The organism is Mycobacterium sp. NGS34, assembly GCF_059812845.1.
The window spans coordinates 446525-560088 of sequence record NZ_JCALDM010000002.1; the positions used below are offsets into that span (position 1 = coordinate 446525).

The following is a 113564-nucleotide window of genomic DNA, read 5'->3' on the forward strand; positions in this document are numbered from 1 at the left end:
TGGGCGCCGATTGCCGTCATGCGGGCCTGACGTGTGATGCCCTGCAGTCGGCCACCGTGGTGTTGCCCAGCGGCGAGGTCGTCACCGCGTCGGCCAACGATCACCCGGATCTGTTCTGGGCGTTGCGCGGTGGCGGCGGCGGCAACTTCGGGGTCACGACGTCAATGACGTTCGGGACCTTCGCGACCGCCGACAGCGACGTGGTCCGGCTAGACTTCCCCCCGGCGTCCGCCGTGCAGGTGCTGTCCGGCTGGCAGTCGTGGCTGAGCGCCGCGGACCGAAACACATGGGGGATAGTCGATCTCTCGGTCGGAAGCCAGCCGAACTGCCACGTGCTGGCGACCTGCCCCGCGGGCGCCGGTTCCGGTGTGGTGGACGCCATCAAGTCCGCGGTCGGGGTGGCGCCGAGCGCCGTCGTGAACAAGACGCTCGGCCACGTGGACCTGGTGACGTACCTCGCCGGGGGCAGCTCGACGGCCTCGCCCGTCGGTTTCGTGGCCGGATCCGACGTGCTCTCGACGATGAATTCCGCTGCGGCGCATGCCATCGCGACCGCCATCGGGCAGTGGCCCGCGTCGGCCGGTAAGGCGTCGGTGCTCATCGACCCGCTGGACGGCGCCGCCGGCGACGTGGGGTCGGGGGACACCGCGTTTCCGTGGCGCAAGCAGTCCGCGCTGTTGCAGTGGTACGTCGAGCCGGCCGCCAACCAGGTGGCCGCCGCGCAGCAGTGGCTCAGTTCCGCACATCAAGCGGTGCAACCGTTTTCGGTCGGCGGCTACGTCAACTACCTGGAGGCCAACAGCTCGCCGTCGCGCTACTTCGGCTCGAACCTGTCGCAGCTGGCGACGGTTCGGCAGAAGTACGACCCGAATCGGGTGATGTACTCGGGGCTGAACATCTGACGTGCGAGCTCGCGCGCGTGCGCTACCTCGCCGACGACGTCCGGGCGGCCGTCGACTTCTACACGACCCAGACCTCACCTTCGCCTGCGGCTGCCAACACCGCATGCTCAGCCCCGACGGTTGGACCACCCGCAAAAATGCCAAAGGCGAGACCGAATGGATACCGCCGCCGCACCTCGAACGCGGCCAAGCCAGAACCAACACCTACTGGCACCCCGAAAAACTCCTCCGCACCGACGACGGTGACGCCGACGACGACGACGAAGACGAAAGCCACGCCTAACGCCCCGGCCGCGAGTAGCCTCACAGCCACTGATCGCGTCCGGGGGCAAGGAGGCACCGGGTGTCGTATGTCCTGGCCACGCCGGAATTGTTGTCGGCCGCTGCCGAGGATCTGGCCGGGATAGGCTCCGCGGTCGACGCCGCCAACGCGGCGGCCGCGAACTCCACGACGTCGCTGTTGGCCGCGGGCGCCGACGAGGTCTCGACGTGCATCGCCGGGTTGTTCGGCGCGCACGGCCTGCAATTCCAGGCGCTCACCGCGCAAGCCGTGCAGCTGCACCAGAGGTTCGTGAACACCTTGGCGGGGAGCGCCAGCACGTATCTGGCCGCCGAGATCGCAACGGCCGAAACGCTGTTGGGGAGCCCGGCGATCCCTGCCGCGGCGGCGGGCACGCGGATCACGGTCCCCGGCGCGGGGCCGCTGTACTACCCGAACTTCATCACCAATCTGCCCTATCTGGGGCAGCTGCTGTATGCGGGCAGCATCCCGGGGCCACCCTCCGTGTCGATCCTGCAGGGATATGACCTGCTGAACCACGCCATCGGGCAGAGCTGGTTCCCCGGCACCACCCCCCAGGTGGTCAACTACCCGGCCAGCATCGGCTTCATCAGCGGTAGCCTGGCCGCCCCCGGTGTCAACCAGGCCCTCGCCATGGGGCAGCAGGCGCTCAACGACCAGATCTTCAACGCCTTCGCCAACGGCAGCGGTGCACCGGTGCGCATCGCCGCGCTGTCGGAGGGAACTCTCGTCGTCAACCGCGAATTGGCCGCCCTGGCCGCGGACCCGACGGCGCCACCGCACGGTGCCCTGCAGTTCGCGATGTTCAACGGCCCCGAGTCCGGCCTGTTCCACGCCTACCTGCCGGACGGCGTGACCGTGCCTTTCGTCGACTACACCGCGCACGGCGTGCCGAACACCCAGTACGACGTCAGCGTGGTGTTCGGGCAGTACGATTTCTTCGGCAATCCGCCCGACCGCCCGTGGAACATTCCGGCCTGGGTGAACTCGCTGGCCGCCGGCATCTACAACCACAACACCACGTCGCTGGCGTCGATGTCGGACGCCGTGCAGGTCTCCAGTGTGACCACCTCGCTGGGCGGCACGATCACCACCGACATGGTCCCGTCGCCCACGCTGCCGATGCTGTACCCGCTTCAGCAGCTCGGCGTCCCGCAACCGATCGTCAACGACCTCAACGCTTTTCTGCATCCGATCGTCGACGACGGCTACTCGTCCCTGACGCCGAACGCCGGGCCGTACTTCCTGCAGGGCACCCTGCAAGGCCTGCCCCCGTTGCCGAACCTCTTCTGGTGACGATGGAACTTTCCGGCGCGGTCGCGGTCATCACCGGTGGTGCCTCCGGCATCGGGCGGGCCACGGCGCTCGCCCTGGCGCGGGCCGGGGCCGACGTCGTGGTCGGCGACATTCACCAGGAGCGGATGGACGAGACCGTGGCGGCGATCGCCGAGATCGGACAACGGGCGCTGGCCGTTCGGTGCGACGTCACCTCCGACGCCGACGTCGACGCCTTGGCCCGCGCGGCGCTCGCCGAATTCGGCAGGGTCGACGTCGTGATGAACAACGCCGGTGTGGCGCTGCTGGGTCCGCCGGAACGGGTTCCGATGCAGGACTGGCAGCGGCTGTTCGACATCAACGTGTTCGGCGTCGTGCGGGGCATCCGCGCGTTCGTGCCCATCCTGCTCGAGCAGGGCCGCGGCTGGATCGTCAACACGGCGTCCATCGCCGGCCTGTATGCCCACGGCTACGACAACATCCCGTACATCGGCGCCAAACACGCCGTGGTGGGGATCACCGAGGGCCTGTACCTATACCTTCGGCCCAAAGGCATTGGGGTTTCGGTCGTTTGCCCGGAGCTGGTGACCACCAACATCGGCGAGAGCGCGCGCATGATCGGCATCGACGACCCACGCTGGATCAACTTCCCGCCCCACTTGTTGCGCCCGATTTCGCCCGAAGACGCCGCCGAGCGCGTCGTTGCCGGCATCCAACAGGAGCGCTATCTCATCCTGACCCATCCGGAAAACCGGGAGTGGGTGTCCAACCACGGCCGCGACGTCGAGGGCTTCCTCGCCGCCTACCTGCCGATGCTCTACGACGGCCGCGACCCGTCGGGCCTGCCCGCGACCCCGTCCTAACCGGCCAGCGCCGCCCGGATGCACACGGTGACGTACGGCAGCGCCAGGCCGTTCGAATTGGCAAGCGCCGGATGGGTGGCCAGCAACTCGCGCACCTGGTCGAGCGTGCGGGTGCGGACCTCGGTCGGCGAGGTGATGCAGTAACTGCGCGACGCCACCAAATCGATCAGGGCTTGCGGCGTAAGGTAATTCGTCCACTCGACCTGATGGCGCTCGGGCTCGGAGAACGACGTCGACAGCGAGACGTCGAAGCGGCCCCGGTCGCCATCGGAGCCGATGATCTCGCCCAGCTCGCGCACCCAGCCCAGCCGTTCGTCGCGGGTGTTCCACACCAGGCCGAGCCGCCCGCCCGGCCGCAGCACGCGGGCCACCTCGGGGATCGCCCGCTCGGGATCCACCCAGTGCCAGGCCTGGGCGACGACCACGGCGTCAACGCTGTTGTCCTCCAACGGAATCTCTTCCGCGGTGCCCAGCAGGGCCCGGGTCTCCGGCAGCGAGGAGCGCAGCACCTCCAGCATGTCGGGGATGGGGTCGACGGCCACCACGTCGAAACCGCGTTCCACCAGCCGGGTGGTCAGCTTGCCGGTGCCCGCGCCCAGATCCAGCACCTGGCGCGCGCCGCGCGGTAGCAGCCAGTCGATCGCCTCCGGTGGATAGGAGGGCCGGCCTCGCTCATAGGCGGCGGCCGCCGAGCCGAACGACAGGGAGCGTTCCTGGCTGGAGCGGATCACCGCCGACCCCCATCAGCCGAGTCCGCCAAATCCAGCGTCTCGCGGATCAACTCGCCGACGGCCTCGGATTCCACCAGGAACCCGTCGTGCCCACAGATGGAGTCGACGATGTGCAGCTCGGAGCAGCCCGGCAGCAGCTCGGCCAGTTCCTGCTGCAGGCGCAGCGGGTAGAGCCGGTCGGAGGTGATGCCGCCAACCACCACCGGCACCGGGCAGCCGCGCAGCGCGCGCTCGACGCCGCCGCGCCCGCGGCCGACGTCGTGACTGCTCAGCGCCTCGGTGAGGATGACATAGCTGCCGGCGTCGAAGCGGGCCAGCAGCTTGTCGCCCTGGTGCTCCAGGTAGCTCTGCACGGCGTAGCGGCCGCCGCCAAATGGGGCCGGATCCTCGTCGCCCTGGGCGTCGTTGGCGAAGCGCGTGTCGAGCTCGACCTCGCCGCGGTAGGTCAGGTGCGCGAAGCGGCGGGCGATCGTCAGCCCGGCGTCCGGCGACGCCCCGGTCTCGTAGTAGTCGCCGCCGTGCCAGTTCGGGTCGGCCTTGATGGCCGCCACCTGCGTGGCCTGCGTGCCGATCTGGTCGGCGGTGGCGCGCGCGCCGACGGCCAGCAGCAGCCCGGACCGCACCCGGTCGGGATGGCCGACGATCCACTCCAAAGCCCTTGCGCCGCCCATGGATCCGCCGACCACGGCGGCCACCCGGTCGATGCCCAGGGCGGCCAGCGCGGCGAGGTCGGCCTCCACCTGGTCGCGCACCGAGATCAGCGGAAACCGTGAGCCCCAGGGCTTTCCGTCCCGGGCCAGCGAGCTGGGGCCGGTGGAGCCGCGGCAGCCGCCGAGCACGTTGGTGGCCACCGCGCACCAGCGGTCGGTGTCGATCGGCGCTCCCGGCCCGGCCACGCCGTCCCACCAGCCGGGCGTGGGATGCCCGGGCCCGGCCGGCCCGGTGATGTGCGAATCGCCGGTGAGCGCGTGCAGGACCACCACCACGTTGTCGCGCGTCGGCGACAGCTCGCCCCAGCGCTGGACCGCGATGCACACGTCGTCGATCACCGCACCGCTCTCGGTGGTCAGCGAGCCGATGTGGACGAGGCCAACCTCGCCTTCGGCGGGCAGCGTCTGCGTCGGGACGTCGGAGATCGTCATGTCAGAACCCCTCAGAACGCCGCCACGGCTTGCGGGTCGGCCGCCCCCGCCCCGATCTTGCGGGCCGCGGCGAAGCCGAGCTCCAGGTCGGCCAGGATGTCGTCGATGCCCTCGATGCCGACCGCCAGCCGCACCAGCCCGGGGGTGACACCGGTGGCCAGCTGCTCGTCGGCCGAAAGCTGGGCGTGCGTGGTCGACGCCGGGTGAATCACCAGCGACCGCACGTCACCGATGTTGGCGACGTGGCTGTGCAGCTGCAGCGCGTTCACGAACGCCTTGCCGGCCTCGATACCGCCGGCCAGCTCGAACGCCAGCACGGCCCCGGTTCCCTTGGGCGCCAGCTTCTTTCCCCGCTCGTACCACGGCGAGCTGGGCAGCCCCGCGTAGTTGACGGACACGACGCCGTCATGGCCCTCCAAGAACTCGGCGACCCGCTGCGCGTTGGCGACGTGCCGCTCGACGCGCAGGCTCAGCGTCTCGAGGCCCTGGGCCACCAGGAACGCGTTGAACGGCGCGGCGGCCGACCCGAGGTCGCGCAGCAGTTGCACGCGGGCCTTGAGCGCGTACGCCGGCGGCCCCAGCTCGGCGAACACCACGCCGTGATAGCTCGGGTCGGGCGTGGTGAATCCGGGGAAGCGGCCCTGCGTCCAGTCGAAGGTGCCGCCGTCGACGATCACGCCGGCGATCGCGGAGCCGTGCCCGCCCAGGTACTTGGTGGCCGAGTGCACCACGATGTCGGCCCCGTGCGCGAACGGCTGGATCAGGTAGGGCGTCGCGATGGTGTTGTCGACGATCAGCGGCACACCGTTGGCGTGGGCGACCCCGGAAACCCCCGGGATGTTCAGGATGTCGATCTGCGGGTTGGAGATGGTCTCGCCGAAGAACGCCTTGGTGTTCGGCCGCACCGCCGCCTGCCACGAATCGAGGTCGTCGGGGTCGTCGACGAAGCTGACCTCGATGCCGAGCTTGGGCAGCGAATAGTGGAACAGGTTGTACGTGCCGCCGTAGAGCCGCGGGCTGGAGACGATGTGATCTCCGGCACTCGCGAGGTTCAATATGGCGAATGTCTCAGCCGCCTGCCCGGAGGACAGGAACAGCGCGGCCACCCCGCCCTCGAGCGCGGCGATGCGCTGCTCGACGACGTCGGTGGTCGGGTTGCCGATCCGGGTGTAGATGTTGCCCGGGACCTCGAGCCCGAACAGCGCGGCGGCGTGCGCGGTGTCGTCGAAGACGTAGGACGTGGTCTGGTAGATCGGCAGGGCCCGGGCGTGGGTCGCGGGGTCGGGACTCTGGCCTGCGTGGACCTGCTTGGTCTCGAACGACCAGTGCGCTTTCGGGTCGGCGGGGTCCGTTTCGGGGCTGGTTTCGTTGTTTTGGGAGCTCACGTGCGGTGCTTTCTTCTCAGCAGGGCATGAATTGGGGTGTCGGGGGAGTGCGCGGTCGGATTACCGACGGCAGACAAAGCCGCAGACAAAGCCACGCCAATGAGCTTGATGAATGCGCATCACGTTTCCCCTCTAGTCAGGGGTCCGGTATGGCGGACCCGCGCTTGCCGCGCAGCCTGTGGCTACTAGACCTGGTCTTTCACCCGGGGCACCCCACCGCGGTTGGAGGGTTGCCGGCCAGCAAGCCGGGGCTTAGCGCTGGCACTCATGACCGATGTGAAGCCTATCTCATTACGGCGAGTCCATGCCAACGGAGATGCCACTGCACGGTCGACACCTGTCCAAACGCCCTTGATAACGTGGCAACCAGAACGCTGAGAACCATCATTCACTGATCAATGACGCCGGGAGATGGACCGTGTGCGCCGAACAGCCGACCGTCATCTACACGCTGACCGACGAGGCGCCGCTGCTGGCGACCTACGCGTTCCTGCCGATCGTGCGAGCCTTCGCCGAACCGGCGGGCATCAAGATCGAAACCCGTGACATCTCCGTGGCCGCCCGGATCCTGGCCGAGTTCTCCGATCACCTGACCGAAGAGCAGCGGGTGCGCGACGACCTGGCGGAACTGGGCGAGCTGACCAAGCGGCCCGACACCAACATCATCAAGCTGCCGAACATCAGCGCCTCGGTGCCCCAGCTGATCACCGCCATCAAGGAGCTGCAGTCCAAGGGCTACCAGATCCCGGACTTCCCGCAGAGCCCGAAGACCGACGAGGACAAGGAAATTCGCGCCCGCTATGGGAAATGCCTTGGCAGCGCGGTCAACCCGGTACTACGAGAAGGCAATTCGGACCGGCGCGCGCCCAAGGCCGTCAAGGAGTACGCGCGCAGGCACCCGCACAGCATGGGGGAGTTCTCGCCGGCGGCTCGCACCCACGTCGCGACCATGCGGCACGGCGACTTCTACCACGGCGAGAAGTCGATGACGCTGGACCATGCCCGCAACGTGAAGATGGTGCTGGAGACCAAGGGTGGGCAAACGCTCGAGCTGAAGCCCAAGGTCGAACTGCGCGAGGGCGACGTCATCGATTCCATGTTCATGAGCAAGAAGGCCCTCATCGAGTTCTACGAGGAACAGATGCAGGACGCCTACGAGACCGGCGTCATGTTCTCGCTGCACGTCAAGGCCACGATGATGAAGGTCTCCCACCCAATCGTCTTCGGCCACGCGGTGAAGGTCTATTACAAGGACGCGTTCGCCAAGCATCAGGAGCTGTTCGACGAACTCGGCGTCAACGTCAACAACGGATTGGTCGACCTCTACGACAAGATCGAGTCGCTGCCCGCGTCGCTGCACGAGGAGATCATCCGCGACCTGCACGCCTGCCACGAACACCGCCCGGAGCTGGCGATGGTCGATTCGGCCAAGGGCATCACCAACTTTCATTCGCCCAGCGACGTGATCGTGGATGCGTCGATGCCGGCGATGATCCGCGCCGGCGGCAAGATGTGGGGCGCCGACGGGCGGCAGAAGGACACCAAGGCCGTCAACCCGGAGTCGACGTTCTCCCGCATCTACCAGGAGATCATCAACTTCTGCAAGACCCACGGCCAGTTCGACCCGACGACCATGGGCACCGTGCCCAACGTCGGCCTGATGGCGCAGCAGGCCGAGGAATACGGCTCGCACGACAAGACTTTCGAGATCCCCGAGGACGGCGTCGCCAACATCGTCGACCTCGACACCGGGGAGGTGCTGCTCACCCAGAACGTCGAGGAGGGCGACATCTGGCGGATGCCGATCGTCACCGATGAGGCGATCCGCGACTGGGTCAAGCTGGCCGTCACCCGGGCGCGCAACTCCGGCATGACGGTGGTGTTCTGGCTGGACACCGAACGGCCCCACGAGGTCGAGCTGCGCAAGAAGGTCAAGGCGTACCTCAAGGAGCACGACACCGAGGGCCTGGACATCAACATCATGCCGCAGGTGTGGGCCATGAGGTACACGCTGGAGCGCGCGATGCGCGGGCAGGACACCATCGCCGCGACCGGAAACATCCTGCGCGACTACCTCACCGACCTGTTCCCCATCCTGGAACTCGGCACCAGCGCCAAGATGCTGTCCATCGTGCCGCTGATGTCCGGCGGCGGAATGTACGAAACCGGGGCGGGCGGCTCGGCACCGAAGCACGTCCACCAGCTCGTCGAGGAAAACCATCTGCGCTGGGACTCGCTCGGTGAGTTCCTCGCTCTGGGAGCGTGTTTCGAGGACATCGGCATCAAGACCGGCAACGAGCGCGCCAAGATTCTGGCCAAGACGCTGGATGCGGCGATCGGAAAGCTGTTGGAGAACAACAAGAGCCCGTCGCGCAAGACCGGCGAGCTCGACAACCGCGGCAGCCAGTTCTACCTGGCGCTGTACTGGGCCGAGCAACTCGCCGCGCAATCCGAAGACGAAGAGCTGCGTGAGCACTTCGCCGCGTTGGCCGAAGAGTTGGGCCGCAACGAAGATGCGATCGTCGCCGAACTCGCGGAGGCGCAGGGCGAGGCAGTCGACATCGGCGGCTACTATCGCCCGGACACGGAGAAGACGACTGCAGTAATGCGGCCGAGCAAAACGTTCAACGAAGCGCTAGCAGCTTCGCAAGCCTCCCAAGGCTAGAGCCGCGAGAAGAAAGTCGAACTCGAATGTCCAACGAATCCAAGATCAAGGTCAAGGGCCCGGTAGTCGAGCTCGACGGCGACGAGATGACCCGCGTCATCTGGAAGCTCATCAAGGACATGCTGATCCTGCCGCATCTCGACATCAACCTGGACTACTACGACCTGGGCATCGAGCACCGCGACCGCACCGACGACCAGGTCACCATCGACGCGGCCTATGCGATCAAGAAGCACGGCGTGGGCGTCAAGTGCGCGACCATCACCCCGGACGAGGCCCGGGTCCACGAATTCAACCTGAAGAAGATGTGGCTGTCGCCCAACGGGACCATCCGGAACATCCTGGGCGGCACCATCTTCCGCGAACCGATCGTGATCTCCAATGTGCCGCGGCTGGTTCCGGGCTGGACCAAGCCGATCGTCATCGGCCGTCACGCATTCGGTGACCAGTACCGTGCGACGAACTTCAAGGTCGACAAGCCCGGCACCGTCACGCTGACGTTCACGCCGGCCGACGGCAGCGAGCCGATGGTGCACGAGGTGGTGTCCATCCCCGAGGACGGCGGCGTCGTGATGGGGATGTACAACTTCAAGGATTCCATCCGCGATTTCGCGCGCGCCTCGTTCGCCTACGGCCTCAACGCCAAATGGCCGGTGTACCTGTCCACCAAGAACACCATCCTCAAGGCCTACGACGGCATGTTCAAAGACGAGTTCCAGCGCATCTACGACGAGGAATTCAAGGAGCAGTTCGAAGCCGAGGGCCTGACCTACGAGCACCGGCTCATCGACGACATGGTGGCGGCCTGCCTCAAGTGGGAGGGCGGCTACGTCTGGGCCTGCAAGAACTACGACGGCGACGTGCAGTCCGACACCGTCGCGCAGGGCTACGGCTCGCTGGGGCTGATGACGTCCGTGCTGATGACCGCCGACGGCAAGACCGTCGAGGCCGAGGCCGCGCACGGCACCGTCACCCGCCACTTCCGGCAGTACCAGGCCGGCAAGCCGACCTCGACGAACCCGATCGCGTCGATCTTCGCCTGGACCCGGGGGCTGCAGCACCGCGGCAAGCTGGACGACACCCCCGAGGTGATCGAGTTCGCCAAGAAGCTCGAAGAGGTCGTCATCGCCACCGTCGAGGACGGCAAGATGACCAAGGACCTGGCCATCCTCATCGGCCCCGACCAGGAGTGGCAGCAAAGCGAGGAATTCCTCAATTCCATCGCCGAAAACCTGGAGAAGGCTTTAGCCGGCTAGCCAGCGGGCTGTTCGCGGCCCGATTCCGACGCGATGCACTGGTCGAGGAAGCCGGTGATCTCCGCGGTGATCCGCTCCGGCGCCTCGAACATCGGGATGTGCCCCACGCCGTCGAGCTTGGTGACCTGGTGACTGTCCTTGGGCAGCTGGTTGGTGAAATGCCGGCTGAACCTGGGGGCGGGCAGGACCCGATCCTTCTCGCAGATGACCAGGTGGGCCGGGACGGCGTTCTCGGCGACCTCCCGCAGGCCGGGCAGCAACAGCGACTTGACCAGCAGCTGGAAGTAGGCGGGGCAGTGCGCGACGTCGTCGAGGATGCCGGACAGCTGGCGCTCGCTGACGCCCTCCGGTGACGCGCTGATCGCGTAGGTGGCCAGCTGGCGGCTGAACGGCAGGCGCATTACCCGCGGCCCGAAGGCCCAGACGAGCAGCAGCAGCGGGATGCCCAGCATGAACTTGGCGATCACCTCGAACTTGGCCGGGGTCCAGCGCGTCCACCCGCCGGCCGGGGCGATGCCCGTGACGCTACGCGCGCGCCCCCGCCGCTCCAGCTCGAAGGCGACCCAGCCGCCCAGCGAATTGCCGACGATGTGCGCGGTTTTCCAGCCCAGTTCGTCCATCTGGCGCTCGACGTGATCGGCGAGCACCTCGGACGAAAGGAACCAGGTGCCCGCCTTCGGCCCGCCGTTGTGGCCGGCCATCGTCGGGGCGAAGACCTCGTAGCGGCCGGTGTCGGCCAGCTGCCGGGCCACGTCCTCCCACACCGCCTGCGACATCAGGAAAGGATGCAGCAGCACAACCGGCTCGCCGGAGCCGGTGTGTATCGGCGGACGGGTCCCGTCGTTGCTCCCCATACCGTCCGACAGTAATGGCGGTACCGCCGGTACTGCAAACAATGGCCGGTCCGCCCATGAAAAGATCGGGGAATCATGAGCACCGCTACCGGATCCAGCCGGATTTTCTCCGGCGTGCAGCCGACATCCGACTCGCTTCACCTGGGTAACGCGCTGGGCGCCGTTACCCAGTGGGTCGCGCTGCAGGACGACCACGACCCGTTCTTCTGCGTCGTGGACCTGCACGCCATCACCGTCGCGCAGGATCCCGAGGCGCTGCGACGCCGCACCCTGGTCACCGCCGCGCAATACCTGGCGCTGGGCATCGACCCCAACCGCAGCACGGTCTTCGTGCAGAGCCACGTGCCCGCCCACACCCAGCTTGCGTGGGTGCTGGGGTGCTTCACCGGCTTCGGGCAGGCGTCGCGGATGACGCAGTTCAAGGACAAGTCCACGCGCCAGGGCAGCGACTCGACCACGGTCGGCCTGTTCACCTATCCGGTGTTGCAGGCGGCCGACGTGCTGGCCTATGACAGCGATCTGGTGCCGGTGGGCGAGGACCAGCGCCAGCACCTCGAGCTGGCGCGCGACGTCGCGCAGCGGTTCAACAGCCGCTTCACCGACACCTTCGTGGTGCCCGACGTGCTCATCCCCAAGGCCACCGCCAAGATCTACGACCTGGCCGACCCGACGTCGAAGATGAGCAAATCGGCCGCCACCGACGCCGGGCTGATCAACCTGCTCGACGATCCGGCCTTGTCCGCCAAGAAGATTCGCTCGGCGGTGACCGACAGCGAGCGCGAAATCCGTTACGACACCGAGGCCAAGGCCGGCGTGTCGAACCTGCTGACGATCCAGTCCGCGGTCACCGGGGTCGGCATCGACAAGCTCGTCGAGGGCTACGCCGGGCGCGGCTACGGCGACCTCAAGAAGGACACCGCCGAGGCCGTGGTCGAATTCGTGAGCCCGATCAAGGCGCGCGTCGACGAATTGATGGCCGACCGTGCGGAATTGGAGTCGGTGCTGGCGGCCGGGGCGCAGCGCGCCGAGGAGGTCGCGGGCAAAACCGTTCGGCGGGTCTACGATCGGTTGGGGTTCCTTCCCGTACCGGAATAGGGTTGCGCATGAGCGAGCCGGCCAAGCCAGGCATCCTGGATCGGCTGCGGGCCCGGTTTCGCATGTTCGACCACGTCCTGCGCGCCTATCAGCGTTTCGACGAGCGCAACGGCGGCTTCTACGCCGCCGGCCTCACCTACTACACGATCTTCGCGTTATTCCCCTTGCTGATGGTCGGTTTCGCGGCGTTCGGGTTCCTGCTGTCGCGCCGGCCCCAGCTGCTGAACACGATCGACGACCACATCCGGTCCTCGGTGACCGGCGCCCTTTCGCAACAGCTGGTCGACCTGATGAATTCGGCGATCGACGCGCGCACCTCCGTCGGCGTCATCGGGCTGGTCACCGCCGCCTGGGCGGGGGTGGGCTGGATATCGCACCTGCGCGGCGCGGTGACCGAGATGTGGTGGGACAAGCGCATCGAGTCGCCGGGGTTCCTGCGCAACAAGCTGTCCGACCTGGTCGCGATGCTCGGAACGTTCACGGTCATGGTGGCCACCGTGGCGCTGAGCACGCTGGGCCACGAGGCGCCGATGGGTGCGGTCCTGAGATGGCTTGGCATACCGCAATTTTCGGTGTTCGACTGGCTGTTCCGGCTTTTCTCGATATTGATCTCGTTGTTCGTGTCGTGGCTGCTGTTCGCTTGGATGATCGCCCGGCTGCCGCGCGAGAAGGTGGACCCGGTCGCGTCGATGCGCGCCGGTCTGCTGGCGGCGACGGGCTTCGAGCTGTTCAAGCAGGTGGCGTCGCTGTATCTGAAGGCGGTGCTGCGCAGCCCCGCCGGGGTCGCCTTCGGGCCGGTGCTGGGCCTCATGGTGTTCTCCTACGTCACCGCATATTTGGTGCTGTTCGCCGCCGCCTGGGCCGCCACCGCGTCGCGCGATCCGCGCGCCACGCATGTGGAGCCCCCGCCGCCGGCGATCATCGCGCCGCGGGTGCAGGTGGACGAGGGGCTTTCCACGCGCCAGACGGTGACCGCGATGGGCGTGGGTGCGTTAGGGGCGATCGCCTTGTCCCGGCTGGCCCGCCGGCTGCTCACGCAGGGGAAATGACTTCTGCCTTACACTCGGTACGCGAGCGGCTGCGCAGCGCGCGGTGACCTGCGTCACACGAGGAGCTACCTGGTCACATGAACACGGGGGATTTCGACTTCGTCATCGTCGGTGCCGGCTTCAGCGGCATCGGCGCGGCGATCCAACTCAACCGGCTCGGATACGACAACATCGTCATTTTGGACCGCGAGGACGATCTCGGTGGGACCTGGCACGTCAACCGGTACCCCGGCCTGGCCGTCGACATTGCGTCCACCACCTATTCGTACTGGTTCGAGCCCAACCCGTACTGGTCGCGGCTGTTCGCGCCCGGCCCCGAATTGAAGCGGTACGCCGAACACGTCGCCGACAAGTACGACGTGCGCCGTTACATGCGGTTCAACACCGTGGTCGAGGGCGCGCGCTGGGACGAGGACGCGCGCCGGTGGCGAGTGGAACTTGCCGGTGGCGAAACGCTGACGGCGCGTTTTCTGATCACCGCGACCGGGTTCCTGTCCCAGCCGCACAACCCCGACATTCCCGGCATCGAGACGTTCGCCGGCAAGGTCGTGCACACCACGGCCTGGGACGACGACTACGACTTCGCCGGGCGCCGCGCGGCGATCATCGGAACCGGTGCGACCGCGGTGCAGTTGATCCCCGTGCTGGCCGACAAAGTCGCCGACCTGACCGTGTATCAGCGCACGGCGATCCACGTGGTACCCAAGATCGACTTCGCGATTCCGGCCTGGGTGCAGCGCGTGTTCGCCCGGGTTCCCCAGGTGCAGCGGCTCGTTCGGCATCTGACCGATTTTTTCTTCGAAGTGCTGATCGTGACGGGTGTGCTGCATTTCCGCACGTTCCGGCGGGGGAACATCGCCGCGGCGGACCTGGCCAAGATCAGCCGCTTCGTCTCGATCCGGGACAAGGAGCTGCGGCGCAAGCTGACGCCCGACTACGACTTCGGCTGCAAACGGCCCACGTGGTCCAACAGTTACTACCGCACCTTCACCAGACCGAACGTGCATCTGGAGACCAACAGCATCGAGCGGATAGAACCCGACGGCATCGTCACCGCGGACGGGCGCAAGACCGTCATCGACACGCTGGTGCTCGCCACCGGTTTCGATCTGTGGGATGCCAATTTCCCGGCGATCGAGGTGATCGGCAGGGAGGGCCGAAACCTCGGAAAGTGGTGGCGCGAGAACAGGTTCCAGGCATACCAGGGGATGACCGTCCCGTACTTCCCGAACTACCTGAGCCTGGCCAGCCCGTACGGGTTCTGCGGCCTCTCGATCTTCAACAACGTCGAGTACCAGATGCGACACATGGACCGGCTGCTCGGTGAGCTGCAGCGCACGGGCGCAACCGAGTTCGAGGTCACCGAGGAAGCGAACGCGCGATTCCTGGATCGGATGACCGGGCTGCTCGACGGCACGGTGTTCTACGCCGGCAACTGCGCCACCTCGCGGTCGTACTACTTCAACTCCAGCGGCGAAGCGAGTCTGTTGCGGCCCACGCCGACGGACAAGGCCGTGGAGGAGGCGTCCAGCTTCCCGCTGAGCGACTACGCGTTGCGCTGACGGGATCGGATCCAGTCGCCGCGGGCCATGACGGCCGCGACGCGCAAATCGCGGTCGAGCACAACAAGATTCGCGTCATAGCCCGCCCGCAGGATGCCCACCCGCTCGAGTCCCAGCGCCCGCGCCGGCGTCGCCGACGTCATCCGCGATGTGGCGGCCAGCCCCGCGTCTGAGGCGACATCCCGAAAGAGCCGGTCCATGGTGGCGGTGCTGCCGGCGATCGTGGACGTTCCGTGCACCCGCGCCGCCCCGGACGCGACGTCGACCGATACGGTGCCGAGCCGGAACGTCCCGTCGGCGCAGCCGGCCGCGGCCAGCGCGTCGGTGACCAGGGCGACCCGGTCGGGCCCCGCGGCCGCGATGACCGCGCGCACCGCCTCCGGGTGCACGTGCACACCGTCGGCGATCAGCTCGACCGTCACGCCGGGGTCCCGCAGCAACGCGAGCGCGGGCCCCGGTTCGCGGTGGTGCAGCGGCGGCATCGCGTTAAACAGGTGGGTGCCCACCGTGGCGCCCGCGGCGATGGCCCGTTGCGTCTGTTCGTAGGTCGCGTCGGTATGGCCCACGGCCACAACGACATCCGCGTCCAGGAAGCGCCGGATCGCGTCGTCGGCGCCCGGCAGTTCGGGCGCCAGCGTGACCATCCGGACGGCGCCGTCGCCGGCGGTCAGCACGGCGTCGATCTCTCTCGCGTCCGGGTGGCGCATCAGGGTGGCGTCGTGCGCCCCGCAGCGGGCCCGGCTCAGCCACGGCCCCTCCAGATGGATGCCCGCGACGGTGCCCCGCCGGGTGGCCGCGGCGAGCGCGCGGACGCCGGCGATCAGCTCCGCCGGCGTGGCGGTGACCAGGCTGGCCAGCGTGGTGGTGGTGCCGTGCCGCCGGTGGAAGTCGGCGGCCGCGTCGATGGCGTCGGGGTCGGTGTAGGCGTCGGTGTAGGAGGCGCCGCCGCCGCCGTGCACGTGCATGTCGACAAAGCCCGGCACTACAACGCAATCCGGGAAGTCCCGGTCGACGGGCCCGGGCGGGGGTCCGGCGCCGCACGCCCGGATCTGCCCGCCGGCCGCCTCCAGCCATCCCGGCCGGCAGACCTGCCCGTCGAGAACCATGGTCCCCGAACGGATCAGTCCCATCGACCGCCGTTCTCCCAGAAGTGCCTGATGTCCTCGAGTTGGCGGCCTTTGGTTTCCGGGGCGTACCGGTAGACGAACACAAAGGCGACCAGCGTGAGCGCGACGAACACCGCGAAAGTGCCTGCGCCGCCGAGTGAATGCAACATCGTCAGGAACACGGCGGCGATGATCGCGTTGCCCACCAGGTTGGAGGTGAGCATCGTGCTGGAGCCGAAAGACCGCAGCCGCGACGGGAAGCTCTCGCTCGCGTACACCCACCCCAGGGAGCCGAAACCCGCGGTGTAGCCGAAGATGAACAGCACGACGCCGGCGAACCCGAACACCAGTCCGGCGCCGCCGAGACGGCCCTGGGCGAACACGGCCATCAGGACGACGTCGGCGGCGATCATCATGGCGATGCCGCACAACAGGATTGGGCGCCGGCCCAGCCGGTCGACCAGCAGCAGCGACGTGCCCACGGCCGCCAGCCCGGCGACCTGAACCAGCGCCGGCAGGGCCAGCAGGGCGAAATTGCCGGTGAAGCCCATCGCTTCGAATATCCGGGGGCTGTAGTAGATGATCGCGTTGATGCCGGTGATCTGGATCAGGAAGCCCAGCGTGATCACGAAGACGGTGGCCCGTGAGTAAGGTCGCCGCAGCATCTCGGAGAAGCCGCCGCTCCCTTCGCTCAAGGCGCTCGCGATCTCGGCCAGCTCGTCGTCGGCGTTCGCGGTGGGGTCCGCGCGCAGCAGCGCGGCGCGCGCCTCGTCGTACCTGCCCTTGAGCACGTACCACCGGGCCGTGTCGGGCATCCGAATCAGCAAGGGCAGCAGCAGCATTGCGGGCAGGGCGGCCAGCCCGAGCATCCAGCGCCAGGCGTGCGCGCCGGCCAGCGCGTAGCCGGTCAGGTAGCCGACGACGAGTCCGCTGACGATCGCCAGTTGGTAGGCCGTCAACAGCGAGCCCCGCACCGCCGCGGGGGCCGACTCCGCCACGTACACCGGCACCACCACCACGGTCACGCCGATCGTCAGGCCCAGCAGGAAGCGCGCCGCCAACAGCATCGGCAGCGATACGGAGAAGGCGCCGAGAAGCGCGAAAGCCGCGTAGGCGACCAGGATCAGCGCCACCGACTTCTTCCGGCCGATCGCGTTGGCGAGCACGCCGGCGCCGAGCGCCCCGAAGATCTGACCGATCACCACCATCGTCGTCAGCAGCTCTTGTTGCCGAGTCGTGAGCCCGAAGTCCTCGGTGACGAACAGCTGCGCGCCGGCGATGATGGACAGGTCGTAGCCGTAGATGACGCCGACGCTGGCGGCGGTGAGCCCGAGCAGCAGGCCCCGCCGCGACGGGGCGCGCCCGGCCGTCACCGGTGTTGCGGTCGGCGGTTCATCGAGCGTGCGACCATGATCAAACTAAACACGATGATCGTTCCGATCACCGCGACGCCCACCCGCACCGGCAGCGCGTCCGCCGACGGCATCAGCCCGGCGGCCTGCGGGCCGGCGCCCTGCCGGTCGGCGGCGCCGTCGTGCTTGGTGGGCAGCAGCGACGGATCGGGCTCGATCAGCGTGCCGACCTGGGTGCCCTGCGGCGTGGAGAACCCGTAGTCCAGCAGGTGCGCCGCCTGTTCCCACGGCGCGATCGGCTGCCGCGTCCCGTGCAGCAGCACCGCCACCAGCCGCCGCCCGTCGTGGTTGGCCGCGCCCACGAAGGTCTGCCCGGCGTCGTCGGTGTAGCCGGTCTTGCCGCCCAGCGCGCCGGGGTACTTGTAGAGCAGCTGGTTGTCGTTTTCCAGCTCGTAGCCGGGATGGTCGCCGTGGCCGGGGAAGTCGAAGGTCCGCGTCGCGACGATGCCGGCGAAGGTGGGGTTCTGCCAGGCATAGCGGTAGAACAGGCCGATGTCGTAGGCCGACGTGCTCATGCCGGGGCCGTCCAGCCCCGACGGGGTCGCCACCCGGGTGTCGCGCCCGCCGAGCTTGGCGGCCAGCACGTTGATCTTCTCCAGCGCCTGCTGCATCCCGCCGAGCTGCATGGCCAGCGCGTGCGCGGCGTCGTTGCCGGAGTGCATCAGGAGGCCGTGCAGCAACTGGTTGACGGTGAAAACGCCGCCCTCCTGCACGCCGACCTTGGTGCCCTCGGCGGCCGCGTCTTCGGCGGTTCCCTCGACGGACTTGTTCAGCGGCAGCGCGTTGAGGGAGGCCATGGCGACCAGCACTTTGATGATGCTGGCGGGGCGGTGGCGGCCGTGCGGGTCCTTGGCGGCGATGACGGCGCCGCTGTCCAAGTCCGCCACCAGCCAGGCGTCGGCCGACACGTCGCCCGGCAGGGGCGGCGTCCCGGGCGCCGCGACGACGCCGCAGCCGCCCAGCGCCTCGCCGCCGACCGGCTTGGGGGGCACCGCCAGCGGGATCGGCGGGTCGCCGGCGGCGGGCACCTCCGAGGAGTCCACCGCGGGCGGGGTGTTCACCTGGAACGGGCAGCTCGGCGGTCCGGCGTTGGGGCCCTGGGCCGGCTCGGCGGAAGCGAGGGGCGCAGCCATCGGGGCGGCGGCCAGGCCGCCGACCAGGAAAAGCGTCGCTGCCAGGCATGACGCGGAACGTAACAGGGTCATTGTGTCAGCAGACTAGGCGATCGGCGGCCCAATTCCCGGGAGCCGCGCTGTGACTGATGGGGCGGATGTTACAAAGCTGCCCGGGTGCGAGGGGGCGCAGGCGAACCACTACGCTGACACCATTCAAAACAACGGCTTTTGGTCTCGATGGCGACGCGACGGCGACGGTCCGCGGTCGCTCGAGCAACTGCTCAAGCAGGTCGAGAAGGGCACCCAGGTCCGCAGTTCCGGGCATGAGCGAATCCTGGAAGAGCTGAAGTCGCATCGCGACAGCGCAGAGGGCGCCGACCTGAAGTCCGCGCTGACCTGGCTGTGCAACGCGCAGACCCGGCTGGGCAGCGACCCGAGCACGGCGCATTCCCGTGAGGTGCTGCTGGCCGCCTACGAGGTCAAGCGGGTCCTGGCTACAGCCGGCCCGACTCCTCGCTGAGCACGCCGCGCAGGGTGGCCTCGATGGTGTCGAACTCGGGTTGGCCGCTGATCAGCGGCGGCGCCAGCAAAATGACCGAATCGCCGCGGTCGTCGGTGCGGCAGTACATCCCGGCGTCGAACAGCGCCGCGGCCACCCGGGGCAGCAGCGCCCCGCGTTCGTCGTCGGTGAAGGTCTGCCGGGTCGCCTTGTCCTTGACCAGTTCGACGCTGTAGAAGTACCCCTCGCCGCGCACGTCGCCGACGATGGGCAGGTCGTAGAGCCTCTCCAGGGTGGCGCGGAAAGCCGGCGCGTCGCGTTTGACGCGCTCATTGAGGCCCTCGCGCTCGAAGATGTCGAGGTTGGCCAGCGCCACCGCGGCCGACACCGGGTGGCCGCCGAACGTATAGCCGTGCGGGAACATGGTTTTGGCGTCGTTGAACGGCTCGAACAACCGCTCGCTGGCGATCATCGCGCCCAGCGGTGAGTAGCCCGACGTCAGCCCCTTGGCGCAGGTGATCATGTCGGGCACGTAGCCGAAGTCGTCACAGGCGAACATCGACCCGATCCGCCCGAACGCGCAGATCACCTCGTCGGACACCAGCAGCACGTCGTATTCGTCGCAGATCTCGCGCACCCGCTCGAAATAGCCTGGGGGAGGCGGGATCGAGCCGCCCGCGTTCTGTACCGGCTCGAGGAACACCGCTGCGACGGTCTGCGGTCCCTCGAACTCGATCGCCTCGGCGATCCGGTCGGCGGCCCAGCGCCCGAACGCCTTGAGGTCGGCTTCCGAACCGGCCCGGAAGTGTTCGGGCGCGCGGTAGAAGTTCGTATTGGGCACCCGGAAGCCGCCCGGGGTCACCGGCTCGAACGGCGCCTTGTACTTCGGCAAGCCGGTGATCGCCAGCGCGCCCTGGGTCGTGCCGTGGTAGGCGACGGCCCGCGAAATCACCTTGTGCTTACCGGGTTTGCCGGTGAGCTTGAAGTACTGCTTGGCCACCTTCCACGCCGTCTCGACGGCCTCGGTGCCGCCGGTGGTGAAGAAGACCCGGTTCAGCTCGCCCGGGGCGTAGCGCGCCAGGCGTTCGGCGAGCTCGATCGCGCTCGGGTGCGCGTAGCCCCACAGCGGGAAGTACGCCAGCGTGCTCGCCTGTCGGGCCGCGACCTCGGCGAGTTCGGTGCGCCCGTGGCCGACCTGGACCGTGAACAGCCCGGACAGCGCGTCGAGGTAGGCCTTGCCGCGGTCGTCGAAGATGGTGACGCCCTCGCCGCAGGTGATGATCGGCGGCGCCATGCCCGGGCCGTGCCGGGCGAAGTGCAGCCACAGGTTGTCAGTCATCTCGTTCGCGAGCGTAGCCTCGCGCTATGACCGCGGCGCAGCAGGTTAGCGAGTTCGAGGCGCTGCGACCGCATCTCATGTCGGTGGCCTACCGGCTGACCGGCACGGTGGCCGACGCGGAGGACATCGTCCAGGAGGCGTGGCTGCGCTGGCACGGGCAGAACCAGGCCATCTCGGACCTGCGGGCGTGGCTCACCACCGTGGTGAGCCGGCTCGGCCTGGACCGGTTGCGGTCGGCCGCGCACCGGCGCGAGACGTACACCGGCAACTGGCTGCCCGAGCCGGTGGTGACCAGATTCGAAGAGGCCGACCCGCTGTCCGCGGTGGTGGCCAGCGAGGACGCCCGCTTCGCGGCGATGGTGGTGCTCGAGCGCCTGTCGCCCGATCAGCGGGTCGCATTCGTGCTGCACGACGGGTTCGCGGTGCCCTTCGCCGACGTGGCCGAGGTGCTGGGCGTCAACGAGGCCGCCGCGCGGCAGCTCGCGTCGCGGGGCCGGAAGGCGGTGGCGGCCGCCCCGCCGCCCAAGCCCGACCCCTTGCACAACGAGGTGGTCGGCCGGCTGATGGCCGCCATGGCCGCCGGCGACCTGGGGGCCGTAGTGGAGCTGCTGCATCCGGACGTGACGTTCAGCGGCGATTCAAACGGCAAGGCGCCCACGGCCGTTCACGTCATCGAGGGAGCGGACAAGGTGGCCCGGTTCATCTTCGGCCTGGCCCGGCGCTACGGCGACGCGTTCTTTACGGCGAATCAGCTTGGGCTCGTCAACGGCGAGCTGGGCGCCTACACCGAGGGCAGCCCCGGCGACGACGGGCACTGGGAGATGCGGCCGCGGATCCTGGCGATCACGGTGCGCGACGGAAAGGTCTGCGCGCTATGGGATATCGCCAACCCGGACAAGTTCACCGGCTCGCCCCTGCGTCCCTGAGAGCGGCTCGATTGAGCTCAATCGATCGCGCTGGAGACCAGCCGTTGTAGCCGCGGTTCGTCGATGTTGAAGAACGCGGCTTCGATCCGTCGCACGACCTCTGGGCGGGTCAGGAAAGCGCCGATGCGGCGGGCCTCTTCTTTGTGGTCCTCCAGGTAGGCCGAGTGGAAGTACTGGACGTCGCCCGAGTGGATGACACCGGACCGCAACGCCGCCATATGGATTGCTGCCGGCGGGTCGTCGGCGGCGTCCCATGCCGCCAGGACACGATCGAGATCACCTCCGGCCGTCACGATCATCGTCAGCACATCCGCCAAGTCGAATTCCAGCCGCCAGCCGGCCGGCCAGTGTGTGAGTTCCAGGCGCTGCAGGCTCGCGACCAGGATCGCGTCGAAGTAGCGCTCGATGACGACTTGCTCCGGTCGCGGCCAAGTCTCGCGCCACGTCGATTCGCCGAGGCGGCGCAGGCAGATATCTATGCCCAGTGGATCCGGCGCTTCGTTCAATGCGATGAGTTCGAGGTAGCGCGGCAGGAAATATCGGAATTCGCGCGCCACCGATCCGTCATCCCAGCTGTGGGCCGACTCGGTGTACTGCGCAAGTAACTCGGCCGGGATTGCGCGCAGCGGCGTCGTGACCAGACGACGCTCATCGTCGAGTGTCATGCAGGAGTTGCAGTGACAGACACACAGCGAACCGTCGAGGCGGTAGCCACCGAAGATGCGATAGGCATCGTCGACCACGGCTTGCAGCTGCGGATTCACGGCCTCGATGGTATTGGCACTCACCTATTCCCGCGCGCGAGCGTGGAATTCGGCGATTCGTCGGGCTCGGTCATCCACGGGATGCGGCAGGCGTCACCGGAATTGAAGCCCTGCTCGGTGATGCCCAGCGCGGAGTTCACCCGCGCCCGCATGTTCTCCAGCCCGATCTGGTAGGTCAGCTCGAACACGCCGGCGTCGCCGAAGCGGGACCTCAGGTCGGCGACCTGCTCGTCGGTCACGGTGTGCGGGTCGGCCGTCATCGCGTCGGCGTAGGCGATGGCCGCGCGCTCGTCGTCGCTGAACGCCGGCGAGGCGGCGTAATTGTCGATCTCCTTCAGGCGCTCCATGTCGAGGCCGTCCAGTCGCTGCAGCATGGAGCCGAAGTCGACGCACCACGAGCAGCCGATCTGGCGCGCGGTCCAGTACACCGCGAGCTCGCGCACGCTGACCGGAAGCGTCTTCGACGCCCGGTCGACCATCGTTTCGTGCACGGCGCCCGCGATCATCAGCTTGCGATGATGCGCGGAAACGGCGAACGGCTCGGGGACCTGTCCGTAGCGCCGCTTGGCCACCCGGTACATGGCACGGGTCAGCAGTCCGGCGCGGTTGGGGGGCAGGGGCTCGATGCGGGTTTTCTGTGTCATACGGGTCAGACGGGATGGCGCGCGAAATCGTGACACATACCTGCGGTATGCCGCTAGTCTCACGACCTGTGGTGGCGATTGGGAGTTGACGATGACCGCGCTTTTTAGCCGGTGGTGGCGGGCCGATCAATATGACTGGCTCTCCGGCTACCTGGCGTCGCGGGGCATCAGCGGTGCCACTCGGGCCGTGTTGGCGGCCATTTCGGCGTCGATGGTGTTGTGCCTCCTCGCGCTGCTGGCGGGCTCGGACGGTCCCCGCGGAGCCGTCCCGGTGGCGATGATGTGGGCTGCGGTCGGCGGCGGGGTGGCGGGGGTGGTGCTGTGGGTCTGCCGCTGGCCGACGCGCACGCAGTCACTCATTTTCGCCGTGACGTGCAACGCCTCCGTCGCCCTGGCGTGCCTGGCGCACCCGAACCCGCTGGCCGCGCTGATCGGCTGCATCGCCTTCGCGACCTTCGGCGCGTACATGGCGTTCTTTCACACGACGGGCTTCGTGCTGTACAACTTCGCGGTGGCCGCCGCCGTCGGCTCCTGGGAGGCGCTGTCGCTGGCCCGGGCCGGACACCCCAGCCTCGCGGGGGTGGACCTGTGGCTGGTGATCGAGGTCAACATCGCCCTGCCGGTGGCCATTCTGATCCTGGTGCGCGCCCTGGCGGGCGACCTGCTGCGCGCCGACCGCGATCCGCTGACGGGCCTGCTCAACAGGCGCGCGTTCGCGCACGAGGCGCTCGGGATGATCCTGGCCCGCCGGGGCATCGACTCCCACCTGGTGGTCATGCTGATCGATCTCGACCATTTCAAGGCCCTCAACGACCGCTGCGGCCACGCCGCGGGGGATCACGCGCTGGTCCAGGTCGCCCAGGCGCTGCTGGCCGCCGCCGACAAGCAGGCGGTGGTGGCGCGCAGCGGCGGCGAGGAGTTCCTGCTGGCCGGCACGTCTTCGGGCTGCAACGCCGAGTCGCTGGCCACGCAGATGTGCCGGGCCATCGCGGCCTCGGCGGCGGGGGTCACCGCCAGCATCGGCACCGCCTGCGCCCTCCTCGACGAGACCGCGGCCGACCCGCAACTGGTGCTGCAGGAGCTGATCAGCGCCTCCGACGCCGCGATGTATCAGGCCAAGCGGTTGGGGGGCAACCGAAGCCACCACCACGAACTCTGCTGAAGTTCCGGCTCAGCGCGAGAACATGGTCGCGCGCTTGACCTCCTGGATCGCCTTGGTGACCTCGATGCCGCGCGGGCAGGATTCGGTGCAGTTGAACGTGGTCCGGCACCGCCAGACGCCGTCGACCTCGTTGAGGATGTCGAGGCGCTCGGCGGCTGCCTCGTCGCGGCTGTCGAAGATGAAGCGGTGCGCGTTGACGATCGCCGCCGGCCCGTAGTAGCTGCCCTCGTGCCAGAACACCGGGCAGCTGGTGGTGCAGCACGCGCACAGGATGCACTTGGTGGTGTCGTCGTAGCGGGCGCGGTCGGTCGGGCTCTGGATGCGTTCCCGGGTCGGGGGGTTGCCGGTGGTGATCAGGTAGGGCTTCACCGCCCGGTAGGCGTCGAAGAACGGCTCCATGTCGACGACCAGGTCCTTCTCCACCGGCAGCCCGCGGATCGGTTCGACCGTGATGGTGAGTTTCTTGTCCGGCTTGTCGGGCAGCAGGTCGCGCATCAGCACCTTGCACGCCAGGCGGTTGACGCCGTTGATGCGCATGGCGTCGGAGCCGCACACGCCGTGCGCGCAGGACCGCCGGAACGTCAGCGTCCCGTCCAGGTAGCTCTTGATGTAGATCAGCAGGTTGAGCATCCGGTCGCTGGGCAGGCAGGGCACCCGAAAGCTTTGCCAGCCACCGGTTTTCGCGAAGGCGTCGGGCTGGTCGGGGTTGAACCGGGCGATCTTCACGGTCACCATCACCGCGCCCTCGGGAACCGGCGGCAACGGGGGCTCCAACCGGGGCTCGACGTCTGGTTCCATTTCGAAGGCCATCAGTACTTCCGTTCCTTGGGTTCGTAGCGGGTCTGCACCACGGGCTTGAAGTCCAGCGCGATATCGCTGAGCAGGTCGGGTCGCTGCTTATCGGCCCCAATTTGCTTATAGGCCATCGTGTGGCGCATGTAGTTGACGTCGTCGCGGTTCGGGTAGTCCTCGCGGGCGTGGCCGCCGCGGGACTCCTTGCGATTCAGGGCGCCCACCACGGTGACCTCGGCCAGCTCCAGTAGGAAGCCGAGCTCGATGGCCTCCAGCAGGTCGCTGTTGTAGCGCTTCCCCTTGTCGTGCACGGTGATTCGCGAGTAGCGCTCCTTGAGCGCGTGGATGTCGGTGAGCGCCTGCTTGAGCGTCTCCTCGGTGCGGAACACCGCGGCATTGTTGTCCATCGACTGCTGCAGGGCGCCACGGATGTCGGCGACGCGCTCGTTGCCGTGCTCGGAGAGGATGTCGCCCACCCACCCGACGACCATCGCCTCCGGCTCCGGCGGCATGTCGACGAAGTCGTGGCCCCGCGCATACGAAGCCGCGGCGATGCCGGCCCGGCGCCCGAAGACGTTGATGTCCAGCAGCGAATTGGTGCCAAGCCGGTTGGCGCCGTGCACCGACACGCACGCGCACTCACCGGCCGCGTATAGGCCCGGGACGGTGGAGGTGTTGTCCCGCAACACCTGTCCGGTGACGGTCGTGGGGATGCCACCCATCACGTAGTGACACGTCGGGTAGACCGGGACGAGTTCGTGCACCGGGTCCACGCCCAGATAGGTCCGCGCGAACTCGGTGATGTCGGGCAGCTTGGCCTCCAGCACGTCCTCGCCGAGGTGGCGGACGTCGATGTACACGTAGTCCTTGTTGGGGCCCGCGCCGCGGCCCCCCAGCACCTCGAGCACCATCGAGCGCGCGACGATGTCGCGCGGCGCCAGGTCGACGATCGTCGGGGCGTAGCGCTCCATGAACCGCTCGCCGTCGGCGTTGAGCAGCCGGCCGCCCTCGCCGCGCACGGCCTCGGAGATCAGGATGCCCAGGCCGGCCAGGCCGGTCGGGTGGAACTGGTGAAACTCCATGTCCTCCAAGGGAAGTCCCTTGCGGAACACGATGCCGATGCCGTCGCCGGTCAGCGTGTGCGCGTTGGAGGTCGTCTTGTACATGCGGCCCGACCCGCCGGTGGCGATGACGACGGCCTTGGCGTGAAAGACGTGGATCTCACCGGTGGCGAGCTCGTATGCGACCACCCCGGTGGCCACCGGCCCGCTCGGGGTCTCGGTGAGCACCAGGTCCAGCGCGTAGAACTCGTTGAAGAACTGCACGTCGTGCTTGACGCAGTTCTGGTACAGCGTCTGCAGGATCATGTGGCCGGTGCGGTCGGCGGCGTAGCAGGCCCGGCGCACCGGCGCCTTGCCGTGGTCGCGGGTGTGCCCGCCGAAGCGGCGCTGGTCGATGCGGCCCTCGAGGGTGCGGTTGAACGGCATCCCCATCTTCTCCAGGTCGAGCACCGCGTCGATGGCTTCCTTGCACATGATCTCGACGGCGTCCTGGTCGGCGAGGTAGTCGCCGCCCTTGACGGTGTCGAACGTGTGCCATTCCCAGTTGTCGTCCTCGACGTTGGCCAGCGCCGCGCACATGCCGCCCTGGGCGGCGCCGGTGTGGCTGCGGGTGGGGTAGAGCTTGGTCAGCACCGCGGTCCGCACCCGCGGCCCCGCCTCGACCGCGGCGCGCATCCCGGCACCGCCCGCGCCGACGATCACCACGTCGTATCGGTGTTGCTGGATCACGGCTCGCCTTCCTCGATCACGAGATGTTCGGGTCGAAGGTCACCAGCACGTAGGTGCCCAGCACCAACGTGAACCCCATCGACAACAGCAGCAGGCTGTTGAGCCAGAACCGGGTGGAGTTCTTGCGGCTGTAGTCGTCGATGATGGTGCGCAGCCCGTTGCCGCCGTGCAGCTGCGCCAGCCACAACAACGCCATGTCCCACATCTGCCAGAACGGCGAGTGCCAGCGCGCCGCCACGTAGTTGAAGTCGATGCGGTACACGCCGTCGTCCCACATCAGCATGATGAACAGGTGCCCGATCGCCAGGAACACCAGCGCGATCCCGGAGAACCGCATGAACAGCCACGCGAACTTCTCGAAGTTCGGGATGCCGGCGCGCCGGCGCGGGGAGCGGGGATTGTCCAGACTGGCGGGGCGGTCGTAGAAGCGCTGCCTGACCGGCGCGGTCTGGCCGCGCCCGAGCTGCAGGTCCGGGCTGCTCATCGCAGATGCTCCAGGACGTGGATGCCGGTCACCACGCCGGCGGGAACCATCAGCAGCAAGAAGACGATGACGACGATCAGGAACATCAGCCGCTGATGGCGCGGGCCCTGCGACCAGAAGTCGATCAGGATGACCCGGATCCCGTTCAGGCCGTGGAACAGCACCGCGGCGATCAGGCCGTATTCCATCAGGCTGACGATGGGGGTCTTGTAGTCGCCCACCACCGCGTTGTAGGTCTGCGGGCTCACCCGCAGCATCGCGGCGTCCAGCACGTGGACGAACAGGAAGAAGAAGATGGTCGCGCCGCTGATGCGGTGCAGCACCCACGCCCACATGCCCGGGTCGCCCCGATACAGGGTCCGGGGTGGTCGCCGCTTGCGCGCGGCGGCAGTGCTCACCATGTCCTCACCCGCCTTCTTGTGAACAGTCAGGGGAGTTCAGCCTAACCCTGCCAGCTGGTGGGTCATGCCGAACAGCCGCCAAGCGAAATGTCGTGTCAGAGTAGGGTGACGCTGGCAAGTCGGCCCTTTGGTGAGCGAGGTGCGTGTGCCCGACGTCGACTGGAATGTGCTGCGCGACAAGGCGATCGGAGCGGCGGCGGGGGCCTATGCGCCCTACTCGCGGTTCGCCGTGGGGGCGGCCGCGCTGGTCGACGACGGCCGCGTCGTCACCGGGTGCAATGTGGAGAACGTCTCATATGGCCTTGGTCTCTGTGCCGAGTGCGGTGTGGTGTGCGCCCTGCATTCCACCGGCGGCGGCCGGCTGGTCGCGCTGGCGTGCGTGGACCCCCGGGGGGCCACCCTGATGCCGTGCGGGCGATGCCGCCAGCTGCTGCTGGAGCACGGCGGCACCGACATGCTGATCGACCATCCGGCCGGGCCGCGCCCCCTCGGCGAGCTGCTGCCCGACGCTTTTCGCGCCGACCTGCCGCGGGAATCGCCTTGAGCGACTGGGACTTCGACGCGGCGTACGACGCGCCGACGGTGATCCGGACCAAGCGCGACGGCGGGCGGCTGTCCGACGCCGCCATCGACTGGGTGATCGACGCCTACACCCATGGCCGCGTCGCCGACGAGCAGATGTCGGCGCTGCTGATGGCGATCGTGTGGCGCGGCATGGACCGCGAGGAGATCGCCCGGTGGACGGCGGCGATGCTGGCCTCCGGCGAGCGGCTGGACTTCGCCGACCTGGGCGTCCCGACCGTCGACAAGCACTCCACCGGCGGCGTCGGGGACAAGATCACCCTGCCGTTGGTGCCCGTCGTTGCCGCCTGCGGGGCGGCCGTGCCCCAGGCGTCGGGCCGCGGGCTGGGGCACACCGGCGGCACCCTGGACAAGCTGGAGTCCATCGCGGGGTTCACCGCGCAACTGTCCGGCGCGCGGATCCGGGAACAGCTCGGCGACGTCGGCGCCGCCATCTTCGCCGCCGGCGAGCTGGCCCCGGCCGACGCCAAGCTCTACGCGCTGCGCGACGTCACCGCCACCGTCGAGTCGCTGCCGCTGATCGCCAGCTCGGTGATGAGCAAGAAGCTGGCCGAGGGCGCGGGCGCGCTGGTGCTCGACGTGAAGGTCGGCTCCGGGGCGCTGATGGCCTCGGAGGCGGCCAGCCGCGAACTCGCGCACACCATGGTCGGGCTGGGCGCGGCGCACGGGGTGCCCACCCGCGCGCTGCTGACCGACATGAACCGCCCGCTGGGATGCACCGTCGGCAACGCGCTCGAGGTCGCCGAGTCGCTGGAGGTCCTGGCCGGCGGCGGGCCGCCCGACGTGGTGGAGCTGACGCTGCGGCTGGCCGCCGAGATGCTCGACCTCGCCGGCGTCGACGACCGCGATCCCGCCCGGGCGCTGCGCGACGGCACCGCGATGGACCGCTTTCGCCGGCTCGTCGCGGCCCAGGACGGCGACTTGTCGGTACCGTTGCCGATCGGTTCGTGTTCCGAGACCGTGACCGCTCACCGGGGCGGCACAATGGGCGATATCGACGCGATGGCGGTGGGGCTGGCGAGTTGGCGGCTCGGCGCGGGCAGGGCCCGTCCGGGCCATCCGGTGCAGCTGGGCGCCGGGATCCGGATCCATCGCCGCCCGCGGGAGCCCGTCGCCGCCGGCGAGCCGCTGTTCACCCTCTACACCGACACCCCCGAACGCTTCGACGCCGCGATGGCCGAGCTGGCCGGCGGCTACAGCGTCGACGACACGCCACCGGCCTCCCGGCCGCTGATCATCGATCGGATCGCGCAGTGATCGACCTCAACCAGATCAGGAAGGCGCCCAAGGCCCTGCTGCACGACCACCTGGACGGCGGGCTGCGGCCGTCGACCGTGATCGACATCGCCGGTGCGACCGGCTACGACGGGCTGCCCGCCACCGACGTCGACGAGCTGGCGACGTGGTTTCGCACCCGGTCGCACAGCGGCTCGCTGGAGCGCTACCTGGAACCGTTCTCGCACACCGTGGCGGTGATGCAGACCCCCGACGCCCTGTACCGCGTCGCCTACGAATGTGTGGAGGACCTGGCCGCGGATTCGGTCGTCTACGCCGAGGTGCGCTTCGCCCCCGAACTGCACATCAACCGCGGGCTGTCCTTCGACGAGATCGTCGATGCCGTGCTGGCGGGCTTCGCCGCCGGCGAGCAGGCCTGCGCGGCGGCGGGGCGCCCCATCAAGGTGCGGTGCTTGGTCACCGCGATGCGCCACGCCGCGGTGTCCCGTGAGATTGCCGAGCTGGCGATCCGGTTCCGGGACAAGGGCGTGGTGGGGTTCGACATCGCCGGCGCCGAGGCCGGCAACCCGCCGACGCGGCACCTGGACGCTTTCGAGTACATGCGAGACCATAACGCGCGCTTCACGATTCACGCCGGCGAGGCGTTCGGCCTGCCCTCCATCCACGAGGCCATCGCGTTCTGCGGCGCCGACCGGCTCGGCCACGGCGTGCGCATCGTCGACGACATCGAGGTCCTCGAGGACGGCCGCGTCCGGCTGGGCCAGCAGGCATCCATCTTGCGGGACAAACGAATTCCGCTGGAGCTGTGCCCCAGCTCGAACGTGCAGACCGGCGCGGTCAAGAGCATCGCCGAGCACCCGTTCGACCTGCTGGCCCGCACCCGCTTCCGCGTGACCGTCAACACCGACAACCGGCTGATGAGCGACACCACGATGAGCCTCGAAATGTCGAGGCTCATCGAGGCTTTCGGTTATGGGTGGAGTGATCTGGAGCGGTTCACGATCAACGCCATGAAGTCGGCCTTCATCCCGTTCGACGAGCGGTTGGCGATCATCGACGAGGTGATCAAGCCGCGCTACGCGGTGTTGATCGGCTAGCCGCGGTCAGCGGGGCAGCCCGGTGTGGCTGCGACGGCCCGTCACGGCCTCCCAGATCGCGATCAGGACGACGGCGGCGCCGACGCCGACGAAGAACGGAATCCACGCGATTCCACCGTTGGCGTTGTGGTATCCGAACTGGGCGGACACCGCTGAGCCGATCAGGCCGCCGACGGCACCGAGGACGACCGTCATGACCATGCCGATGGTCTGCTTGCCCGGCATGACCAGACGCGCCACCACACCGATGACCGCGCCGACGATGATCGCCAGGATGATTGATCCGATCATTTGTAGCTCCCGTTGTCTTCTACGGCGCCCCGTGCGGGCGCCATCTCGGACAAGAGTTCCCCGAACCGCCGGGCTTGTAACACAATTCGATCGGGTCTGCGCTGCCCGCCGACGCTGCGCTGCGAGTTGCCGCCGACACTGATATGAGTTGTCCATGACGTCGTACCGAAAAGGACTGAACATGAAGCCGAAAGCAGTGCGGGCCGCCCTCGGTGCGGCGGCGGCGGCCCTGGCCGCCGGTGTGCTGTGGAGCGCGCCGACGGCCTCGGCGGGCACCCCGTTTTGCGACTCGCTTCCTCCCCGGGACGCCCGCGAGTGCAACTGCGGATTCGACTTCGCCCCGGGCAGCCCGGAACTGCACGATTGCCTGTACGGAAACACGCCCGCGCCCCAGCGGCCCTGACCGGGCGGCCCATGCAGGCTCGTCGTTTGACGAATAGGGTGGCTGGACATGAAGCTGCCGCTGCTGGGACCCGTGTCGCTCACGGGCTTCCAGAACGCCTGGTTCTTCCTGTTCTTGCTGGCCGTGGCGCTGCTGATCGGGATCTACGTGGTGGTGCAGTTCGCCCGGCGCCGCCGGGTGCTGCGGTTCGCCAACATGGAGGTGCTCGAGCGGGTGGCGCCGCTGCGCTCGGGCCGCTGGCGGCACGTGCCGACGATCCTGCTCGCCGTGTCGCTGGTCCTGCTGACCACCGCCATGGCCGGTCCGACATCGGACATCCGGATCCCGCTCAACCGCGCCGTCGTCGTGCTGGTCATCGACGTCTCGGAATCCATGGCGTCCACCGACGTCGCCCCCAACCGGCTGGCCGCCGCGCAGGAGGCCGGCAAGAAGTTCGCCGATGAGCTGACGCCTGCCATCAACCTGGGCCTGGTCGAATTCGCCGCCAACGCCTCGCTGCTGGTCTCCCCGACGACGAACCGCGCCGCGGTGAAGGCGGCGATCGACGGGTTGAAGCCGGCCCCGAAAACCGCGACGGGGGAGGGCATCTTCACGGCGCTGCAGGCGATCGCCACGGTCGGCTCGGTGATGGGCGGCGGCGAAGGCCCGCCCCCCGCGCGCATCGTCCTGGAATCCGACGGCGCCGAAAACGTGCCGCTGGACCCCAACGCCCCGCAGGGTGCGTTCACCGCCGCGCGGGCAGCCAAGGCCGAGGAGGTGCAGATCTCGACGATCTCCTTCGGCACGCCCTACGGCACCGTCGAGTACGAGGGCGCCACCATCCCGGTCCCCGTCGACGACCAGACGCTGCAGGAGATCACCAAGATCACCGACGGCCAGGCGTTCCACGCGGACAGCCTGGAATCGCTCGAGAGCGTCTATTCGACGCTGCAGCGCCAGATCGGCTACCAGACGGTCAAGGGGGACGCCAGCCTCGCCTGGATGCTGCTGGGCGCGGTGCTGCTGGCCGGCGCGGTGCTGGCCGGGGAGTTCCTGAACCGGCGGCTGCCCGCCTGAGCGGTCAGACCGGCAGGCGCCGGTTGATCAGCAGGGCCAGCGCCGCGGCGAGCAGCGCGACGACGACGCCCAGGCGCAGCCAGCCGGCGCTGCCGGGTCCGGGCACCGTGCGGAACCCGATGTCGTTCTCGATGGCGTTGTAGCTCTTGTTCAGCTCGCCGATGTTGGTGGCGGTGTAGGACTGGCCGCCGGAGAGCTGGGCGATCTTGCGCATCTGGTCCGTGGACACGGGGACGGCGACGCGCTGCCCGTCCATCTCTATCTCGCCGCCCTTGGTGCCGAACGAGATGGTCGAGATGGGCACGCCCTGGTCCTTGGCCAGCCGCGCCGCGGTGAAGGCGCCGTCGTGCGGGTCGCTCGGGTCGGTCGGCTTGTTCTCGCCGCCGTCGGACAGCAGCACGATGCGCGCCGGCGGTGGGGTGTCCCCGCCCGTGATGGCCGCGGCGCCGACCGCGTGCAGCGCGGTGAAGATCGCCTCGCCGGTCGCCGTCCCGTCGGCGAACTCGAGCTTCTTCAGCGCCTCGAGCGTCGCCTCGTGCTGCGGGGTCGGGGGCACCAGCAGGTAGGGCGTGCCCGCGAATCCGACCAGCCCGAGGTTGATGCCCGGCGTCAGCTGGCTGGCGAACTGGCTGGCCGCCTGCTCGGCCGCCTTTAGCCGGTTGGGTTCGACGTCGGTGGCGCGCATCGAGTTGGACATGTCGATGATCAGCACGACGCAGGCGCGGTTGCGCGGGATGCGCATGTCGTGCGTGGGCGTGGCCAGGGCGACGGTCAGCAGGAACAGGGACAGCAGCGACCCCGCGATGGGAAGGTGCCGCCACCACGACTGGGGCACGTCGGCCTCGGTGAACCGGCGCAGCCGCTGCCGGCGCCGGGCCTGCACCACGACATAGACGGCGAGCAGCGCCAGCGGGATCAGACCGAACAGCAGCATGCCCGGACGCTGGAAGCCGTACAGGGGCAACGGGCCGACGCCGGGAAGCGACACCTGCGCCAGTAAAGAGCAGTCTGGGTGGCCCGTCAAACGCGGCGGGTCGGCGCCCTACTCCCGCTCTACTCCCGCCTGAGCCGCCCGTCGATGAATTGCTCCAACTTCTCCCACTCGCGCACGGCGGCGGCGTAGGGGGGTGTGGGCTTGGCGACCGACTCCGGCTCCAGCACGTGGCCCACCAGCTTGCCCAGCGGCCGGCCGGGGTCCAGCGCCTTGTCCACCGTGCTCTCCTCGGAGTAGTCGCCGATGTCGCGGAGCAGCTCGACGGCCAGGTCGAGCTGGTCGCGATCCACGGCGTCGGGTCCGTCGGCGAAGTCGTCGGCCAGCCCGCTCAGCACGTAGATGTTCTCGTCGGTGATGTCCACCGCCAGCGAGCCGTCCGTCGCGGCGGTGCGGATGTCGTCGTAGGTGCTCAGGTCGGACAGGTCGTGGTCGTGCTCGTCGGCGAGGTAGCGGGCCAGCGCCCGCTCCGAGCTGAACACGCTGATCCGGCCGTTGCGGCCCAGGAAGATCGGGCGGTCGTCCAGGTAGCAGCGCAGCGTGTAGAACGTGCCGGAGCTGGTGATGATCCGGATCGGGTCGATGCCGACCTGCACCCAGAAGTCCTCGTCGCCGCCCAGCACGACGGTGTCGCCGGCCGCGCGGGCCTCCTCCTCGGCCTCGTCGTCCTCGGTGTCTTCGTCGTCCTCGTCCTCGGTGTCTTCGTCTTCGTCGTCTTCGTCGGCCTCGTCGGTTTCTTCGGCGGCTTCCGCCTCCGCCTCGTCTTCCGCGGGCTCCTCGCGCTCCTCTTCCAGCTCCTCGGCGGCCTTTTCGGACGCGTCCTCGTCGACCTCGGGGGCGCTGATGATCTCCTCGATCGAGCCCAGCACGTCGTCCCAGCTGCGGGCGATGACCTCGGCGATCGCGTTCCAGCGCTTCTGGCCCGCCTTGCCGGTGAAGGTGTCGATGCCGCCGGCCACCGTGCCCAGGTTGGGGTTGCCGTTGAAGAACTTCGACACCGCCGCCAGCTCGCACACCGAGCCGATCGACGACACGATCGCCAGCGCTCCGGCCAGCGCGGTCACCGACTCCTCGGTGGGCTTCTCCGACACCAGCTCCTCGACCACGACCAGGTCGAACTGGCGGTCCTCGCCGGGCTCGAAGTCGTGCGCGTGCGCCGAGGTCAGGTCCTGCCAGCCCGGGTGGTCGGCGAGGTCGTTGTCGGCGCCCGAGCGCACGAACGCGACCAGGTCGGCGACCGAGGAGAACGCGTACAGGTCCTCGTCCTTGCCCAGGAACGCCTCCCACTCGTCGCCGGCGTCGCGCCAGCGCGGCGCCCACACCGTGTAGCGGTCACCGGCGGACAGGCTCAGGCGGATCGGCACGAGGTCAGCAGCCATGCGGCACACAATAGCGACGGGTGGCGCGGTGGCGGCTACGCGGCCCAGATCGTCGCGATCGGCGCGGCACCGGCCGCGTAACCGGTTTTGGGCAGCCCGTACATCTGCTCCAGGGTGGAAAGCACGCTGTAGTGGCTGATCTGCTCGGCGTAGTTGCCGGGCTGCACGTGCCCGCCGTAGATCACCGTCGGGATCTGGTTGCGCGGTCCGCCGTCGTCCTCGTCCCACGTCACGATCAGCAGGCTGTTGTTGGCCACCGCCCAGTTGGCGTAGCCCGACAGCTCGCGGCTCAGCCAGGCGTCGGCCTGCGCGATCGAGCCGTCGTGCATGTTGTCGTCGTTGTTGGGAATGACGAACGAGACGGTCGGCAGGCCGGCGTAGTTGCCCAGCGGGAAGGCCGAGAACGGCAGCGAGTTGGCGGGCGGCACATTGGTGAAGTTGGCCCACGGCACGTGCTTTCGCGCGTACTTGCCGGCGCTGCACACGGTGGAGCCCGGTGCGGGCAGCCCTTCGGCGTAACCGACGAACGTGTAGCCGGCGGCCAGCAATTCGGAGCCCAGGTTGGGGGTGGCACCGCCGTCGACCGGGCACGAGTCCTTGGTCACCCCGAGGGTGCTGCCGGCGAACAGCGCCAGGTAGTTGGGCTCGCTGGGATGCGCCTCGGCGAACGACTGCACCATGTTCGCGCCGCCCGCGGCCAGTGCGTTGATGAACGGCGCCGACTTGTTGCCGATGATGTTGGTCGCGGAGCGGTTCTCCTCCACCACGATCACCACGTGCGCGGGCTGCGGCAGCGCGGCCGCCGCGAGCTCCACCCGGGGCGCCGACGGGACGATCGCCAGTCCCACCAGCGCGGCCGCGCCGGCCAGGCTTTTGATTGTGCTCAGCACGCCGGGAGTATATGGGCGGATTCACCCGCCCGAGGGCGGCCACGCGAGCGTGTCGGCGTTGCTAGTCGCAATCGTTATATAGGGTCAAATGCCGTGGACGTGCGCGTCATTGATCACCCGCTGGCCCTGTCGCGGCTGACGGCGCTGCGCGACGAACGCACCGACAACGCCCACTTCCGGGCCGGCCTGCGCGAGCTGACCGCGATGCTGGTCTACGAGGCCACGCGCGACGCCGCCCGCGAGACCTTTCCGATCCGTACGCCGCTGGCCGAGACGCTCGGGGTGCGCCTGGCCCACCCGCCCCTGCTGGTGCCGGTGCTGCGCGCGGGCCTGGGCATGCTCGAGCGCGCCCTGGAGCTGCTCCCGGAGGCGCGGGTGGGCTTCGTCGGCGTGGCCCGCGACGAGGAAACCCATTGCGCGACGGGATATCTCGAGTCGCTGCCCGACGACTTGTCCGGCGTGCCGGTGATCGTCCTGGACCCGATGCTGGCCACCGGCGGGTCGATGACCCACACGATCGGCCTGCTGCACCGGCGCGGCGCGTCGGATATCACCGTGCTGTGCGCGGTGGCAGCTCCGGAAGGCGTTGCCGCGCTTGAGAAGGCGGCGCCGGACGCGCGGCTGTTCACCGTTGCCGTCGACGACCGCCTCAACGAGATCGCCTACATCGTGCCGGGTCTCGGCGATGCGGGCGACCGCCAATTCGGGCCGCGCTAGCCCCGACGGGGCACGAACAGCCAGACCGCCCCGACCGCGAAAATCGCACCGCAAATGAACAACGCCTTCGGGTTCGGCGTGCCGACGTGATGTCCGTAGACCTGGTAAGCGCCGAAGCCGAAGGACAGCAGCGAAAACACCGCACTCGCGACGCCGGCCATCCGGTATGACTTGGCCTGGTACTGCCGGCGGGCGTCGAGCAGCTGCTCCGCGGCGTCCGCGCTTTGGGTGGCCGAGAACTCCCGCAGCTGCGCGGCCAATTCTTCCGCGATGCCGCGGCCGCTGGACAGTTCCAAGTCCAGTTCCGCCGATTTGGCAAGGGATTTCAGGCGATAGAGCCACAACCCGTCGTCGTCTCTGACGGCGGTGATCTCGGCGTCTTCTCGCGTCAGCGTGAGGATCGGCGAGCCGAGGACGGGCCGATAGCCGGTCCCGCCCCTCTTGGTGTCGGTGATCAGCACGCGCGTCGGTGTCAGGATGAGGAACATCGTTTGCGGCAGTCGGGTCTGCGGCCGCCCGTTGACAGTCAACGACGGCCGCCACATGAGTGAGAAGCTCTCGTTGTCCATCCGGTCGTGCGCTCCGGCGGCATTGAGCGCGATGCAGCGCAGGATCGTTTCGCCGAGCTCCGATGACAGTTGTGGCGCCAACCGTTGCTCATATTTTCGGAGAAACATGATCAAGTTCACCACGCTTGCACGGCCGAGACCAGCTCGTCGCGCAGCGCGCGGGCGCGCCGCCTGGCCGAGGGCAGGTCGTTGGTCGGCGCGCAGCGAATCTCCAAGTAGCACTTCAACTTCGGTTCGGTGCCCGACGGCCGCACCACCACCCGCGCCGACGTTTCGCCGTCGCCGCCGGTGAAGATCAGCGCGTCGGTGATGTCGGTGGTGCTCGCGGGGAAGCCGGCCAGCCGACCCGGCGCGGCCGCCCGCAGCCGCCGCATCAGTTCCGCGGCCTCGTCGGTGTCGGCCACGCGGCGCGACACCGCGGCGACGTCGTGCACGCCGTGGCGGCGGGCGAGGTCGTCGAGCGCGTCGGGCACCGAACGGCCCTGGGCCCGCAGCGCGGCCACCAGGTCGCACACCAGCACCGCGGCGCTGATGCCGTCCTTGTCGCGCACCGCCTCCGGGTCGACGCAGTGGCCGATCGCCTCCTCGTAGGCGTAGACCAGCCTGCCGCCCGGCACGCCGGAATCGGCGCGCGCCAGCCACTTGAAGCCGGTGAGGGTCTCGACGTGGGTGGCGCCGTGTTCGGCGGCGATCGCCGCCAGCATCCGCGACGACACCACGGTGCTGGCCACCACCGCCGTGCCGGATCTGTCGTGGGACAGGATGTAATCGCCCAGCAGCCAACCGGTTTCGTCACCGGACAGCATCCGCCAGCCGGCGGGGGTCGGGATGCCGACGGCGCAGCGGTCGGCGTCGGGATCCAGCGCGATCGCGACGTCGGCGCGGGTCTCCTCGGCCAGCGCGAGCAGCGCGTCGGCGGCCCCGGGTTCCTCCGGGTTGGGGAAGGCGACGGTGGGAAAGTCGGGGTCCGGCGCGAACTGGGCCCCGACGGTGTGGACCTGGTCGAATCCCGCGCGGTGCAGCGCCGCCACGGCCGGCGCGCCGCCCACGCCGTGCAGCGGCGTCAGCGCCACCCGCACCGACCCGGCGCCGCGGCGCACCGCGGCCGCGCGCTCGAGGTAACGCTCGACGAGGTCGGTCTCGGCGGGTGCGACGGGCGCCCTGGCGATCCGGTCGGCCGGGGGAGCGGCGGCCATCGCGGCCTCGATCCGGCGGTCGGTGGGGGAGACGATCTGGATGCCGCCCTGCCAGTACACCTTGTAGCCGTTGTCGGCCGGCGGGTTGTGCGACGCGGTGATCTGCACCCCCGCGGCCGCGCCGGCGTGGCGGACCGCGAACGCGACGACGGGTGTCGGGACCGGTCCCGGGAAGAGCAGAACCGAAAAGCCTTCGGCGGCAAGCACTTCGGCCGTCACGGTGGCGAACGCCGCCGAGCCGTGCCGGGCGTCGCGGCCGACGACCACCAGCCCCGGTTCGCCCAGCACCCGCGCCACCGCCCACGTCGCGCGCGACACCACCGCGACGTTCATCGCGTCGGGCCCGTCTCGCACCGGCCCGCGCAACCCCGCTGTGCCGAACCGCAGCGGGCGGGCCGGCGTCACGTCGTCACAGCCGGGCCACCACCTCGGCCAGCAGCGCGCCCATCCGGCTGGCCGACGCGGTCCCGGCGGCCAGCACCTCGGCGTGGCTCAACGGTTCTCCCGACATCCCGGCGGCCGGGTTGGTGACCAGCGACACCCCCAGCACCTCGGCGCCGGCCGCGCGGGCCGCGATGGTCTCGTGCACCGTCGACATGCCGACCAGGTCGGCGCCCAGCGCCCACAGCGCCCGGATCTCCGCGGGCGTCTCGTAGTTCGGCCCGGGCAGGCCGGCGTAGACGCCCTCGGTCAGCCCCGGGTCGGCAAGGCGGGCGAGCTCGCGCAGCCGCGGCGAGTAGGCGTCGGTCATGTCCACGAACTGAGGGCCGACCAGCGGCGAGCGCGCCGTGAGGTTCAGGTGGTCGCTGATCAGCACCGGCTCGCCGACCGCCAGCTCGGGGCGCAGCGCCCCGGCCGCGTTGGTGAGCACGACGGTGCGCACCCCCGCCGCGCAGGCCGCGCGCACCGCGTGCACGACGTGGCACAGGTCGTGCCCCTCGTAGGCGTGCACGCGACCGACCAGCACCAGCACCCGATGCGCGCCGATGCGCACCGACAACAGCTCACCGGTGTGCCCGACGGCGGTCGGCGGCGCGAACCCGGGCAGGTCGGCCTGCGCCAGCGTGACGGCCGGGGGGCCGAGCGCCGCCACCGCCGGCCGCCATCCCGAGCCGAGGACGATCGCGACGTCGTGCTCGGCGACCCCGGTGCGCTCGGCGATCGCTTGCGCCGCCCGCCGTGCGAGCTCCTCGGGATCGGGCAGGGGTGCGGCCACAGTCGGCGAGCTTAGCCCGGCATGTGTCAGGATCTGCCGTATGCGTCGTCCGGGGTGGTCGAATTTTCCTCTGGTAGTTGCCGTTGCGGTGTCGGTGGTCGCGATCGCGTTCGGCCCGGCGCCGCCGGCGGCGGCCGACCCGTGTCCCGATGTCCAGCTCATCTTCGCCCGGGGCACCGCCGAGCCGCCCGGCCTGGGCGCGGTGGGCGATGCGCTGTTCGCCGCGCTGCGGTCCGCGCTCGGGGCGCGCAACGTCGACGCCTACCCGGTGAACTATCCGGCCAGCTACAACTTCCTGACCACAGCCGACGCGGCCAACGACGCGCGCGAACACATCGCCGCGATGGTCGACCAGTGCCCGGCGACGCGGCTGGTACTCGGTGGCTTCTCGCAGGGCGCCTCGGCGGTGTCGATGCTGGCGGGTGTGCCGCCCATTGGGCAGCGCATCGGCAACTTCGGGTCGGCGCCCGCGCTGGATCCCGCGCTGGCCGACCGGGTGCGGGCGGTCGCGGTGTTCGGCAATCCCGGCAACCGGTTCAACACGCCCCTGTCCTCGACGGGCGCGTGGGCCGGTCGCGCCATCGACCTGTGCAGCGACGGCGATCCGGTCTGCGTCGTCGGGGGCCGCGACCGTGACGCGCACCACGTCTACGAGGTGCCGCCCTACCCCGGTCAGGCGGCGGCGTTCATCGCCGGACTGGTGTAGATCGCCGCTACAGGCCCGCGAGGATGCTGCGCAGGCCGTTGATGCCCGCGGCGAAGGCCGCCCCCGCCCCGTTCACACTGCCGGTGATGGCGCCCGCGTGGAAGAACCCGGAGACGTAGTCGCCGGTGTTGCCGATGCCGGAGGCGAAGTCGCCGGCGTTGTCGAACCCGGAGCTTCCCGTGCCGGAGTTGCCGAAGCCCGAGCTGGCACCGGACCCGGTGAACAGGTTGCCCACGCCGGTGTTCAGGTCGCCGGAGTTGAACAGACCCGTGTTGGTGCTGCCGGAGTTGAAGAAGCCGGTGTTGTAGTTGCCCGCGTTGAAACCGCCGGTGGCGTAGTCACCCGAGTTGAAGAATCCCGTGTCGCTCGATCCCGAGTTGAACAGGCCGGCGCTCAGGGCACCCGAATTGCCCAGGCCCCAGTTGAATTGGCCCGAGTTGCCGATGCCGATGTTGCCGTTGCCCGAGTTTAAGAAGCCGATGTTGTTGGTTCCGGAGTTGCCGAACCCGATGTTGCCGAGGCCGGAATTCAGGCCGCCGAAACCGATCTGGTGGTCGCCGGTGAGCCCGATGCCGATGTTTCCGGTGCCGGTGTTGCCGAAACCGAAGTTCAGCGAGCCCACGTTGCCGAGGCCGAAGTTGTTGCTGCCGTTGTTGCCGAAGCCCAGGTTGTAGCTGCCGAGGTTGCCGAAGCCCGCGTTGAAGCCGCCGGTGTTGCCGCTGCCCAGGTTGAAGCTGCCGAGGTTGCCGCTGCCCAGGTCCCAGTGGCCGAAGTTGCCGCTGCCCAGGTTGACGTTGCCGAGGTTGCCGCTGCCCAGGTTGAGCTCGCCCAGGTTGCCGCTGCCCAGGTTCCACGACTGCCCGTTCCCGATGCCCAGGGTCAGCAGGTGCGCGTTGCCGATGCCGGCGAAGTTGATGCCGGGCAAGGCTTCCAGCGGCGCGAAGATGTTTTGCTCGATGAACTGCAGCGGGCCGGACGTCGCCAGCTGGGTCGCCGCGGCGGACGCGCCGGCGTGATAGTCGACCATCGCGGCCACGTCCTGGGCCCACATCTGCTCGTACTCGGCCTCGGTGGCCGCGATCGCGGGGGCGTTCTGGCCGAACAGGTTCGAGATCACCAGGGACACCAGGTCGGTGCGGTTGGAGGCGACCATCGTGGGGTGCACGGTGGCCGCCAGCGAGGACTCGAACACCGCGGCGACGGCCTGGGCCTGCGCCGACGCGTTTTCGGCGTGGGCGGCGGCCGCGCTGAGGAAGCCGGCGTACGGGGTGGCCGCCGCCATCATCGCCGCCGACGCCGGGCCCTGCCACGCCTGTCCCGTCAGCCCGGAGGTCACGGACGCGAACGACGACGCCGCCGAGGCGAGCTCGGAGGCCAGGCCGTCCCAGGCCGCCGCGGCCTCTAGCATCGGCGCCGACCCCGCGCCGACGAACATTCGCAACGAGTTGATCTCAGGCGGCAAGACTAAAAAACTCATGTCACATAGATAGCAGAATTACATACTTTAAGTCCAGTTGAACGCGTAATCGCTAGTTATACGGTTTGGTAGCGGGGCGCGACCGCGGCGGTGAGATACTGCGAAGGTGCCCGCTCCCTCGTTGGACCACCCGCTAGGTCGCGTCGAGGCTGTCGTGCGGCGACACGGTGCCGACCTCGTCGAGTTGTCCCACGCAATTCATGCCGAGCCGGAGCTCGCGTTCGCCGAGCACCGCAGCTGCGCCAAGGCGCAGGCGCTGGTCGCCGAGCGCGGTTTCGAGATCACCGCGGCCGCGGGCGGCCTGGACACGGCCTTCCGCGCCGACTTCGGCAGCGGACCGCTGACCGTCGGGGTGTGCGCCGAGTACGACGCGCTGCCCGAGATCGGCCACGCGTGCGGGCACAACATCATCGCGGCGTCAGCGGTGGGCACCGCGCTGGCGCTGGCCGAGGTGGCCGACGACCTGGGCCTGCGGGTGGCGCTGATCGGCACGCCCGCCGAGGAGGCCGGCGGCGGCAAGGCGCTGCTGCTGCGGGCCGGGGTGTTCGACGACGTCGCCGCCGCGGTGATGCTGCATCCCGGGCCCGCCGACATCGCCGCGGCCCGCTCGCTGGCGCTGTCGGAAGCGACCGTGCACTACCGTGGCAAGGAATCCCATGCTGCCGTCGCGCCGCATCAGGGGGTCAACGCCGCCGACGCCGTGACCGTCGCGCAGGTGGCCGTCGGGCTGTTGCGTCAGCAACTGGCGCCGGGCCAGCTGGTGCACGGCATCGTCACCGACGGCGGGCAGGCGGTCAACGTCATCCCCGGGCACGCGGCGCTGCAGTATGCGATGCGGGCGGTCGAATCGGAATCGCTGAGGCAGCTGGAGGGCAGGATGTACGCGTGCTTCGCGGCGGGCGCGCTGGCCACCGGCTGCGAATACGAAATAGACAACCCGGCGCCCGCGTACGACGAACTCAAGCCCGACGAGTGGCTGGCCGACGTCTTCCGCGAGGAGATGCGCCGGCTCGGCCGCGAGCCGGTGGCCCGCGAGTTCGAGGCGTCGCTGCCCATGGGCAGCACGGACATGGGCAACGTGACGCAGGTCCTGCCGGGCATCCATCCGATCGTCGGGGTCGACGCGGGCGGCGCCACCGTCCACCAGCGCGCCTTCGCGGCCGCCGCCGCCGGCCCCAGCGCCGACCGCGCGGTCCTCGACGGCGCGATCATGTTGGCGCGCACGGTGGTTCACCTCGCCCAGGCCCCCGAGCAGCGCGACCGGGTGCTGGCCGCGCGGGAGCGCCGAACCGGCGGGGCGCGCGCATGAGCCTCGTCGACACCGCCGAATCGTGGTTGGCCGCCCACCACGACGAGCTGGTGGAGTGGCGCCGGCACATCCATCGCTACCCGGAGCTGGGCCGGCAGGAGTTCGCCACCACCCAGTTCGTCGCCGAGCGGCTGGCCGACGCGGGGCTGAAACCGAAGCTGCTGCCCGGGACCGGGCTGATCTGCGACATGGGTCCCGAGCACGAGCCGAGGATCGCGCTGCGGGCCGACATGGACGCGCTGCCGATGGCCGAGCTCACCGGCGCGCCGTACGCCTCGACGATGCCCAACGTCGCGCACGCCTGCGGACACGACGCGCACACCGCGATCCTGCTGGGCACGGCGCTGGCGCTGGGAACCGTGCCGGAGCTGCCCGTCGGGGTGCGGCTGATCTTTCAGGCCGCCGAGGAGTTGATGCCCGGCGGGGCGATCGACGCCATCGCCGCCGGGGCGCTGGCCGGGGTGTCGCGGATCTTCGCCCTGCACTGCGATCCCCGCCTGGAGGTCGGCAAGATCGCGGTCCGGCAGGGCCCGATCACCTCGGCGGCCGACCAGATGGAGATCACGCTGTATTCGCCCGGCGGGCACACGTCGCGCCCGCACTTGACCGCCGACCTGGTCTACGGGCTGGGCACGCTGATCACCGGGCTGCCGGGGGTGCTGTCGCGCCGCATCGACCCGCGCAACAGCACGGTGCTGGTGTGGGGCGCGGTCAACGCGGGCGTGGCCCCCAACGCGATTCCGCAGACCGGCGTGCTGGCCGGCACAGTGCGCACCGCGAGCCGCCAGACCTGGATCGCGCTCGAGGAGGTCATCCGCGAGACCGTGTCCGCGCTGCTGTCCCCGCTGGCGATCGAGCACACGCTGCAATACCGGCGCGGCGTGCCGCCGGTGGTCAACGAGGACGTCTCGACGCGGATCCTGACCCACGCGATCGAGGCCGTCGGCCCCGACGCGCTGGCCGACACCCGGCAGTCCGGCGGCGGTGAGGATTTCTCCTGGTATCTCGAGGAGATCCCCGGCGCGATGGCGCGATTGGGGGTGTGGTCGGGCCAGGGACTGCAGCTGGACCTGCACCAGCCGACCTTCGACCTCGACGAGCGGGCCCTGGCGATCGGGCTGCGCGTGATGGTCAACATCGTCGAGCAGGCCGCCCTGTTCTAGGTGCGCGAGCGCGCTCATTTGTACGCCGACACGCCGTCCAAGCCGGCATTTTGAGGACGCTCGGCAAGTGACTGGCGTGGTCCGCCTGAGGCGCCGAAGATGGCCGGCATGCATGCTGAGCTCGACCGGTTGCTGGTTGAACAAGGCGGAGTTGTTAGCACGAGCCAGGTGTTAACTTTCGTGACTCGTCGAGGCCTTGAGAGTCAACTGAAAAGCGGTGCATTGCAGAAGGTTTGGCATGGCATATACGGCCGCGGCGAAGTGACCGCTGCGTTGCGATTGCGGGGGCTGGACCTGCTGGCCGGCACGACGGTCGCGGCGTGCATGCACACTGCAGCGGCCGCTTATGGATTCGACACCGAAGACACCTCGAATCTGCATGTGCTTAACCCCGGCGGTCGGCGCTTGCGCTCGGCTCGCGGTCTGGTGGTGCACCGTCGAGAAGGGGCACCGCTGACTGTGATGCGGGGTCGGCCGGCCACGGCACCCTCATGGACGGCGATCGAAGTTGCCCGCAGCCTGCGGCGGCCTCGCGCACTCGCGACCCTCGATGCCGCGCTGCGCAGCAGGACGTGCAGCCGCGGCGAGCTGGCGCGGGCCATCGGGTTGCAGTCCGGTCGTCGGGGCGTCGTCAACGTCCGGGAACTCCTTTCCCTGGCTTCGCCGCTGGCCGAGTCGCCGATGGAGAGCGAGGCTCGACTGGTCATGATCGATGGAGGCCTACCGCGGCCAGTGCTGCAGTACGAGGTCATCGACCTGACCGGCCGCCTCTGGCGGCTCGACTTCGCCTGGCCCGAGTTTCGGGTGGCTGCCGAGTACGACGGAGTCGACTGGCACAGCGGGCGCGACGCATTTCGACGGGACCGCAAAAGGTCCGCGGCCTTGCAGGACCTGAGTTGGGTGGTAGTGCCGATCATCGCCGAGGATGTCAGGTATCAACCCGCACAACTTGTGCGTCGGCTCAACGCTCGATTAAGTCGGGCAGCGTGAGTGGCCCCAAAATGCCGGCCGCGACGGCGTGTCGGCGTGCATATGAGCGCGCTCGGCGGAAGGGGAGTCAGCCGCTGGTTCCCGGGCCGATGTTGTGTGCCGGGCGGGTTCGCAGATCGTGCACGTAATCCTCTGGCGCGCCGGCGATTTCGGCCGCGTCGGCCATCACGCCGAGGTAGCGCGCCGACGGCAGGCCGCCCTCCCAGGCGTCCAGCACGTACAGCCACGCCAGCGCGGGGTCGGTGGTGGTGTCCGACGAGATGCGCTCCACCCGGCAGCGGATCTTCTTGTGGACGCCGAACTCGGAGCCCTCCCACCGGTCGAGGTTGATCTCGTCGGCCGGCGTCATGTCGTAGAGCACGACGAACACCTTCGACTGCGGGTCCTCGACGATCGTCGCCAGGGCCCCTTCCCAGCCGATGTCCTCGCCGCCGAACGTCAGCCGCCACCCGTGTAACCAGCCAGTTCCGGCCATCGGCGAGTGCGGCGCGCGCTTGAGCATCTGCTCGGGATCCATGTTGGACCCGTACGCGGCGTAGATCGGCACGGGGAAAGCTTAGACGTCGCGTGCTCGCGCGGTATTCACCCGAGCGATTCGCGGGGTCCCGGCCGCCCCGGTCCGATGGCCCGGCTCCTCCTCGCGCCGCGCTGCGGCGCGCATCGTCTCCGGGATAGGTTAGGGGCCGTGGTGACCCGCATCGTCATCCTCGGGGGAGGTCCGGCCGGATACGAAGCCGCGCTCGTCGCCGCGACGTCCCATCCCGACACGACGCACGTCACCGTCATCGACTCCGACGGCATCGGCGGGGCGGCCGTGCTGGACGACTGCGTGCCGTCCAAGACGTTCATCGCCTCCACCGGGTTGCGCACCGAGCTGCGCCGGGCGCCGCGGCTGGGCTTCGACATCGACTTCGAGGACGCCAAGATCTCGTTGCCGCAGATCCACGCCCGGGTCAAACGGCTCGCCACCGAGCAGTCGGCGGACATCACCGCGCAGCTGCTGGCCGTGGGCGTCGAGGTGGTCGCGGGCCGCGGCGAGCTCGTCGACCCCACGCCCGGCCTGGCCAAGCACCGCATCAAGGCCACCCATTCCGACGGCACCACCAGCGAGCACGAGGCCGACGTCGTGCTGATCGCCACCGGCGCCAGCCCGCGGATCCTGCCGACCGCCCGGCCCGACGGCGAACGGATCCTGACCTGGCGGCAGCTCTACGACCTGGAGGCGCTGCCCGAGCACCTGGTCGTGGTGGGCTCGGGGGTGACCGGCGCCGAATTCGTGCACGCCTACACCGAGTTGGGCGTGCGCGTGTCGGTGGCGGCCAGCCGGGACCGGGTGCTGCCGTACGAGGACGCCGACGCCGCGTTGGTGCTGGAAGAGTCGTTCGCCGAACGCGGGGTGCAGCTGTTCAAGAACGCGCGCGCCGAGTCGGTCACGCGGACCGACGCCGGGGTGCTGGTCACGATGACGGACGGCCGCACCGTCGAGGGCAGCCACGCCCTGATGACCATCGGATCGGTTCCCAACACGAGCGGCCTGGGCCTGGAGCGGGTCGGCATCGAACTGGGGCGCGGCAATTACCTGACCGTGGACCGGGTTTCGCGCACCTCGGTGCCCGGCATCTATGCCGCCGGCGACTGCACCGGGCTGCTGCTGCTGGCGTCGGTCGCCGCCATGCAGGGCCGGATCGCGATGTATCACGCGCTGGGGGAGGGCGTCAGCCCGATCCGGTTGCGCACGGTCGCCGCGACGGTGTTCACCCGGCCCGAGATCGCCGCGGTCGGGGTGCCGCAATCGATGATCGACGACGGTTCGGTGTCGGCGCGGACCATCATGCTGCCGCTGCGCACCAACGCGCGGGCGAAGATGTCGGGCCTGCGGCAGGGCTTCGTCAAGGTCTTCTGCCGGCGGTCCACCGGCGTGGTGATCGGCGGTGTCGTGGTGGCGCCGATCGCCTCCGAGCTGATCCTGCCGATCGCCGTCGCGGTGCAGAACCGCATCACCGTCAACGAGTTGGCGCAGACACTGGCCGTCTACCCGTCGCTGTCCGGCTCGATCACCGAGGCCGCGCGCCGGCTGATGGCCCACGACGATCTGGACTAACGCAACTCTCGGAGGCCGGACCAACTAGCCTTGGTGGAGCACGGCTACCGACGAGTAACCGGACAGGAGTCCCCGCAGTGAGCAACCCGATTCAGGCACCGGATAGCGCCCAAACCTGGGCGGCTTCCTCGCTGGGGCCTCGGCAACGCGAGTTGGCCTGGGAGCGGCTCGGTGCCGAGCAGTTCGACGTGGTGGTGATCGGCGGCGGCGTGGTGGGCTGCGGCTGTGCGCTCGACGCCGCCACCCGCGGGCTCAAGGTGGCGCTGGTCGAGGCGCGCGATTTCGCCTCGGGCACGTCGAGCCGGTCGTCGAAGATGTTCCACGGCGGGCTGCGTTACCTCGAGCAGCTCGAGTTCGGTCTGGTCCGCGAGGCGCTTCACGAGCGTGAGCTGTCGCTGACCAAGCTGGCGCCGCACCTGGTCAAGCCGATGCCGTTTCTGTTTCCGCTGACCAAACGCGGCTGGGAGCGCCCTTACGTCGCCGCCGGCATTTTCCTTTACGATCGTCTCGGCGGTGCGAAATCGGTTCCGGCACAAAAGCATTTGACCCGCGCCGGTGCTCTGCGATTGAGCCCGGGCCTGAAGCGCACGTCGTTGATTGGTGGGATTCGGTACTACGACACCGTCGTCGACGACGCCCGCCACACCATGACGGTCGCGCGAACCGCCGCCCATTACGGCGCGGTCGTGCGGTCCTCCACCCAGGTGGTCGCGTTGCTGCGCGAGGGCGATCGGGTGACCGGCGTGCGGGTCCGCGACTCCGAGGCCGGCGCGATCACCGAGGTCCGTGGCCACGTCGTGGTCAATGCGACCGGGGTGTGGACCGATGAGATTCAGGCGTTGTCCAAGCAGCGCGGCCGGTTTAAGGTGCGCGCGTCCAAAGGCGTGCACGTGGTGGTGCCGCGGGACCGGATCGTCAGTGACGTCGCGATCATCCTGCGCACCGAGAAGTCGGTGATGTTCGTCATACCGTGGGGTGGCCACTGGATCATTGGAACCACCGACACCGACTGGGACCTCGACCTGGCCCATCCCGCCGCAACCAAGGTCGACATCGACTACATCCTCGGGACGGTCAACACGGTGCTGGCCACCCCGCTGACGCACGCCGACATCGACGGGGTGTACGCCGGGCTGCGGCCGCTGCTGGCCGGGGAGAGCGAGGAGACGTCCAAGCTGTCCCGGGAGCACGCCGTGGCGGTACCCGCGCCGGGGCTGATCGCGATCGCGGGGGGGAAGTACACCACCTACCGGGTGATGGCCGCCGACGCGATCGACGCCGCGGCTCAATTCGTTCCGGCCCGGGTGGCGCCGTCGATCACCGAGAAGGTGAGCCTGCTGGGCGCCGATGGGTACTTCGCGCTGGTCAACCAGGTCGAGCATGTGGCCGCGCTGCAGGGCCTGCACCCGTACCGGGTGCGCCATCTGCTCGACCGCTATGGCTCGCTGATCGGCGAGGTGCTGGGTTTGGCGGCCGAAACTCCCGGGCTGTTCACCCCGATCAAAGAGGCGCCCGGCTATCTAAGGGTTGAAGCCCGCTACGCCGCCACCGCCGAGGGGGCCCTGCACCTGGAGGACATCCTGGCCCGTCGCACGCGCATCTCCATCGAATATCCACACCGCGGCGTCGACTGCGCCCGCGAGGTGGCCGACGTGGTGGCGCCCGTGCTGGGGTGGTCCGCCGCCGACGTCGACCGCGAGGTCGCCAACTACACCGCACGGGTGGAGGCCGAGGTACTTTCGCAGGCCCAGCCCGACGACGTGTCGGCCGACGAGTTGCGGGCCAGCGCGCCCGAGGCGCGCGCCGAACTCCTCGAGCCGGTACCGCTCAGTTGAGGCCCGCGCCGCTTCCCGTGCGCGACGGGCTGGGCCCGGCACGGGTGCGGCTGCGCGGCGGCCCAGTGCTGGCCGAGCTGACGGCCCGGTTCGGGGCGCGGACCCGCGAGGTCGTCGACGCCGACGGCGCCCCGGTCGACGAGACGACGGTGCTGCCGGCGGGTTCGTTCGTCTACCTCTATCGCGAGTTGCGCGACGAGGTGCCGGTGCCCTTCGAGATCCCGGTGCTGCATCAAGACGACGACATCGTCGTCGTCGACAAGCCGCACTTTTTGGCCACCATGCCGCGCGGCCGGCACGTGGCGCAGACGGCGCTGGTGCGGCTGCGCCGCGAACTCGATCTGCCCGAGCTGAGTCCGGCGCATCGGCTCGACCGGCTGACGGCCGGGGTGCTGCTCTTCACCACCCGGCGGGAGGTGCGCGGCGCCTACCAGACGCTGTTCGCCCTGAGTTTGGTCAGCAAGACGTATCTGGCGCGCGCCGCCGTCGACCCCGCTCTGGTTTTTCCGCGGGTGGTGCGGAGCCGGATCATCAAGCGCCGCGGGGTTTTGCAGGCCTTTTGCGAGCCCGGTGTGCCGAACGCCGAGACGTTGGTGGAGCTGTTCGGCGACGGCGTGTACCGGCTGACGCCGCGCACCGGACGCACCCACCAGCTTAGGGTGCACATGGCCTCGCTCGGTTTGCCGATCGAGGGTGATCCCTTGTACCCCAACGTCATTGACGTGGCCCCCGACGACTTCAGCACGCCGCTGCGGTTGCTGGCGCAGCGCATCGCGTTCGACGACCCGCGGTCCGGGGTGCGCCGCGAATTCGTCAGCCGGCGGCCGGGGCCGTAAGCGCCTTAACCGCAAGAATTTCGCATGCGCTCGCCGTTAGCCTGCCGTCATGCATTCACTGAAGAAGGCCGTTGCCGGGACGCTGCTTTCGGGCGGGCTCGCGGTGGCCGGCGCCGGCCTCGCCGCGGGTAGCGCCCATGCCCTGCCCGCCCCGGCGCCGCTCAACCACTTCACCTGGTGCCCGGGCCACCCGGACCCGAACGACCATATGAACCCGGGTGGCCCGATCGCCGCCATGCAGCGGGAGGGGTGGGACCTGAACGTCTGCCACGACTATTGGTATCCCGCGGCCGGATTCCCGGATAGTCCCCAGCACAATGACATCGTCGAGGGTGATCACGTGCCGCGCGGGCCCGCCTGCGCGCCGCTTTGCGCTCCCTGGCCGTAACGGGGCGGGGAAACCACGGGGTTTTTAAGCCGTCGCGGTCGCCTTACACTGGGTGGGAAATGAGCGCCTATCAGACCATCGTGGTCGGCACCGATGGCTCTTACACGTCGATGATTGCGGTGGACCGCGCAGCGGCGATCGCTGCGGATCTCGGTGCGAAATTGGTTGTTGCCACGGCGCATGCCCCCGTCCGCGAGGAAAAAGGTCGCTACGCCATCCCGCCGGGGAGCGACCACGGCGCGGACTACCGGACGCAGCGCGAAACCCCCTTCCGCGAGATCCTGCGGGACGCGAGCGAGCGGGCGTCCAAAGCCGGGGCCGACAACGTAGTGACGGAGGCGATCGTCGGCCCCCCGGTCGACGCGCTGGTGCAGCTGGCCGAGAAGGTCCATGCCGACCTGCTGGTCGTCGGCAACGTCGGGCTCAGCAAGGTCGCCGGGCGGCTGCTGGGAGCAGTCCCATCCGAAGTCTCCCGCCGGGCCCGGACCGACGTGCTGATCGTCCACACCAGCGACTGACGCATCCATTCTGACCCCTGAACTATCGGTCGCAACCGGCGTAAACTTTTACCTCCCTCGATCGTCCGAAATCACCGGTATGTCAACGACGTGGCGGGAGGGTAGCGATGTCGTATGTGGTGGCGGCCCCCGACTTCTTGGCTTGGGCGGCAACGGATCTGGCAAACATCGGCTCGGCGGTGACCGCCGCGAACGTGGCGGCGGTGCCCCCGACCACCGCGCTCCTTGCCGCCGCCGATGACGAGGTGTCGGCGGCGATCGCGTCGCTGTTTTCCGGCCACGCCCGCGCCTATCAGTCCTTGAGCGCGCGGGCGGCGGCGCTTCACGACGAGTTCGTGCGCGCCTTGAGCGGTGCGGGGACCGCGTATTCGCTGACCGAGGCGGCCAACGCCTCGCCGTTGCAAACGATCGAGCAAAACGTGTTGGGCGCGATCAATGCGCCCACCGAGCTGCTGTTGAATCGTCCGCTGATCGGCGACGGCGCCAACGCGACCACGCCCGGGGGCAACGGCGGGGACGGCGGCATCCTGTTCGGCAGCGGCGGCAACGGCGCCAACGGTGCGACGGGGCAACCAGGCGGCAATGGCGGGTCGGCGGGCCTGTGGGGCCACGGCGGCAACGGCGGGGCCGGTGGTAACGCCCTCGCCGGCACCGGCGGGGCCGGCGGCAACGGTGGCAATGGCGGGGCCAACGGGCTGCTCGGCGGCGGTAGCGGCGGCGCCGGCGGCAGAGGCGGCAACGGCGGCTCCGCCGGCTTGGTGGTCGGCCCGACCGGCGCGACCGGCGGGACCGGCGGCAACGGTGGGGCGGGCGGCGCCAACATGCACCTGCTCGGCGGGCAGGCCGGCGCCGGCGGCGCCGGGGGCACGGGCGGCCTCGGCGGGGCCTCATCCGTGAACGGCGGGCACGGCGGGCTCGGCGGCAGCGGTGGGGACGGCGGCGCCAACCACGCGCTGCTGGTCGGCCACGCCGGGGCGGGGGGCACGGGCGGCACCGGCGGCACGGGCGGCGGCGCGGGCGCCTCGAGCGCCACCGGCACTGCCGGCACCGGCGGCAACGGCGGCACCGGCGGCAACAGCCCCGGCGGCATCGGCGGCACCGGCGGCCGGGGCGGCGACGGCGGCTTCAGCAACTTCACCGTCGGCAGCGGCGCCGCCGCGTTCAACGGCGGCGACGGCGGCACCGGCGGCCGTGGGGGCAGCGGGATCATCGGCGGCGACGGCGGCATCGGCGGGGCCGGCGGTGTCGCCATCGTCCACGCCACCGACGCCGGCGCGTCCGGTGGGGCCGGTGGTGGTGGCGGCGCCGGCGGCAACAGCACTGGCGGTGGTCCCGGCGGTACCGGCGGCCGCGGTGGCGCCGGCGGGAACGCCGATGCCGTGGGCGCCACCACCACCGCGTCGGCCGGTGGCGGTGGCGGGGGCGACGGCGGCGGCGCCGCCGGAGCCAGGGGCGGACCCGGTGGTGGCGGAGGAGGCGGCGCCGCCGCCGTCTTCGGCAACGAGGCGGCGGCTGGCGCCCTCGGCCAGACCGGCCAGGGCAACCCCACCGGCGGCGGTGGCGGGGGCGGCGGCGCCACGGTCATCGGCACGGCCGGCACGATCGCGTCCGGCGAGGGCGGCGGCGGCGGTGGCGGCGGCATCACCGGCGGCACCGGCGGTACGGGAGGCACCGGCGGCGGCGACAGCGGAGCCGGTCTCGGTGGCGCTGCAGGCCAGGCCGGCGGCACCGCCCAGCCCTCACCGCCCGGCGGAGTCGGCGGCACCGCCGGCATCGGCGGCGGTGGCGGCGGTGGCCTCGCCAGTACCTTCGGCACCCCCGGCACGGTCGTCGGCGGCCACGGCGGCACCGGCGGCGGCCCCTAGCGCCGGCCGAAACCGGTGGGCGTCGACAAGGCCCGTTAGCTGCCCGAAAAGGCCCACGCCTCGTGCGGCAAATTCTTCGCTGACCAGCGCCAGCGGTATTGTTCGTGTCATGCGGTACGCGAACGGGGCAGCACCCCGGCCGCGCGTTAAACGCGTCGACGTGCAATGTTTCCGCTTTGGTCGCGGCGCAGTCAGCGCAACTTTGCTGGATGGTTTCCCGAATAAGGGATGTGAGATGTCATGGACTTTTTAGCGCTGCCGCCCGAGGTCACCTCGGCGCTCGTGCATTCCGGTCCCGGGGCGGGTTCGCTGATCGAGGCGTCCGCCGCCTGGCAGCGCGTCGGCAACGAGCTGGACAGCTCGGTCAGCACCTATACGTCGGTGTTGTCTTCGCTGGTCGACTCGTGGGACGGCCCGTCGGCCGCGGCGATGGTTCAGGCCGTCCAGCCCTATCTCACCTGGCTGCGGGACACCGCCCAGCAGGCCCAGCAGCTGGCCTCCTCGACGCAGACCGCCGCGACCGCGTTCAGCGCCGCGCAGTCGGCGGTGGTCCCGCTCGCGACGGTGACCGCCAACCGGACGCGGCTGGCACAGCTGATAGCCACCAACGGGTTCGGTCGCAACCTGCCGGCCATCGCCGCGACCGAAGACCAGTACCAGACCATGTGGGCGAACAACTCGGCGGCGTTGACGCGCTACCAGGCGGCCGTGACGCAGGCGCTCGACCTGCAGCAGTTCACGACGCCGCCGGCGATCACCGACCCGGCGGGGACGGCCGCGCAGGCCACCGCCACGTCCGCCGCCGCGGCAACGCCGGCGGCATCGACCCCGATCGGGGACTTCCTGGAGTCGATCGTCGGCACCCCCTTCGGCTTCGACCCCAACGTGGGCTGGTTCGGCCTGGCGAACACCTACGCCAACCAGTTCATCTCGTCCGGGTTCCCCATCAACCTGCTCAGCTACCTCGCGCAGAGCACGTCGGCCCAGGCGCTGCAGAGCGTCGGCGGCGACATCGGCCAGGGCCTCTCCGAGGGCGAGTCGGCGCTGGGCGCGGCGGGGGCCAGCCTGTCCAGCGCGGTCCGGTCGCTCGGATCGGCGCCGACGGGGGCGATGGCGGTCGGCGTGTCGATGGGCAAGCTGACCGCGCCGCCCGCCGTGGTCGGGCTGCTGCCCGCCGCGCAGACGCCGGTCCAGCTCGCGTCGGCGGCATCGCCGCTCGACGGCGCCGACGCCGGGTTCGGCATGCTGCCGCCGCTGATGCCCCCGCCGGTCTCGGCGGGCAGCGGCTGGCGCAAGCGCAAGCAGACGAAGCTCGAAGACCTCCAGGTGGGCGCCGAAGTCAAGGGCAAAGTGATCCGCACACCGCCATCGGCCGGATGAAAGCATGGACTTCGGGACGCTGCCCCCAGAAATTAGCGCGGCGCTGATCCACTCGGGACCCGGTGCGGAGTCACTGATTGAGGCTGCCGCCGCGTGGGAGGCGTTGGGCGTCGAGCTGGAGGACTCCCTGCCGGGCTACGGCTCGGTGCTCTCGACGCTGGGCGAGGCCTGGGGCGGCCCGTCCGAGGCCGCGATGGCCACGGCCGTCGACCCCTTCCTCGCCTGGCTGGCCACCACCGCGCAGCAGTGCGAACGGGTCGGCTCGTCGATGCAGGCCGTGGCGGCGGCATTCGAATTGACCCGCCGCACAGTGGTTTTCCCGGTCCAGGTCGCGGCCAACCGGACCCGGCTGGCGCAGCTGATCGCCACCAACTGGCTCGGCACCAACTTCGCGGCGATCGCCGAGACTGACGCCGAGTACGAGGGCATGTGGGTGAACAACTCGGCGGCGATGTACCGCTACGCGGCGACGTCGGCGCAGGCCACCCGGCTGCCGCAGTTCTCGCCGCCGCCCGCGATCGTCAGCCCGACGGCGGCGGCCGCGCAGGCCACCGCCACGTCCGCCGCGGCCGCCACCCCGGCGGCGTCGACGCCCCTGGGGGACTTCCTGACGAACCTGCTGGGCACCCCCCTCGGCTTCAACCCGCAGACCGGCTGGTTCGGCCTGCTCAACACGTATGCGGACCAGTTCATCGCCGGCGGGATCCCGATCAACCTGCTCAGCTACCTGGCCCAGCTGAATTCCGCTCAGGCGCTGCAGAGCGTCGGCAGCGACGTGGGCCAGGGCCTGGCGGAGGGGGAGTCCGCGCTGGGCGGGGTCGAGGCCGGCCTCGCCGACGCGGTCCGGGCGGCCGGAACGGCGCCGACGGCGGCGGTGGGCGTCGGGGTTTCGCTGGGCAAGCTGAGCGCGCCGCCCGCCATGGTGGGGCTCCTGTCCGCCTCGAAGCCGGCGGTGCAGCTGGCGGCGGCGGTGTCGCCCCTGGCCGCCGACGAATCCGGGTTCCCCTTCATGCCGCCGCCGATGATGCCGCCGGTGGCGCCGCGCGACAAGGGCAAGCGCGGTGGCCGCGACTACGACGACCTCGAAATCGGGTTGGAGATCAAGGGCACCTTCATGACCCGCCCGCCCTCAGCCGGCTGAGGTCTCGTCGGTGGCCAGGGTGAAGTAGTTCTCCTCCTCCTGCACGAAGTGCAGGCGCAGCAGCGCGTACAGGCCGTACAGGCAGGCGAGCAGGTCGTCGACCTGGTCGGGCCCGATGGAGCCGTTGGCCGCGGCCAGCCCCACCTGCGCGCCGATCCGGTCCGACAGCCGTTGTATCTCGGCGTGGGTCCGGCTCATGGTCGCGGTGGCCTCGCCGGTGCCCAGGGGATGGGCCAACGCGGGGTAGAGCTCGGTTTCCTCGGCCCGCTCGTGCGGCAGGACGCGGTCGACCAGCAACCCGTGTGCGCGCGTAATCGCTTGCAGCGCAGCCTGATCGGGCGCTTCTGCCAGCCGGTCCGCCGCTTCGCGCAGTAGCTCGATGGCGTCGCGCAGTTCGTCGTGTTCGGCGTCGAAGCGGCGCAACATCCGTTCGGTGCCCTCGGGCAGGTCGACCTCGACCGCCGGGTTGCCGCGCAGGGCGCGCAGCGCGTTGAGGATGACGGCGACGTCGATGCCCTCCTGCAGCAGCGCACCCGCGGCGGGCGGCAGCCAGCCGACCGCGGCGACGGCCATCGCGACCAGGGACAGGCCCATGCCGACGACGGCGCTCTGCACCGCGATGCGCCGCGACCACCGCGCGATGTCCATCGCGTCGGCGAGCCGGTCCAGCCGGTCGGTGGTCAGCACCACGTCGGCGGCCTCCGAGGAGGCGGTGGCGCCGCGCGCGCCCATCGCGACCCCGACGCCGGCCGCGGCCAGCGCGGGGGCGTCGTTCACCCCGTCGCCGACCATCACGGTGACCGCGCGCTCCTGTTCGGCGCGCACCGCGGCGACCTTGTCCGCCGGGCTCTGTTCGGCGTAGACCTCGTCGAGTCCCAGCACGGCGCCGACCTCGCGGGCGGGCCCGGCGCGGTCCCCGGTGAGCATCACCAGCCGGCGCAGCCCGGCGGCGCGCAGCCGCCGCACGGTGCGCGGGGCGTGGCGGCGCAGCGGGTCGCGCAGCAGCACCGCACCGGCCGGCCGCCCGTCGACGCACACCCACGCGATCGCGGCGGTGTCCAGCAGGGCCCGGTTCGCGGCGGCCCGGGCCCATTCCGTGGAGGTGTCGCCGTCCAGCTTGCCGACCTGGACGCGCCGATCGCCGACGGTGGCGGTGACGCCGCGGCCGGGTTCCTCGACCACGTCGGTCGGCAGCTCGAGAGGCAGGCCGCGGGCCAGCGCCTCGGTGACGATCGCCTCGGCCAGCACGTGCGGGGACAGCTGGTCGACCGAGGCGGCCAACCGCAGGATCTCCATGGCGTCGCGCCCCGGTGCGGCCGCGACGTCGATGACGACCGGGCGCCCCATGGTCAGCGTGCCGGTCTTGTCCATCGCCAAAGTCGTTGCGTGCCCGAGGTTTTCCAAGGCCGCGCCGCTGCGGATCACCACGCCGTGCCGCGAGGCGCGCGACAGCCCGGACACGATCGCCACCGGCGCGGCCAGCAGCAGCGGGCATGGCGTCGCCACCACCAGCACCGCCACGGCCCGCACCGGGGACCCGCTGGCCAGCCATGCCGCGCCGGCCACCGCCAGCGCCACCGGCAGGAACCACGCGGCGTACCGGTCGGCCAGGCGCACCACCGGAGCGCTCTGCGCCCCCGCTTCCGCGGCCAGGCGCACGATCTGCGCGTACGTGCTCTCGTCGGCGGTGGCGGTGGCGCGCATCTCGAACGCGCCGCCCGCGTTCACCACCCCGCTGCGCACCGGTTCGCCGGCGCCGCGCTCCACCTGAAGCGGCTCGCCGGTCAGCACCGACTCGTCGAGCACCGCCGCCGGGCCGACGACGCGCCCGTCCACGGGTACCACCTCGCCGGGGCCGACGACCAGCAGGTCGTCGATCGCCACCTCGTCCAGCCCGATCGTGGCGACCGTGGATCCGGCGCGGCGGCGGGCGAACCGCGGCGCGTGCTCGAGCAGGGCCCGCAGATCGTGGGACGCGCGCCGCTCGGCCGCGGCCTCCAGCGCCCGCCCGCTGGCCAGCATCACCGCGATCAGCGCGCCGGCGAGGTACTCGCCGACCGCCAGCGTGCCGGCCAGGGACAGCACCGCGATCACGTCGACCCCGAACCGGCCGCGGCGCAGCCCGGCCACCACCCAGACCACCGCCGGGACGAGCGCCACCACCGTGCCCGCGATCCAGCAGCCGTCGGAGACGCGCCGCGCGCCGGCCAGCCAGGCGATGCCGCCCGAAGCCAGCGCGCCGACGCTCAGAGCGACCAAAATCGCAGATCCCCTACCGCCCACACCATTCCCTTCGGGAGACGGGTCTGCAGCCAGCCTGAACCGGCCTCGCCTCGTTAAATAGGGCCGGGTGTCCCTGAACTAGGGACTCAGGTCACTAGAAACCTCGGCCAAGTTCCGGTGAACATTGCTGGCGTGACTGGCTTTTCTGCACGGGGCTCGCTCCCGATCTCCACCATCACCGGCGACCCGGTGGCGCGCGTGGCCGCCGACGCCACCGTCGCCGACGTGGCCATGGCCATCGCGGACTGCGACGTCGGCGCCGTCGTGGTGGGCGACGACGATCGGCCCGCGGCGCTGGTGAGCGAGCGCGACGTCGTCCGCGTCGTCGCGGCCGGGAAGGATCCGGCGACCGTCCTCGCCTCCGACATCGCCAGCACCAAGCTGGTGTGGTGTGACGCCGAGGCGACGGTCGACGACGTGGCCGCCCGGATGATGGATCACTACATCCGCCACGTCCTGGTGGAGCGCGACGGCGCGCTGGCCGGGATCGTCTCGGCCCGCGACCTGCTCGGCGTCTACGGCGCCTACGGCGCGTGAAATCCCGGCTGGCCGGCCTCGTCGGCGGGAGCCTGGCCGGCCTGACGGCCTGGGACCTGCTGCAACGCCGCCACACCATCCTGCGCAACTACCCGATTGTCGGTCACCTGCGGTTCCTCCTCGAGGCCGTCGGCCCCGAGCTGCGCCAGTACATCGTCACCGACAACGACGCGGAACGGCCTTTCAGCCGCGACCAGCGGCGCTGGGTGTACACGTCGTCGAAGCTGACCAACCGCTACTTCGGCTTCGGCACCGACAACGACTTGGAACGGGTGCACAACTACCCGGTCATCAAGCACGCGGCCTTCCCGGTGCCCACCCCCGACGGCGAACCCGAGCACCCGGACCCGTCGGTGCCGCTGCCGGCCGGCAAGGTGCTCGGCGGTGCGCGCGGCCGGGCGAAGGCCTTCCGGCCGTCGTCCCTGGTCAACGTCTCGGCGATGAGCTTCGGCTCGCTTTCGGGCGCGGCCGTCACCGCGCTCAACAAGGGCGCGGCCCTGGCCGGCGCCCTGCACACCACCGGCGAGGGTGGGGTGTCGCCGTACCACCTGGGCGGGGGAGACCTGGTCTGGCAGATCGGCACCGGCTACTTCGGCTGCCGCGACGAAGACGGCACGTTCAGCCTGCCCCGCCTGATCGACCGGGTCGCCGCCACGCCGTCGATCCGGGCCATCGAGATCAAGCTGAGCCAGGGGGCCAAGCCCGGCCTCGGCGGCATGCTGCCCGGCGCCAAGGTCACCCCCGAAATCGCCGCCATCCGCGGCATTCCGGTGGGCGTCGACTGCAAGAGCCCCGCCGGCCACTCCGCGTTCCGCGACGTCGACGGGTTGCTCGACCTGGTGGAGACCATCGCCGCCGAGACGGGCCTGCCGGTCGGCATCAAGTCGGCGGTCGGGGAGGACGCGTTCTGGACCCAGCTGGCCGAGCGCATGGCGCGGACCGGCCGGGGCGTCGACTTCGTGACCGTCGACGGCGGCGAGGGCGGCACCGGCGCGGCCCCGCTGGTGTTCAGCGACCACGTCGCCCTGCCCTTCAAGTGGGCGCTGCCCCGCGTCTACCGGGCCTTCGCCGAGGCGGGCCTGCACCACGACGTGGTGTTCATCGGCTCGGGCAAGCTGGGCATCCCGGAGAACGCCCTGCTGGCGCTGGCCGCGGGCTGCGACATGATCAACGTCGCGCGAACCGCCATGTTCTCCATCGGGTGCATCCAGGCCCAGCGCTGCCACACCGGCCGCTGCCCCTCCGGCGTCGCCACCCAGTCCGCGTGGCTGCAACACGGCCTCGACCCGGCGCTGAAATCGGTGCGCTGCGCCAACTATCTGGCCACCCTGCGCTTCGAGCTGCTGTGCCTGGCGCGCGCCTGCGGTCACGTCCACCCGGCCCTGGTGCCGCTGGAGGCGATCGAGCTGCTCGACGTCGACCTCAAGACCGTGCGGGCCGACGAGCTGCTCGACTACCGGCCCGGCTGGGGCGTGCCCGGCTCCGCCGACGTCGCGGCGATCGCGGCCCTGATGGGCTAGCCGGTCGCCGCCGCGGACGCCGCCGCGCGGGACTCGATCATCCGGTTGCGGACGATGTGCTCGACGAGGATCGGGACGAAGGTCTGCACGGGCGCGTCGACGAACTGCTGGGCGGCCTGCTCGCACCAGTCCTTGATCTGCGACGTGCGGTGGCCGTCGCCGAGCCCCTCGTGGCGGGCCAGCTTGTCGGCGACCTCGGCCACCGACCGTGCGACGGCCGAAGCGCTGGCGGGCACGGCGTCGGCCTCGGCGGCCCCGGCCTGCTGCAGCGCCTCACGGGCGGCGTCCTCGCCGGTGTCCGGCCGGATGACGTGCAGCGTGAGGTGATGGCCGTCCTCGCCGAACAGGATGACGCTGGTGGGCTCGTCGCTGGTGAAGCCCAGCAATTCGACCGGCTGACCGGCGATGTCGACCAGTGTCGGCGTCTCGTGCCAGCCGTTGCGGCGGTAGCCCACCATCACGACGCGCCCCAGCCGGTCGGACACCGAGGCCACCAATTCCGGCAGCTCCTCGGCCAATTGAGTCGACCGCGGCCACCAGGCGCCGTCGACATGCTCCGACGCGGACCGATACGGCTTGAGCTGCAAGCGATTCTCGTGCTCCACGCGACCACGGTACGGCCAAAGCGACCCGCCCGCGACTCGAAGCCCGCAGGTAACCGCGGTGTGTACCCGACGTGAACGGCGGGTAGCGCCAACCGGTTTGGGGATCGACAAACTCGGCGAGACGACTTAAGCCCCTGTCGCATCGGCGCCGCCCTGGCGATGATTACCGCATGCGAACCGCCTACCACAAGCAGCTCGACGATTTGGCGACACACCTGGGCGAGATGTGCGGCCTGGCCGGGGTGGCGATGAAAAGCGCGACCCAGGCCCTGCTGGAGGCGGACCTCGACGCCGCCGAGCAGGTGATCCGCGGCCAGGAGCGGATCGTTTCGATGCGGGCGGCGGCCGAAAGGGAGGCGTTCGACCTGCTGGCCTTGCAGCAACCCGTCGCGGGCGAGCTGCGGGCGATCTTCAGCTCGATCCAGATCATCGCCGACACCGAGCGAATGGGTGCGCTGGCCGTGCACGTGGCCGACATCGCCCGGCGCGAGCACCCGCGGCACGTGCTTCCCGAGGAGGTCCGCGTCTGCTTCGCCGAAATGGGAAAGGTGGCAATCGCGTTGGGCGCCAGCGCAAAACAGGTACTCATCTCCCGCGACCCGCAGCGGGCCGCCCGGCTTCGCGAGGAAGACCGGGCGATGGACGACCTGTACAGCCGGCTGTTCTCCGTGCTGATGGATCACGAATGGAGGCACAGCGTCTCCGTCGGCGTGGAGGCGGCCCTGCTGGGCCGCTTCTACGAGCGCTTCGGTGATCATGCCGTGGAAATCGGCCGCCGGGTCATCTTCATGGAGACCGGCGCGCTGCCCGCGGAGGACGGCACCCGATGACCGTCACCGGTGTGCCGGACGCGGCGCCGCTGACCGCCAAACGGGTCGCCGAGGCCCCCGTCGAGGCGGTACTGGAATGGCTGGACAGCTCGGCTGCCGGGCTGTCGAGCACCGAGGCGGCCGCCCGGCTGGAGCGGCACGGCCCCAACGCCGTGCGGACCCATCACGTCAACGCGCTCGCGGTGCTGGGCCGCCAGCTGCGCAGCGCGGTGCTGATCCTGTTGGCCGGCACCGCGATCGTGTCGTACTTCCTGGGCGACAGCATGCAGGCGGTCATCATCGGGATAATCCTGGCGGCCAGTATCGGTTTGGGCTTCGTCAACGAGTATCGCGCCGAGCGAGCGGCCGCCGACTTGCACGGACGGGTGCACCACAACGCCCTGGCGCGTCGCGACTCGAAATTCGTCACGGTCAGCGTCACCGACCTGGTGCCCGGCGACGTGATCCGGCTGTCGCTGGGCGAGGCCGTGCCCGCCGATGTGCGGCTGATCGAGGTCACCGGGCTGGAATGCAACGAAGGCATCCTGACCGGGGAGTCGACGGGCTCGGAGAAGTCACCGCAGCCGGCGCCCCCCGGCGCCGCGCTGGCGGAATCGTCCGACCTGGCCTTCATGGGCACCATCGTCAGCGCCGGAGAGGGCGTCGGCGTGGTGTACGCCACCGGCCGCAATGCCGAATTCGGGCGCATCGCAGCGGGTTTGGACCAGCGCCAGCCCGAAACCGACTTCCAGGTGGGGCTGCGCAAGTTCTCCTACCTGCTGCTGCAGGTCGCGATCGCGCTGATGGTGATCATCCTGGCCAGCAACCTGCTGCTGGAGAAGCCGATCATCGATTCGGTGCTGTTCTCGCTGGCGATCGCGGTCGGCATCACGCCCCAGCTGCTGCCCGCCGTGGTCAGCACCAGCCTCGCGACGGGGTCGCGGCAACTGGCCAAGTCGAAGGTGCTCGTCAAACGGCTGGTGTGCATCGAGGACCTGGGCGACATCGACATCCTGATCACCGACAAGACCGGCACCCTGACGGAGGGCCAACTCCGCCTGGTCGACGCGATCGACCCGGCCGGCGCGCACGCCGAACCGGTGCGCCGGCTCGGGCTGCTGGCCACCGACGTCGACCCGGATTCCGGTGGCGGCAGCGCCAATCCGCTCGACGCCGCGCTGTGGGAGTCCGCGGGGGCGCAGGAGTTGGTCGGCGACGCGGTGCGCCGGGTCGCGATCCTGCCGTTCGACCACGAGCGCCGGGCGACGTCGGTGTTGGTCGACGACGACGGGAAACGCGTCCTGGTGGTCAAGGGCGCGCCCGAACAGGTGCTGGCCCGCTGCCGGGCGACGCCGGCGGCGGCGGAGGAGACCCTGGCGGGCCTGTTCGCCGCCGGTCGCCGGGTGGTGGCCGTGGCCGTCCGGCCCGCGGGCGAGCTGAGTGCCGTCACCGCCGACGACGAACGCGACCTCACCCTGGCGGGCTTCCTGGTCTTCGCCGACGAACCCAAACCCGCTGCGCGCCAATCCCTGTCGCAGCTGCGGGCCCTGGGCATCGAACTCAAGATCGCCACCGGCGACAATCCGCGGGTCGCCGAAAAGGTCTGCGCCGAGCTCGATTTGGCGTCCAAGGGCACGGTCACCGGCGGCGACCTCGAGGGTCTCGACGACGACGCCTTCGTCGAGGCCGCCCGGAACAACACGATCTTCGCGCGCATCTCCCCCGAGCAGAAGGCGCGGCTGATCGTCTCGCTGCGCCGAAACGGGCGATCCGTCGGCTTCCTCGGTGACGGCGTCAACGACGCGCTCGCCCTGCACGCCGCCGACGTCGGGATCTCCGTCGACAGCGCCACCGACGTCGCCAAGGACGCGGCCGACGTGGTGCTGCTGGAAAAGGACCTCGGCGTGCTGGCCACCGGCGTCGCCGAGGGCCGGCGGATCTTCGCCAACACCATCAAGTACGTGCTGATGGGCACCTCGAGCAACTTCGGCAACATGTTCAGCGCGGCCGCCGCGTCGGCGCTGTTGCCGTTCCTGCCGATGCTGCCCAGCCAGATCCTGCTGAACAACCTGCTCTACGACAGCTCCCAGCTCGCGATCCCCACCGACCGGGTCGACGAGGAACAGCTGCACGCGCCGTCGCACTGGAACGTCGCCTTCATCCGCCGGTTCATGCTGATCTTCGGGCCGATCAGCTCCCTGTTCGACTTCCTGACGTTCGGGTTGATGCTGGGCGTGCTGGACGCCGGCCCGGTCGAATTCCGCACCGGCTGGTTCGTGGAATCGCTTGCGACGCAGACGCTGATCATCTTCGCCATCCGCACCCGCAAGGTGCCGTTCTTCCGCAGCCGGGCCAGCGTCCCGCTGACCGTCACCAGCCTCACCGTCGTCGCGATCGGCGTCGCGCTGACCATCTCGCCGCTGGCGCACACCCTGGGATTCACGCCGCTGCCGTGGCAGTTCTTCGCCGTGCTGGGCGGGTTCGTCGGCGTCTACCTCGTCCTGGTCGAGCTCGCCAAGCTGATGTTCTACAGCGAGCCGATGAACCACAACGGGCAACCGCACCGCACCCGCGGGGACGCCCACCGAATCCGCCGCCGCGCCGCGCGCTTCCACTACGCTCCGAGGTCATGAGCGAAGATCAAGCGCTGGTCATTGTCGCCGGTTATCAGGACCTCGACGCGGCTCGCCGCGACTTCGAAACGCTGACCGAGCGAACCAAGGCCAAGGACGTCGCGCTGCGCGGCGCGGTGCTCGTCGGAAAGGACGCCGACGGCAATGCCGTGCTGCTCGACACGGGCAACCGGCTGGGCCGCCGCGGCGCCGCGTGGGGGGCCGGCGCGGGCCTGGCGGTCGGCCTGTTCTCGCCGGCGCTGCTGGCCACCGCGGCCATCGGTGCCGCGGCCGGCGCGCTGGCCGGCACGTTCGCCGACCACCGGATCAAGACGGGGCTGGGCGACAAGATCGGGCAGGCGCTGGCCGCGGGCAGCGGCCTGATAATCGCCGTGACGCCGGCGGAGGGTCGGCTGGGCGTGGAGCAGGCGTGTGCCGGCTCTCCGATGAAATCCGTTGCCGAGCTGAGCCGTTCGACGCTGCGCAGCCTGGGCGCGGCGCTGGATGAGGCGATGGGGAAGTTCAACCCCGACCGCACCCGGCTGCCGCTGCCGCAGCGCACCTTCGGCGGCACCATCGGCCGCACCATGGCGGACTCGGTCGGCGACTGGACGATCGTGCCCGGGGCCAAGGCGCCCGACGGCGCACCGAACGTGTTGATCGTGCTCATCGACGACGCGGGGTTCGGCGGCCCGGACACCTTCGGCGGCGCCATCCGGACCCCCACGCTGACTCGGGTGGCGCAGAATGGGTTGACCTACAACCGCTTTCACGTCACCGCGGTCTGCTCGCCGACCCGCGCGGCGCTGCTCACCGGGCGCAACCACCACCGGGTGGGGTTCGGGTCGGTCACCGAGTTCCCGGGTCCTTTCCCCGGCTATTCCTCGGTCAAGCCGCGCAGTTGCGCCGCGCTGCCGCGCATCCTGCGCGACAACGGTTACGTGACGGGCGGTTTCGGCAAATGGCACCTGACCCCGGACAACGTCCAGGGCGCGGCGGGCCCGTTCGACAACTGGCCGGTGGGCTGGGGCTTCGACCATTTCTGGGGCTTTCTGTCCGGCGCCGCCGGCCAGTACGACCCGATCATCACCCAGGACAACTCCGTCATCGGCGTGCCCGAGGGTAAGGACGGCCGGCCCTACTACTTCCCCGACGACCTCACCGACAAGGCCGTCGAGTGGCTGCACGGCGTGCGGGCGCAGGACGCCGAGAAGCCGTGGCTGATGTACTACTCGACGGGTGCCACCCACGCGCCGCACCACGTGTTCGCCGAATGGGCCGACAAATACCGCGGCCAATTCGACGAGGGCTGGGATGTGTACCGGCGCAAGACATTCGAACGCCAGAAGCAGATCGGCGTCATTCCGCCCGACGCCGAGCTCACCGAGCGGCCCGACCTGTTCCCGGCGTGGGACGGCCTGTCGGACAACCAGAAGAAGCTCTTTGCCCGCCAAATGGAGGTGTTCGCCGGGTTCTCCGAGAACGCCGACTGGAACGTGGGCCGGCTGCTCGACGCGATCGAGGATCTCGGCGAATCCGACAACACGCTGGTCTTCTACATCTGGGGCGACAACGGCGCCAGCATGGAGGGCACCGTCACCGGCTCGTTCAACGAGATGACGTTCCTGAACGGGGTGCTGCTCGACGCCGACCGTCAACTGGAGCTCATCGAGCAGTACGGCGGCATCGAGGCGCTCGGAAACGAGTTCACCGCACCGCATTTCGCGAGCGCCTGGGCGCACGCCAACAACACCCCGTTCCAGTGGGGCAAGCAGATGGCCAGCCACCTGGGCGGCACGCGCGACCCGATGGTGGTCGCCTGGCCGAGCCGGATCAAGCCCGACGCCGCGATTCGCGGCCAGTTCACCCACTGCATCGACATCGCGCCGACGGTCCTGGAGGCCATCGGTTTGCCGCAGCCGGTCAGCGTCGACGGCTTCGACCAGGAAGCCATGGACGGCACCAGCTTCGCGCACACCTTCGACGACGCGGCGGCCGAAGAGCGCCATACGGTGCAGTACTTCGAAATGTTCGGCAGCCGGGCCATTTACCAAGACGGCTGGTGGGCGTGCACCCGGCTGGACAAGGCGCCGTGGGACCTATCCCCGCAGACGCTGGCGCGGTTCGCGCCCGGCGCCTACGACCCGGACGCCGACGTCTGGGAGCTGTACTACCTGCCCGACGACTTCTCCCAGGCGCGCAACGTCGCCGCCGAGCATCCCGACAAGGTCGCCGAGCTCACGCGGCTGTGGTGGCAGGAGGCCGAACGAAACCGGGTGCTGCCCCTGCTCGGTGGGCTCGCGGTGATGTTCGGCAGCCTGCCGCCGCTGCCGACCACCACGCGGTTCACCTTCAAGGGGGACGTGCAGAACATCCAGCGCGGCATGGTGCCCCGGATCTTCGGTCGCTCGTATGCCATCGAGGCGCGGCTGGTCGTTCCCGAGGGCGGCGCGCAGGGCGTGATCGTCGCCGACGCCGACTTCATCGGCGGGTTCGCCCTCTGGGTCGACGAGGGCGGGCGGCTGCGCCACACGTATTCGTTCCTCGGCGTGGACACCTACAAGCAGGTTTCCACCGAGCCGATTCCCACCGGGGACGTGACGGTGCGCATGCTCTTCGAATCCGATCAGCCCGTACCGGGCTCGGGCGGGCGGGTGACGCTGTGGGCCGGCGACCGGCTGATCGGCGAGGGCGCGATGGCCAACACGGTGCCGCTGGCCTTCACGTCGTACGCGGGGATGGACATCGGGCGCGACAACGGCCTGGTCGTGGACCGCGACTACGAGGACCGCGCGCCGTACGCGTTCACCGGCACCGTCAAGGACGTCGTGTTCGACCTCAAACCCGTTCGCCCGGAAGCCGAGAAGGCGCTGCACGAGCACGCGGCGGTGCAGGCCGTCGGGCGCGGCGCCGCGGGCTGAAGGGCGCTACTGCTGGGCGCGCGCGACGTTCCCGCCGGCGAGGCCGGACTGGATGCCGCGGTTGATCTGGTCGGCGACGGAGGATCCGCCGTTGGAGACCGTCTGCGGACAGCTGCAGGACAGATCGTTGAACACGCTGGGGTCAGCGCTCGCCGGTGCCGCGATCGAAATCGCCATCCCGACTGCGAGGGCGGCGCCGGTCAAAATTCTCGATACCACGTAATCAGTTCTCCCGAGCTGGTAGGTGATAGCGGGAGTGTATGACCGGCAGATCTCGTGAGAGCGACCGTGCGCGTTGCCGTCAGGTTAAGAAAAAAGCACGTTCGCCGTGAGGTCAGGACGCGTACTTGGGGCAGTACGCCCGGATGCTCGCCCCGACGAAGTAGCCGGCGTGGTAACCGTCCAGGCTGCTGTTGCTCATGACGGTGGACGCGACCTGGTTCACCGTCCGGCCGGTGTCCAGCTCGTCGCAGACCTCGTGGCCCGCGATCAACGCCTTCTCCGGCGAACCGAAGTGGATGCCCTTCGCGCTCAGCGCCGCGAGGAAGGCGTCGTCGCTGGCGTCGGCGCGGGCGATCGCGGCCGTCGCCGCCACGGGGGCGAGCGCGGCCAGCACGATCAGCTGGGCGATCCGGGTGACCGTCATCTCGCCTCCTCCCTCGTCAGCGCCTTTGCCGGAGCCGGGAATTTCGCACCTTACAGCTTTGCACAATGCGGCGGTCAACCAATTCAAATCAGGGCGACACGAAAGGCATTCGCCCTTCCGGATTCCGCGATTTACCCCGGTGTTCTGCCGTTACGACGGCACGTCCGCATATTGCGGGCAGTACGCGCGTTCGGCCAGGGCGACAAAGTATCCGGCGTCGTCGCCGTCGATGCCGCTGCTGTTCATCACGTCGGTCGCGATCTGCTCCTGCGTCTTGCCCATATCGAGTTGGTGGCACACCAAATGGCCGGCCGCGATGGCGGATTTGGGCGACTCGTGCTCGATGCCGTGGTTGTGCAGCGCGGTGATGAAGGCGTCGTCGGTGCCGTCGGCGTAAGCCCGCGGGGCCGACGTCACCGGGCCGAGCAGCGCGACCGCCGGGATGAAGCCGGCGGCCAACAGCGGGAGCAGCCGACGAGGCTTGCGGGTACCGGTACTCGTCATTTCTAATACCCCCAAGGTTCTGAAGTTCCGTTGTTTGACGACTGAAGGTTCGGCCGCCAACGTTGCAAGCAGGTTACAGCTCGCCGTCATCTAATCATCGCGGATATTGCGAACAACGCAACATTGCATTGTTGTCGCTCGCCCTGCTGGCGGCATGCGCGATCTGCCTGGCGGGCTGTGACGTGCGCCACGTCTCGGCGGCCAGCGCCCGGGATCTGTCCGGCACCTTGCGTTCCGGCGGCATGGACCGCACGTACACGTTGCACGTGCCGCCCCGCGACCCCGTGGCGCTGGTGCTGAGCCTGCACGGCGGCGGCGGCACCGGAACCGGCCAGCAGGGCCTGACCGACTTCGACGCCGTCGCCGACGCCAACAACCTGCTGGTGGCCTATCCCGACGGGTACGACAAAAGCTGGGCCGACGGGCGGGGCGCGTCCCCGGCGGACCGCCACCACGTCGACGACGTCGGCTTTCTGGTCGCGCTGGCGGGCAAGCTGCAAACCGACTACAACATCGCCCCCGGGCGCGTCTTCGCCACCGGCATGTCCAACGGGGGCTTCATGTCCAACCGGCTCGGTTGCGACCGCGCCGACGTCTTCGCCGCGATCGCGCCGGTGGCCGGCACGCTGGGCGCGGGCGTGGCCTGCCACCCGTCGCGGCCGGTGTCCGTGCTGGCGGCCCACGGGACCGCCGACCCGCTGGTGCCGTTCAACGGCGGGGACGTGCGCGGCCGGGGCGGGGTCAGCCATTCCGTCTCGGCGACCAGCATGGTGGACACCTGGCGCTCGGCCGATGGGTGCCAAGGAGATCCGGCGACGCAGGTGCTGCCCGGCGTCGGCGACGGCACCGTGGTGCACCGCTTCGAGTCCGCGGCGTGCGCGGCGTCCACCGAGGTGATCTTCTACCGGATCGATAACGGCGGCCACACCTGGCCCGGGGGCAAGCAATACCTGCCCCAGGCGATCATCGGGCGCACCTCGCGCGCGCTGGACGCCTCGGAGGTCATCGCCCAGTTTTTCCTCGCGCACGGCCGGAACTAGCGGAAACGGTTACTATGCCTCATGGCCTTGACGAGGGCATCCCATTGAAGCTCAATCGATTTGGTGTGACGCTTGCCGTTCTGGCCACGGGCGCGGCGCTGCTGTCGGCGTGCGGCAGTGACAACCGTCCCGGTGGCGCGAGCGGCACGACGGGCCCGTCGCCGGCAAAGGTGGCGTGCGGCGGCACGCCGACGCTGCGGGCCAGCGGCTCCACCGCCCAGGCGAACGCGATGACCCGTTTCGTCAAGGCCTTCGAACAGGCCTGCGGGGGCCAGTCCCTGAATTACACCCCCAACGGCTCCGGCGCCGGGATCGGCGAATTCGTGGGCAATCAAACCGATTTCGCCGGATCGGACTCACCGCTGAGCAAGGACGAGTACGCCAAGGCACAGCAGCGCTGCGGCTCGCCCGCGTGGAACCTGCCGGTGGTGTTCGGCCCGATCGTCATCGGCTACAACGTCAACGGCGTGACCTCGCTGAACCTCGACGGCTCGACCGCGGCCCGGATCTTCAGCGGCGGCATCACCGGCTGGAACGATCCCGCCGTCGCGGCGCTCAACCCCGGCGTCACCCTGCCGGCCGAGCCGATTCACGTCGTGTTCCGCAACGACCAGTCCGGCACCACCGACAACTTCCAGCGGTACCTCGACAGCGCCTCCAACGGTGCGTGGGGCAAGGGCGCCGGCAAGACGTTCAACGGCGGCGTCGGGGAGGGCGCCAAGGGCAACGACGGCGCGGCCGCCGCCGTGAAGAGCACCGAGGGGGCGATCAGCTACGTCGAATGGTCGTTCGCCCAGGCGCAGCAACTGAACACGGCCAAGGTCCTGACGTCGGCCGGCCCGGACCCGGTGACGATCAGCGCGGAGTCCGTGGGCAAGACGATCGCCTCCGCCTGGTTCATCGGCAAGGGCAACGACCTCGCCCTCGACACCATCTCGTTCTACCGGCCCAATCAGCCCGACGCGTACCCGATCGTGCTGGCGACCTACGAGATCGTGTGCTCCAAATACCCCGATCCGCAGGTCGGTACGGCGGTAAAGGCCTTCCTGCGCAGCACCATCGGCGCCGGCCAGGACGGCCTCGCCGACAACGGATACGTCCCCATTCCGCAGGAGTTCAAGACGCGGTTGTCGGCCGCCGTCGACGCCATCTCATGAGCCGCGGTACCTGGGGCAGTACGCGGCGATGCTCGCGCCGATAAAGAACCCGGCGCGATAGCCGTCCAGGTTGCTGTTCGTCATCACCTCGGAGGCGATGTCGGACTTCTGCTTGCCGATGTCGAGTTCGTCGCAGACCTCGTGACCGGCGACGATAGCGGCCTGCGGCGAGGCGAATTCGATGCCCTTGTTCTTCACCGCCGTCACGAACAGGTTGTCGACGGCGTCGGCGTTCGCGGTCGGGGAGGCCGCCACCGCGAGGCTCAACAGGGTCAGGGCGAGACCGGCCGATAGGCGCGTTCGGGTGGTCGTCATCGCTGGGACCTCCCGCCGGGTAGTGATTGAGGGCCATCCGGGCCGCTTTTGCACTGAGATCATTGCATGCCGACCTGGCAGGACGGGCACCAATACCTGACGCGATCGCCGCCATCGTCGTAACGGATGGGGGTGCCGCAGCGACGGCAGGGCTGCCCGGCCCGCCCGTACACCCACAGCTGCCGGCCCGCGCGGGTGTCTCCGGTGGTGCAGCGGTTCCAGCGGAAGCGGTTGGCCCACAGCATGTCCCGGGCGCGGGAGACGAGCCGGCGCGGGTCGGTGATCGTGCGGACCGGCGCGGTCGGCAGGTGGCCGGTGACGAAACACAGCTCGTTGCAATACACGTTGCCGATGCCGGCCAGCACCCGCTGGTCCAGCAGCGCCTCGCCGATCGGCCGGTCCGGGCGCGCCGCCAGGTTGGCGGCGGCGCGGGCGGGGTCCCAGTCCGGGCCCAGCAGGTCGGGCCCCAGGTGCGCGACCACGTCGCCGTCGGCGTCCCGGTCCAGGATCTCCAGCACGCCCAGGTCGATGCCCACCGCGCGAATCTTGTTGGCTTCCAGGATGATCCGGGCGCGGTGATCCACCCGCACCGGCCGGTTGCCGACCCGCCAGCTGCCGTCCATCTTCAAATGCGAGTGAATGCTGGCCCGCCCGATCCGGATGAACAGGTGCTTGCCGCGGCTGAGCACCTCGTCGACGGTTTGCCCGGTCAGGTCGACGGTGGCGTAGCGGGGCACGCGGACGTCGCAGCGCGTCAGCGTCTGCCCGGCCAGGTGCTCGCGCAGCGTGGCCGCGGTGTGCCAGACGGTGTCGCCCTCGGGCATGGGTTATCGCAGCCGCATTCCGCGGGGGGTGCGGGCGAACCCCGCCCCGGCCAGCGCCTCGGAGACGGGGCCCGGTCCCCCGGCGTGGGGGTGCAGCGCCGGCGTGCCGTCGATGCGTTCGACGAGGATCGACGCGACGCGCCGGGCGGCGACCAGCTCGGCCAGCGCCGCGGCCGCGCCATGATGGGCCGCTGGGTCGTCGGTGAACGTCAGCAGCGACCGCCCGCCGCGCTCCAGGAACCAGGCCAGCTCGCCGTCCACCAGCACGACCAGCGCACCGCCCTTGCGGCCCGGCCGGGCCGCCGGGCCGTCGCCGTCCGCGCGGGAGGGGGGCCACGGCAGGGCGGCGCCGTAGGGGTTGGCGGGATCGGCGGCGGCCAGCGCGACCGCCCGGTATTCCGGCCGTTCCCGGTCGACGTCGTCGGAGTAGCTGCGCAGCCGGTCGACGGTGGAGGCCACCGCGAACTGCGCGCCGCCCAGCGACTCGACGAAATAGCCGCGCTGGCACCGGCCGGCCTCCTCGAACGTGCTCAGCACCTTGTAGAGGGTCGCGAACCCGCCCGGCACCGATTCGGCCGCCACCGCGCCCCGGGTCAGCACGCCGTGCCGGTTCAGCAGCAGCTCGGCCTGGTAGTGGGCCCGCAGCGTGGAATCCGGCTCGGGGGCCGGCAGGGCCGACCATCTGCCGGCCACGGCCGGGTCGGCGCTGCGGTGCGCGGCTTGCGCGACGCTGTAGCGGCTCAGCCGCGGCGCGCGCCGGGTGCGGTGCGCGGGAGCAGAGCGCTTGCGGGCTCCGGCGCCGGTCAGCATCGCGCGCACCGGGGCGAACGTGTCGCCGGTGATCCAGCCGGCCCAGATCAGTTCCCACAGAGCGGTTTTCAGCTCCGGCTCGGCGACGGGGCCCTGGGCCAGCTGGCGGAAGAAGTACGCGCCGCCCCCGGCCAGGATGTCCAGGATCGCGCGGTGGGCGTCGGCGAGGTCGAGCGCGGCGGGCCCGGGCAGGGTCAGCGGGGCGGAATCGCTGGCGTGCAGCGCGATCCAGCCGTCGCCGGCCGAGATCGACCCGCCGCCCGACCAGGTGACCTCGCCGGTGGCGAGCAGTTCGTCGAGCATCGCGGGGGAGTAGTCGCGCACCCGCGGGGCCAGGACGAGCGGTTCGAGCGCCGAGGCCGGCAGCCGGACGCCGGCCAGCTGATCGATCACGGAGACCAGGCCGTCGATGCCCGAGTGGGGCGACGACACGTGGTGCCAGGCCGGCAGGAACCGCCCGTAGGCGGCGGTGCTCACCGGCTCGACCTGCGCGCGCAGCGCCGCGAGCGACCGGCGCCGCAGGATGCGCAGCACGTCGGCGTCGCACCACTGCTCGCCGCCGGCGCCGGCGGCCAGGTCGGCGGCGACGAACTCGCCCCGCACCAGCCGCCCGTCGGCGGCCAACCGACCCAGGACGTCGGCCGTGACGCGCAACCCCAGGCCGAACCTGGCGGCGGCCTCGGCCGTGGTGAACGGGGTGTTGGTGCGCGCGTAGCGGCCCAGCAGCTCGCCCAGCGGGTCGGCCACCGCCTCGGTGAACGCGGCCGGGACGCCCAGCGGGACCGCCGCTCCGACCCCGTCACGCAACCGGCCGATGTCCTCGACGGCCACCCACCAGCCGCGGCCGGCGAACGGCACGGTCAGCGCCCGCCGGGCGGCCCGCAGCCCCTCCAGCCACCCCCCGACGTCGGCGCCGCCGGCCCGGGCCGCGACCTCCTCCTCGGTCAGGGGGCCCAGCAGCCGCAACAGGTCCGCGACCCCTTCGGCGTCGCGGGCGGCCCGGTCGGCCGACAGGTGCTGCAGCTGCCGGCCGGTCGCGGCGACGACGTCGGCGTCGAGCAGTTCGCGCAGCTCCACGTGCCCCAGCAGCTCGGCCAGCAGAGTGCTGTCCAGCGACAGCGCCGCGGCGCGGCGCTCGGCCAGCGGGGTGTCGCCCTCGTACATGAACGCGCCGACGTAACCGAACAACAGCGAGGCGGCGAACGGCGACGGCCGCTGCGTCTCCGTCTCGAGCACCCGGACCTTGCGCTGGGCGATGCCCGCCATCAGCGCGGTCAGGGCCGGGACGTCGTAGACGTCCTGCAGGCATTCGCGGATGGCCTCCAGCACCACCGGGAAGTCGGGGTACTTGCGGGCCACGTCCAGCAGCTGGGCGGCGCGCTGGCGCTGGTGCCACAGCGGCGATCGCTTGCCGGGGTGCCGGCGGGGCAGCAGCAGGGCGCGCGCCGCGCACTCCCGGAACCGCGACGCGAACAGCGCCGAGCCGCCCACCTCGGCGGTGACGATCGGGTCGATCTCGTCGGCGTCGAAGACGAACAGTTCCGCCCCGGGCGGGGTACCGTCTTCGGCGGAAAACTCAGTGTCGGGCAGGCGCACCACGATGCCGTCGTCGGAGGCGGTCGGCTTCTCGTCCAGGCCGTAGCGCTCGCGCAGCCGCCGGCCCACGGCCAGCGCGAGCGGCCCGTGCACCCGCAGCCCGTACGGCGAGTGCAGGATCACCCGCCAGTCGCCCAGCTCGTCGCGGAACCGCTCGACCAGCAGCGTGGCGTCGGTGGGCACTACCCCGGCGGTGGTGCGCTGCTCGTCCAGCAGCCCCCACAGGTTGTCGGTCGCGTAGGCGTCGAAACCCAAAGCGGCGCACCGCTTGTCGAATGCGCCGCGGTCGAGGCCGGCCAGCTCCCCGGTGAACGCGCCGAGCGCGGCGCCCAGCTCGGCCGGGCGGCCCACGTCGTCGCCGCGCCAGAACGGCAACCGGGCCGGCTGGCCCGGCGCGGGGATCACCAGCACCCGGTCGTGGGTGATCTCGGTGATCCGCCAGCTGGTCGCCCCCAGCGAGATCACGTCGCCGGGACGCGACTCGTACACCATTTCCTCGTCCAGTTCGCCGACCCGCGACGGCTTTTCGGCCTCGGAGGCCAGGTACACGGTGAACAGCCCGCGGTCGGGGATGGCGCCGCCGGAGGTGACGGCCAGCCGCTGGGCGCCGGGCCGCGCGGTCAGCGTGCCGGTGTCGCGGTCGTAGACCAGGCGCGGGCGCAGCTCGGCGAACTCGGTGGACGGGTACTTGCCGGCCAGCAGGTCCAGGGTGGCCTCGAACACGCTGCGCGGCAGGGTCGCGAACGGGGCGGCCCGCCGCACGGTGTCGAACCACCGGTCGGCGTCCAGCGGCTCCAGCGCGGCGGCCGCCACGGTCTGCTGCGCCAGGATGTCCAGCGGGTTGGCGGGCACCCGCATCGTCTCGATCTGTCCGCCGAGCATGCGCTGCACGGTCACCGCGCACCCGATCAAATCGGTGCGGTGCTTGGGGAACAGCACGCCCCGCGAGACCTCGCCGACCTGGTGACCGGCCCGCCCGATGCGCTGCAGGCCGCTGGCCACCGAGGGCGGCGCCTCCACCTGGATCACCAGGTCGACGGCGCCCATGTCGATGCCCAGCTCCAGGCTGGAGGTTGCCACCACCGCCTTGAGCAGCCCGCGTTTGAGGTCCTCCTCGACCAGGGCGCGCTGCTCCTTCGAGACCGAACCGTGGTGGGCGCGCGCCAGCAGCGGCGGCGCGCCGAAACTCTGGCCGCTTCCCATCAGGTGCGCCGGGGCGCCGCCCGCCACCTTGGGGTTGAGGTCCGCGTCGAGCGAGATGCCGGCGCGTTCGGCGTGGATCTCGTTGAGCCGGGAGGTCAGCCGCTCGGCCAGCCGCCGCGAGTTCGCGAACACGATGGTCGAGCCGTGCGACTCGATCAGGTCCACCAGGCGCGCCTCGACGTCGGGCCAGATCGTGTTGTTGGCCAGGTTGGCCATGTCGGGCACGGGCACCTGCACCGTGAGCTCGATGGTCTTGGCCGACGGCGGCGCCACGATCCTCGTCCGCGCGGCCGGGCCCGCTCCGGACAGGAAGCGCGCCAGCTCCTCGGGCGGGCGCACGGTCGCCGACAGCCCGATGCGCTGGGCGGGCCGCCCCTGGGCAAACGCGTGGCGCAGGTCGTCCAGGCGTTCCAGGGACAGGGCCAGGTGGGCGCCGCGCTTGCCGCCGGCGATGGCGTGGATCTCGTCGACGATCACCGTCTGAACGCCGGCGAGGGTTTCGCGCGCCGCCGAGGTCAGCATCAAGAACAGCGACTCCGGGGTGGTGATCAGCACGTCGGGCGGGTGCGTGATGAGCGCGCGGCGCGTGGCGGGCGGGGTGTCGCCGGAGCGGACCCCGACGCTGATGGCGGGCGGGGGCAGGCCGCGCCGCTCGGCGATGCGGGTGAGCCCCGCCAGCGGGGTGCGCAGGTTGCGTTCGACGTCGACGGCCAGCGCCTTGAGCGGGGACACGTAGAGCACGCGGGTGCCGGCCGGCCGGTCGGCCGACCCGGCGGAGTTGGCCAGGGAATCCAGGGCCCACAGGAACGCCGCGAGCGTCTTACCCGACCCGGTCGGCGCGATGACCAGGGTGTCGTCGCCGTCGGCGATGGCGTCCCAGGCCTGCGCCTGCGCGGTGGTCGGGGCGGCGAAGGTGCCGGCGAACCACTCGCGGGTGACCGCGCTGAACCGGCCCAACGGGTCGGGTGCCCTGGAGTCGGCGCGGGTGCTCACCCAACCATGGTGCCAACCGGCACCGACATCGGCTTGGGTGAGCGGCTTGTCACAGCCTCGCGGTGGCCATGGCGTGTGCCAGCTCGTCCGGGATCTCCGGGACCCGGCCGATGGAGTCGAGCAGGGTGTGCGCGCAGGCGTCGGCGAGCCGGTCGGCGTCGGTTGTGGGGTCCATGATGCGCTGGCGGCAGATCTCGAAGGTGAACGCGAGCCAGCCCTGGATGATCACCCGCAGGTCCCGCTCGACGTCCGCTGCCAGCGCGCTGGTATCCGGCATCCCGCTGACGACCTCGCCGATGCGGGACATGATGTGTTCCATCTGGCGGTTCTTGGCCTCGTCGTCGATGCCGAGCAGGACCGGGTCGGACCGGCCCAGGCCGACGTACGCGGCCCAGGCGGCCTCCGGGTTGGACTGGTGATAGGCCATGTAGGCCAACACACCCATCCGGATCTCCTCGAACATCGTCAGGCCGGGGGGCGGCGGGTTGTTGGTCGCCTCGTAGAGCCGGTCGGCCTCGTCCTTGACGACGGCGGCGAAGAACGCCCGCTTGTCCGGGAAGTAGTGGTACATCAATGCGCGGGACACGCCCGCGCGCTCGGCTATCTCGTCGATGCGGACCTCGTCATAGGGTCGCTTCCCAAAGACTTCTGCCCCCAAAGCGAGCAGCTCGGCGCGTCTATCCTCGGGGGATAACCGCCTTCTGGCTGTCGGCATGTGTCAGATAGTACTCATACGGTATGAGACCCCCGCCACATTGGCTCAACCAACCGCACGCCCCGGGCCAGCGGTAACGCACCGGAACAATTGACGCCATTGGCAGTTCGGCCTCCCACTGTCGGCGTTGGCGATGCCGTGGCAACGCCGGGTGATCGCGCCTCGGCGCGTCGGACACCGGGCGGAAACCGCCACGCCGGTGTGCGACCCGCGCGACGCTTTGACGGCCGTGAGCCGCGCCGACGGCGGTTTACCGGGGTGCCGCACAGGGTATTTGTCGTGACGGGCTCTCATCATCGTCGGCGCGTAACCAATGCGACGCAGCGAACGATGGACTAATAGCGATCAAACTCACGACACGAGGGACAACCATGCATACAGCAGATCAGCGGTCGCCCGGTGACCGCTTGGGGCAGGAGGACCGCGAGGTGCACGCCGCCGTCCGGTTCGCCGCCCTGGCCGCTGCCGCGGGCATCGGCTTCGTGGTCCTCGCCGCGCTGTGGGTCAGCACCTGCCCCGGGACGGGCGTCGACACGGTGGCGTGCGGCACCCCGCAGCGCACCATGCTGGCGCTGGGCGGCCCGCTGATCCTGCTGGCCGGGGGGCTTTGGGCGTTTTTACGCACCTACCGGGTATGGAAGGCCCACGGCACGTGGTGGGGCTGGCACGGCGCGGGCTGGTTCCTGCTCACGCTGATGGTGGTGACGCTGGGCCTGGCCGTCTCGCCGATCGCCGGGCCGGTGCTGGCCCTCTGACCTATCGACTCGACGCGGGAGTCCCGGGTCTCTCGGTGCGTGGGGTGGGGTGCCACTGCTCGTCGATGCGGGTCACGCGGCGATGCTCTATGACGAACCACAGCGCCCCGGCGATCGTCCCGAGCACGGCGACGAGCACCGTCGTGGCGATCCACTCGTAGTGGCCGTAGGCCGCGGCGGCCGTGGTGCTGATCATTCCTCCGATGGCCACGAGGAGCAGGATGAACCCGGGCCAGTAGAGGTTGTCCTTCATCGTGAACCCGGCGTGCGGTTGCGTCGTCCGGAAGTGGTCCGTCGGATCGCGATGCCGGTCGCCCATCACCCCTCCTTCGGTCGCCTTAGGTTGCCGAGCCCGCCGGCTCGCGCACGCGCGCCTCGGGCAGCGAAATCGCCCCGATCGTGGTCACCAGCCATACCACGATCGTGGCGGCGAGCCAGGAGGCGGCGCCGCGAATGATGAGTCCGTGGGTGAACGCTGCGGCGAGGCTCAACGCGACCAGGGTCAGCACCAGTCCGCTGCCCCCGAGGAGCAGCGACGCATAGGCCCGCGGCAACTTCACGATCAGCAATGAGAGGGCCGCCTGCGCCGCGGCGAACAACACCACGGCGACCATGAACCCCGACGCCGATACTGAAACGCCCGGCACGACCCAGGCCGCCGCCAGCAGGCCGACGGCCCACGACGTCAGAAGAACAAACGCCCGAAGCAGAGACTGCTTCATGCCAATAAGTGTAGGTCGCGGGGTAGACGGTGTTAAGGGTCTGCTGACGGGGTTATCCGCCGCCGCAAATGGGTATCAGCTTTAAACCATGATGAGTGCCGGAAGGGTTGCGTCAGCGACACCGACATCGATGCCCACTGCCATAACCATCGACATGACCAGCGGCGGCGATTGTGACTAATCGGTTGGAGCCCACGGTCGACGGCGGGCTGCGCGGCAATAGTAGTGTCAAGCAGACATTGCCGGGAGACCAGATGACCGATGCGGGATTTCGCGCGAACAAGCGTCAACGCGGCCAGCGGGCCGTCGAATTGCACGTTGCGGCACGCCTCGAGAACCTGGCGATGCTGCGCACGCTGGTCGGTGCGATCGGCACCTTCGAGGACTTGGATTTCGATGCGGTCGCCGACCTGCGGCTCGCGGTCGACGAGGTGTGCACCCGCCTGATTCGCTCGGCCACGCCGGACGCGACGCTGGTGGTCGTCGTCGACCCGCACGACGACGAGCTGGTGGTGGAGGCCTCCGCCGCGTGCGACACCCACGACGTGGTGGCGCCCGGCAGCTTCAGCTGGCATGTGCTGACCTCCCTGGCCGACGATGTCCAGACCTTCCACGACGGTCGCGAGCCCGATGAAACCGGCAGTGTCTTCGGGATCACGCTGACCGCGCGACGGGCGGCCTCTAGCAGGTGACAGCGCGAGCTGCCGGCGGTTCGGTTTCGCGACCGAACGAGTATGCGGACGTCCCGGACATGTTCCGGGAGTTGGCCGGCGTTGCCGCCGACTCGATGGAATTCCAGCGCCAGCGGGACAAGATCGTGGAGCGCTGCCTGCCGCTGGCCGACCACATCGCCCGCCGGTTCGAGGGCCGCGGCGAACCGCGCGACGACCTGGTTCAGGTGGCGCGCGTGGGCCTGGTCAACGCGGTCGTCCGCTTCGACGTCGAGACCGGCTCGGACTTCGTCTCTTTCGCGGTGCCCACGATCATGGGCGAGGTCCGCCGGCACTTCCGCGACAACAGCTGGTCGGTCAAGGTTCCGCGGCGCCTGAAGGAACTGCACCTGCGGCTGGGCACCGCCACCGCCGACCTGTCCCAGCGGCTCGGCCGGGCGCCGACCGCCACCGAACTCGCCGCCGAACTCGGCATGGAGCGCGACGAGGTGGTCGAGGGCCTGGTGGCGGGCAGCTCCTACAACACGCTGTCCATCGACACCGGCGGCGGTAGCGACGACGACGACGCCCGCGCCATCGCCGACACCCTGGGCGACGTGGACGCCGGCCTCGACCGCATCGAGGACCGCGAGGCGCTGCGCCCCCTGCTCGAGGCGTTGCCCGAGCGGGAACGAATGGTGTTGGTGCTCAGGTTCTTTGAGTCGATGACGCAGACGCAGATCGCCGAGCGGGTCGGCATCTCACAGATGCACGTGTCGCGGCTGTTGGCCAAGTCGCTAACGCGGCTGCGGGACCAGCTGAAGTAGCGGCCGGGACCCGTCGCGGTCGGCCCGCGCGGACCTCAGCAGCGGCTCGGCCTGCGGCGTCGTCACCGGCAGGGTGCCGTCGGGATCACAGATTCGCAGCAACCGCGAAACGGCCGGGCTCGGCACCATGGCCCAGTGCACCTGGGCGCCCGAGCACGCGACGTTGATTCGGTGTAGCGCCGAAAAGCCCGCGGTGCCAATGAATTCCAGGCCGCGCAGATCGACGATGATCCGGCGGGCGCGCCGGACGCTGCGTTGCGCGTAGACGGCGAGCTGGTCGGCGTTGGCGGCGTCGAGCTCACCGTCGACCGTGAGCAGCGCCCCCAGCGCGCTACAGCGCGAGGTGAATTGAGCGGTGCGGCTTTGTTGCCACGATTGGGCCACAGACATGCTTGTCTCCGTCATTAGGAGGGTCTTGCTGTGGATGACGGCAGGTGGTCGGTGATAGTTCACGACCGGGAGTTCGCACCCCGCGTGCCTGGCGTGATCCGGGTGGCTGTGAACTCAACCTGACCCGACCCTACCCGCGGCGGGCAGGGTCGGACAACATTTAGTTGATCTGGGATTTAATTGATCCCGGATTTATTTGATCTCGGCGAGGACCGTGCCCTGGGTGATGGCCGCGCCGGCCTCGACGGCAAGCCCGGTGATGGTGCCGTCCTTGTGCGCGGTGACCGGGTTTTCCATCTTCATCGCCTCGAGCACCACGACCAGGTCACCGGCGGCGACCTCCTGGCCCTCCTCGACCGCGACCTTGACCACGGTGCCCTGCATGGGCGCCGTCACCGCGTCGCCGGAGGCGGAAACGCCCGCGTGCGATCCGCGCTTGCGCGGCTTGGGCTTCTTGCGGATCACCCCGGCTTGGCCGGCGTAGCCGGCTGAACCATCAGCCAGCGCCAGGTCGCCGGGCAGCGACACCTCGAGACGGCGCCCGCCGACCTCGACGACCACCGTCTGGCGGGGCCGGGCGTCCTCTTCGTCGATCGGTTCGCCACCGGTGAACGGCTCGATGGTGTTGTCCCACTCGGTCTCGATCCAGCGGGTGTGCACCGAGAAGCCCTTGTCGTCGCCGATGAACGCCGGGTCACTCACCACGGCGCGGTGGAACGGGATGACGGTGGCCAGGCCCTCGACCTCGAACTCGGCCAGGGCGCGGCGCGCGCGGGCCAGCGCCTCGTGCCGGTCGGCGCCGTACACGATCAGCTTGGCCAGCATCGAGTCGAACTGGCCGCCGATCACCGAGCCGGTCTCCACGCCCGAGTCCATCCGCACACCGGGGCCGGCGGGCGGGTGGAACTTGGTCACCGGGCCCGGGGCGGGCAGGAAGCCGCGGCCGGCGTCCTCGCCGTTGATCCGGAACTCGATGGCGTGCCCGCGCGGGGTGGGGTCCTCGGTGATGTCCAGCTTCTCGCCGTTGGCGATCTTGAACTGCTGCAACACCAGGTCGATGCCCGCGGTCTCCTCGGTGACCGGGTGCTCGACCTGCAGGCGGGTGTTGACCTCGAGGAAGGAGATCAGGCCGTCCTGGCCGACCAGGTACTCGACGGTTCCGGCGCCGTAGTAGTGCGCCTCCTTGCAGATCCGCTTGGCCGACTCGTGGATCTCCTTGCGCTGCGCGTCGGTCAAAAACGGCGCCGGCGCCTCCTCGACCAGCTTCTGGAAGCGGCGCTGCAGCGAGCAGTCGCGGGTGCCGGCGACGACGACGTTGCCGTGCTGGTCGGCGATCACCTGGGCCTCGACGTGGCGGGGCTTGTCCAGGTAGCGCTCGACGAAGCATTCGCCGCGGCCGAACGCCGCGACGGCCTCGCGGGTGGCCGACTCGAACAGCTCGGGGATCTCCTCGAGGGTGCGGGCGACCTTCATGCCGCGGCCGCCGCCGCCGAAGGCGGCCTTGATCGCGATCGGCACGCCGTACTCCTTGGCGAAGGCCACCACCTCGTCGGCGTCCTTGACCGGGTCGGGGGTGCCGGGCACCAGCGGCGCCTGCGCGCGGGCGGCGATGTGGCGGGCGGTGACCTTGTCGCCGAGGTCGCGGATCGACTGCGGGCTCGGGCCGATCCAGATCAGGCCGGCGTCGATGACCGCCTGCGCGAAGTCGGCGTTCTCGCTCAAGAATCCGTAGCCGGGGTGGACGGCGTTGGCGCCGGACTTCGCCGCCGCGTCGAGGAGCTTGCCGAAGTCGAGGTAGGACTCCGCGGACGTCTGACCGCCGAGCGCGAACGCCTCGTCGGCCAGCCGTACGTGCGGCGCGTCGGCGTCGGGCTCGGCGTACACCGCCACGCTGGGCAGGCCCGCGTCGCGGGCCGCACGGATCACCCGGACGGCGATCTCACCGCGATTGGCGACGAGCACCTTGGCGATCCTCGAGCTGGCGTGACTAGCCACTTCGCCTCCTGTTCGGCTGGACGTCTCTACGTCTCGTGAGTCTCTAAGAGAATTTCTTACAAGTCTTGTCCGGGGAAGTTTATGCGCCGCGCCGCGCGGGCTGATACCCGGTCTCCAAATCCGTTCCTGATCAGGCCGTCTCGCGCAATCGCCGCTTGATGCGGGCCAGCATCGCCGACATGCCGCGCAGCCGCAGCGGGCTGATCAGAGCGGCCAGGCCCAGCTCGGTGTAGAAGTCCTCGGGCACCGCGAGGATGTCGGCGGCGGGTTGCTCGTCGAGCCCGGCGGCCAGGATCGACGCGAACCCCCTGGTGGTGGGCGCCTCGGCGGGGGCACTGAAGTGCAGCCGCACCCGGTTGGGATCGCTGGCGTCGACGTGCAGGAACAGCGGCGACTGGCACTCGGGCACCGGCTCCATCGCCGCCTCTTCGAGGTCGGGCGGCAGCGCGGGCAGGTCGTTGGCGAACTCCAGCAGCAGCGTCAGTTTGTCCTGGCCCTGGACTTCGGCGAAGTCGGACACCACCTCGGCCAGCGGGGCGGGCATGCTCATCAGACCGGAACGGCTCCCGGCTGCTCGCCCGCGACGATCGGCACCCGCACGGTGTTGCCCCACTCGGTCCACGATCCGTCGTAGTTGCGGACCCCGGGCTTGCCCAGCAGGTGTGTGAGCACGAACCAGGTGTGGCTGGACCGCTCGCCGATGCGGCAGTAGACGACGGTCTTGTCGTCCGGCCGCAGGAAGCCGTAGAGCTCCTCGAGCTCCGCGCGGGGACGGAAGCGGCCGCTCTCGTCGACCGCCTTGCCCCACGGGATGGACACGGCGGTGGGGATGTGCCCGGCCCGCAGCGCGCCCTCCTCTGGGTAGTCGGGCATGTGGGTGCGCTTGCCGGTGTATTCGTCGGGCGAGCGCACGTCGATGAGCGGCTCGGCGCCGAGGATGGCCAGCACGTCGTCCTTGTACGCGCGGATGGGCGCGTCGTTGCGCTGCACGACCGGGTAGCCGCTCGACGTCTCGGTCGGGACGTCCAGGGTGGTGTCGCGGCGCTCGGCCAGCCACAGGTCGCGCCCGCCGTTGAGCAGGCGCACGTCGGGATGGCCGAACAGCGTGAAGACCCACAGCGCGTACGCCGCCCACCAGTTGCTCTTGTCGCCGTAGATCACCACGGTGTCGTCGCGGGCGATGCCCTTGCGGTCCATCAACTCGGCGAACTGCTCGCCGTTGATGTAGTCGCGGACCCGCGGGTCGTTGAGGTCGGTGTGCCAGTCGATCTTGACCGCGCCGGGAATGTGGCCGACGTCGTAGAGCAACACGTCCTCGTCGGATTCGACGATCGCCAGGCCCGTGGCGCCCATGTTGGCGGACAGCCAGTCGGCGGTGACCAGTCGTTCGGGGTGGGCGTATTCGGTCAGGGACGGGTGTGGGTCGGGGGGTAATGACACGACTTCGAGCCTACCGCTGGGCTTAAAACCCCCGCCCGTGACGCGACACTTAAACGTTTGCGACGAAACGCCGCCGCGCGTCGCAGACGATTAAGCCTGGGTCCACAGTGCGGCCACCGAGAGCCCCGCCCGGCCCAGCAGCGCGCGCAGCAGCGGCAGGCTCACGCCGATCACGTTCGACGGGTCGCCCTCGATCCCGTCGACGAACCAGCCGCCCAGCCCGTCCAGGGTGAAGCCGCCCGCCACCCCCAGCGGTTCGCCGTGGGCGACGTAGGCCCGCAGATCCGCCTCGGCCGGCGCGGCGAAATGCACTGTGGTGCATGCGGATTGGACCTCGCGGTGGACGACGGCGCCGTCGCGCAGCCGCAGCAGGCAGTGCCCGGTGTGCAGCCGTCCCGACCGCCCGCCCATCAGCCGCCACTGGTCCACGGCGGCATCGGCCGACCCGGGCTTGCCGCACAGCCGGCCGTCGATGGCCAGCATCGAATCACAGCCCAGCACAACGCAATCCGCCGCGGTGGCGCCGTCGAGCCGGCCGGCGACGTCGTCGGCCTTGGCCGCGGCCAGCCCGCAGACCACCTCGTCCGGCGAGGCGTCGGACCCCAGTCCCGCGGCGATCAGATCCTCGTCGACGCCGGAGACCACGACGGCCGGTTCGAGGCCGGCCTGGCGCAGCACCTTGAGCCGGCCGGGCGAGGCCGACCCCAGCACCAGCCGGGTCAATGCCTCATGTGCGTCATTTGCTGCATGGTCAGCCGCTGGTAGTTCGACATCGCGTAGCGCAGCCGGTCGACCGCGAGCCCCCAGCGGGTGCTCTCGGGCTGGGTGGGCTCGGGGGAGGCGGCGCTTACGCCGCCGAGCACGGCCACCAGCGCGGCCAGCTCCGCGTCGGTGGGATTCCCCTTGAGTACGTGGATGTGCGGCTCGTGCTCGCTCACAGCCTGATGGTTCGTCTCGTTCCCGTCACTCACTGCGTTCGTTCCGCTCGCTCGACTCACAGCGGAATGTTCCCGTGCTTCTTGGGCGGCAGGTGGCTGATCTTGCGTTCCAGCAGGCGCAGCGCGGTGCCGATGTAGCCGCGGGTGTACGACGGCGGGATCACCGCGTCGACGTAGCCGCGCTCGGCCGCGACGTAGGGGTTGACGAGCGTGTCCTCGTACTCCTGCTGCAGCTGCAGCCGCAGCGCGTCGACATCCTGGCCGGCCTCGCCCGCCTCCTTCAGCTGCTGGCGGTAGACGAAGCCGACCGCGCCGGAGGCGCCCATCACCGCGATCTGGGCCGTGGGCCAGGCCAGGTTGACGTCGCAGCCCATGTCCTTCGACCCCATGACGCAGTACGCGCCGCCGTAGGCCTTGCGGGTGATCACCGTGATCTTCGGCACCGTCGCCTCGCCGTAGGCGAACAGCAGCTTGGCGCCGCGCCGGATGATGCCGTTGTACTCCTGGCCGGTGCCGGGCAGGAAGCCCGGCACGTCGACCAGCATGACGATCGGGATGTTGAAGCAGTCGCAGGTCCGCACGAAGCGGGCCGCCTTCTCCGAGGCGTTGATGTCCAGGCAGCCGGCGAACTGGGTCGGCTGGTTGGCCACGATCCCGACCGGCCGGCCGTCGATGCGGCCGAACCCGACGACGATGTTCTGCGCGTAACCGCCCTGGATTTCCAGGAACTCGTCGTCGTCGAGGATGCGGGTGATCACCTCGTGCATGTCGTAGGGCTGGTTGGGCGAGTCCGGGATCAGGGTGTCCAGCTCGAGGTCCTCCTCGGTGAGGTTCTCCTCGATGGGCCCCGCGGGGGCGGGCTCGGCGTAGCGCGGCGGGTCGGTCGCGTTGTTCGGCGGCAGGTAGCTCAGCAGGTCGCGGACCCAGTCGAAGGCGTCCTGCTCGCCCGAGGCGACGTAGTGCAGGGTGCCCGACTTGGCCATGTGGGTGTGGGCGCCGCCGAGCTCCTCCATGGTGACGTCCTCGCCGGTGACCGTCTTGATGACGTCGGGACCGGTGATGAACATCTGGCTGGTCTGGTCGACCATGACCACGAAGTCGGTCAGGGCGGGGGAGTAGACGTGGCCTCCCGCGGCGGCGCCCATGATCAGCGAGATCTGCGGGATGACCCCGGACGCGAGGATGTTGTTGCGGAAGATCCGGCTGTACAGGCCCAGCGAGACGACGCCCTCCTGAATGCGCGCGCCGGCGCCGTCGTTGATGCCGATGAGCGGGCGGCCGGTCTTGATCGCCAGCTCCTGCACCTTGACGATCTTCTCGCCGTACACCTCGCCGAGGCTGCCGCCGAAAACCGTGGCGTCCTGGCTGAAGATGCACACGTCGCGGCCGTCGATCGTGCCGTAGCCGGTGATCACGCCGTCGCCGAGCGGGCGGTTGTTCTCCAGCCCGAAGTTGGTGCTGCGGTGCTTGGCCAGCGCGTCGAGCTCGACGAACGAGTCCTCGTCGAGCAGGGCCAGGATGCGCTCGCGGGCGGTCAGCTTGCCCTTGGCGTGCACCTTCTCGACGGCCTCTTCACCGACCGGGTGCAGCGACTCCTCCCGCCGCTTGTGCAGCTCGGCCAGCTTGCCCGCGGTGGTGTGGATGTCGATGGTGTGCTCGGCGGCCGGCTCGGCCGTGTGGTCGGTAACGCTTGTCATGGGAGTCGATGTTATCGGCAGACCGGCTCGACCCGTCGGAGGCCCTTAATAGCTCCTTAAGTAGTCGCCGGACAAGTAATCTCCGGACATGCGCGGCGCGGGAGTCGACTGGGTCGAAGAACATGACGTGCTCGTCGCCGGATCCGGCGGCGGGGGTGTCACCGGCGCCTACACCGCGGCCCGCGAAGGCCTCGACGTCCTGCTCGTCGAGGCGACCGACAAATTCGGCGGCACCACCGCCTACTCAGGTGGCGGCGGGGTCTGGTTTCCGTGCAATCCGGTGCTGGTCCGGGCCGGCACCGATGACACCATCGAGGACGCCCTCACCTACTACCACGCGGTCGTCGGCGACCGCACGCCCCGCGAACTGCAGGAGACCTTCGTCCGGGGCGGCGCGCCGCTGATCGAGTACCTCGAGCAGGATCCGGACATCAAGTTCGTGCCGTTGCCCTGGCCCGACTACTACGGCAAGGCGCCGAAAGCCCGTCTCGACGGCCAGCGTCACATCGCTGCGAAGCCGTTGAAGGTCGCCGCCGCGCCGGAATTGCGTGACGCGATCCGCGGACCTTTGGACACCGACAGGCTCGGCGCCGAGACCCCGCCCGACTACTACTTGGGTGGCCGCGCGCTGATCGCCCGCTTTCTCAAGGCCATCGGGCAGTACCCGACCGCGGCGCTGCAACGCGACACCGCCCTCGTCGAGCTGGTGCGCTCGGACGGCCCCGAAAGGCGCGTCGAGGGTGCGATCGTGGAGAGCGGCGGCCTGCGCCGCGCGATCCGCACCCGCCTCGGGGTGCTGCTCGCCGCCGGCGGATTCGAAAACAACGACGCCCTGCGCCGTCAATACGGCGTCCTGGGCGAGGCGCGAGACACCATGGGCGGCCCGGGAAGTCGTGGCCAGGCGCTGCAGGCCGGCATCGCCGCGGGCGCGGACACCGACCTGCTGGATCAGGCCTGGTGGTCGCCGGGCATGACTCATCCCGATGGACGCTCGGCGTTCGCGCTGTGGTTCACCGGCGGCATCTTCGTGAACCAGTCCGGTGAGCGATTCGTCAACGAATCCCGCGCGTACGACCGCGCCGGACGCGAGATCCTCGCTCAGCTCCAGGACGGCTCGATCACGTTGCCGTATTGGATGATCTACGACGACAAGGAGGGCGAGGTGCCACCCGTCAAGGCGACCAACGTCTCGATTGTGGGGACCGAGAAATACGTCGCCGCCGGCTTGTGGCACTCCGCTGACACACTCCAGGAGCTGGCGGCCAAGATCGGGGTGCCATCGGACGGGTTGGCGGCGACGGTGGCCCGGTTCAATGCCTTCGTCGCCACCGGCGTCGACGAGGACTTCGGCCGCGGCGATGAGGCGTTCGACCGCGCGTTCTCCGCGGGCGCGTCGCCGTTGGTGTCCATCGACAAGCCGCCGTTTCACGCAGCCGCGTTCGGCCTGTCCGATCTGGGCACCAAGGGCGGCCTGCGCACCGACACGGCGGCGCGGGTGCTCGACAGGTCGGGCAACCCGATCCCCGGCCTGTACGCGGCCGGCAACACGATGGCCGCGCCTAGCGGCACCGCGTATCCCGGCGGCGGCAACCCGATCGGCACCAGCATGCTCTTCAGTCATCTGGCCGTGATGGACATGAGAAACCGGCCCCACTGACTCCAAGTCCGAGTCGACTGACATCCGGGTTGCTCGCCGCGTCCGGTGAGCCCACGGGCTGAGATCTACGCTGGGTGGAGTGACGGACCGCGAATCGCTTCGGCAACCGCTGGATCAGGCCGCGCTGCGCGCCGAGCTGATCGGGACCGGGCTGGGCTGGCGCCGGCTCGACGTCGTCGAGCAGACCGGATCCACCAACGCCGACCTGCTGGCGCGCGCGGCGGCCGGGGACGACGTCGCCGGGGCGGTCCTGATCGCCGAGCACCAGACCGCCGGCCGGGGCCGCCACGGACGCGGCTGGACGGCCAGCCCGCGGGCCCAGATCACGATGTCGGTGGGCGTCAGCGTCGTCGACGTGCCGACCGAGGGATGGGGCTGGCTGTCGCTGGCCACCGGGGTCGCGATCGTCGACGCGGTGCTGGCCGTGACCGGGGTGCAGGCGGGTCTCAAGTGGCCCAACGACGTGCTGGCCGGCCCGCCGGAGTCCCCGGGCAAGCTGGCCGGCATCCTCGCCGAGGTGTCCCGGCCCGTCGTGGTAATTGGCTTGGGCCTCAACGTGACTCAGGCCCCCGAGGAGGTGGACGGGCCCGGCGCCACCTCGCTGTTCGACCTCGGCGTGACCGATCTCGACCGCGGCCGGCTGGTGGGCGCCGTGCTGACCGAACTGGGCCGGCGGATCGTGGCCTGGCGGGCCGCGCGGGGCGCGGACTGGGCGCTGGCGGCCGACTACCGGGCGCGCAGCCTGACCATCGGGCGCGCCGTGCGCGCCCAGCTGCCCGGCGGCAAGGAAGTCGTGGGCACCGCGACCGCCGTCGACGACCAGGGCCGCCTGTGCCTCGAGGCCGGCGGCCAAACCGTCACGGTTTCCGCCGGCGACGTGGTGCATCTGCGTTAGGAAGCGGTAGCTTTCCCACGTGAGCTATCCGGACAACGCCCTTGCCGCCGGCGAGCAGGTCGTCCTGCACCGCCACCCGCACTGGAAGACCCTGATCTGGCCCGTCGCGGTTCTCGTGCTGGCGACCGCGCTGGCCGCGTTCGGCTCCGGCTACCTCAACTCGACGCACTGGGAGCAGCTCGCCAAGAACATCCTCTACGGGGTCATTTGGGGGATCTGGCTGGTGGTCGTCGGCTGGCTCACACTCTGGCCGTTCCTGGGCTGGCTGACCACACATTTCGTCGTCACCAACCGCCGGGTGATGTTTCGGCACGGGGTGCTCACGCGCAGCGGCATCGACATCCCGCTGGCGCGGATCAACAGCGTGGAGTTCCGGGACCGCTTGTCCGAGCGCATGTTTCGCACCGGGACGCTGATTATCGAGTCGGCGTCACAAGATCCGTTGGAGTTCTACGACATTCCGCGGCTGCGCGAGGTGCACGCGCTGCTGTATCACGAAGTCTTCGACACCCTGGGTTCCGAGGAGTCGCCGAGCTGAGGAGACCGGCTCGCCTTTTTGCGCCACGACCGCAGCAAAGTGACGTTGCCGACCTCGAGCTCGTCTTCCAGCACCTCGGCGAAACCGCCTGCGGTAAGCGCGGATTCGATCGCCTTGTCGGGGTTGCGGGCGAACTCCTGGGGGAACACCCAGCGCCGGAACGCCCAGAAGCGGAACGCCATCTGCAGCAGGTTGCCGATGATGTAGGCCGAGATGAAGTCGGTGATGTTCTCCAGCGTCAGCGACACCTCGGGTACCCGCAGCTGCAGCACGTAGTGGGAGAACCACAGCGGCGCCATGGACAGCAGCACCCCCACGCCGCTGAAGGCGAAGAACAGCAACGCCTCGTGGTGGCGCTCGCGGCCCCCGCGGTCGCGGAAGCTCCATTCCCGGTTCAGCACGTAGGAGGCGATCACCGCGACGATGCCCGCGATCACCTTGGCCGTCACCGGCTTGGGTTCGAGGACGGTCAGCTTGAGGGTGTAGAAAATCGCCGAGTCGATGACGAATGTGGTGCCGCCGACGATCGCGAATTTGATCAGCTCGTGATGGCGCAGCAAATGAGGCTGAACGGCCTCTGGCAGGCGCGAAATTACGGCATCGGCGAAGGACACAACACGTCAGTGTACGGACGGACGCGAAAACGACGCAAAATGTGTCTCGCCGGGGGCCGTGACACCATGAGGCCGTGCCCAACACGCGCTCCCCGAAGGCCGCCCCCGTGGTTGCGATGGTCGGCGGCGGTCAGCTCGCCCGCATGACCCACCAGGCCGCGATCGCGCTGGGCCAGACGCTGCGGGTGCTGGCGACCGCCCCCGACGAGCCGGCCGCCCAGGTCAGCCCCGACGTGGTGATCGGCTCGCACACCGAGCTCGACGACGTGCGCCGGGTCGCGGCCGGGGCCGACGTGCTGACCTTCGACCACGAGCACGTCCCGTCCGAGCTCCTGGAAAAGCTCGTCGCCGAGGGCGTCAACGTGGCGCCGCCCCCGCACGCCCTGGTGCACGCGCAGGACAAGCTGGTGATGCGGCGCCGGTTGGAGGCCCTGGGCGCACCGGTGCCGCGCTACGCCGGGATAGACAACCTCGACGAGCTCGATGCGTTCGCCGTCCGGGTGGGCGGGCCGGTGGTGGTGAAGGCGGTCCGCGGGGGCTACGACGGGCGCGGGGTGCGGATGGCCCGCGACCCCTCGCACGCCCGCGAAATCGCGGAAAGTTTCCTGGCCGACGGCGTGCCGGTGATGGCCGAGGAGCAGGTGGACCTGCGCCGCGAACTGTCGGCGCTGGTGGCGCGCTCGCCCTTCGGGCAGGGGGCCGCCTGGCCGGTCGTGGAGACGGTGCAGCGCGACGGGATCTGCGTGCAGGTGATCGCGCCCGCGCCGGACCTGGGCGCCGACGTCGCCGCCGGCGCCCAGCAGCTGGCGCTGCGGTTGGGCGCCGAGCTCGGTGTCGTCGGCGTGCTGGCGGTCGAGCTGTTCGAAACCACCGACGGCGCGCTGCTGGTCAACGAGCTCGCGATGCGCCCGCACAACTCCGGGCACTGGACTATGGACGGGGCGCGCACCAGCCAGTTCGAACAGCACCTGCGCGCGGTGCTGGACTATCCGCTCGGCGACACCGACGCCATCGCGCCACTGACCGTGATGGCCAACGTGCTGGGCGCCCCGCAGACCCCGGTGATGAGCATGGACGAGCGGCTGCACCACCTGTTCGCGCGGATGCCCGACGCCCGGGTTCACCTGTACGGCAAGGAGGAACGGCCCGGCCGCAAGATCGGGCACGTCAACTTCCTGGGCGCCGACCCGGGGCGGCTGGTCCAGCTGCGGGAGCGCGCCGAGTTGGCGGCACACTGGTTGTCACACGGGCAGTGGACGGACGGATGGGATCCACATGGGTGAGCGGGCGCGCGTCGGGGTCATCATGGGCAGCGACAGCGACTGGTCGGTGATGGCCGAGGCCGCCGAGGCGCTGGCCGAGTTCGACGTCCCGGCCGAGGTCCGGGTGGTCTCGGCGCACCGCACGCCGCAGGTGATGTTCGACTACGCCCGCACGGCGGCCGGCCGCGGGTTGCAGGTGATCATCGCCGGCGCCGGCGGCGCCGCGCACCTGCCCGGCATGGTCGCCTCGGCCACGCCGCTGCCGGTGATCGGGGTGCCGGTGCCGCTGGCCCGCCTCGACGGGCTGGACTCCCTGCTGTCGATCGTCCAGATGCCGGCGGGCGTCCCGGTCGCCACGGTCTCCATCGGCGGCGCGCGCAACGCGGGCCTGCTCGCGGTGCGCATCCTGGCCTCGTCAGACGCGGCGCTGCGGGCGCGGCTCGTCGCCTTCCAAGAGCAGCTGGCCGAGAGCGTGAAGGCCAAGGATGCGGCGCTGCAACAGCGCCAGGGTAAAGTTACCGGCCAGTGACCGGAAGAGTGCTAGGAGGCCGACCATGGCTGGATGGGCCGGAAACCCGTCGTTCGATCTGTTCCAACTGCCCGAGGAACACCGGGAGCTGCGCGCGGCGATCCGCGCGCTGGCGGAGAAGGAGATCGCGCCCCACGCGGCCGACGTGGACGAGAACGCGCGGTTCCCGCAGGAGGCGCTGGAGGCGCTGAACGCGTCGGGCTTCAACGCCGTGCACGTGCCGGAGGAGTACGGCGGGCAGGGCGCGGACTCGGTCGCGGCCTGCATCGTCATCGAGGAGGTGGCCCGCGTCGACGCCTCCGCCTCGCTGATCCCGGCCGTGAACAAGCTGGGCACCATGGGCCTGATCCTGCGCGGCTCGGAGGAGCTGAAGAAGCAGGTGCTGCCCTCACTCGCGGAGGGCGGGCTGCTGGCGTCCTACGCGCTGAGTGAGCGGGAGGCCGGCAGCGACGCGGCGTCGATGCGCACCCGCGCCAAGGCCGACGGCGACGACTGGATCCTCAACGGCGCCAAGGCCTGGATCACCAACGGCGGCAAGTCGACCTGGTACACGGTGATGGCCGTCACCGATCCGGACAAGGGCGCCAACGGCATCTCGGCGTTCATCGTGAACATCGACGACGAGGGGTTCACCGTCGGTCCCAAGGAGAAGAAGCTGGGCATCAAGGGATCGCCGACCACCGAGCTGTACTTCGAGAACTGCCGCATCCCGGGCGACCGGATCATCGGCGAGCCGGGCACCGGCTTCAAGACCGCGCTGGCCACGCTGGACCACACCCGTCCCACGATCGGGGCCCAGGCCGTCGGCATCGCGCAGGGCGCGCTGGACGCCGCGATCGCCTACACCAAGGACCGCAAGCAGTTCGGGGAATCGATCAGCAGCTTCCAGGCGGTGCAGTTCATGCTGGCCGACATGGCGATGAAGGTCGAGGCCGCGCGGTTGCTGGTCTATCAGGCCGCCGCCCGCGCCGAGCGCGGCGAACCCGACCTCGGCTTCATCTCGGCGGCGTCCAAGTGCTTCGCCTCCGACGTGGCGATGGAGGTGACCACCGACGCGGTGCAGTTGTTCGGCGGCGCCGGCTACACCACCGACTTCCCGGTCGAGCGGATGATGCGCGACGCCAAGATCACCCAGATCTACGAGGGCACCAACCAGATCCAGCGCGTGGTGATGTCGCGGGCGTTGCTGCGCTGATTGCGGGACACCGTTTGGGAACGCGTCGGCGCACCGAATAGGATCTCCGACGGCAACGAGATGGGCCGGCAAGTCCGGCCCCGGCGTCGGTAAACAGGCACCGGCGATTTACTCCGACGGTCGTCCCAGAGCAAATGTCTTTTCGCGGCCAGGGGAGCGTCCAATGCTTAACATGGCTTCCCGTGGGCTTCCATGGCTGACCGGGAATTGATGCCCGTGCGCTCGCCACTGTCGCTGCTGTTGGTCGAGGACGACCGGGCCGACGCGCTGCTCGTGGAAGAGCTGATCGCCGACGCGCTCGCCGACGTCCCGGTGACCTGGGCGCAGTCGATCGCGCAGGCGGAAGAGGAGCTTGCGTCGACGCGGCCCGACTGCGTGCTGCTGGACCTGAACCTGCCCGACGCCAGCGGGATGGACGCGCTGGACCGCATCGCCAAGCGCGACGCGACGGTCCCCATCGTCGTGCTGACGGGGTTGAACGACGAATACTTCGGGGCCTCCGCGGTCGCGGCGGGCGCGCAGGACTACCTCGTCAAGGGGCGCGTCGAACCCGAGATGCTGCGGCGCGCGCTGCTCTACGCGATCGAGCGCAAACGCGCCGAGCTCATCGCCGCCGACCTGCACGCGAGCCGGCTCCGGGCCCGGGAGAACGCGCTGCTGGAACGCGGCCTACTGCCGTCGCCGCTGCTGCTCGACGAGCCCGGCATCGACATCGTGGCCCGGTACCGGCCGAGCCGCGAGGACGCGCTGTTGTGCGGGGACTTCTATGACGTCGTGCAGACGCCCGACCGGGTCGTGCACGTCCTGATCGGCGACGTCGCCGGGCACGGGCCGGACGAGGCGGCGCTGGGGGCGGCCCTGCGCATCGCGTTCCGCGCGCTCACCTTCGCCGGGGTCCACGGCATCGAGCTGATGCCGAAGCTCGAGCGGGTGCTGCAGTCCGAACGCACCGGCAGGGGGATCTTCGCGACGGTGCTCAGCCTGGAGATCCAGCCCGACGGCACCGGCGTCACCGCCGTCCGGGCCGGCCATCCGGGGATGCTGCTGCAAGACGGCGAGGGCGTCGAATGGGTCGAGCCGCCGGGCGGCCCGGCGCTGGGCCTGGGCGGCGACCGTTGGCCGCGGCATGAGCTGCGCCTGCCCGCGGGGCAGGGACTGCTGCTGCTGACCGACGGGCTCTTCGAGGGGTATTCCGGGCAGGGCAACCGGCGCCTGGGTGAGGACGGGCTGCTCGCGCTGGCCCGCAAGCACGCGCTGCTGCCCGGACCGGCGTTCGTCGACGCCCTCATCGACGGCGCCGAGGAACTCGCCCGCCCGCGCGGCGGGCTCAGCGACGACATCGCGGTGGTGCGCGTCGAGCGGACGACAAGGTGAGCCCCGCCCTGCGAGTGCCGCGCCTGACGCAGTTGACCGTCCGCGGCTGGCAGTTCCTGGTCCTGTCCAGCATGGGCGTGATGGTGCTCGCCGGCGCGGTGGTCGGGGCGGTGCTGCTGCAGCGCTCCGACGACATGCTGCGCGGGCTGGTCGACGGGATCCAGCCATCGCGGGTGGCGGCCTACCAGCTGCAGTCCGCGGTGCGCGACCAGGAAACCGGCGTGCGCGGGTACCTGATCGCGGCCGATCGCCAGTTCCTCACGCCGTACTACGACGGGCAGCACACGGAACGCGAGGCGGCCGACGACATGCGGCGACTGTTGGCCCAGCGCCCGGACCTGCTTGCCGACCTGGACGCGATCGAGCAGGCGGCCGCCAACTGGCGCGCCAACTACGCCGAGCCCGCTATCGCGAGCGTGGCCCCCGACGCCCGGAACGTCACGAACCGGCCCGCGGCCGAACGCGGCAAGGCCCAATTCGACCACCTGCGTGCCCTTTTCGACAGGCAGAACGCGAACCTGACCGCGGCGCGCAACCAGGCGGCCGACGACCTCAAACGCACCGACGCCTGGCGCGACCGGGTGCTCATCACCATGGTGCTGCTGTTCTTCGGCACCGCGGCCGCGTTGGGGATCCTGGTACGGGACGCGGTCACCCGCCCGATCGCGATGCTGGCCGCGGCCTGCCGGCGGATCACGCGCGGCGACTTCGGCGAGAGCATCTCACCGCCCAAGCGTCCCAAGGACATTCGCGGCATGGCGATCGACGTGGAGAACATGCGGGAGCGCCTCGTCGAAGAGCTCGAGGTATCCCGTTCGGCCCGTGCGCTTTTGGACGAGCAGGCCGTCGAATTGCGGCGGTCCAACGCAGAGCTCGAGCAGTTCGCCTACGTCGCGTCGCACGATCTGCAGGAACCGCTGCGCAAGGTCGCCTCGTTCTGTCAGCTGCTCGAGAAGCGATACGGCGACCAACTCGACGAGCGCGGGATCGAATACATCGGCTACGCCGTCGACGGGGCCAAGCGCATGCAGGTGCTGATCAACGACCTGCTCACCTTCTCCCGCGTGGGCCGCCTGGCGACCATGCAAACCGAGGTCGACCTCGGCACGGCGCTGGACGACGGCCTGGCCAACCTCGCCGCCGCCATCGAGGAGACCGACGCCGATATCGTGCGCCCCGCGCAGCCGCTGCCGGTCATCATCGGGGATCCCACGCTGCTGACCATGCTGTGGCAGAACCTGATCGGCAACGCGGTGAAGTTCCGGCACAAGGACCGCCGGCCCCGCGTGGTCATCGAGTGCGAACGGCGCACCGACGAGTGGCTATTGTGCGTGTCGGACAACGGCATTGGCATCGCCGAAGAGTTCACCGAGAAGGTCTTCGTCATTTTCCAGCGGCTGCACGGCCGGGAGGTGTACTCCGGGACCGGGGTCGGCCTGGCGCTGTGCAAGAAGATCGTCGAGCAGCACGGCGGCACCATCTGGATCGACACGACCTACACCGACGGAACGCGGCTTCAGTTCACGCTGCCCATCGCGACGAAAGAAGGACATGATGACATCGCCATCATCGGCCGGTAGAGCGATCGAGATCCTGCTCGTCGAGGACGATCCAGGTGACGAGCTGATCACGCGAGAAGCGTTCGAGCACAACAAGCTCAAGAACAACCTGCACGTCGCGCACGACGGCGAGGAGGGCCTGGACTTCCTGTACCGGCGCGGTCCGTACGCGGGCGCGCCGCGACCGGACCTCATCCTGCTCGACCTGAACCTGCCGAAATACGACGGCCGCCAGCTGCTGGAGAAGGTCAAGTCCGACCCGGACCTGGCGCGCATACCGGTCGTCGTGCTCACCACGTCCTCGGCGGAGGAGGACATCCTGCGCAGCTACCAGCTGCACGCCAACGCCTACGTCACCAAGCCCGTCGACCTCGACCAGTTCATCAACGCGGTTCGACAGATCGACGAGTTCTTCATTCAGGTGGTGCGGCTGCCGGGACTCTAACCGGTGAGGAACTCCGCGTTGTGCTGCCCCGGCGCGGGCGGGGGATCGGTGGCCGCGGCGTCGAAGCTGGCGTAGCGCGCCGGCATGCGGACGACGGTGATGGCGTCCTCGCCGCCGCCGACCCGCAGGGCGAGCTCGTTCTCGGCGAACAGCGGGGTGCCGACCACCTGCTTCCAGGTGTAGGCGTGGCAGGCCATCAGGCCGCCCTCCTGCAGCAGCTGGACCCATTCGGCCGCGGTCTTTGCCGCCAGTGCCGATTCCAGCTCCTCGGTCAGCTCGTGGTAATTCATTGCGCGGGAACGCTGGTCGATGAACCGCTCGTCGGTCAACAGCTCGGGGCGGCCGATGATCTCGCACAGCTTCGCCCAGTGCTTGGGCACGTACGCGCTGATCACCAGGTAGCCGTCGGCCGCCTTGAACGCGTCCGACGGCTGGGTGGCGAAGCCAACCCCCTTGCGCTTCTTGGCTTTCGGCTCGCTCGGCTTGTGCTCGCTTGGCTTGTTGAGGTGGATGGTGAGCTGGCTGGCCTGCAGATTGACCGCGACGTCGTACATCGCGACCCGCACGACGTCGGCCACCCCGTGACGCTCCCGGTTGAGCAGCGCGGCCAGCACCGCCTGGGCCAGCACGTGACCGCTCGCGGCGTCCACGAGCTGGAACGGGATGATCTGCGGCTTACCGGTCGGGGTGGGCATCCCGGTGCTCATGCCCGACTCGGCGGCGACCATCAGGTCGACGCCCGGCCGGCTGCCCTGCGGGCCGTTGCCGCCGTAGGCCGACAGCCGCGCGTAGATCAGCCTGGGGTTGCGGGCCCGCAGCTCGTCAGGGCCCAGGCCCATCCGTTCCATCACCCCGGGCCGAAACCCTTCCAGCACAACGTCGGCGGTGTCGACGAGCCGCAGGATCTGCTGCTTGTTCGCGTCGTCGGTGAGGTCCACCGCCACCGACTTCTTGCCGCGGTTATGCGGCAGGAACAGGGTGGGCAGCGGCGGCCGCCCGGGCAGGACCGCGGTGATCTGCCGGGCCGCCTCGCCGCCGGGGGCCTCCACCTTGATCACCTCGGCGCCCAGGTCGGCCAGCACCTGCCCGGCCAGCGGCCCGGCGATGTTCTGGGTGAAATCGAGTACCCGGTACCCGTCAAGTGGCCTGGCGGGCTTGCTGTTTGGCATGTGCGGCCTTCCTCTAGGCTGCCCGGTGCAGCACAGCGGTGCAGTAGTGGTTGCGTGCGAAGGGCGCGTCGGGGCCGTCGGGTTGCAACGGCAATGCCGCGTCGGCCAACAGCCGATTCAGCGGCGTGCGCGACGGCCGCCAGCCGCGCTCGGTCAGGTAGGTCGCCACGTCGCTGCGCTCGCCGGGGAAACCCAGGTCGCCCAGCGCGATATCGAGGCCGTTCTCCCGCCACTTCCCGCTCGCCGCGTTGAGCGCGTCCCCGCTGACGCCCGTGTTGAAGAAGACCTCGGCCATCAGCCGGCTGCCGTCGGCGGACAGCTCGGTGACGTGGTCCAGCAACCGGTCCTGGGCGTCGCCCGGCAGGAAGCCGAGCAGGCCCTCGGCGACCCACGCCGCCGGGCGGGCGGTGTCGAATCCGGCCTGCCGCAGCGCCTCCGGCCAGTCGTCGCGCAGGTCGATCGGCACGTTGCGCACCTCGGCGGTGGGCTCGGCGCCGAGCTCGGCGAGGGTGGCGGTCTTGAACTCGATGACCCGCGGCTGGTCGATCTCGAACAGCGTCGTGCCCGGCGCCCACGCCAGCCGGTACGCGCGCGCGTCCAGGCCGGAGGCCAGGATCACCACCTGGCGGATGCCCGCGCTTTGCGCCTCGGCGAGGAACGCGTCGATGTGGCGGGTGCGGGCGGCCATCATGTCGGTCATGCGCCGCATGCCCCACGGGGCGCCGGGCATGTCGACGTCCTCGGTGCTCAATTCGCCCGCGGCCCACCGGGTCATGAAGTCGACTCCGACGGCGCGCACCAGCGGCTCGGCGAAGGGGTCGTCGATCAGCGCGTCCCGGGTCGCGCGGGCGCGTCCGGCGGCCACCATGGTGGCGGTGGCCCCCACGCTGGTCGCCAGGTCCCAGGTGTCGTTCTCGGTGCGCGCCATGCCGTCCCTTCTCGCCGCTACTGGTTAGCCACAATAACGACGGCGCCCGGACGCCGGCCGGGGGTGCGGTGTGTAAGAGGCGGGACACGGTTGTGTTACGTCCGCGTGTGCGGGCCCGCACGCCCACCCCGCCGTCGCTAGCCTCGCGCAATGACCACTTCGCCCGCCGTCGTCGGCGAATGCCACGTCGCCGGGGGCCGGGGTGCGGGCTGGCGGGCCGACGCCCGGTGGGCGCGCCAGTTGGCCTGGGTCAGCATGGTCGTGGTGCTGGTCGAGGGCGGCGTCGGGTTATGGCAGGGGCTGGCGGTCGGGTCGATCGCGCTGACCGGGTGGGCGCTCGGCGGCGGGGCCGAGGCGCTGGCCAGCGCGATGGTGATCTGGAGGTTCAGCGGCGCGCGGGCGCTGTCCGAGACGGCCGAGCGGCGCGCGCAACGCGGTGTGGCGGTGTCGTTCTGGCTGACCGCCCCCTACATCGCCGCCGAGTCCGTCCGGGACCTGACCGAGGGGCACCACGCCGAGACGTCGGTGATCGGCATCGCGCTGGCCGCCCTCGGCCTGGTGCTGATGCCGATCCTCGGCCGGGCCAACCACCGACTGGGCGCGCGGCTCGGTTCGGAGGCCACCGAGGGCGAAGGCACGCAGAACTACCTGTGCGGCGTCCAGGCCGCCGGGGTGCTGATCACGCTCGCGCTGACGGGACTGTGGTCGGGCGCGTGGTGGGTCGACCCCGCGGTGGGGCTCGGGGTCGCCGGGGCCGCCGCGTGGCAGGGCGTCCGGACGTGGCGCGGCCACTCCTGCAGCTGCTGAGCGGTCACCGGGGTTCCCACGTTTGGGGGAGCATCGGCAGGCGCGGTGCCTCGGACTCGGGATCCATGTATTCGTAGCCGCGGCCCGGCCGCGTCGCCTTGGGCCGGCGACGGCGCCGCGGCGATCCGGCTTGCTCGGGCGTCGCCGCGACCGCCGGGGCCTCGGCGTTGTCCGGCTCCGGCGCCTCCTTCCGCGCGGCGGCGCCCGCCGTCCGACGGGTGTTCGCGCTGAGGTGACCGACCAGATAGGCGGAGCCGTCCATGCCGGCGCCCATGGCCGCCCCGGTCAGCGTCGGTGGCGCGCCGGCCGGTGGCGGGGGCCCGGCCATCGGCGCCGCCGCGGTGGCGGCGGCCGGAGCCGGCGCCGGGACCGGAGCGGGCGGGGGCGGGCTCGGGGCCGGGATGCCCGGGGCAAGCGCGACCACCGGCGGCATGGCGGCGGGCACCGCGGGCGGCACCACGACGATCAGGCCCTTGATGCCGGCCAGGCCGGACAGGCCGCCCAGCGTGGCGGGGACGGCGGCCAGCGGCGCCAAGGAGGCGGTGATCAGCGGCAGGAAAACCGTGAGCAGCACGATGTTCTGCTCCAGCAGGGTCTTGAGCAACGCGATGGTGTCGGTGATGACCGTGCCGACGGCTTCGACGGTGACGAAAACCAGGGTCCAGCCGATGGTCGTGGGATTGCCCGAGGCGAAAGCCGCGGTGACATCCAGCCCGATGAACGCGAACGTCTCCGCCAAAAAGGCGGAGTAGGAACCGAAATCCATCGGGTAGCCGAGGGCGAACGCGATGTTGAACGGGCTGAGGAAGCTCAGTGGATTGCCCAGCACGGGCAGCCACGGATCGAAGCCGGAGAACATCGACTGGAAAAATGGGTCCAGCATCAGCGAGTCGATCAACGGCTGCAGGTGGGTGTAGTAAAAGTCGGTAAACCCGTTGCGCTGCAACCATTGCAGGACGTCGTCCTGCCGGTCGGGGGGTAATGGCGCGGCGGCCGCGGCCACCAGCGCATCGGCCGTCACGATCTGCGGCGCCGCGGTGGCCCGGGGTGCCGCCGCCACCGCCGCCGTCGTCGCGGCCTGATACCCGCTCATCACGGTGGCGGCCTGGATCCACATCCGCGCGTAGTCGGCTTCGTTCAGCGCGATCGGGATCGTGTTGATGCCAAAGAAATTCGTCGCCACCAACCCCGCGTGGGCCGCGTGGTTGGCGGCCAGCTCGGCCAGGGTCGGCATCGCCGCCAGCGCGGCGGTGTAGGCGGCCGCCGCGATCTCATGCTGGGCGGCCGTCGCGGCGCTGTCCGCGCCGGCCCGCTCCAGCCACGCCAGATACGGGGCGTGGGCGGCCGCATGGGATTCGGCGGCCGGGCCGGCCCACGACCCCGCCCGCACCGCCGCCAGTAGCGATTCGAGTTCCTGTGCCGCCGAGGCGTATTCGGCGCTGAGAGCGCTCCAGGCCGCGGCGGCCGCGAGCAACGCGCCCGGCCCGGGGCCGCTGCTGATCAACGCTGAGTGCACTTCCGGCGGGGACGCCATCCAGATCGGGGCGCGCTGCCATGACGAATGTGGCATGAGGGATTGCCAGCTCTCTCGGGGTACACCGCCCCGGGTCGCAGGATGCGACGACGCGAGTGTCCTGGCTCTCGGATCGCTGCTCGCCTCGCCTTCCAGCTCACGCCGTGGCTGATGAGGGTCGCTCCCCGATGACAGTGGCGGGACCGCGCCGGATTCGCACCGGCTTCCTGCATCGTCATCGCCTTACGCGCAGTATTGTCGCACGCCCGCGGTCGGCGCGCCGTGACCAAAGTCCCGGCCGGTGGTGGCGTTGCGCCCTTAGCGACGCCGCGATCGATGGGCAGAGTCAAAGCAATGACCGCGAAAGTGCTCAGGCGTCTCGGGTTGGAAACCTCGTCGCTGCTGATGTATGCCCGGTCCGGGGGGTTGCGAACGATGCCGCCCGGCCGGATCGTGCCGGTGCTCCGGGCGCTCGACCGCTACGGCCTGATGGGTGCGGCGACGGCGATCGCGGCCGCGCGGGATCGCGACGGGCTGGCGCTGATCGACGAGCGTGGGCCGCTGACTTTCGGGGAGCTGGACGAGCGGACCAACGCGCTGGCCAACGAGTGGCGCCGGCGCGGCCTCGGCCCCGGCGCCAGCGTTGCCATCCTGACGGGCAATCACCGCGGCTTCCTGGAGGCGGTCTACGCCACCGCCAAGTCGGGCGCCGGTGTGCTGCTGCTCAACACCGGCTTCGGCCGCAGCCAGCTCGCCGGGGTGCTGGCCCGCGAGGGTGTCGACCTCCTGGTCTATGACGAGGAGTACGCCGGCGTGGTCGCCGACGCCCATCCGCGGTTGGGCCGCCTTCGGGCGTGGGCGGACACGCCCGGGCCCGACACCCTCGACGCGCTGATCGAGCGCGGCGACCCCGGCCCGCCGCCGAGCTCCGGCGGCCGGCCCAAGATCGTCATCTCGACCAGCGGGACGACCGGCGTCCCCAAGGGCGCCCTGCGCTCCGAGCCCTACTCGCTGATCCCGGTCGGCGGGCTGCTCGGCAAGGTGCCGTTCCGCGGCCGCGAAGTCACCGAATGCTGTGTGCCGCTGTTTCATTCGATGGGTTTCAGCCATGCGATGTACGCGATGGTGCTGGGCTCGACGCTGGTCTTGCGCCGCCACTTCGACGCCGAGCAGGCGCTGGACAGCGTCGCCGCCCACGGGGCCAGCGCCATGATCGTCGTGCCCGTCATGCTGCGGCGCATTCTCGACCTGGGCTGGTCGGCCCTCGCCGAGCGCGACCTGACCTCGTTGCGCATCGTGTTCGTCGGCGGATCCCAGCTCGGTGCCGCGCTCGCCGCCCGAGCCCTGCGCGACCTGGGGCCCGTCGTCTACAACATGTACGGCTCCACCGAGGTGGCCTACGCCACCATCGCCACGCCCGCCGACCTGGCCGTCGCGCCGGGGTGCGTCGGTGGGGTGGTGCCCGGGTCGGTTGTCAAGGTGTTCACCGGCGAGGGGCGCGAGGCGCCACCCGGGACGCCGGGACGGATCTTCGTCGGCAACGTGCTCGCCTTCGAGGGGTACACGGGCGGCGGCACCAAGGAGTCGATCCGGGGCCTGATGTCCACCGGCGACGTCGGCCATTTCGACGCCGCCGGCCGGCTGTTCATCGACGGGCGCGACGACGAGATGATCGTGTCCGGCGGGGAGAACGTGTACCCGGGCGAGGTCGAGGATGCGCTCGCGCAGCACCCCGGCATCCTCGACGTCGCGGTCGTCGGCGTCGACGACGAGGAGTTCGGGCAGCGCCTGCGCGCCTACGTCGTGCCGCGGCCGGGCGCGTCGCTGACCGAGCGCGACGTCCAGGAGTATGTGCGGAACCGGTTGGCGCGCTTCAAGATTCCCCGTGACGTGCTGTTCGTCGACGCGCTGCCCCGCAACGCCGGCGGCAAGGTGCTCAAGCGGCTGCTGGGCGTGCGAGCGGGGCAATCAGTCCAGGCGGTACCAGATCAGCCGTGAGCTGTTGGCCGCGAGGGCGCTACGGCAACAGCCGGCTCAGGCTGAAGAACCCGGACAGGAGGGTGCCGAAGTTCAGCAGGCCGGAGATCTGGCCGCTGCTGCCGGCGCCCACCACGCTGCCCGGGATGCCGACGTTGAAGAAGCCGGAATTCTGCCCGTTCGCGATGGTCCCGCCGGTGGCCGAGTTGAAGAAGCCCGAGGTCTCGCCGTTGATGAATGACGGTCCGCTGGCCGAGTTGAAGAAGCCCGAGGCGAAGCCGTCGAAACCGAAAAGGGGGTCCGCGCCGCTGAAGTGGTTGCCAATGCCTGAGACGCTGCCGTCGGTCCCGGATCCGCCGGTGGTCGAGTTGAAGAAGCCCGAGACCCCGATCCCGGTGTTGCCGAAGCCCGAGTTCACCGCACCGCTGTCGGTGGCGAACCCGAAGCCCGTGTTGACGTTGCCCGAATTCCAGTAGCCGGTGTTGCTGTTGCCCGAATTGCCGTTGCCCGTGTTGAAGTTGCCCGCATTCCCGAAGCCCGTGTTGGCGAAGCCCGCGTTGCCGGCGCCCGTGTTCACCGGGCCCGCGTTCACAAAGCCGGTGTCCTGCGCGCCCGAGTTCCCGAAGCCGGTGTCGTAGCCGCCCGAGTTCCCGATGCCGGTGCTGACGGCGCCCGAGTTCCCGAAGCCGAAGTTGTTGGGAATGCCCGCGTTATAGGTGTTGCTGCCGGTGTTGAACATGCCGATGTTGCCGTCACCGGAGTTGAAGAACCCGATGTTGTTGTGGCCCGAGTTGAACAGGCCGATGTTGCCGCTGCCCGAGTTCAGCCCGCCGAAGCTGAACTGGTTGGTCGCGGTGTTGAAATAGGTGTTGCCGATGCCGATTTCGTTGCTGCCGGTCAGCCCGAAGCCGATGTTGTTGTTCCCGGTGTTGCCGGCACCCATGTTTCCGATGCCGGTGTTCCCGCCGCCGCGGTTGAAGGCGCCGGTGTTGCCGAAGCCGACGTTGTTGTTGCCGGTGTTGCCCATGCCGACGTTGTTGTCGGCGCCGTCGGTGAAGGTGAGAAAGCTGGTGCCGGTGTTGCCGAAGCCGAAGTTCGCGTTGCCGGCGTTGCCGCCGCCGACGTTGGAGTTGCCGAAGTTCCCGGGGCCGATGTTGCCGTTGCCGATGTTCCCGCCACCCACGTTCGAGTTGCCGGTGTTTCCGCTGCCGAAGTTCTGACTGCCGGTGTTTCCGCTGCCCACGTTCGAGTTGCCGTTGTTGCCCACCCCAAGGTTGGGCAGGGTCGCCAGAACATCCTGCAACGTCTGCGCGGGTGTTTGCAGCGGCGCCACGCTGGCCGCCTCGGCGCTCGCATATGCGCTTCCCGCCGCGGCCAGTGCCTGCACGAACTGATCGTGAAACGCCCCGGCTTGCCTGCCCAGCGCGGCGAACTGCTGGCCGTGAGCGGCAAACAGCCCGGCGACGGCAGCCGAGACTTCGTCGGCGGCCATCGCGGTCACCGTCGTCGTCGAGGATGCCGCCGCGGCGTGGGCCGCGGTGAGGGCCGATCTGATTCCGGCGACCTCGGTTGCCGTCTGGCCCAACAGGTCCGGAACTGCGATCAGGTAGGTCATGGCTGGCCTTTCACCGGATCGGTTCAGTGGCTTGACCGCGCCGTGGGCGTGGTTGAACCGCAGTTTATTTCGACGCTGCGCGGCGTGACATACGGCAAAGCGCGTATCTTTGCCGAGACAGGTCTGGTCGGACGAAAGGCCTCTCGGCGCACTATCTCATGAGATATCTTGCGCACCAACAGGTTCGGATAAGCCCAAGCGCTTTCAGGATCTCTGTCGCAGGGCCATCGCCACGGCTTCGGTCCGGGATCGCGTCCCGAGTCGGGTGTAGATGTTTTCGAGGTGTTTGCGGATCGTGGCGGGGCTGAGGTACAGCTGATCGGCAATCGTCTGGGTGCTGTTTCCGCTCGCGAGTAGGCGTAGCACCTCCGCTTGACGGTTCGTCAGTCCAAGGGCGACTAGTGATTCAACAGAGGGCAGGGGGTCGGCGGGCAGCTCATCCAGCAGCAGGGTGCGCCATCCCTCGGCGGTGCGGCGGGACAGGGCACGAATCCGCAGCCGCCCCCGCGGCCGGGTGACGCACATGCTGTTGAGGACGTCGCGGTTGCTGGTGTGCAGCCAGTTGGCCAACGATTCGGGCAGAATGCCGCCGATGTCGTGTTGCCCGGGGAAATATGTGTCGAGCAGCTGTTGGCTCAAACCCGATGCGTGTAATACGTGATCGCGGTCGTCGAGAAGGATCACCGCCGTGTCAGCCTCTTCCAAGCCCGCCTCCTGTGCCGCGATGACTGCCTTGGCCAGATCGCGTCGGTGTGCTTGAAGGTAGGCGCGGCGCAAATGTGGTTCCAGCAGCTCGACAATCGCGCGGTCACGCCCGGTGAAGCTACGCCGGGATCGGCCGATGGCGACGGTGGCCAAATCTGCTGACTCGGTGAGGTTGAAGTAAAACTGGTCTTCCACACCCAGCCGCCGGTATACCTCCTGGTAGAGCTCTAAGCGGTGCAACTCGCTGGTGGTCATTAGGTCCGAGAGAAAGTGTGGCCGAAAGTCGCCGCGTTGGCACAACTGCACTCCAGGATGCTGGTGCGCGGTCTCCACGAACGCCTCAACCATTCCGGGGGAGGTCACGTCGGGGGTGTCGGAAATGACAATTGTCTCTCCGGCCTTCAAGTCCATCTCGTTATAACCAAGCACGTCACCGGGAATCAGGCGTCGCACACAAGACAACAGCTCGCGGCGAAAGCTCTCCAGCCCGTCAAACGAGTAGGCCGTCAGCGCGACCTCCATGACGGCGGCGACGCTGGCGCTGTTCAGATCTGTCATCCTGCGAGTCCGATGCTCCGATGTGGCGCCTTTGGAGCAGAAGATACGTGGTTTGCCGTATTCCCCGCAGCGGTTCACTCAAGGCGGTACCGGATCAGCCGGGAGCTGTTAGCCACCACCGCGACCGACGACGCGTTGTGCAGGATCGCGGCCAGCACGGGGGACAGCGCGCCGCCCGCGCCGATGATGAGCCCGGCGGCGTTGACGGCGATGGACATGCCGTAGTTCTCGCGGATCACGTCGACGGCCCGGGCACCCAGGTCGCGCACGTCGAGCAGGCGATGCAGGTCGTCGTTGGCCAGCGCCACGTCGGCGGTCTCGACGGCCACGTCGGTTCCGGCCAGGCCCATGGCGATCCCGATGTCGGCGGCGGCCAGCGCCGGGGCGTCGTTGATGCCGTCGCCGACCATGCCGACGACGAAGCCGTCGTCCTGCAGCTCGCGCACCACCTCGAGCTTGTCCTCCGGCATCACCTCGGCGCGCCACTCGTCGATGCCGAGCTCGGCGGCGACCACCTCGGCGATCTCGGGATGATCGCCGGTGAGCATGACGATCCGGCGAATCCCGCTGGCGCGCAACTTCTTCAGCACCGTGGCGGCCTCGGGCCGCACCTCGTCGCGCAGGCTGATCAGCCCGACCAGGGTGCCGTCCACCGCGAGCAGCAACGGCGTCTCCGCCTGCCGCCGCAGCCGGTCGACCCACTCCTTCGCCTTCTTCGACACCCGGACCTTCTCGGACTGCAGCAGCGACGGGCTGCCCAGCAGCAGGGTCCGGCCGTCGGCCCAGGTGCGCATGCCCATGCCCACCAGCACCTCGCACTCCTCGTGCGGCGGGATGCTGATGTGGCGTTCCTCGGTCGAGCGGATCACCGCCTCGGCGAGCGGATGGCGGGAGTGGATCTCCGAGCTGGCCGCATACGCCAGCACCTGCTCGGGCTGCCAATCGGAGTGCATCGCAACGATGTTGGTGACGACGGGGCGCCCGACGGTCAGGGTGCCGGTCTTGTCGAACACGATCGCGTCGACCTGGCCCGCCTGTTCGAGGTGGGAGCCACCCTTGATCAGGATGCCGCGGCGCGCGCCGTTGCCGATGGCCGCGCTGATGGCGGTCGGGGTGGCCAGGCCGACCGCGCACGGGCACGCGATCAGCAGCATGGTCATCGCCCGGCGCACGTCCCCGGTGACGGCCAGGGTGATGGCCGAGACGATGAACGAGGTGGGAACGAAACGGCGGGAGAAGTTTTCGCCGACCGTCTGGATCGGCGCCCGGTCGTGCTGCGCCTCTTCGACCCGGGCGATGATGCGCCCGATGGTGGTCTGTTTGCCGACGGCGCGGGCGCGCACGACCAGCCGCCCGCGCACCACGACCGAGCCGGCGTGCACGTGCGCGCCGACCATGACGGAAACGGGCAGGTTCTCGCCGGTGATCGCCGACTGGTCGACGATCGCCTCGCCGTCGACCACCTCGCCGTCCACCGGTATCGCGACGTGGTCGTGCACGATCACCTCGTCGCCGATCTCGACGCTGTCGATCGGCACCTGAATCTCGCTGTCCGCCAGGCGGATCCACGCCGTGTCCTGGCTGCCGCGCAGCAACTCGGAGATGGCGCGCCGGGTCCGCCGCAGCGTCAGGTCCTGCAGGTACTCGCCGATGTTGAGCAGCCACAGCACGGTGAGGGCCACGACGTTCTCCCGCAGCACCAGGCTCGCCACGGTGGCCGCCGAGACCAGCGCGTCGGTGCCGGCCCGCCCGGAGCGCAGCGAGCGCAGCGCGCCGCGCAGGAAGGGGTAGCCGGTGAAGACGGTGACGCCGGTGGCGAACAGCCGGCCGCTCGGACCGAGCAGCGGCGGCCGCGCGAACACGTACCGGCGCACGCCCAGCAGGGCCAGCGCCGCGCCGCCGATGACCATGCGAAGCACGTCGGTGTTGCGGATCTCCGACGAGTGCGGCGCGCGCGCCGGGATCAGCTCCGCGGCGACGCGGGCGGCGCCGGCGATCGCGTCCAGCATCGCCGCGCGATCGGCGCGCCGGGGCGAATACCAGACGACCACCGAGCCGGTGCGCGGGTAGGCGTGCACCACGCGCACCCCCGCCACCTTGCCGACGGCCTCCTCGACCGCCACGGCGCGCCGCGAGTTGGCGCGCACCCAGGAGACCGAGACCCGCATGCGCCCGGCCGCGTCCGAAAGCACATGCAGGGCGGGGTCTTTCGCCTGCGTCACGCGATCAGTGATCGTGCTCGTGGGCCTCGGTGACGGATGGCGTGGGCGCTTCCTCGCCGATGCGTTCGCGGGCCTCGGCCATGACGTCGGCGAGCTTGAGGCGCGCCGACTCGGCGGCCTCCTCGGCCTTGCGGGTGCCGCGCAATCCCAGCTCCGCCGCCGACACGGCGGTCTCGTGCAGCGGCGCCTTGGCCATGGCCTTGCGCACCACCTCGTAGGCCGTCACGCCCACCAGCCCGGTGACCACCGTCCCCGCCGCTTTCGCCAGGAGCCCGTAGACCGCCATCACCGCACCCTTCCTGTCGTCACAGCGTCGGTTAATGCTTGGCACGACGTTAACATCGAAATATTGCGATATCAATATGAATCGTCGTCCCAGGTGTTGGGCAGCATCGGCGTCGTCGGGCCGCCGCCGAACCCGTCGCCGGCGAGCGCGGCCAGCCCCGTCGGGTGGGCGCTTCCTTTCGACACCGTTCCGGTGAAGCCGATGGTTCCGGCGGCACGATCCGAGGCCTCGGTTGGCGCGCCCCAGTCCGGGTCGACGTCGACGTCCATATCCATGAACTCGTCGTCGTGCCCACGCTGCTTGGCGCGCTGGCGCCGCCGGGCCCGTGCCCGTTCCCGCGCCGCCGCGGCGTTTACCGCCGCGGAGCTATCCGGTTGCGGGGCCCTGCTTTTGGCGGTGGAGCTCGCGCGGGTGCCGAGCCCCGATCCGGCGTCGAAGCCGGGGGGCGCCACCGCGTAGGGCGGGGCGAAACCCGCAACCCCCGCGGCCGGCGGCGGCGGAGCGACGTTGGCGACGGCGCTTGCGGTGGGCGCGGGCGCGGGGGCGGTTCCGGGGGCGACGGCGGAGGCGACCGTGGTCGGAGCCATCCCGACGACCGGTGACAAAGCGGGCGCGTGCGCCAGCGGTGCCGGCGCCAGCGCGACGGCGGGCGCGGGCAGGCCGGCCAGTTCGGGCGCCTGGATCAGACCCGCGAAGCCGCCCACGGCGCCGACGGGGGCGACCGCCAGGGCGGAGGGCGCGATGAACGGGGAGATCGCGCTGTAGCCGATGGAGGCGAAATCGTCGGGGCTGAGGAAAAGCAGGAACGGGTTGCTCAGATACAGCACCGGATCCGCCACGAACTTGTTGATGATGTTCTCCACGTATCCCACCGGGTTCGCGAGAAATTCAAAGACGTGGTCGCCGCCGAACCCGAAATAGAGGTCGGACAGCAGGGGGAACTGCCCCACGAACGACTCGACGACCTGCTGGGTGTACCCCACCGGGTCCGCCATGAACGCCGTGACACTGAAGTTCTGGATCGCGTTCAGGAACGCCGACTGCAGGTCGAACAGGTTCAGCGCGGACGCGTCCTGGCCGAGCTGCTCGACGGTATCGATAGCGCTGATCACGGAGTTGACCCACGTCGACACCGGGTTCACGATCACCGGTGCGGCGGTGGTTTGGGGCGTCGACGCGACCGCCGCGCCGGAGATCGCTTGATAGACGCTCATCGTCGTGGCGGCCTGGATCCACATCCGCGCGTAGTCGGCCTCGTTGAGCGCGATCGGGATGGTGTTGAGCCCGAAGAAGTTGGTCGCCACCAACACCCCGTGGACGACGTGGTTGGCGGCGAGCTCGGCCAGCGTCGGCATCGCGGCCAGCGCGGCGGTGTAGGCGGCGGCCGCGGTCTCGTGCAGCGCCGAAGTCGTCGCACTGTCGGCGCTGGCCTGCATCAACCACGCCAGGTACGGGACATGGGCCGCCGCAAAGGATTCCGCGCTCGGCCCCTCCCACCGCCCGGGACGCACGTCCGCCAAGATCGCGGTGAGTTCCGTTGCGACGGAGTCATATTCGGCGCTCAGCGTGTCCCACGCCCCGGCCGCCGCCAGCAACGACGCCGGACCGGGGCCGCTGCTGAGCGCGGCCGAATGCACCTCCGGCGGTGCGGCGATCCAAATGGGCGCGGTCATGGGCCGCGCGCCTCCCCGTGAGCCAAGCCTCTGCCCCCACCTGAGCTGAGTTAACCCCGTAAACTTAGCTCAGGGTAAGCTAACTTGTCGATAGGACCCGGGTGACCTTCTCGGTCGCGATCCTGCGCTCGAGCGCCGGCGGGTCGGGATTGGCGACCTGCACCAGCGACGCGCCGACGGCCAGGATCGCCAGCAGGCCGTCCACCAGTTCGTCGGGGCCGGACCAGGCGGCGGTGGAGAGCACCCGGTCGCCGGACGTCAATCCCCTTGCCGCGGAAGATCTTTCGCAATCTGCCAGCACCTGGTCGACCGATCGGCCCGCCAGCGCCGGGCCGGGATGGCGCTCGGGGACGATCTGGTCGCCGTGCACCCGCACCGCGGTGGCGTAGTCGGTGACGCCGATCGGCAGGTCGGGCCCCCCTAGTTTTGAAGGGCGGCCGAACGCGTCGAGCGAAAGGACCGCGACCTCGCCGCCCGCCACCGAAGCGTCGGCCTCCTCGAGCCGCTCGGCGGTGCACAGCGCCAGGTCGGCGGCCGCGCCCGGTTCGAGCACCGCCTCGGCGCCGATCCACCACACCCCGAACAGCACGGCCGCCGTTTGCCAGTGCGCCGGCAGCAGGACCGCGACTCGGCTGGCCGGCCCCGCGCCCAGCTCGTCGCGCAACAGGTTGCCGGTCTTGGCCGCCCAGTTGGCCAGGGTCACGGCGGACAATTCGATGCGCTCGCCGGTCGCGTCGTCGTAGTAGGTGATGCGCGGGCCGACCGGGTCGGCCCGCAGCATCGGATCCAGGATCGCGCCCGACAGCGTGCTCAGTTGATGCACTCGGGCTTGTCGGAGCCGGCGGTCAGGATCGGCGACGGCGGCGGGGTGTTGGGGCCGCCGGCGGTGCCCGCGTTGGACGCCCGGGCGGGCAGCACCTGGGCGTCCGGGCCGCCGGAGAGGCCCGAGCCCGGCCCGGTGTAGTCGTTGGCGAGCACCACCCGGACGGATCCGGGCGGCAACGACGGGTCGGCGACGACCGGCAACCCGCCCAGTTCCTTGCCGACCTGCTGCGCACCCAGGTCGTCGGTCTTGGCGGCGCGCACCTGGCTGCCCTTGACGTGGCCGCCGTCGTTGTTGCCCACGGTTCCCGAGCTGAACCCCTTGGCGCTCAACACGTTCGACACCGCGGCCGCCAGCCCGTTGATGTCGGTGTCGTTGACCACGTCGACGGTGGTCTTGGCCGGCGTGTAGGCCAGTTCCTCGGTCTTGCCCTGCGCCTGGTTTTCGAGCAGACCGGCCACCCAGTCCTGGACCTGATGCTGGTCCACCCGCACCACGCTCTGCATGCCGTCGTCGCTCCAGCCGGCCCCGTCGAGCACCGGGATGGTGGCGAAGGCGACCTTGCCGCCGGCCAGCTTTTGCATCTGCTGGACGAAATCCATGACGTCCCAACCCGAGGAGATCACCATCGAACGCTGGACGGCCGCCTCCAGGCGCTTCAGCGTCGCGGGGCTGGACAGCGTGTGGCCGGAGATGATCCGGTGCGCGAGCGAGGCCATCACCACCTGCTGGCGCACCACCCGGTCCAGGTCGCCGCGCGGCAGGTCGTGGCGCTGGCGGACGAAGCTCAGCGCCTGTGGGCCGTCGAGCTTCTGCCGGCCGGCCGGGAAGTCTGCGCCCGAAAGCGGTTCGTACACGGGCTCTTTGAGGCAGACCTCGACGCCGCCGAGCGCGTCGGTGATCAACGCGAAGCCCAGCAACCCGATCTCGGCGTAGTGGTCGACCGTGACGCCGGTCAGGTCGGCGACGGTCTTGATGAGGGCGTCGCGGCCGGCCTCGGTGCCCTGCGCCTCGGCCTCGGCGGCCGACGCGCCCGCCTTGACCAGGCTGGCCCGCTTCGCCTCCCGGGTCTGGCCGTAGACGCCGTTGATCTTCGTCTTGCCCAGGCCGGGGGCCGAGACGTAGGAGTCCCGCGGGATCGAGATCGCGGTGGCCGAGTTCCCGTTGTTCGGGATCCGGACCAGGATGATCGTGTCGGTGTTGGTGGCCTCCTCGTCGCCGGCCCGCAGCGTCGCCAGCTCCTCGGCCGACAGCGGGTTGCCGTGCGCGTCGGTGCGGCTGTCCAGGCCGACCAGCAGGATGTCGATCGCGCCGTCGTCGCCGCCCTTGCCCAGCGACGGTGCGGACATGTGGAAGATGCCGTCCTCGAAGGCGCGGACGTTGCTCCAGGCGATCCCCGTGCCGAAAACGACCGCGACGGTCAGCACAGTGGCAACCACACGAACCACACGTTGCACAGGCATCACAACAGATTACTTGTGACACAGCCGCTTCTCGGGTAGCTGAAAGCGGCGCGCCTGTGCCATGCCAGACTCAACACATGTCGGAAAGGCTTGTGATCAGCGGCGGGGGCGGGCAATTGGGCACTTCTCTGACGGCGCTGGCCGCCGATCGGGGCCGCGACGTGCTGGCGCTGACATCGGCGCAGTGGGACATCACCGACCCCGCCGCGGCGGAACGGATCATCCAGCGCGGCGACGTCGTCGTGAACTGCGCCGCGTACACCAACGTCGACGGCGCGGAAAGCGACGAGGCGAGGGCCTACGCGGTCAACGAGACCGGCCCGGAGCACCTGGCGCGGGCCTGCGCGAAGACCGGCGCCCGGCTCATCCACGTCTCCACCGACTACATGTTCACCGGCCCGCCGCCCGAGAGCGGGGCGCGCCCGTATGAGCCGAGCGACAAGACCGACGCGCGCGGCGTCTACGCGCTGTCCAAGCTGGCCGGCGAGGAGGCGGTGCTGGCGGCGCTGCCCGACGCGGTCGTGGTGCGCACCGCGTGGCTGTACACCGGCGGAACCGGCAAGGACTTCGTCGCCGTCATGCGCCGCCTGGCCGCCGGGGACGGCCCGGTCGACGTCGTCGACGACCAGGTCGGGTCGCCGACCTACGTCGCCGACTTGGCCGTCGCGCTGCTGCAGGTCGCCGACGAGCGGGTGCCCGGCCCCATCCTGCACGCCGCCAACGAGGGGGCCGTGTCGCGCTTCGAGCAGGCCCGCGCGGTGTTCGCCGAATGCGGCGCCGACCCGGACCGGGTGCGGCCGGTAAAGACCGACGGCTTCCCGCGCCCCGCGCCGCGCCCGTCCTATTCCGCGCTGGGCAGCCGCGAGTCCGCCGCGCTCGGCCTGACACCGTTAAGGCCCTGGCGCCCTGCGCTTGTCGCGGCGCTGGCCGCGTCCGCCGGCGATCGACCGTTACCCTCGACGCGTGACTGACGTTCTGCCGGTCGTGACGGTGACCTACTCACCGGGCCCGCACCTCGAGAGGTTCCTGGCCTCCCTGTCGATCGCCACCGAGCGCCCAGTCAGCGTGCTGCTGGCCGACAACGGGTCTACGGACGGGTCGCCGCAGGCGGCCGTCGAGCGCTTCCCGAACGTCCGGCTCTTCGACACCGGCGCCAACCTCGGCTACGGGACCGCGGTGAACCGCGCGGTCGCGCACCTGACCGAGGGCGGGGGCGTGGACGACGACTGGGTGATCGTGGCCAACCCCGACGTGCAGTGGGGCCCGGGCAGCATCGACGCCCTGCTGGACGCCGCCGCCCGCTGGCCGCACGCCGGCGCGCTGGGGCCGCTGATCCGCGACCCCGACGGGTCGGTGTATCCCTCGGCGCGGCACCTGCCCAGCCTCATCCGCGGCGGCATGCACGCGGTGATCGGGCCGTTCTGGAAGCGCAACCCGTGGACGGCGGCCTACCGCCAGGAACGGCTGGAGCCCAGCGAGCGGGCGGTCGGCTGGCTGTCGGGGTCGTGCCTGCTCGTGCGGCGGTCGGCGTTTCACCAGGTCGGCGGGTTCGACGAGCGCTACTTCATGTACATGGAGGACGTCGACCTCGGTGACCGGCTGGGCCGGGCCGGCTGGCTGAACGTCTACGTGCCGACGGCCGAGGTGCTGCACCACAAGGGCCACTCCACCGGCCACGACCCGGAACGCCACCTGGCCGCTCACCACAAAAGCACCTACTTGTTCCTCGCCGACCGGCATTCTGGTTGGTGGCGTGCGCCGCTGCGCTGGACGCTGCGGGCCTCGCTGGTGGTGCGTTCGCGGCTGATGGTGCGCAGCGCGCGTCGCCTGAGTAGAAGGAACGCGGCGGGAGGGCGGCACTGAAATGGGAACCTCACAGGTCGACGCGGTGGTCCTGGTCGGGGGCAAGGGCACCCGGCTGCGGCCGCTGACGCTGTCCGCGCCCAAGCCCATGCTGCCCACCGCCGGGCTGCCGTTCTTGACCCACCTGCTGTCGCGGATCGCCGCGGCCGGCATCGAGCACGTCATCCTGAGCACGTCGTATCAGGCCCAGGTCTTCGAGGCGGAGTTCGGCGACGGCTCCAAGCTGGGCCTGCAGCTGGAATACGTCACCGAGGAGCAGCCGCTGGGCACGGGCGGTGGGATCGCCAACGTCGCCGACCACCTGCGCCACGACACCGTGATGGTGTTCAACGGCGACGTCCTGTCCGGCGCGGACCTGGGCCAGCTGCTCGAATTCCACGAGAACGAGCACGCCGACGTCACCCTGCACCTGGTGCGCGTGGGTGACCCGCGCGCGTTCGGCTGCGTGCCCACCGAAAACGGTCGCGTCACAGCGTTTTTGGAGAAGACCCAGGATCCGCCGACCGACCAGATCAACGCCGGCTGCTACGTATTCCAGCGCGGC

Annotated in this window: 102 protein-coding genes, 4 pseudogenes and 2 riboswitches (2 of these 108 running past the window's edge); of the genes and pseudogenes, 54 read left to right on the forward strand and 52 right to left on the reverse strand. The window is 70.0% G+C overall.

Annotated elements, in window-relative coordinates; genetic code table 11:
- The 4 genes and pseudogenes from AC5Y7V_RS07085 to AC5Y7V_RS07100 form a co-directional block, all read left to right on the forward strand.
- Positions 1–902, forward strand: the 3' portion of a protein-coding gene (locus tag AC5Y7V_RS07085; RefSeq protein ID WP_499879311.1) for an FAD-dependent oxidoreductase. 538 nt of this gene lie to the left of the window's left edge; 902 of the gene's 1440 nt are visible here — the last part of the coding sequence; the start codon falls outside the window, past its left edge; its stop codon occupies positions 900–902.
- 70 nt (positions 903–972) lie between these two features.
- Positions 973–1185 (forward strand): annotated as a pseudogene (locus tag AC5Y7V_RS07090) (HNH endonuclease signature motif containing protein); the annotation flags it as partial.
- Between the two features lie 60 nt (positions 1186–1245).
- On the forward strand, positions 1246–2499 hold the full coding sequence (locus tag AC5Y7V_RS07095) for a PE-PPE domain-containing protein (protein ID WP_499879312.1): 1254 nt from the start codon (positions 1246–1248) through the stop codon (positions 2497–2499).
- 2 nt (positions 2500–2501) lie between these two features.
- The gene (locus AC5Y7V_RS07100; protein ID WP_499879635.1) at positions 2502–3341 is read left to right on the forward strand and encodes an SDR family oxidoreductase; all 840 of its coding nucleotides are present in this window, start codon (positions 2502–2504) and stop codon (positions 3339–3341) included.
- Here AC5Y7V_RS07100 and AC5Y7V_RS07105 read toward each other — a convergent pair.
- The 3 genes from AC5Y7V_RS07105 to AC5Y7V_RS07115 are packed head-to-tail and all read right to left on the reverse strand — an operon-like array spanning position 3338 to position 6599.
- On the reverse strand, positions 3338–4072 hold the full coding sequence (locus AC5Y7V_RS07105) for a class I SAM-dependent methyltransferase (protein ID WP_499879313.1): 735 nt from the start codon (positions 4070–4072) through the stop codon (positions 3338–3340). The genes AC5Y7V_RS07100 and AC5Y7V_RS07105 overlap by 4 nt on opposite strands.
- Positions 4069–5214 (reverse strand): homoserine O-acetyltransferase MetX, encoded by a 1146-nt coding sequence (metX, locus tag AC5Y7V_RS07110; RefSeq protein WP_499879314.1) that lies wholly within the window; start codon positions 5212–5214, stop codon positions 4069–4071. Before metX ends, AC5Y7V_RS07105 begins: the two co-directional genes overlap by 4 nt.
- An 11-nt stretch (positions 5215–5225) precedes the next feature.
- Entirely contained in the window at positions 5226–6599 is a 1374-nt protein-coding gene (locus AC5Y7V_RS07115) for a bifunctional o-acetylhomoserine/o-acetylserine sulfhydrylase (protein WP_499879315.1), read from the reverse strand.
- Positions 6600–6754: 155 nt separating this feature from the next.
- Positions 6755–6872: riboswitch (SAM riboswitch) on the reverse strand.
- A 145-nt stretch (positions 6873–7017) separates the two neighbouring features.
- Here AC5Y7V_RS07115 and AC5Y7V_RS07120 point away from each other — a divergent pair.
- Both AC5Y7V_RS07120 and AC5Y7V_RS07125 read left to right on the forward strand, forming a co-directional pair.
- Entirely contained in the window at positions 7018–9264 is a 2247-nt protein-coding gene (locus AC5Y7V_RS07120; protein WP_499879316.1) for an NADP-dependent isocitrate dehydrogenase, read from the forward strand.
- Between the two features lie 26 nt (positions 9265–9290).
- On the forward strand, positions 9291–10520 hold the full coding sequence (locus AC5Y7V_RS07125; RefSeq protein ID WP_499879317.1) for an NADP-dependent isocitrate dehydrogenase: 1230 nt from the start codon (positions 9291–9293) through the stop codon (positions 10518–10520).
- Here AC5Y7V_RS07125 and ephH read toward each other — a convergent pair.
- Positions 10517–11317 (reverse strand): epoxide hydrolase EphH, encoded by an 801-nt coding sequence (gene ephH / locus AC5Y7V_RS07130; protein WP_499879636.1) that lies wholly within the window; start codon positions 11315–11317, stop codon positions 10517–10519. The genes AC5Y7V_RS07125 and ephH overlap by 4 nt on opposite strands.
- Positions 11318–11449: 132 nt before the next feature.
- Between ephH and trpS the strand changes: the two genes are divergently transcribed.
- From trpS to AC5Y7V_RS07145, 3 genes are all read left to right on the forward strand, one after another.
- Complete coding sequence (gene trpS / locus AC5Y7V_RS07135) at positions 11450–12469, forward strand: tryptophan--tRNA ligase (protein WP_499879318.1); 1020 nt, start codon at positions 11450–11452, stop codon at positions 12467–12469.
- Between the two features lie 8 nt (positions 12470–12477).
- Positions 12478–13518 carry an inner membrane protein YhjD gene (yhjD, locus tag AC5Y7V_RS07140; protein ID WP_499879319.1) on the forward strand — a complete coding sequence of 347 codons (1041 nt, stop codon included), beginning with the start codon at positions 12478–12480 and terminating at the stop codon, positions 13516–13518.
- 77 nt (positions 13519–13595) lie between these two features.
- A complete protein-coding gene (locus AC5Y7V_RS07145) occupies positions 13596–15080 on the forward strand; it encodes a flavin-containing monooxygenase (protein ID WP_499879320.1) in 1485 nt (494 codons plus the stop codon).
- Here the strand turns inward: AC5Y7V_RS07145 and nagA are convergent.
- From nagA to dacB1, 3 genes are read right to left on the reverse strand one after another with little or no spacing between them, the layout of a single operon-like run.
- Positions 15065–16210 (reverse strand): N-acetylglucosamine-6-phosphate deacetylase, encoded by a 1146-nt coding sequence (gene nagA / locus AC5Y7V_RS07150; protein WP_499879321.1) that lies wholly within the window; start codon positions 16208–16210, stop codon positions 15065–15067. The two genes, AC5Y7V_RS07145 and nagA, sit on opposite strands and share 16 nt — an antisense overlap.
- Positions 16201–17559, reverse strand: a complete 1359-nt coding sequence (locus AC5Y7V_RS07155; RefSeq protein ID WP_499879322.1) for a sugar porter family MFS transporter — start codon at positions 17557–17559, stop codon at positions 16201–16203. The genes nagA and AC5Y7V_RS07155 overlap by 10 nt, the downstream gene beginning before the upstream one ends.
- Entirely contained in the window at positions 17556–18803 is a 1248-nt protein-coding gene (gene dacB1 / locus AC5Y7V_RS07160; RefSeq protein WP_499879323.1) for a D-alanyl-D-alanine carboxypeptidase DacB1, read from the reverse strand. Before dacB1 ends, AC5Y7V_RS07155 begins: the two co-directional genes overlap by 4 nt.
- A gap of 121 nt (positions 18804–18924) precedes the next feature.
- Here dacB1 and AC5Y7V_RS07165 point away from each other — a divergent pair, with 121 nt between their 5' ends.
- On the forward strand, positions 18925–19233 hold the full coding sequence (locus tag AC5Y7V_RS07165) for a hypothetical protein (protein ID WP_499879637.1): 309 nt from the start codon (positions 18925–18927) through the stop codon (positions 19231–19233).
- Here AC5Y7V_RS07165 and AC5Y7V_RS07170 read toward each other — a convergent pair.
- Positions 19208–20551, reverse strand: a complete 1344-nt coding sequence (locus tag AC5Y7V_RS07170; protein WP_499879324.1) for an aspartate aminotransferase family protein — start codon at positions 20549–20551, stop codon at positions 19208–19210. The genes AC5Y7V_RS07165 and AC5Y7V_RS07170 overlap by 26 nt on opposite strands.
- 26 nt (positions 20552–20577) lie before the next feature.
- On the opposite strand from AC5Y7V_RS07170, the gene AC5Y7V_RS07175 reads away from it, so the two are divergent.
- Positions 20578–21477, forward strand: a complete 900-nt coding sequence (locus AC5Y7V_RS07175; protein WP_499879325.1) for a sigma-70 family RNA polymerase sigma factor — start codon at positions 20578–20580, stop codon at positions 21475–21477.
- Positions 21478–21494: 17 nt separating this feature from the next.
- On the opposite strand, the gene AC5Y7V_RS07180 is transcribed toward AC5Y7V_RS07175, so the two are convergent.
- Complete coding sequence (locus tag AC5Y7V_RS07180) at positions 21495–22220, reverse strand: hypothetical protein (RefSeq protein WP_499879326.1); 726 nt, start codon at positions 22218–22220, stop codon at positions 21495–21497.
- Positions 22221–22261: 41 nt separating this feature from the next.
- Positions 22262–22903 (reverse strand): annotated as a pseudogene (locus tag AC5Y7V_RS07185) (carboxymuconolactone decarboxylase family protein); the annotation flags it as partial.
- 73 nt (positions 22904–22976) lie between these two features.
- Between AC5Y7V_RS07185 and AC5Y7V_RS07190 the strand changes: the two are divergent.
- Complete coding sequence (locus AC5Y7V_RS07190; protein ID WP_499879327.1) at positions 22977–24047, forward strand: GGDEF domain-containing protein; 1071 nt, start codon at positions 22977–22979, stop codon at positions 24045–24047.
- 9 nt (positions 24048–24056) lie between these two features.
- Here the strand turns inward: AC5Y7V_RS07190 and AC5Y7V_RS07195 are convergent, their stop codons facing one another.
- From AC5Y7V_RS07195 to sdhC, 4 genes are read right to left on the reverse strand one after another with little or no spacing between them, the layout of a single operon-like run.
- The gene (locus tag AC5Y7V_RS07195; RefSeq protein ID WP_499879638.1) at positions 24057–24845 is read right to left on the reverse strand and encodes a succinate dehydrogenase iron-sulfur subunit; all 789 of its coding nucleotides are present in this window, start codon (positions 24843–24845) and stop codon (positions 24057–24059) included.
- 11 nt (positions 24846–24856) lie between these two features.
- Positions 24857–26629: a succinate dehydrogenase flavoprotein subunit gene (sdhA, locus tag AC5Y7V_RS07200; RefSeq protein WP_499879328.1), complete on the reverse strand. Its 1773-nt coding sequence runs from the start codon at positions 26627–26629 to the stop codon at positions 24857–24859.
- 16 nt (positions 26630–26645) lie between these two features.
- The gene (locus AC5Y7V_RS07205) at positions 26646–27113 is read right to left on the reverse strand and encodes a succinate dehydrogenase hydrophobic membrane anchor subunit (RefSeq protein ID WP_499879329.1); all 468 of its coding nucleotides are present in this window, start codon (positions 27111–27113) and stop codon (positions 26646–26648) included.
- Entirely contained in the window at positions 27110–27448 is a 339-nt protein-coding gene (sdhC, locus tag AC5Y7V_RS07210; protein ID WP_499879639.1) for a succinate dehydrogenase, cytochrome b556 subunit, read from the reverse strand. The genes AC5Y7V_RS07205 and sdhC overlap by 4 nt, the downstream gene beginning before the upstream one ends.
- Before the next feature lie 211 nt (positions 27449–27659).
- Here sdhC and AC5Y7V_RS07215 point away from each other — a divergent pair, with 211 nt between their 5' ends.
- From AC5Y7V_RS07215 to AC5Y7V_RS07225, 3 genes are read left to right on the forward strand one after another with little or no spacing between them, the layout of a single operon-like run.
- Positions 27660–28058 (forward strand): cytidine deaminase, encoded by a 399-nt coding sequence (locus tag AC5Y7V_RS07215; RefSeq protein WP_499879640.1) that lies wholly within the window; start codon positions 27660–27662, stop codon positions 28056–28058.
- Positions 28055–29353: a thymidine phosphorylase gene (locus AC5Y7V_RS07220; protein ID WP_499879330.1), complete on the forward strand. Its 1299-nt coding sequence runs from the start codon at positions 28055–28057 to the stop codon at positions 29351–29353. Before AC5Y7V_RS07215 ends, AC5Y7V_RS07220 begins: the two co-directional genes overlap by 4 nt.
- On the forward strand, positions 29350–30429 hold the full coding sequence (locus AC5Y7V_RS07225; RefSeq protein WP_499879331.1) for an adenosine deaminase: 1080 nt from the start codon (positions 29350–29352) through the stop codon (positions 30427–30429). Before AC5Y7V_RS07220 ends, AC5Y7V_RS07225 begins: the two co-directional genes overlap by 4 nt.
- 6 nt (positions 30430–30435) lie before the next feature.
- Here the strand turns inward: AC5Y7V_RS07225 and AC5Y7V_RS07230 are convergent, their stop codons facing one another.
- The gene (locus AC5Y7V_RS07230; RefSeq protein WP_499879332.1) at positions 30436–30720 is read right to left on the reverse strand and encodes a GlsB/YeaQ/YmgE family stress response membrane protein; all 285 of its coding nucleotides are present in this window, start codon (positions 30718–30720) and stop codon (positions 30436–30438) included.
- A gap of 181 nt (positions 30721–30901) precedes the next feature.
- Between AC5Y7V_RS07230 and AC5Y7V_RS07235 the strand changes: the two genes are divergently transcribed.
- Complete coding sequence (locus tag AC5Y7V_RS07235; RefSeq protein WP_499879333.1) at positions 30902–31123, forward strand: hypothetical protein; 222 nt, start codon at positions 30902–30904, stop codon at positions 31121–31123.
- A gap of 48 nt (positions 31124–31171) precedes the next feature.
- Positions 31172–32179, forward strand: coding sequence for a VWA domain-containing protein (locus tag AC5Y7V_RS07240; RefSeq protein ID WP_499879334.1), 1008 nt, complete (start codon positions 31172–31174; stop codon positions 32177–32179).
- A 4-nt stretch (positions 32180–32183) separates the two neighbouring features.
- On the opposite strand, the gene AC5Y7V_RS07245 is transcribed toward AC5Y7V_RS07240, so the two are convergent.
- The 3 genes from AC5Y7V_RS07245 to AC5Y7V_RS07255 all read right to left on the reverse strand — a co-directional run bounded on the left by AC5Y7V_RS07245 (position 32184) and on the right by AC5Y7V_RS07255 (position 35427).
- A complete protein-coding gene (locus AC5Y7V_RS07245; RefSeq protein ID WP_499879335.1) occupies positions 32184–33167 on the reverse strand; it encodes a VWA domain-containing protein in 984 nt (327 codons plus the stop codon).
- A 65-nt stretch (positions 33168–33232) separates the two neighbouring features.
- Positions 33233–34549 (reverse strand): protein export chaperone SatS, encoded by a 1317-nt coding sequence (satS, locus tag AC5Y7V_RS07250; protein WP_499879336.1) that lies wholly within the window; start codon positions 34547–34549, stop codon positions 33233–33235.
- A gap of 35 nt (positions 34550–34584) precedes the next feature.
- The gene (locus AC5Y7V_RS07255; protein ID WP_499879641.1) at positions 34585–35427 is read right to left on the reverse strand and encodes an alkaline phosphatase family protein; all 843 of its coding nucleotides are present in this window, start codon (positions 35425–35427) and stop codon (positions 34585–34587) included.
- A gap of 105 nt (positions 35428–35532) precedes the next feature.
- Between AC5Y7V_RS07255 and upp the strand changes: the two genes are divergently transcribed.
- A complete protein-coding gene (upp, locus tag AC5Y7V_RS07260; RefSeq protein ID WP_499879337.1) occupies positions 35533–36156 on the forward strand; it encodes a uracil phosphoribosyltransferase in 624 nt (207 codons plus the stop codon).
- Here upp and AC5Y7V_RS07265 read toward each other — a convergent pair.
- The 3 genes and pseudogenes from AC5Y7V_RS07265 to AC5Y7V_RS07275 all read right to left on the reverse strand — a co-directional run bounded on the left by AC5Y7V_RS07265 (position 36153) and on the right by AC5Y7V_RS07275 (position 39137).
- Positions 36153–36806, reverse strand: a complete 654-nt coding sequence (locus AC5Y7V_RS07265) for a hypothetical protein (protein WP_499879338.1) — start codon at positions 36804–36806, stop codon at positions 36153–36155. The genes upp and AC5Y7V_RS07265 overlap by 4 nt on opposite strands.
- 35 nt (positions 36807–36841) lie before the next feature.
- Positions 36842–38410 (reverse strand): annotated as a pseudogene (locus AC5Y7V_RS07270) (phospho-sugar mutase); the annotation flags it as partial.
- Positions 38331–39137, reverse strand: coding sequence for a purine-nucleoside phosphorylase (locus AC5Y7V_RS07275; protein ID WP_499879339.1), 807 nt, complete (start codon positions 39135–39137; stop codon positions 38331–38333). The pseudogene AC5Y7V_RS07270 and the gene AC5Y7V_RS07275, both read right to left, overlap by 80 nt.
- Before the next feature lie 88 nt (positions 39138–39225).
- On the opposite strand from AC5Y7V_RS07275, the gene AC5Y7V_RS07280 reads away from it, so the two are divergent.
- The gene (locus AC5Y7V_RS07280; RefSeq protein WP_499879340.1) at positions 39226–39843 is read left to right on the forward strand and encodes a cutinase family protein; all 618 of its coding nucleotides are present in this window, start codon (positions 39226–39228) and stop codon (positions 39841–39843) included.
- Positions 39844–39850: 7 nt separating this feature from the next.
- Here AC5Y7V_RS07280 and AC5Y7V_RS07285 read toward each other — a convergent pair whose 3' ends face one another.
- Complete coding sequence (locus tag AC5Y7V_RS07285; RefSeq protein WP_499879341.1) at positions 39851–41320, reverse strand: PPE family protein; 1470 nt, start codon at positions 41318–41320, stop codon at positions 39851–39853.
- A gap of 121 nt (positions 41321–41441) precedes the next feature.
- Here AC5Y7V_RS07285 and AC5Y7V_RS07290 point away from each other — a divergent pair, with 121 nt between their 5' ends.
- The 3 genes from AC5Y7V_RS07290 (at position 41442) to AC5Y7V_RS07300 (ending at position 44782) form a co-directional block, all read left to right on the forward strand.
- Complete coding sequence (locus tag AC5Y7V_RS07290; protein ID WP_499879642.1) at positions 41442–42629, forward strand: M20 family metallopeptidase; 1188 nt, start codon at positions 41442–41444, stop codon at positions 42627–42629.
- Positions 42626–43792: a M20 family metallopeptidase gene (locus tag AC5Y7V_RS07295; RefSeq protein WP_499879342.1), complete on the forward strand. Its 1167-nt coding sequence runs from the start codon at positions 42626–42628 to the stop codon at positions 43790–43792. Before AC5Y7V_RS07290 ends, AC5Y7V_RS07295 begins: the two co-directional genes overlap by 4 nt.
- A gap of 108 nt (positions 43793–43900) precedes the next feature.
- Entirely contained in the window at positions 43901–44782 is an 882-nt protein-coding gene (locus tag AC5Y7V_RS07300; RefSeq protein WP_499879643.1) for a type IV toxin-antitoxin system AbiEi family antitoxin, read from the forward strand.
- Positions 44783–44849: 67 nt separating this feature from the next.
- Here the strand turns inward: AC5Y7V_RS07300 and AC5Y7V_RS07305 are convergent, their stop codons facing one another.
- On the reverse strand, positions 44850–45329 hold the full coding sequence (locus tag AC5Y7V_RS07305; protein ID WP_499879343.1) for a gamma-glutamylcyclotransferase family protein: 480 nt from the start codon (positions 45327–45329) through the stop codon (positions 44850–44852).
- A gap of 138 nt (positions 45330–45467) precedes the next feature.
- On the opposite strand from AC5Y7V_RS07305, the pseudogene AC5Y7V_RS07310 reads away from it, so the two are divergent.
- The 8 genes and pseudogenes from AC5Y7V_RS07310 to AC5Y7V_RS07345 all read left to right on the forward strand — a co-directional run.
- Positions 45468–46942 (forward strand): annotated as a pseudogene (locus AC5Y7V_RS07310) (NAD(P)H-quinone dehydrogenase); the annotation flags it as partial.
- A gap of 18 nt (positions 46943–46960) precedes the next feature.
- A complete protein-coding gene (locus AC5Y7V_RS07315) occupies positions 46961–48718 on the forward strand; it encodes a glycerol-3-phosphate dehydrogenase/oxidase (RefSeq protein WP_499879644.1) in 1758 nt (585 codons plus the stop codon).
- A complete protein-coding gene (locus tag AC5Y7V_RS07320; RefSeq protein ID WP_499879344.1) occupies positions 48715–49554 on the forward strand; it encodes a pseudouridine synthase in 840 nt (279 codons plus the stop codon). Before AC5Y7V_RS07315 ends, AC5Y7V_RS07320 begins: the two co-directional genes overlap by 4 nt.
- Positions 49555–49603: 49 nt before the next feature.
- Positions 49604–49942, forward strand: a complete 339-nt coding sequence (locus tag AC5Y7V_RS07325; protein WP_499879345.1) for a hypothetical protein — start codon at positions 49604–49606, stop codon at positions 49940–49942.
- A gap of 59 nt (positions 49943–50001) precedes the next feature.
- On the forward strand, positions 50002–50460 hold the full coding sequence (locus tag AC5Y7V_RS07330; protein WP_499879346.1) for a universal stress protein: 459 nt from the start codon (positions 50002–50004) through the stop codon (positions 50458–50460).
- Between the two features lie 107 nt (positions 50461–50567).
- Positions 50568–52325, forward strand: a complete 1758-nt coding sequence (locus AC5Y7V_RS07335) for a PE family protein (protein WP_499879347.1) — start codon at positions 50568–50570, stop codon at positions 52323–52325.
- Positions 52326–52565: 240 nt separating this feature from the next.
- Positions 52566–53705 (forward strand): PPE family protein, encoded by a 1140-nt coding sequence (locus tag AC5Y7V_RS07340; protein ID WP_499879348.1) that lies wholly within the window; start codon positions 52566–52568, stop codon positions 53703–53705.
- A 4-nt stretch (positions 53706–53709) separates the two neighbouring features.
- The gene (locus tag AC5Y7V_RS07345) at positions 53710–54846 is read left to right on the forward strand and encodes a PPE family protein (RefSeq protein ID WP_499879349.1); all 1137 of its coding nucleotides are present in this window, start codon (positions 53710–53712) and stop codon (positions 54844–54846) included.
- Here AC5Y7V_RS07345 and AC5Y7V_RS07350 read toward each other — a convergent pair.
- Positions 54835–57162 carry a heavy metal translocating P-type ATPase gene (locus AC5Y7V_RS07350; RefSeq protein ID WP_499879645.1) on the reverse strand — a complete coding sequence of 776 codons (2328 nt, stop codon included), beginning with the start codon at positions 57160–57162 and terminating at the stop codon, positions 54835–54837. The genes AC5Y7V_RS07345 and AC5Y7V_RS07350 overlap by 12 nt on opposite strands.
- Before the next feature lie 99 nt (positions 57163–57261).
- Between AC5Y7V_RS07350 and AC5Y7V_RS07355 the strand changes: the two genes are divergently transcribed.
- Entirely contained in the window at positions 57262–57666 is a 405-nt protein-coding gene (locus AC5Y7V_RS07355; RefSeq protein WP_499879350.1) for a CBS domain-containing protein, read from the forward strand.
- Complete coding sequence (locus tag AC5Y7V_RS07360) at positions 57663–59186, forward strand: glutamate synthase-related protein (RefSeq protein WP_499879351.1); 1524 nt, start codon at positions 57663–57665, stop codon at positions 59184–59186. The genes AC5Y7V_RS07355 and AC5Y7V_RS07360 overlap by 4 nt, the downstream gene beginning before the upstream one ends.
- Here the strand turns inward: AC5Y7V_RS07360 and AC5Y7V_RS07365 are convergent.
- Complete coding sequence (locus AC5Y7V_RS07365; RefSeq protein ID WP_499879352.1) at positions 59183–59791, reverse strand: DUF5994 family protein; 609 nt, start codon at positions 59789–59791, stop codon at positions 59183–59185. The two genes, AC5Y7V_RS07360 and AC5Y7V_RS07365, sit on opposite strands and share 4 nt — an antisense overlap.
- Positions 59792–59961: 170 nt before the next feature.
- On the opposite strand from AC5Y7V_RS07365, the gene phoU reads away from it, so the two are divergent.
- From phoU to AC5Y7V_RS07380, 3 genes are read left to right on the forward strand one after another with little or no spacing between them, the layout of a single operon-like run.
- Positions 59962–60621, forward strand: coding sequence for a phosphate signaling complex protein PhoU (phoU, locus tag AC5Y7V_RS07370; RefSeq protein ID WP_499879353.1), 660 nt, complete (start codon positions 59962–59964; stop codon positions 60619–60621).
- Positions 60618–63233 (forward strand): magnesium-translocating P-type ATPase, encoded by a 2616-nt coding sequence (gene mgtA, locus AC5Y7V_RS07375; protein WP_499879354.1) that lies wholly within the window; start codon positions 60618–60620, stop codon positions 63231–63233. The genes phoU and mgtA overlap by 4 nt, the downstream gene beginning before the upstream one ends.
- A complete protein-coding gene (locus AC5Y7V_RS07380; RefSeq protein ID WP_499879355.1) occupies positions 63230–66133 on the forward strand; it encodes an arylsulfatase in 2904 nt (967 codons plus the stop codon). The genes mgtA and AC5Y7V_RS07380 overlap by 4 nt, the downstream gene beginning before the upstream one ends.
- A gap of 6 nt (positions 66134–66139) precedes the next feature.
- On the opposite strand, the gene AC5Y7V_RS07385 is transcribed toward AC5Y7V_RS07380, so the two are convergent.
- The 3 genes from AC5Y7V_RS07385 to AC5Y7V_RS07395 form a co-directional block, all read right to left on the reverse strand.
- Entirely contained in the window at positions 66140–66310 is a 171-nt protein-coding gene (locus AC5Y7V_RS07385) for a hypothetical protein (protein ID WP_499879356.1), read from the reverse strand.
- 157 nt (positions 66311–66467) lie between these two features.
- Positions 66468–66779: a DUF732 domain-containing protein gene (locus AC5Y7V_RS07390; RefSeq protein ID WP_499879357.1), complete on the reverse strand. Its 312-nt coding sequence runs from the start codon at positions 66777–66779 to the stop codon at positions 66468–66470.
- A 150-nt stretch (positions 66780–66929) separates the two neighbouring features.
- A complete protein-coding gene (locus AC5Y7V_RS07395; protein ID WP_499879358.1) occupies positions 66930–67283 on the reverse strand; it encodes a DUF732 domain-containing protein in 354 nt (117 codons plus the stop codon).
- A gap of 122 nt (positions 67284–67405) precedes the next feature.
- On the opposite strand from AC5Y7V_RS07395, the gene AC5Y7V_RS07400 reads away from it, so the two are divergent.
- Positions 67406–68323, forward strand: coding sequence for an extracellular catalytic domain type 1 short-chain-length polyhydroxyalkanoate depolymerase (locus tag AC5Y7V_RS07400; protein WP_499879646.1), 918 nt, complete (start codon positions 67406–67408; stop codon positions 68321–68323).
- Positions 68324–68367: 44 nt separating this feature from the next.
- Positions 68368–69480, forward strand: coding sequence for a phosphate ABC transporter substrate-binding protein PstS (gene pstS, locus AC5Y7V_RS07405; protein ID WP_499879359.1), 1113 nt, complete (start codon positions 68368–68370; stop codon positions 69478–69480).
- Here the strand turns inward: pstS and AC5Y7V_RS07410 are convergent.
- From AC5Y7V_RS07410 to AC5Y7V_RS07425, 4 genes are read right to left on the reverse strand one after another with little or no spacing between them, the layout of a single operon-like run.
- Positions 69475–69795, reverse strand: a complete 321-nt coding sequence (locus AC5Y7V_RS07410) for a DUF732 domain-containing protein (protein WP_499879360.1) — start codon at positions 69793–69795, stop codon at positions 69475–69477. The genes pstS and AC5Y7V_RS07410 overlap by 6 nt on opposite strands.
- 59 nt (positions 69796–69854) lie before the next feature.
- Positions 69855–70619 carry an endonuclease VIII Nei2 gene (gene nei2, locus AC5Y7V_RS07415; RefSeq protein WP_499879361.1) on the reverse strand — a complete coding sequence of 255 codons (765 nt, stop codon included), beginning with the start codon at positions 70617–70619 and terminating at the stop codon, positions 69855–69857.
- 3 nt (positions 70620–70622) lie between these two features.
- Positions 70623–75221 carry an ATP-dependent helicase gene (locus tag AC5Y7V_RS07420; protein WP_499879362.1) on the reverse strand — a complete coding sequence of 1533 codons (4599 nt, stop codon included), beginning with the start codon at positions 75219–75221 and terminating at the stop codon, positions 70623–70625.
- 49 nt (positions 75222–75270) lie between these two features.
- Positions 75271–75936: a TetR/AcrR family transcriptional regulator gene (locus AC5Y7V_RS07425; protein WP_499879363.1), complete on the reverse strand. Its 666-nt coding sequence runs from the start codon at positions 75934–75936 to the stop codon at positions 75271–75273.
- A 371-nt stretch (positions 75937–76307) separates the two neighbouring features.
- Between AC5Y7V_RS07425 and AC5Y7V_RS07430 the strand changes: the two genes are divergently transcribed.
- Positions 76308–76691, forward strand: coding sequence for a hypothetical protein (locus AC5Y7V_RS07430; protein ID WP_499879364.1), 384 nt, complete (start codon positions 76308–76310; stop codon positions 76689–76691).
- 1 nt (position 76692) lies between these two features.
- Here the strand turns inward: AC5Y7V_RS07430 and usfY are convergent, their stop codons facing one another.
- Positions 76693–77010 carry a protein UsfY gene (gene usfY, locus AC5Y7V_RS07435; RefSeq protein ID WP_499879365.1) on the reverse strand — a complete coding sequence of 106 codons (318 nt, stop codon included), beginning with the start codon at positions 77008–77010 and terminating at the stop codon, positions 76693–76695.
- A gap of 19 nt (positions 77011–77029) precedes the next feature.
- Positions 77030–77413: a hypothetical protein gene (locus tag AC5Y7V_RS07440; RefSeq protein ID WP_499879366.1), complete on the reverse strand. Its 384-nt coding sequence runs from the start codon at positions 77411–77413 to the stop codon at positions 77030–77032.
- A 254-nt stretch (positions 77414–77667) separates the two neighbouring features.
- Between AC5Y7V_RS07440 and AC5Y7V_RS07445 the strand changes: the two genes are divergently transcribed.
- Entirely contained in the window at positions 77668–78105 is a 438-nt protein-coding gene (locus AC5Y7V_RS07445; RefSeq protein ID WP_499879647.1) for an ATP-binding protein, read from the forward strand.
- Positions 78102–78890, forward strand: a complete 789-nt coding sequence (locus tag AC5Y7V_RS07450; RefSeq protein WP_499879367.1) for an RNA polymerase sigma factor SigF — start codon at positions 78102–78104, stop codon at positions 78888–78890. Before AC5Y7V_RS07445 ends, AC5Y7V_RS07450 begins: the two co-directional genes overlap by 4 nt.
- Here AC5Y7V_RS07450 and AC5Y7V_RS07455 read toward each other — a convergent pair.
- The 7 genes from AC5Y7V_RS07455 to AC5Y7V_RS07485 all read right to left on the reverse strand — a co-directional run bounded on the left by AC5Y7V_RS07455 (position 78861) and on the right by AC5Y7V_RS07485 (position 85350).
- Positions 78861–79280 (reverse strand): STAS domain-containing protein, encoded by a 420-nt coding sequence (locus tag AC5Y7V_RS07455; RefSeq protein WP_499879368.1) that lies wholly within the window; start codon positions 79278–79280, stop codon positions 78861–78863. The two genes, AC5Y7V_RS07450 and AC5Y7V_RS07455, sit on opposite strands and share 30 nt — an antisense overlap.
- Before the next feature lie 192 nt (positions 79281–79472).
- Positions 79473–81275, reverse strand: a complete 1803-nt coding sequence (locus AC5Y7V_RS07460; protein ID WP_499879369.1) for an acetyl/propionyl/methylcrotonyl-CoA carboxylase subunit alpha — start codon at positions 81273–81275, stop codon at positions 79473–79475.
- A 130-nt stretch (positions 81276–81405) separates the two neighbouring features.
- Positions 81406–81825, reverse strand: coding sequence for a SufE family protein (locus AC5Y7V_RS07465; protein ID WP_499879370.1), 420 nt, complete (start codon positions 81823–81825; stop codon positions 81406–81408).
- Positions 81825–82715, reverse strand: coding sequence for a sulfurtransferase (locus AC5Y7V_RS07470; RefSeq protein WP_499879371.1), 891 nt, complete (start codon positions 82713–82715; stop codon positions 81825–81827). Before AC5Y7V_RS07470 ends, AC5Y7V_RS07465 begins: the two co-directional genes overlap by 1 nt.
- Before the next feature lie 90 nt (positions 82716–82805).
- The gene (locus tag AC5Y7V_RS07475) at positions 82806–83438 is read right to left on the reverse strand and encodes a Maf family protein (RefSeq protein ID WP_499879372.1); all 633 of its coding nucleotides are present in this window, start codon (positions 83436–83438) and stop codon (positions 82806–82808) included.
- A complete protein-coding gene (locus AC5Y7V_RS07480) occupies positions 83435–83653 on the reverse strand; it encodes an acyl-CoA carboxylase subunit epsilon (protein WP_499879373.1) in 219 nt (72 codons plus the stop codon). Before AC5Y7V_RS07480 ends, AC5Y7V_RS07475 begins: the two co-directional genes overlap by 4 nt.
- Before the next feature lie 56 nt (positions 83654–83709).
- Complete coding sequence (locus AC5Y7V_RS07485) at positions 83710–85350, reverse strand: acyl-CoA carboxylase subunit beta (protein ID WP_499879374.1); 1641 nt, start codon at positions 85348–85350, stop codon at positions 83710–83712.
- Positions 85351–85438: 88 nt separating this feature from the next.
- Between AC5Y7V_RS07485 and AC5Y7V_RS07490 the strand changes: the two genes are divergently transcribed.
- From AC5Y7V_RS07490 to AC5Y7V_RS07500, 3 genes are all read left to right on the forward strand, one after another.
- Positions 85439–87007: an FAD-binding protein gene (locus AC5Y7V_RS07490; protein ID WP_499879375.1), complete on the forward strand. Its 1569-nt coding sequence runs from the start codon at positions 85439–85441 to the stop codon at positions 87005–87007.
- 79 nt (positions 87008–87086) lie between these two features.
- Positions 87087–87902: a biotin--[acetyl-CoA-carboxylase] ligase gene (locus tag AC5Y7V_RS07495; protein ID WP_499879376.1), complete on the forward strand. Its 816-nt coding sequence runs from the start codon at positions 87087–87089 to the stop codon at positions 87900–87902.
- A gap of 19 nt (positions 87903–87921) precedes the next feature.
- On the forward strand, positions 87922–88440 hold the full coding sequence (locus tag AC5Y7V_RS07500) for a PH domain-containing protein (protein ID WP_499879377.1): 519 nt from the start codon (positions 87922–87924) through the stop codon (positions 88438–88440).
- Here AC5Y7V_RS07500 and AC5Y7V_RS07505 read toward each other — a convergent pair.
- The gene (locus AC5Y7V_RS07505; protein WP_499879378.1) at positions 88395–89054 is read right to left on the reverse strand and encodes a GtrA family protein; all 660 of its coding nucleotides are present in this window, start codon (positions 89052–89054) and stop codon (positions 88395–88397) included. The genes AC5Y7V_RS07500 and AC5Y7V_RS07505 overlap by 46 nt on opposite strands.
- Positions 89055–89128: 74 nt before the next feature.
- Between AC5Y7V_RS07505 and AC5Y7V_RS07510 the strand changes: the two genes are divergently transcribed.
- From AC5Y7V_RS07510 to AC5Y7V_RS07535, 6 genes are all read left to right on the forward strand, one after another.
- Entirely contained in the window at positions 89129–90337 is a 1209-nt protein-coding gene (locus AC5Y7V_RS07510; protein ID WP_499879379.1) for a 5-(carboxyamino)imidazole ribonucleotide synthase, read from the forward strand.
- Positions 90330–90845: a 5-(carboxyamino)imidazole ribonucleotide mutase gene (gene purE, locus AC5Y7V_RS07515; protein ID WP_499879380.1), complete on the forward strand. Its 516-nt coding sequence runs from the start codon at positions 90330–90332 to the stop codon at positions 90843–90845. Before AC5Y7V_RS07510 ends, purE begins: the two co-directional genes overlap by 8 nt.
- A 25-nt stretch (positions 90846–90870) precedes the next feature.
- Positions 90871–92040: an acyl-CoA dehydrogenase gene (locus AC5Y7V_RS07520; RefSeq protein WP_499879381.1), complete on the forward strand. Its 1170-nt coding sequence runs from the start codon at positions 90871–90873 to the stop codon at positions 92038–92040.
- 192 nt (positions 92041–92232) lie between these two features.
- Positions 92233–93414: a PP2C family protein-serine/threonine phosphatase gene (locus tag AC5Y7V_RS07525; protein ID WP_499879382.1), complete on the forward strand. Its 1182-nt coding sequence runs from the start codon at positions 92233–92235 to the stop codon at positions 93412–93414.
- A gap of 71 nt (positions 93415–93485) precedes the next feature.
- Positions 93486–94994 (forward strand): sensor histidine kinase, encoded by a 1509-nt coding sequence (locus AC5Y7V_RS07530; protein ID WP_499879648.1) that lies wholly within the window; start codon positions 93486–93488, stop codon positions 94992–94994.
- Entirely contained in the window at positions 94969–95418 is a 450-nt protein-coding gene (locus tag AC5Y7V_RS07535; protein WP_499879383.1) for a response regulator, read from the forward strand. Before AC5Y7V_RS07530 ends, AC5Y7V_RS07535 begins: the two co-directional genes overlap by 26 nt.
- Here the strand turns inward: AC5Y7V_RS07535 and AC5Y7V_RS07540 are convergent.
- Positions 95415–96587 carry a CoA transferase gene (locus AC5Y7V_RS07540; RefSeq protein WP_499879384.1) on the reverse strand — a complete coding sequence of 391 codons (1173 nt, stop codon included), beginning with the start codon at positions 96585–96587 and terminating at the stop codon, positions 95415–95417. The two genes, AC5Y7V_RS07535 and AC5Y7V_RS07540, sit on opposite strands and share 4 nt — an antisense overlap.
- Before the next feature lie 13 nt (positions 96588–96600).
- Positions 96601–97515, reverse strand: coding sequence for a class I SAM-dependent methyltransferase (locus AC5Y7V_RS07545; RefSeq protein ID WP_499879385.1), 915 nt, complete (start codon positions 97513–97515; stop codon positions 96601–96603).
- Positions 97516–97665: 150 nt separating this feature from the next.
- Here AC5Y7V_RS07545 and AC5Y7V_RS07550 point away from each other — a divergent pair, with 150 nt between their 5' ends.
- Positions 97666–98322: a cation efflux transmembrane domain-containing protein gene (locus AC5Y7V_RS07550; RefSeq protein WP_499879386.1), complete on the forward strand. Its 657-nt coding sequence runs from the start codon at positions 97666–97668 to the stop codon at positions 98320–98322.
- 4 nt (positions 98323–98326) lie between these two features.
- Here AC5Y7V_RS07550 and AC5Y7V_RS07555 read toward each other — a convergent pair whose 3' ends face one another.
- A complete protein-coding gene (locus AC5Y7V_RS07555) occupies positions 98327–99892 on the reverse strand; it encodes a PPE family protein (RefSeq protein WP_499879387.1) in 1566 nt (521 codons plus the stop codon).
- Between the two features lie 35 nt (positions 99893–99927).
- Positions 99928–100110: riboswitch (cobalamin riboswitch) on the reverse strand.
- A 79-nt stretch (positions 100111–100189) separates the two neighbouring features.
- On the opposite strand from AC5Y7V_RS07555, the gene AC5Y7V_RS07560 reads away from it, so the two are divergent.
- A complete protein-coding gene (locus AC5Y7V_RS07560) occupies positions 100190–101833 on the forward strand; it encodes an AMP-binding protein (RefSeq protein ID WP_499879388.1) in 1644 nt (547 codons plus the stop codon).
- 19 nt (positions 101834–101852) lie between these two features.
- Here the strand turns inward: AC5Y7V_RS07560 and AC5Y7V_RS07565 are convergent, their stop codons facing one another.
- The 7 genes from AC5Y7V_RS07565 to AC5Y7V_RS07595 all read right to left on the reverse strand — a co-directional run bounded on the left by AC5Y7V_RS07565 (position 101853) and on the right by AC5Y7V_RS07595 (position 111160).
- Positions 101853–103427 carry a PE domain-containing protein gene (locus AC5Y7V_RS07565; protein WP_499879389.1) on the reverse strand — a complete coding sequence of 525 codons (1575 nt, stop codon included), beginning with the start codon at positions 103425–103427 and terminating at the stop codon, positions 101853–101855.
- A gap of 204 nt (positions 103428–103631) precedes the next feature.
- Positions 103632–104690 (reverse strand): helix-turn-helix transcriptional regulator, encoded by a 1059-nt coding sequence (locus AC5Y7V_RS07570; protein WP_499879390.1) that lies wholly within the window; start codon positions 104688–104690, stop codon positions 103632–103634.
- Between the two features lie 74 nt (positions 104691–104764).
- Entirely contained in the window at positions 104765–106858 is a 2094-nt protein-coding gene (gene ctpC / locus AC5Y7V_RS07575) for a manganese-exporting P-type ATPase CtpC (protein WP_499879649.1), read from the reverse strand.
- A gap of 58 nt (positions 106859–106916) precedes the next feature.
- The gene (locus AC5Y7V_RS07580; protein WP_499879391.1) at positions 106917–107198 is read right to left on the reverse strand and encodes a DUF1490 family protein; all 282 of its coding nucleotides are present in this window, start codon (positions 107196–107198) and stop codon (positions 106917–106919) included.
- A 71-nt stretch (positions 107199–107269) separates the two neighbouring features.
- Positions 107270–108871, reverse strand: coding sequence for a PPE family protein (locus tag AC5Y7V_RS07585; protein WP_499879392.1), 1602 nt, complete (start codon positions 108869–108871; stop codon positions 107270–107272).
- Between the two features lie 79 nt (positions 108872–108950).
- Positions 108951–109694, reverse strand: a complete 744-nt coding sequence (locus AC5Y7V_RS07590; protein WP_499879393.1) for a TIGR03089 family protein — start codon at positions 109692–109694, stop codon at positions 108951–108953.
- Positions 109682–111160 carry an LCP family protein gene (locus tag AC5Y7V_RS07595; RefSeq protein ID WP_499879394.1) on the reverse strand — a complete coding sequence of 493 codons (1479 nt, stop codon included), beginning with the start codon at positions 111158–111160 and terminating at the stop codon, positions 109682–109684. Before AC5Y7V_RS07595 ends, AC5Y7V_RS07590 begins: the two co-directional genes overlap by 13 nt.
- 74 nt (positions 111161–111234) lie before the next feature.
- On the opposite strand from AC5Y7V_RS07595, the gene rfbD reads away from it, so the two are divergent.
- The 3 genes in view from rfbD to manB are tightly spaced (at most 1 nt apart) and all read left to right on the forward strand, a layout consistent with a single transcriptional unit that may run on beyond the window.
- Positions 111235–112128 carry a dTDP-4-dehydrorhamnose reductase gene (gene rfbD, locus AC5Y7V_RS07600; protein ID WP_499879395.1) on the forward strand — a complete coding sequence of 298 codons (894 nt, stop codon included), beginning with the start codon at positions 111235–111237 and terminating at the stop codon, positions 112126–112128.
- Positions 112121–113020 (forward strand): glycosyltransferase family 2 protein, encoded by a 900-nt coding sequence (locus AC5Y7V_RS07605; protein WP_499879396.1) that lies wholly within the window; start codon positions 112121–112123, stop codon positions 113018–113020. The genes rfbD and AC5Y7V_RS07605 overlap by 8 nt, the downstream gene beginning before the upstream one ends.
- Before the next feature lies 1 nt (position 113021).
- Positions 113022–113564, forward strand: the 5' portion of a protein-coding gene (manB, locus tag AC5Y7V_RS07610) for a mannose-1-phosphate guanylyltransferase (RefSeq protein ID WP_499879397.1). It continues 534 nt past the right edge of the window; only the first 543 of its 1077 coding nucleotides appear in the window; it begins with the start codon at positions 113022–113024; its stop codon lies off the right edge, out of view.

Bases quoted from the DNA above. Each gene is read 5' to 3' on its own strand.
- sdhC (WP_499879639.1), bottom strand. From the start codon at position 27,448: ATGTGGGCGTGGGTGCTGCACCGCATCAGCGGCGCGACCATCTTCTTC.
- AC5Y7V_RS07145 (WP_499879320.1), top strand. From the start codon at position 13,596: ATGAACACGGGGGATTTCGACTTCGTCATCGTCGGTGCCGGCTTCAGC.
- AC5Y7V_RS07410 (WP_499879360.1), bottom strand. From the start codon at position 69,795: ATGACGACCACCCGAACGCGCCTATCGGCCGGTCTCGCCCTGACCCTG.
- AC5Y7V_RS07570 (WP_499879390.1), bottom strand. From the start codon at position 104,690: ATGACAGATCTGAACAGCGCCAGCGTCGCCGCCGTCATGGAGGTCGCG.
- AC5Y7V_RS07345 (WP_499879349.1), top strand. From the start codon at position 53,710: ATGGACTTCGGGACGCTGCCCCCAGAAATTAGCGCGGCGCTGATCCAC.
- usfY (WP_499879365.1), bottom strand. From the start codon at position 77,010: ATGGGCGACCGGCATCGCGATCCGACGGACCACTTCCGGACGACGCAA.
- AC5Y7V_RS07125 (WP_499879317.1), top strand. From the start codon at position 9,291: ATGTCCAACGAATCCAAGATCAAGGTCAAGGGCCCGGTAGTCGAGCTC.
- AC5Y7V_RS07390 (WP_499879357.1), bottom strand. From the start codon at position 66,779: ATGACGGTCACCCGGATCGCCCAGCTGATCGTGCTGGCCGCGCTCGCC.
- AC5Y7V_RS07235 (WP_499879333.1), top strand. From the start codon at position 30,902: ATGAAGCCGAAAGCAGTGCGGGCCGCCCTCGGTGCGGCGGCGGCGGCC.
- AC5Y7V_RS07535 (WP_499879383.1), top strand. From the start codon at position 94,969: ATGACATCGCCATCATCGGCCGGTAGAGCGATCGAGATCCTGCTCGTC.
- AC5Y7V_RS07380 (WP_499879355.1), top strand. From the start codon at position 63,230: ATGAGCGAAGATCAAGCGCTGGTCATTGTCGCCGGTTATCAGGACCTC.
- AC5Y7V_RS07430 (WP_499879364.1), top strand. From the start codon at position 76,308: ATGCATACAGCAGATCAGCGGTCGCCCGGTGACCGCTTGGGGCAGGAG.
- AC5Y7V_RS07580 (WP_499879391.1), bottom strand. From the start codon at position 107,198: ATGGCGGTCTACGGGCTCCTGGCGAAAGCGGCGGGGACGGTGGTCACC.
- AC5Y7V_RS07540 (WP_499879384.1), bottom strand. From the start codon at position 96,587: ATGCCAAACAGCAAGCCCGCCAGGCCACTTGACGGGTACCGGGTACTC.
- AC5Y7V_RS07195 (WP_499879638.1), bottom strand. From the start codon at position 24,845: ATGGAACCAGACGTCGAGCCCCGGTTGGAGCCCCCGTTGCCGCCGGTT.
- AC5Y7V_RS07585 (WP_499879392.1), bottom strand. From the start codon at position 108,871: ATGACCGCGCCCATTTGGATCGCCGCACCGCCGGAGGTGCATTCGGCC.
- AC5Y7V_RS07485 (WP_499879374.1), bottom strand. From the start codon at position 85,350: ATGACAAGCGTTACCGACCACACGGCCGAGCCGGCCGCCGAGCACACC.
- AC5Y7V_RS07385 (WP_499879356.1), bottom strand. From the start codon at position 66,310: ATGGCGATTTCGATCGCGGCACCGGCGAGCGCTGACCCCAGCGTGTTC.
- AC5Y7V_RS07425 (WP_499879363.1), bottom strand. From the start codon at position 75,936: ATGCCGACAGCCAGAAGGCGGTTATCCCCCGAGGATAGACGCGCCGAG.
- trpS (WP_499879318.1), top strand. From the start codon at position 11,450: ATGAGCACCGCTACCGGATCCAGCCGGATTTTCTCCGGCGTGCAGCCG.
- AC5Y7V_RS07205 (WP_499879329.1), bottom strand. From the start codon at position 27,113: ATGAGCAGCCCGGACCTGCAGCTCGGGCGCGGCCAGACCGCGCCGGTC.
- satS (WP_499879336.1), bottom strand. From the start codon at position 34,549: ATGGCTGCTGACCTCGTGCCGATCCGCCTGAGCCTGTCCGCCGGTGAC.
- dacB1 (WP_499879323.1), bottom strand. From the start codon at position 18,803: ATGACCCTGTTACGTTCCGCGTCATGCCTGGCAGCGACGCTTTTCCTG.
- AC5Y7V_RS07525 (WP_499879382.1), top strand. From the start codon at position 92,233: ATGGCTGACCGGGAATTGATGCCCGTGCGCTCGCCACTGTCGCTGCTG.
- AC5Y7V_RS07190 (WP_499879327.1), top strand. From the start codon at position 22,977: ATGACCGCGCTTTTTAGCCGGTGGTGGCGGGCCGATCAATATGACTGG.
- AC5Y7V_RS07445 (WP_499879647.1), top strand. From the start codon at position 77,668: ATGACCGATGCGGGATTTCGCGCGAACAAGCGTCAACGCGGCCAGCGG.
- ctpC (WP_499879649.1), bottom strand. From the start codon at position 106,858: ATGCGGGTCTCGGTCTCCTGGGTGCGCGCCAACTCGCGGCGCGCCGTG.
- AC5Y7V_RS07490 (WP_499879375.1), top strand. From the start codon at position 85,439: ATGCGCGGCGCGGGAGTCGACTGGGTCGAAGAACATGACGTGCTCGTC.
- AC5Y7V_RS07330 (WP_499879346.1), top strand. From the start codon at position 50,002: ATGAGCGCCTATCAGACCATCGTGGTCGGCACCGATGGCTCTTACACG.
- AC5Y7V_RS07555 (WP_499879387.1), bottom strand. From the start codon at position 99,892: ATGCCACATTCGTCATGGCAGCGCGCCCCGATCTGGATGGCGTCCCCG.
- AC5Y7V_RS07545 (WP_499879385.1), bottom strand. From the start codon at position 97,515: ATGGCGCGCACCGAGAACGACACCTGGGACCTGGCGACCAGCGTGGGG.
- AC5Y7V_RS07565 (WP_499879389.1), bottom strand. From the start codon at position 103,427: ATGACCTACCTGATCGCAGTTCCGGACCTGTTGGGCCAGACGGCAACC.
- metX (WP_499879314.1), bottom strand. From the start codon at position 5,214: ATGACGATCTCCGACGTCCCGACGCAGACGCTGCCCGCCGAAGGCGAG.
- AC5Y7V_RS07325 (WP_499879345.1), top strand. From the start codon at position 49,604: ATGCATTCACTGAAGAAGGCCGTTGCCGGGACGCTGCTTTCGGGCGGG.
- AC5Y7V_RS07455 (WP_499879368.1), bottom strand. From the start codon at position 79,280: ATGTCTGTGGCCCAATCGTGGCAACAAAGCCGCACCGCTCAATTCACC.
- AC5Y7V_RS07335 (WP_499879347.1), top strand. From the start codon at position 50,568: ATGTCGTATGTGGTGGCGGCCCCCGACTTCTTGGCTTGGGCGGCAACG.
- nei2 (WP_499879361.1), bottom strand. From the start codon at position 70,619: ATGCCCGAGGGCGACACCGTCTGGCACACCGCGGCCACGCTGCGCGAG.
- AC5Y7V_RS07240 (WP_499879334.1), top strand. From the start codon at position 31,172: ATGAAGCTGCCGCTGCTGGGACCCGTGTCGCTCACGGGCTTCCAGAAC.
- AC5Y7V_RS07465 (WP_499879370.1), bottom strand. From the start codon at position 81,825: ATGAGCATGCCCGCCCCGCTGGCCGAGGTGGTGTCCGACTTCGCCGAA.
- mgtA (WP_499879354.1), top strand. From the start codon at position 60,618: ATGACCGTCACCGGTGTGCCGGACGCGGCGCCGCTGACCGCCAAACGG.
- purE (WP_499879380.1), top strand. From the start codon at position 90,330: ATGGGTGAGCGGGCGCGCGTCGGGGTCATCATGGGCAGCGACAGCGAC.
- yhjD (WP_499879319.1), top strand. From the start codon at position 12,478: ATGAGCGAGCCGGCCAAGCCAGGCATCCTGGATCGGCTGCGGGCCCGG.
- AC5Y7V_RS07100 (WP_499879635.1), top strand. From the start codon at position 2,502: ATGGAACTTTCCGGCGCGGTCGCGGTCATCACCGGTGGTGCCTCCGGC.
- AC5Y7V_RS07170 (WP_499879324.1), bottom strand. From the start codon at position 20,551: ATGACTGACAACCTGTGGCTGCACTTCGCCCGGCACGGCCCGGGCATG.
- AC5Y7V_RS07300 (WP_499879643.1), top strand. From the start codon at position 43,901: ATGCATGCTGAGCTCGACCGGTTGCTGGTTGAACAAGGCGGAGTTGTT.
- AC5Y7V_RS07395 (WP_499879358.1), bottom strand. From the start codon at position 67,283: ATGACGAGTACCGGTACCCGCAAGCCTCGTCGGCTGCTCCCGCTGTTG.
- AC5Y7V_RS07440 (WP_499879366.1), bottom strand. From the start codon at position 77,413: ATGAAGCAGTCTCTGCTTCGGGCGTTTGTTCTTCTGACGTCGTGGGCC.
- AC5Y7V_RS07530 (WP_499879648.1), top strand. From the start codon at position 93,486: ATGGGCGTGATGGTGCTCGCCGGCGCGGTGGTCGGGGCGGTGCTGCTG.
- nagA (WP_499879321.1), bottom strand. From the start codon at position 16,210: ATGGGACTGATCCGTTCGGGGACCATGGTTCTCGACGGGCAGGTCTGC.
- AC5Y7V_RS07520 (WP_499879381.1), top strand. From the start codon at position 90,871: ATGGCTGGATGGGCCGGAAACCCGTCGTTCGATCTGTTCCAACTGCCC.
- AC5Y7V_RS07175 (WP_499879325.1), top strand. From the start codon at position 20,578: ATGACCGCGGCGCAGCAGGTTAGCGAGTTCGAGGCGCTGCGACCGCAT.
- rfbD (WP_499879395.1), top strand. From the start codon at position 111,235: ATGTCGGAAAGGCTTGTGATCAGCGGCGGGGGCGGGCAATTGGGCACT.
- AC5Y7V_RS07295 (WP_499879342.1), top strand. From the start codon at position 42,626: ATGAGCCTCGTCGACACCGCCGAATCGTGGTTGGCCGCCCACCACGAC.
- AC5Y7V_RS07340 (WP_499879348.1), top strand. From the start codon at position 52,566: ATGGACTTTTTAGCGCTGCCGCCCGAGGTCACCTCGGCGCTCGTGCAT.
- AC5Y7V_RS07230 (WP_499879332.1), bottom strand. From the start codon at position 30,720: ATGATCGGATCAATCATCCTGGCGATCATCGTCGGCGCGGTCATCGGT.
- phoU (WP_499879353.1), top strand. From the start codon at position 59,962: ATGCGAACCGCCTACCACAAGCAGCTCGACGATTTGGCGACACACCTG.
- AC5Y7V_RS07285 (WP_499879341.1), bottom strand. From the start codon at position 41,320: ATGAGTTTTTTAGTCTTGCCGCCTGAGATCAACTCGTTGCGAATGTTC.
- AC5Y7V_RS07550 (WP_499879386.1), top strand. From the start codon at position 97,666: ATGACCACTTCGCCCGCCGTCGTCGGCGAATGCCACGTCGCCGGGGGC.
- AC5Y7V_RS07560 (WP_499879388.1), top strand. From the start codon at position 100,190: ATGACCGCGAAAGTGCTCAGGCGTCTCGGGTTGGAAACCTCGTCGCTG.